The sequence below is a fragment of the Collinsella aerofaciens genome (assembly GCF_009876115.1).
In the GTDB taxonomy this organism is placed as follows: Bacteria; Actinomycetota; Coriobacteriia; order Coriobacteriales; family Coriobacteriaceae; genus Collinsella; species Collinsella aerofaciens_N.
Genome location: NZ_WWSY01000003.1, coordinates 57,672 through 166,926, shown reverse-complemented (window position 1 = coordinate 166,926; position 109,255 = coordinate 57,672). Strand labels below are relative to the sequence as shown.

97 protein-coding genes, 6 tRNA genes, 1 rRNA gene and 1 riboswitch are annotated in these 109,255 nt (G+C 59.0%); of the genes, 81 read left to right on the top strand and 23 right to left on the bottom strand.

From position 1 onward, the window contains the following. The 4 genes from rrf to uvrB form a co-directional block, all read left to right on the top strand. Positions 1–109: ribosomal RNA gene (rrf, locus tag GT571_RS03440) — 5S ribosomal RNA — on the top strand; the annotation flags it as partial. 193 nt (positions 110–302) lie between these two features. Continuing rightward, the gene (gene coaE, locus GT571_RS03435) at positions 303–944 is read left to right on the top strand and encodes a dephospho-CoA kinase (RefSeq protein ID WP_161155482.1); all 642 of its coding nucleotides are present in this window, start codon (positions 303–305) and stop codon (positions 942–944) included. After that, positions 937–1,518 carry a lytic transglycosylase domain-containing protein gene (locus GT571_RS03430; RefSeq protein WP_161155480.1) on the top strand — a complete coding sequence of 194 codons (582 nt, stop codon included), beginning with the start codon at positions 937–939 and terminating at the stop codon, positions 1,516–1,518. Before coaE ends, GT571_RS03430 begins: the two co-directional genes overlap by 8 nt. A gap of 51 nt (positions 1,519–1,569) precedes the next feature. Then, positions 1,570–3,810 carry an excinuclease ABC subunit UvrB gene (uvrB, locus tag GT571_RS03425; RefSeq protein WP_161155478.1) on the top strand — a complete coding sequence of 747 codons (2,241 nt, stop codon included), beginning with the start codon at positions 1,570–1,572 and terminating at the stop codon, positions 3,808–3,810. 65 nt (positions 3,811–3,875) lie between these two features. Here uvrB and GT571_RS03420 read toward each other — a convergent pair whose 3' ends face one another. The 3 genes from GT571_RS03420 to GT571_RS03410 all read right to left on the bottom strand — a co-directional run bounded on the left by GT571_RS03420 (position 3,876) and on the right by GT571_RS03410 (position 7,698). Further along, positions 3,876–5,516 (bottom strand): NAD(P)/FAD-dependent oxidoreductase, encoded by a 1,641-nt coding sequence (locus GT571_RS03420; RefSeq protein WP_161155476.1) that lies wholly within the window; start codon positions 5,514–5,516, stop codon positions 3,876–3,878. A gap of 79 nt (positions 5,517–5,595) precedes the next feature. Further along, complete coding sequence (locus tag GT571_RS03415) at positions 5,596–6,867, bottom strand: NAD(P)/FAD-dependent oxidoreductase (RefSeq protein WP_161155474.1); 1,272 nt, start codon at positions 6,865–6,867, stop codon at positions 5,596–5,598. Continuing rightward, the gene (locus GT571_RS03410) at positions 6,868–7,698 is read right to left on the bottom strand and encodes an Mrp/NBP35 family ATP-binding protein (protein ID WP_161155472.1); all 831 of its coding nucleotides are present in this window, start codon (positions 7,696–7,698) and stop codon (positions 6,868–6,870) included. It abuts the gene before it with no gap. A gap of 259 nt (positions 7,699–7,957) precedes the next feature. Between GT571_RS03410 and uvrA the strand changes: the two genes are divergently transcribed. From uvrA to folB, 38 genes are all read left to right on the top strand, one after another. Next, the gene (uvrA, locus tag GT571_RS03405) at positions 7,958–10,837 is read left to right on the top strand and encodes an excinuclease ABC subunit UvrA (protein WP_161155470.1); all 2,880 of its coding nucleotides are present in this window, start codon (positions 7,958–7,960) and stop codon (positions 10,835–10,837) included. A 133-nt stretch (positions 10,838–10,970) separates the two neighbouring features. Then, the gene (gene ybaK, locus GT571_RS03400) at positions 10,971–11,471 is read left to right on the top strand and encodes a Cys-tRNA(Pro) deacylase (RefSeq protein ID WP_161155468.1); all 501 of its coding nucleotides are present in this window, start codon (positions 10,971–10,973) and stop codon (positions 11,469–11,471) included. Between the two features lie 105 nt (positions 11,472–11,576). After that, positions 11,577–13,157, top strand: coding sequence for a murein biosynthesis integral membrane protein MurJ (murJ, locus tag GT571_RS03395; protein WP_161155466.1), 1,581 nt, complete (start codon positions 11,577–11,579; stop codon positions 13,155–13,157). Positions 13,158–13,163: 6 nt separating this feature from the next. Further along, a complete protein-coding gene (uvrC, locus tag GT571_RS03390) occupies positions 13,164–15,104 on the top strand; it encodes an excinuclease ABC subunit UvrC (RefSeq protein ID WP_338400634.1) in 1,941 nt (646 codons plus the stop codon). A 365-nt stretch (positions 15,105–15,469) separates the two neighbouring features. Then, entirely contained in the window at positions 15,470–17,083 is a 1,614-nt protein-coding gene (locus tag GT571_RS03385; protein WP_161155462.1) for an ABC transporter substrate-binding protein, read from the top strand. Positions 17,084–17,240: 157 nt separating this feature from the next. After that, positions 17,241–18,197 carry an ABC transporter permease gene (locus GT571_RS03380; RefSeq protein WP_035138896.1) on the top strand — a complete coding sequence of 319 codons (957 nt, stop codon included), beginning with the start codon at positions 17,241–17,243 and terminating at the stop codon, positions 18,195–18,197. 3 nt (positions 18,198–18,200) lie between these two features. Further along, on the top strand, positions 18,201–20,216 hold the full coding sequence (locus GT571_RS03375; protein WP_035138893.1) for a dipeptide/oligopeptide/nickel ABC transporter permease/ATP-binding protein: 2,016 nt from the start codon (positions 18,201–18,203) through the stop codon (positions 20,214–20,216). Then, entirely contained in the window at positions 20,217–21,044 is an 828-nt protein-coding gene (locus GT571_RS03370; RefSeq protein ID WP_035138891.1) for an ABC transporter ATP-binding protein, read from the top strand. It begins immediately after the preceding gene. Positions 21,045–21,124: 80 nt separating this feature from the next. Continuing rightward, positions 21,125–22,102, top strand: a complete 978-nt coding sequence (locus GT571_RS03365; RefSeq protein ID WP_161155460.1) for an acetylxylan esterase — start codon at positions 21,125–21,127, stop codon at positions 22,100–22,102. Beyond that, complete coding sequence (locus GT571_RS03360; protein WP_161155458.1) at positions 22,095–22,946, top strand: acetylxylan esterase; 852 nt, start codon at positions 22,095–22,097, stop codon at positions 22,944–22,946. The genes GT571_RS03365 and GT571_RS03360 overlap by 8 nt, the downstream gene beginning before the upstream one ends. A gap of 68 nt (positions 22,947–23,014) precedes the next feature. Continuing rightward, a complete protein-coding gene (locus tag GT571_RS03355; protein ID WP_138375023.1) occupies positions 23,015–23,935 on the top strand; it encodes a dihydrodipicolinate synthase family protein in 921 nt (306 codons plus the stop codon). Between the two features lie 172 nt (positions 23,936–24,107). After that, entirely contained in the window at positions 24,108–25,073 is a 966-nt protein-coding gene (locus GT571_RS03350) for an ROK family protein (protein ID WP_161155456.1), read from the top strand. A gap of 140 nt (positions 25,074–25,213) precedes the next feature. After that, positions 25,214–25,900, top strand: a complete 687-nt coding sequence (locus GT571_RS03345) for an N-acetylmannosamine-6-phosphate 2-epimerase (protein ID WP_022094877.1) — start codon at positions 25,214–25,216, stop codon at positions 25,898–25,900. 98 nt (positions 25,901–25,998) lie between these two features. Next, positions 25,999–26,919 (top strand): RNase adapter RapZ, encoded by a 921-nt coding sequence (rapZ, locus tag GT571_RS03340; protein WP_022094878.1) that lies wholly within the window; start codon positions 25,999–26,001, stop codon positions 26,917–26,919. A 6-nt stretch (positions 26,920–26,925) separates the two neighbouring features. Further along, a complete protein-coding gene (gene whiA / locus GT571_RS03335) occupies positions 26,926–27,855 on the top strand; it encodes a DNA-binding protein WhiA (RefSeq protein WP_035138886.1) in 930 nt (309 codons plus the stop codon). A gap of 193 nt (positions 27,856–28,048) precedes the next feature. Next, positions 28,049–29,074 (top strand): type I glyceraldehyde-3-phosphate dehydrogenase, encoded by a 1,026-nt coding sequence (gene gap / locus GT571_RS03330; protein ID WP_022094880.1) that lies wholly within the window; start codon positions 28,049–28,051, stop codon positions 29,072–29,074. A gap of 140 nt (positions 29,075–29,214) precedes the next feature. Next, positions 29,215–30,405 carry a phosphoglycerate kinase gene (locus GT571_RS03325; protein ID WP_117564871.1) on the top strand — a complete coding sequence of 397 codons (1,191 nt, stop codon included), beginning with the start codon at positions 29,215–29,217 and terminating at the stop codon, positions 30,403–30,405. Beyond that, positions 30,398–31,165, top strand: a complete 768-nt coding sequence (gene tpiA / locus GT571_RS03320) for a triose-phosphate isomerase (protein ID WP_089572945.1) — start codon at positions 30,398–30,400, stop codon at positions 31,163–31,165. The genes GT571_RS03325 and tpiA overlap by 8 nt, the downstream gene beginning before the upstream one ends. Before the next feature lie 5 nt (positions 31,166–31,170). Next, the gene (gene gpmI, locus GT571_RS03315) at positions 31,171–32,724 is read left to right on the top strand and encodes a 2,3-bisphosphoglycerate-independent phosphoglycerate mutase (protein WP_161155454.1); all 1,554 of its coding nucleotides are present in this window, start codon (positions 31,171–31,173) and stop codon (positions 32,722–32,724) included. Positions 32,725–32,890: 166 nt separating this feature from the next. Further along, the gene (gene secG, locus GT571_RS03310; RefSeq protein ID WP_006236144.1) at positions 32,891–33,145 is read left to right on the top strand and encodes a preprotein translocase subunit SecG; all 255 of its coding nucleotides are present in this window, start codon (positions 32,891–32,893) and stop codon (positions 33,143–33,145) included. A gap of 293 nt (positions 33,146–33,438) precedes the next feature. After that, on the top strand, positions 33,439–35,115 hold the full coding sequence (locus GT571_RS03305) for a peptide ABC transporter substrate-binding protein (protein ID WP_192934623.1): 1,677 nt from the start codon (positions 33,439–33,441) through the stop codon (positions 35,113–35,115). A gap of 156 nt (positions 35,116–35,271) precedes the next feature. Then, a complete protein-coding gene (locus GT571_RS03300; protein WP_117637996.1) occupies positions 35,272–36,309 on the top strand; it encodes an ABC transporter permease in 1,038 nt (345 codons plus the stop codon). 14 nt (positions 36,310–36,323) lie between these two features. Continuing rightward, the gene (locus GT571_RS03295; protein ID WP_117770484.1) at positions 36,324–37,259 is read left to right on the top strand and encodes an ABC transporter permease; all 936 of its coding nucleotides are present in this window, start codon (positions 36,324–36,326) and stop codon (positions 37,257–37,259) included. A gap of 2 nt (positions 37,260–37,261) precedes the next feature. Further along, positions 37,262–38,353 (top strand): ABC transporter ATP-binding protein, encoded by a 1,092-nt coding sequence (locus tag GT571_RS03290; protein ID WP_022094887.1) that lies wholly within the window; start codon positions 37,262–37,264, stop codon positions 38,351–38,353. Continuing rightward, on the top strand, positions 38,353–39,381 hold the full coding sequence (locus GT571_RS03285) for an ABC transporter ATP-binding protein (RefSeq protein WP_022094888.1): 1,029 nt from the start codon (positions 38,353–38,355) through the stop codon (positions 39,379–39,381). The genes GT571_RS03290 and GT571_RS03285 overlap by 1 nt, the downstream gene beginning before the upstream one ends. A 597-nt stretch (positions 39,382–39,978) precedes the next feature. Continuing rightward, a tRNA-Leu gene (locus tag GT571_RS03280) sits at positions 39,979–40,068 on the top strand. 59 nt (positions 40,069–40,127) lie between these two features. Continuing rightward, positions 40,128–42,473 (top strand): GAF domain-containing SpoIIE family protein phosphatase, encoded by a 2,346-nt coding sequence (locus tag GT571_RS03275; RefSeq protein ID WP_161155452.1) that lies wholly within the window; start codon positions 40,128–40,130, stop codon positions 42,471–42,473. 81 nt (positions 42,474–42,554) lie between these two features. Continuing rightward, positions 42,555–43,301 (top strand): anti-sigma factor antagonist, encoded by a 747-nt coding sequence (locus GT571_RS03270; protein ID WP_161155450.1) that lies wholly within the window; start codon positions 42,555–42,557, stop codon positions 43,299–43,301. Between the two features lie 105 nt (positions 43,302–43,406). After that, positions 43,407–43,482, top strand: a tRNA-Gly gene (locus GT571_RS03265). A 35-nt stretch (positions 43,483–43,517) separates the two neighbouring features. Beyond that, positions 43,518–43,591, top strand: a tRNA-Cys gene (locus GT571_RS03260). Between the two features lie 42 nt (positions 43,592–43,633). Then, positions 43,634–43,709: transfer RNA gene (locus GT571_RS03255), tRNA-Gly, on the top strand. Between the two features lie 416 nt (positions 43,710–44,125). Next, positions 44,126–44,201 (top strand) — tRNA-Gly (locus GT571_RS03250). Positions 44,202–44,204: 3 nt separating this feature from the next. Further along, positions 44,205–44,279, top strand: a tRNA-Val gene (locus GT571_RS03245). 623 nt (positions 44,280–44,902) lie between these two features. Next, positions 44,903–47,125 (top strand): anaerobic ribonucleoside-triphosphate reductase, encoded by a 2,223-nt coding sequence (nrdD, locus tag GT571_RS03240; RefSeq protein ID WP_161155448.1) that lies wholly within the window; start codon positions 44,903–44,905, stop codon positions 47,123–47,125. Between the two features lie 427 nt (positions 47,126–47,552). Then, a complete protein-coding gene (gene nrdG, locus GT571_RS03235; RefSeq protein ID WP_161155446.1) occupies positions 47,553–48,134 on the top strand; it encodes an anaerobic ribonucleoside-triphosphate reductase activating protein in 582 nt (193 codons plus the stop codon). A 66-nt stretch (positions 48,135–48,200) separates the two neighbouring features. Continuing rightward, the gene (gene folE, locus GT571_RS03230) at positions 48,201–48,758 is read left to right on the top strand and encodes a GTP cyclohydrolase I FolE (protein WP_152067921.1); all 558 of its coding nucleotides are present in this window, start codon (positions 48,201–48,203) and stop codon (positions 48,756–48,758) included. 2 nt (positions 48,759–48,760) lie between these two features. Next, a complete protein-coding gene (locus tag GT571_RS03225; protein WP_192934622.1) occupies positions 48,761–49,342 on the top strand; it encodes an HD domain-containing protein in 582 nt (193 codons plus the stop codon). A gap of 47 nt (positions 49,343–49,389) precedes the next feature. Further along, a complete protein-coding gene (gene folB, locus GT571_RS03220) occupies positions 49,390–49,875 on the top strand; it encodes a dihydroneopterin aldolase (RefSeq protein WP_161155444.1) in 486 nt (161 codons plus the stop codon). A 6-nt stretch (positions 49,876–49,881) separates the two neighbouring features. Here folB and GT571_RS03215 read toward each other — a convergent pair whose 3' ends face one another. Both GT571_RS03215 and GT571_RS03210 read right to left on the bottom strand, forming a co-directional pair. After that, positions 49,882–50,658 (bottom strand): M48 family metallopeptidase, encoded by a 777-nt coding sequence (locus GT571_RS03215; RefSeq protein ID WP_161192126.1) that lies wholly within the window; start codon positions 50,656–50,658, stop codon positions 49,882–49,884. A 75-nt stretch (positions 50,659–50,733) separates the two neighbouring features. Next, on the bottom strand, positions 50,734–51,747 hold the full coding sequence (locus tag GT571_RS03210; RefSeq protein WP_161155440.1) for a dipeptidase: 1,014 nt from the start codon (positions 51,745–51,747) through the stop codon (positions 50,734–50,736). Between the two features lie 120 nt (positions 51,748–51,867). On the opposite strand from GT571_RS03210, the gene GT571_RS03205 reads away from it, so the two are divergent. The 3 genes from GT571_RS03205 to GT571_RS03195 all read left to right on the top strand — a co-directional run bounded on the left by GT571_RS03205 (position 51,868) and on the right by GT571_RS03195 (position 53,758). Continuing rightward, positions 51,868–52,296 (top strand): FKBP-type peptidyl-prolyl cis-trans isomerase, encoded by a 429-nt coding sequence (locus GT571_RS03205; RefSeq protein ID WP_161155438.1) that lies wholly within the window; start codon positions 51,868–51,870, stop codon positions 52,294–52,296. 3 nt (positions 52,297–52,299) lie between these two features. Beyond that, positions 52,300–52,878 (top strand): urease accessory protein UreE, encoded by a 579-nt coding sequence (locus GT571_RS03200; RefSeq protein WP_161155436.1) that lies wholly within the window; start codon positions 52,300–52,302, stop codon positions 52,876–52,878. Positions 52,879–52,960: 82 nt separating this feature from the next. Then, on the top strand, positions 52,961–53,758 hold the full coding sequence (locus GT571_RS03195; protein ID WP_161155434.1) for an HAD-IIB family hydrolase: 798 nt from the start codon (positions 52,961–52,963) through the stop codon (positions 53,756–53,758). Positions 53,759–53,835: 77 nt separating this feature from the next. Here the strand turns inward: GT571_RS03195 and GT571_RS03190 are convergent, their stop codons facing one another. The 5 genes from GT571_RS03190 to GT571_RS03170 all read right to left on the bottom strand — a co-directional run bounded on the left by GT571_RS03190 (position 53,836) and on the right by GT571_RS03170 (position 57,360). Next, positions 53,836–54,216, bottom strand: coding sequence for a Fur family transcriptional regulator (locus GT571_RS03190; RefSeq protein WP_192934621.1), 381 nt, complete (start codon positions 54,214–54,216; stop codon positions 53,836–53,838). 61 nt (positions 54,217–54,277) lie between these two features. Further along, entirely contained in the window at positions 54,278–54,688 is a 411-nt protein-coding gene (locus GT571_RS03185) for an acylphosphatase (protein ID WP_161155432.1), read from the bottom strand. 2 nt (positions 54,689–54,690) lie between these two features. After that, positions 54,691–55,797 (bottom strand): Gfo/Idh/MocA family protein, encoded by a 1,107-nt coding sequence (locus GT571_RS03180; protein WP_161155429.1) that lies wholly within the window; start codon positions 55,795–55,797, stop codon positions 54,691–54,693. Positions 55,798–55,872: 75 nt separating this feature from the next. Beyond that, the gene (gene rnhA, locus GT571_RS03175) at positions 55,873–56,409 is read right to left on the bottom strand and encodes a ribonuclease HI (RefSeq protein WP_192934620.1); all 537 of its coding nucleotides are present in this window, start codon (positions 56,407–56,409) and stop codon (positions 55,873–55,875) included. 12 nt (positions 56,410–56,421) lie between these two features. Continuing rightward, positions 56,422–57,360 carry a LysR family transcriptional regulator gene (locus tag GT571_RS03170; protein WP_161155427.1) on the bottom strand — a complete coding sequence of 313 codons (939 nt, stop codon included), beginning with the start codon at positions 57,358–57,360 and terminating at the stop codon, positions 56,422–56,424. A 273-nt stretch (positions 57,361–57,633) separates the two neighbouring features. Here GT571_RS03170 and GT571_RS03165 point away from each other — a divergent pair, with 273 nt between their 5' ends. The 3 genes from GT571_RS03165 (at position 57,634) to GT571_RS03155 (ending at position 60,428) form a co-directional block, all read left to right on the top strand. Further along, a complete protein-coding gene (locus GT571_RS03165; RefSeq protein WP_161155425.1) occupies positions 57,634–58,944 on the top strand; it encodes an O-acetylhomoserine aminocarboxypropyltransferase/cysteine synthase family protein in 1,311 nt (436 codons plus the stop codon). Between the two features lie 313 nt (positions 58,945–59,257). After that, positions 59,258–60,034 carry a hypothetical protein gene (locus tag GT571_RS03160; protein WP_161155423.1) on the top strand — a complete coding sequence of 259 codons (777 nt, stop codon included), beginning with the start codon at positions 59,258–59,260 and terminating at the stop codon, positions 60,032–60,034. 187 nt (positions 60,035–60,221) lie between these two features. Continuing rightward, positions 60,222–60,428, top strand: coding sequence for a hypothetical protein (locus tag GT571_RS03155; protein WP_117817167.1), 207 nt, complete (start codon positions 60,222–60,224; stop codon positions 60,426–60,428). 107 nt (positions 60,429–60,535) lie between these two features. On the opposite strand, the gene GT571_RS03150 is transcribed toward GT571_RS03155, so the two are convergent. Further along, positions 60,536–61,450, bottom strand: coding sequence for a ketopantoate reductase family protein (locus GT571_RS03150; RefSeq protein WP_240136036.1), 915 nt, complete (start codon positions 61,448–61,450; stop codon positions 60,536–60,538). Between the two features lie 261 nt (positions 61,451–61,711). Here GT571_RS03150 and GT571_RS03145 point away from each other — a divergent pair, with 261 nt between their 5' ends. The 6 genes from GT571_RS03145 (at position 61,712) to GT571_RS03120 (ending at position 68,276) form a co-directional block, all read left to right on the top strand. Further along, complete coding sequence (locus GT571_RS03145) at positions 61,712–62,899, top strand: aldo/keto reductase (protein ID WP_161155420.1); 1,188 nt, start codon at positions 61,712–61,714, stop codon at positions 62,897–62,899. Positions 62,900–62,992: 93 nt separating this feature from the next. Continuing rightward, a complete protein-coding gene (locus GT571_RS03140; protein WP_338400633.1) occupies positions 62,993–64,012 on the top strand; it encodes a Gfo/Idh/MocA family protein in 1,020 nt (339 codons plus the stop codon). 144 nt (positions 64,013–64,156) lie between these two features. Continuing rightward, positions 64,157–65,023: a deoxyribonuclease IV gene (locus tag GT571_RS03135; RefSeq protein ID WP_161155418.1), complete on the top strand. Its 867-nt coding sequence runs from the start codon at positions 64,157–64,159 to the stop codon at positions 65,021–65,023. Positions 65,024–65,170: 147 nt separating this feature from the next. After that, the gene (locus tag GT571_RS03130) at positions 65,171–66,031 is read left to right on the top strand and encodes an ABC transporter substrate-binding protein (RefSeq protein WP_035138867.1); all 861 of its coding nucleotides are present in this window, start codon (positions 65,171–65,173) and stop codon (positions 66,029–66,031) included. A gap of 118 nt (positions 66,032–66,149) precedes the next feature. Then, positions 66,150–67,511 carry an ABC transporter permease subunit gene (locus tag GT571_RS03125; RefSeq protein ID WP_240136027.1) on the top strand — a complete coding sequence of 454 codons (1,362 nt, stop codon included), beginning with the start codon at positions 66,150–66,152 and terminating at the stop codon, positions 67,509–67,511. A gap of 12 nt (positions 67,512–67,523) precedes the next feature. Next, positions 67,524–68,276 (top strand): amino acid ABC transporter ATP-binding protein, encoded by a 753-nt coding sequence (locus GT571_RS03120; RefSeq protein ID WP_055286888.1) that lies wholly within the window; start codon positions 67,524–67,526, stop codon positions 68,274–68,276. 115 nt (positions 68,277–68,391) lie between these two features. Here GT571_RS03120 and GT571_RS03115 read toward each other — a convergent pair whose 3' ends face one another. Together GT571_RS03115 and GT571_RS03110 are read right to left on the bottom strand one after the other, a co-directional pair. Beyond that, complete coding sequence (locus GT571_RS03115; protein WP_118384891.1) at positions 68,392–68,811, bottom strand: flavodoxin; 420 nt, start codon at positions 68,809–68,811, stop codon at positions 68,392–68,394. A 46-nt stretch (positions 68,812–68,857) separates the two neighbouring features. Further along, positions 68,858–69,562: a DUF3793 family protein gene (locus GT571_RS03110; protein WP_089573006.1), complete on the bottom strand. Its 705-nt coding sequence runs from the start codon at positions 69,560–69,562 to the stop codon at positions 68,858–68,860. A 174-nt stretch (positions 69,563–69,736) separates the two neighbouring features. Between GT571_RS03110 and GT571_RS03105 the strand changes: the two genes are divergently transcribed. Further along, entirely contained in the window at positions 69,737–70,120 is a 384-nt protein-coding gene (locus GT571_RS03105; RefSeq protein ID WP_161155416.1) for a heavy-metal-associated domain-containing protein, read from the top strand. Positions 70,121–70,146: 26 nt separating this feature from the next. Here GT571_RS03105 and GT571_RS03100 read toward each other — a convergent pair whose 3' ends face one another. Beyond that, entirely contained in the window at positions 70,147–70,572 is a 426-nt protein-coding gene (locus GT571_RS03100) for a hypothetical protein (protein WP_338400632.1), read from the bottom strand. Further along, positions 70,565–72,070: a Y-family DNA polymerase gene (locus GT571_RS03095; RefSeq protein ID WP_161155414.1), complete on the bottom strand. Its 1,506-nt coding sequence runs from the start codon at positions 72,068–72,070 to the stop codon at positions 70,565–70,567. The genes GT571_RS03100 and GT571_RS03095 overlap by 8 nt, the downstream gene beginning before the upstream one ends. 223 nt (positions 72,071–72,293) lie before the next feature. Here GT571_RS03095 and GT571_RS03090 point away from each other — a divergent pair, with 223 nt between their 5' ends. The 10 genes from GT571_RS03090 to GT571_RS03045 all read left to right on the top strand — a co-directional run bounded on the left by GT571_RS03090 (position 72,294) and on the right by GT571_RS03045 (position 83,444). After that, positions 72,294–72,818, top strand: coding sequence for an iron-containing alcohol dehydrogenase (locus GT571_RS03090; protein ID WP_161155412.1), 525 nt, complete (start codon positions 72,294–72,296; stop codon positions 72,816–72,818). Positions 72,819–73,017: 199 nt separating this feature from the next. Next, the gene (gene pgi, locus GT571_RS03085) at positions 73,018–74,712 is read left to right on the top strand and encodes a glucose-6-phosphate isomerase (protein WP_161155410.1); all 1,695 of its coding nucleotides are present in this window, start codon (positions 73,018–73,020) and stop codon (positions 74,710–74,712) included. Between the two features lie 236 nt (positions 74,713–74,948). Then, positions 74,949–75,791, top strand: coding sequence for a Cof-type HAD-IIB family hydrolase (locus GT571_RS03080; protein ID WP_192934619.1), 843 nt, complete (start codon positions 74,949–74,951; stop codon positions 75,789–75,791). A gap of 63 nt (positions 75,792–75,854) precedes the next feature. Further along, positions 75,855–76,514 (top strand): HAD family hydrolase, encoded by a 660-nt coding sequence (locus GT571_RS03075; protein ID WP_040358370.1) that lies wholly within the window; start codon positions 75,855–75,857, stop codon positions 76,512–76,514. Between the two features lie 150 nt (positions 76,515–76,664). Further along, positions 76,665–77,510, top strand: a complete 846-nt coding sequence (locus GT571_RS10250; RefSeq protein WP_422110309.1) for a GntR family transcriptional regulator — start codon at positions 76,665–76,667, stop codon at positions 77,508–77,510. A 115-nt stretch (positions 77,511–77,625) separates the two neighbouring features. Beyond that, complete coding sequence (locus GT571_RS03065; RefSeq protein WP_161155408.1) at positions 77,626–79,089, top strand: YfcC family protein; 1,464 nt, start codon at positions 77,626–77,628, stop codon at positions 79,087–79,089. A gap of 9 nt (positions 79,090–79,098) precedes the next feature. After that, positions 79,099–80,682 (top strand): amidohydrolase, encoded by a 1,584-nt coding sequence (locus tag GT571_RS03060; protein ID WP_161155406.1) that lies wholly within the window; start codon positions 79,099–79,101, stop codon positions 80,680–80,682. Between the two features lies 1 nt (position 80,683). Continuing rightward, a complete protein-coding gene (locus GT571_RS03055) occupies positions 80,684–81,535 on the top strand; it encodes a sugar phosphate isomerase/epimerase family protein (RefSeq protein WP_148332759.1) in 852 nt (283 codons plus the stop codon). 62 nt (positions 81,536–81,597) lie between these two features. After that, entirely contained in the window at positions 81,598–82,566 is a 969-nt protein-coding gene (locus GT571_RS03050; RefSeq protein WP_118066053.1) for an SIS domain-containing protein, read from the top strand. Positions 82,567–82,580: 14 nt separating this feature from the next. Next, a complete protein-coding gene (locus tag GT571_RS03045; RefSeq protein WP_161155405.1) occupies positions 82,581–83,444 on the top strand; it encodes a PfkB family carbohydrate kinase in 864 nt (287 codons plus the stop codon). A gap of 279 nt (positions 83,445–83,723) precedes the next feature. On the opposite strand, the gene GT571_RS03040 is transcribed toward GT571_RS03045, so the two are convergent. After that, a complete protein-coding gene (locus GT571_RS03040; protein ID WP_161155403.1) occupies positions 83,724–84,506 on the bottom strand; it encodes a TatD family hydrolase in 783 nt (260 codons plus the stop codon). Between the two features lie 14 nt (positions 84,507–84,520). After that, on the bottom strand, positions 84,521–85,318 hold the full coding sequence (locus tag GT571_RS03035; protein WP_055309765.1) for a tRNA threonylcarbamoyladenosine dehydratase: 798 nt from the start codon (positions 85,316–85,318) through the stop codon (positions 84,521–84,523). A gap of 460 nt (positions 85,319–85,778) precedes the next feature. Here GT571_RS03035 and GT571_RS03030 point away from each other — a divergent pair, with 460 nt between their 5' ends. The 3 genes from GT571_RS03030 (at position 85,779) to ettA (ending at position 88,619) form a co-directional block, all read left to right on the top strand. Next, complete coding sequence (locus tag GT571_RS03030) at positions 85,779–86,057, top strand: autorepressor SdpR family transcription factor (protein WP_022094448.1); 279 nt, start codon at positions 85,779–85,781, stop codon at positions 86,055–86,057. Next, positions 86,050–86,754, top strand: a complete 705-nt coding sequence (locus GT571_RS03025; RefSeq protein ID WP_161155401.1) for an SdpI family protein — start codon at positions 86,050–86,052, stop codon at positions 86,752–86,754. The genes GT571_RS03030 and GT571_RS03025 overlap by 8 nt, the downstream gene beginning before the upstream one ends. A gap of 185 nt (positions 86,755–86,939) precedes the next feature. Further along, positions 86,940–88,619 carry an energy-dependent translational throttle protein EttA gene (ettA, locus tag GT571_RS03020; RefSeq protein WP_055251458.1) on the top strand — a complete coding sequence of 560 codons (1,680 nt, stop codon included), beginning with the start codon at positions 86,940–86,942 and terminating at the stop codon, positions 88,617–88,619. A 214-nt stretch (positions 88,620–88,833) separates the two neighbouring features. Here the strand turns inward: ettA and GT571_RS03015 are convergent, their stop codons facing one another. Next, on the bottom strand, positions 88,834–90,141 hold the full coding sequence (locus GT571_RS03015) for a hypothetical protein (protein ID WP_161155399.1): 1,308 nt from the start codon (positions 90,139–90,141) through the stop codon (positions 88,834–88,836). Between the two features lie 140 nt (positions 90,142–90,281). Further along, entirely contained in the window at positions 90,282–91,226 is a 945-nt protein-coding gene (locus tag GT571_RS03010) for a hypothetical protein (RefSeq protein WP_161155397.1), read from the bottom strand. A gap of 203 nt (positions 91,227–91,429) precedes the next feature. On the opposite strand from GT571_RS03010, the gene GT571_RS03005 reads away from it, so the two are divergent. The 7 genes from GT571_RS03005 (at position 91,430) to GT571_RS02975 (ending at position 99,008) form a co-directional block, all read left to right on the top strand. Then, complete coding sequence (locus tag GT571_RS03005) at positions 91,430–93,409, top strand: NAD(+) synthase (protein ID WP_240136025.1); 1,980 nt, start codon at positions 91,430–91,432, stop codon at positions 93,407–93,409. 117 nt (positions 93,410–93,526) lie between these two features. After that, on the top strand, positions 93,527–94,690 hold the full coding sequence (locus GT571_RS03000; RefSeq protein ID WP_161155393.1) for a pyridoxal phosphate-dependent aminotransferase: 1,164 nt from the start codon (positions 93,527–93,529) through the stop codon (positions 94,688–94,690). A gap of 201 nt (positions 94,691–94,891) precedes the next feature. Further along, positions 94,892–95,842, top strand: coding sequence for an L-lactate dehydrogenase (locus tag GT571_RS02995; RefSeq protein WP_117759056.1), 951 nt, complete (start codon positions 94,892–94,894; stop codon positions 95,840–95,842). A gap of 114 nt (positions 95,843–95,956) precedes the next feature. Beyond that, on the top strand, positions 95,957–97,117 hold the full coding sequence (locus GT571_RS02990) for an Mbeg1-like protein (protein WP_161155391.1): 1,161 nt from the start codon (positions 95,957–95,959) through the stop codon (positions 97,115–97,117). A gap of 110 nt (positions 97,118–97,227) precedes the next feature. Next, positions 97,228–98,232: a nucleoid-associated protein gene (locus tag GT571_RS02985; protein ID WP_022094136.1), complete on the top strand. Its 1,005-nt coding sequence runs from the start codon at positions 97,228–97,230 to the stop codon at positions 98,230–98,232. Between the two features lie 84 nt (positions 98,233–98,316). After that, on the top strand, positions 98,317–98,667 hold the full coding sequence (locus tag GT571_RS02980; RefSeq protein WP_161155389.1) for a hypothetical protein: 351 nt from the start codon (positions 98,317–98,319) through the stop codon (positions 98,665–98,667). Then, positions 98,664–99,008: a type II toxin-antitoxin system RelE family toxin gene (locus GT571_RS02975; protein ID WP_117759050.1), complete on the top strand. Its 345-nt coding sequence runs from the start codon at positions 98,664–98,666 to the stop codon at positions 99,006–99,008. The genes GT571_RS02980 and GT571_RS02975 overlap by 4 nt, the downstream gene beginning before the upstream one ends. A gap of 118 nt (positions 99,009–99,126) precedes the next feature. On the opposite strand, the gene dapD is transcribed toward GT571_RS02975, so the two are convergent. From dapD to dapA, 3 genes are read right to left on the bottom strand one after another with little or no spacing between them, the layout of a single operon-like run. Continuing rightward, entirely contained in the window at positions 99,127–99,846 is a 720-nt protein-coding gene (gene dapD / locus GT571_RS02970; RefSeq protein ID WP_161155386.1) for a 2,3,4,5-tetrahydropyridine-2,6-dicarboxylate N-acetyltransferase, read from the bottom strand. Positions 99,847–99,885: 39 nt separating this feature from the next. Then, complete coding sequence (gene dapB, locus GT571_RS02965) at positions 99,886–100,626, bottom strand: 4-hydroxy-tetrahydrodipicolinate reductase (RefSeq protein WP_192934618.1); 741 nt, start codon at positions 100,624–100,626, stop codon at positions 99,886–99,888. Then, positions 100,619–102,928 (bottom strand): 4-hydroxy-tetrahydrodipicolinate synthase, encoded by a 2,310-nt coding sequence (gene dapA, locus GT571_RS10040; protein WP_161155384.1) that lies wholly within the window; start codon positions 102,926–102,928, stop codon positions 100,619–100,621. The genes dapB and dapA overlap by 8 nt, the downstream gene beginning before the upstream one ends. 65 nt (positions 102,929–102,993) lie before the next feature. Next, positions 102,994–103,162: riboswitch (Lysine riboswitch) on the bottom strand. Positions 103,163–103,310: 148 nt separating this feature from the next. Here dapA and GT571_RS02955 point away from each other — a divergent pair. From GT571_RS02955 to GT571_RS02930, 6 genes are all read left to right on the top strand, one after another. Continuing rightward, complete coding sequence (locus tag GT571_RS02955) at positions 103,311–104,498, top strand: amidohydrolase (RefSeq protein ID WP_161155382.1); 1,188 nt, start codon at positions 103,311–103,313, stop codon at positions 104,496–104,498. A gap of 164 nt (positions 104,499–104,662) precedes the next feature. Then, on the top strand, positions 104,663–105,004 hold the full coding sequence (locus GT571_RS02950) for a HigA family addiction module antitoxin (RefSeq protein ID WP_161155380.1): 342 nt from the start codon (positions 104,663–104,665) through the stop codon (positions 105,002–105,004). Positions 105,005–105,082: 78 nt separating this feature from the next. Continuing rightward, a complete protein-coding gene (locus tag GT571_RS02945; protein WP_161155378.1) occupies positions 105,083–105,352 on the top strand; it encodes a hypothetical protein in 270 nt (89 codons plus the stop codon). 164 nt (positions 105,353–105,516) lie between these two features. Continuing rightward, on the top strand, positions 105,517–106,059 hold the full coding sequence (locus GT571_RS02940; protein WP_161155376.1) for a DUF4352 domain-containing protein: 543 nt from the start codon (positions 105,517–105,519) through the stop codon (positions 106,057–106,059). A gap of 39 nt (positions 106,060–106,098) precedes the next feature. After that, positions 106,099–106,521, top strand: coding sequence for an XRE family transcriptional regulator (locus GT571_RS02935; protein ID WP_161155374.1), 423 nt, complete (start codon positions 106,099–106,101; stop codon positions 106,519–106,521). Positions 106,522–106,620: 99 nt separating this feature from the next. Next, positions 106,621–108,021: a serine/threonine protein kinase gene (locus tag GT571_RS02930; protein WP_161155372.1), complete on the top strand. Its 1,401-nt coding sequence runs from the start codon at positions 106,621–106,623 to the stop codon at positions 108,019–108,021. A 52-nt stretch (positions 108,022–108,073) separates the two neighbouring features. Here the strand turns inward: GT571_RS02930 and GT571_RS02925 are convergent, their stop codons facing one another. Beyond that, positions 108,074–109,207, bottom strand: coding sequence for a coiled-coil domain-containing protein (locus GT571_RS02925; RefSeq protein ID WP_161155370.1), 1,134 nt, complete (start codon positions 109,205–109,207; stop codon positions 108,074–108,076). Between the last annotated feature and the right edge of the window lie 48 nt (positions 109,208–109,255).

The following is a 109,255-nucleotide window of genomic DNA, read 5'->3' as shown; positions in this document are numbered from 1 at the left end:
GCCAGAGCATGGGGGGCACGCCCGGTCCCGTTCCGAACCCGGAAGCTAAGCCCCATCGCGCCGAGAGTACTGCGGGGTCAGCCCGTGGGAGGCCAGGGCGCCGCTGACCGGTGGACGGCACCGAGCCGTCGCAACGGACTGAAGAAGGGGGGGGCCTCACGGCCTCCCCCTTTTTGCGTTTGAAAGATAGTTGTAATACAAGAACTCGCTTTCGTTTAGCTTGTCTTACTGTTTGGCTGTATTTTGAGTCCTTCTTTTGTATTTGCGCGATAATAACTCCCATTGGCGTTAGGGAGGACTTGATGTTTACCGTTTTTGTCTTGGGCAATATTGCTTCGGGTAAGTCGACTGCCTGCCGCTATCTCGAATCTCATGGCGCCATGCTTATCGATCTGGATGAGCTTGCCAAATCGCTTTATGTGCCAGGCTCCGATATCGTCAATGCCCTCGCGGAAGAATTCGGTTGGGACATTCTGGACGAGGAGGGCGGCATTCGCCGCAATGTCCTCGCTACTCGAGCTTTCGCCTCTCCTGATACAGTTGTGCGGCTTAACGGCATCGTTCATCCGGTTCTCATCGAACAGCTGTCACTGAGGATTCTTGATCCGGTTTGCTGCACGGTTTCGTCCCCCCGTTATCCCTTTGCGGTTGTCGAGGTTTCTGCCCCGACTGGTTTTGAGGATGCTTTTGGCCTGGCTGATGAAATTCTGGTAATCAGCGCTCCTTTATCAGTTCGTCGCGAGCGTGCCATCCATCGTGGTATGGAGTCCTCTGATTTTGATGCGCGCTCTGCATGCCAACCTGATGAGGCTTCGCTTTGTAATCTCGCTACGACGGTAATTGATAATGCGGCAGGCGATAATTCGCTCTTTGAACAACTGGACGCATGGCTTGCGCGCCATGGCTTCGGGGATGTAGCGGATAAGGAGGAGGCCGATGCCTAAGACACGTTTCTTTACGTGGTATCGCGTGGCGCCACTTGCCGTTGTGTTCGTCTTCGGCCTTATTTCGCTCGTCTACTCGTATGCTCCTGCCGTCTTCTTTAAGCCTTTGTATCCAATTGACTACGAGGTCTACGTAAAGCAATCGAGCATTTCGCACAATCTTGATCCATATCTGGTGTGTGCTGTCATAAAGTCGGAATCGAATTGGGATCCCGAGGCGGAGTCGAATCAAGGCGCTCGGGGGTTGATGCAGCTGATGCCCGAGACTGCCCAGGATATGATTGCCAAGGGTCTTGTCAATGGTAGTGAGTATTCAGCCGACAACCTTAACGATCCCGCTACGAACATTGAGTTTGGCTGTGCGTATCTTTCGTATCTTCTAACGTATTTTAACGGGTCGACTGACAGTGCCATTGCCGCCTATAACGCCGGCATGGGCAATGTCGACGGATGGGCGCAGCAGAGCACGTCGCTTCATAATGCAATCACCTTTCCCGAGACGCAGGCGTATCTGATTCGTGTCAATAATGCCTGGGTTCGTTACAAGACCCTCTATCCCGATCGGTTCGTATAGGACTATGCCTGCCGCCTGCGTATACTGCAGATATATGAGTTAGGAGTATCCATGGCGGAATTTGAAGTTGAGCGTGTTGGAGGAGAGCTCAAACGTTTTGGCGTTGAGGGCTCTGAGGTGCCGTTTGAGGTCGTGTCTCCATACGAGCCCGCCGGTTCCCAGCCTAAGGCCATTGAGTCGCTTGTGCAGGGCGTGAGGGACGGAGATCGCTATCAGGTTTTGCTGGGCGTGACTGGTTCGGGCAAGACCTTCACGATGGCTAAGACTATTGAGGCCCTGGGGAAGCCGACGCTGGTCATGGCTCCCAATAAAACCCTCGCCGCCCAGCTTGCGAGCGAGCTTAAGGAATTCTTTCCCAACAACGCCGTGGTCTACTTTGTCTCGTACTACGACTATTATCAGCCCGAGGCATATGTACCGCAGAGTGATACGTATATCGAGAAGGATTCCTCGATTAACGAAGAGGTCGAGATGCTGCGACATCAGGCGACCGCATCGCTGCTATCTCGACGCGATGTGATCGTCGTCGCATCGGTCTCGTGCATCTATGGCATCGGCTCTCCCGAGGACTATGCGGGCCTAGCTCCGAACGTCGACAAGAAGGTGCCGCTCGAGCGCGATGACTTTATCCATGCACTTATCGACATTCAATATGATCGCAATGACTATGACCTGGCGCGCGGCACGTTCCGCGTGCGCGGCGATGTTGTCGACGTGTATCCGCCCTATGCCGAGCACCCGTTGCGGTTTGAGTTCTTTGGCGACGAGGTCGAGTTGATTGCCGAGATCGATGAGGTCACCGGCGAGATACTGCGTGAGTACGAGGCCATTCCCGTGTGGCCGGCCTCGCACTACGTGACCGAGAAGCCTAAGGTCAAAGCGGCTCTGAAATCAATCAGTGAAGAGTGCGAGAAGCGTGTGGCCGAGCTCAAGGCGACTGATAAGCTGCTCGAGGCACAGCGTCTGCAGCAGCGCACTGACTATGATCTCGAGATGCTCGAGACCATGGGTTTTTGTAACGGCATCGAGAACTACTCGCGTCATCTGGACGGTCGAAAACCGGGCGAGCCGCCGTTTACCCTGATCGATTACTTTCCTAAGGACATGCTCTGCATCATCGACGAGAGCCATGTAACGGTGCCGCAGATCCGCGGCATGCACGAGGGCGATCGCTCGCGTAAGGTGACGCTGGTGGAGCATGGTTTTCGCCTGCCCTCGGCACTCGATAACCGCCCGCTTCGTTTCGATGAGTTTGAGGCGAGAATTCCCCAGTTCATCTACGTTTCGGCCACGCCGGGCGACTATGAGCTGCGGGTTAGCCAGAACGACGTTGAGCAGATCATTCGTCCGACCGGACTGCTCGACCCCAAGATCGATGTGCGTCCGGTTCGTGGGCAGATTGACGATCTTGAGGACGAGATTCGCGAGCGCGTTGCCCGCAAGGAGCGCGTGCTGGTGACCACGCTCACCAAGCGCATGGCCGAGGACCTGACCGACCATCTGCTTGATGCCGGCATTAAGGTTAACTACATGCACTCCGATACAGCGACGATGGACCGTGTCGAGATCCTGCGAACGCTGCGCGAGGGAAAGATTGATGTTCTCGTTGGCATCAACCTGCTCCGCGAGGGTCTAGACCTTCCCGAGGTCTCGCTGGTGGCAATTCTCGACGCTGACAAGGAAGGCTTCTTGCGCAATCGCCGTTCGTTGATTCAGACGATTGGCCGTGCGGCCCGTAATGCCGACGGCGAGGTCATCATGTATGCAGACGTTGTGACCGATTCGATGAAAGAAGCCATCGAGGAGACGCAGCGCCGTCGCGAGATTCAGATGGCATATAACGAAGAGCATGGCATTGTGCCCAAGACGGTCCGCAAGGCCATTAACGACATTTCGAGCTTTATTGCCGAGGCCGAAAAGACTGTGGGCTCGAAGGGGCGCTCGAGAGGCGACTCTCTGGGTCACGGCGCATTCTATACACCCGACGAAAACGGTGAGGGCGCCGTGCCGGAGACGGTGGCACCCGAGCAGACGCTTGCCGAGCAGCTGGAAGGGCTACCGCATGACGAGCTCGTACGGATTGTCGAGACCATGGAGGAAGACATGCGTAACGCTTCCGCCGCCATGGACTTTGAGGAGGCGGCACGTCTGCGCGATGCCGTCGTTCAGATTCGAGCGATGCTTGAGGGCGCATCTGAGGACGAAACGATCGAGCGTTTGCGTTCGCAGGCTCGCAAGGGCTCTGCCTTTGCTTCGGGCAGAAAACGCCAGGGTGCACGATTCAGGAAGTAGCGAACAGGCCCCGAGTTCCCCGTGGAGCTCGGGGCCTGTGTCGTTCGGACGCGGGAGTTCGTGCACTAGAGGTCCGCTATCAGCGCCTCAGCGCAACGGATGCCGTCAGTGGCGGCACTCATGATGCCGCCGGCATATCCGGCACCCTCGCCGCAAGGGTAAAGGCCCGGAGTCGACACGGCGTGGCATGTTCGATCGCGGGTGACGGTGACCGGGGAGCTCGAACGCGTCTCCACGCCAGTGAGGACCGCATCGGGGCGGTCGTAGCCACGCAGTTTCTTGCCGAGCAGGGGAATTCCCAAACGAAGCGATTCGACGATATGCTGCGGGAGGGCATCGTCGATCGCCGTCCAGGTCACGCCAAGTGGATAGGTTGGTTTTACCTTTCCGGGTGCCGTGCTGGCGCGCCCCGCAAGGAAATCTCCGACGAGCTGTGCCGGCGCGTTCCAGTTGGAGCCACCCAGGCGATAGGCGGCTCGCTCACAGGCGCGCTGGAGCTCAACGCCTGCGAGCGGATCATCGCTGGGAAGGTCGTCAGGTGTGACGTTGACGAGTAGGGCGGCATTCGCGTTGCGCCCGTCGCGGGCATTGAGGCTGGCACCGTTGACGCACAGATGGCCCTGCTCGGAAGAAGCCGCGACAACCTGTCCGCCGGGGCACATGCAAAACGAGAACACGCTGCGGCCGTTGGGGAGATGGGCGACAAGCTTGTAGGGGGCTGCTCCGAGTGCCGGGTGCCCCGCCGAGGGGCCATATTGGGCACGGTCGATGTCGCGCTGTGGATGCTCGATGCGCACACCCATGGCAAAGGTCTTTTGCGCGAGGGCAACGTTATGTTCTTTGAGAAGCTCGAATACGTCGCGGGCGGAATGGCCGCAGGCGAGAATGAGGTGCTTTGTGGCGATTGTCTCGCCTGTGGTTTCTTGGGGCGTTTGGACATCGATGCCGGTGATGGCGCCAGATCCATCGGTTCGAATATTGACGAGCTTTGTTCGATAGCGGACGGTTCCGCCGAGCTGCTCGATACGCTGGGAAATGTTGGTGACGACGGTGGGGAGGATGTCGGAGCCGATGTGCGGCTTGGCGTCCCACAGGATGTCGCGAGGTGAGCCCGCTTCGACGAAGGTCTCGAGAATCAGTCGATGGGCAGGATTCTTGGTTCCCGTGTTGAGCTTGCCGTCCGAGAAGGTCCCTGCGCCGCCCAGGCCAAATTGAATATTGCTTTCGGGGTCGAGGGTGCGCTCCTTAAGAAAGAGATCAATCGCTTCCGAGCGGCGAAGTGCGGGGTCGCCGCGCTCGATGAACAGGGGCTTAAGGCCCGCTTCGGCAAGGGTCAGGGCGGCGAAGAGACCGGCGCAGCCGGCGCCGACAACGACGGGACGCCCCTTGGGTGCATTCGGGACAGGGTTGGGGAATGAAGGAGCCTCGCCGCCTACCATGCGGATGCGCGAGCGGTCGCGCTCGGCGACGCGGTCGACCACCTCCTGCTCGAGTCGGGAGCTTGTCAGCTCAACCCGAAAGCTCAAAATAAAATGGACATCTCGCTTTTTACGGGCGTCGATTGACTTGCGATGGAGCTCAATGGCTTTAATCTGGGAATCCTCGCATCGCAGGGCTCGTTTGACGGCGCGTCTACCAATAGCAAGGCAGGCGGTTTCGTCGCCGGCCTCATCGAGTGACGCGTGGACTTGGGTGATTTCGATCATCGAGGTCTCCTTAGATGCAAGAAAGAGGCCGCCCGGTGTCCCAGACGGCCCGAATGCGTTTTGATTATAGACTGCGCGGCTATAGGCTGCTTGCAGCGCGAATACCCGAGATCCAAGCCCACGCAAGGTTGAAACCGCCGCAATCGGCATCGATGTCGAGCGCCTCGCCACAGATGTAAAGTGGGGCGTCTGCCGCGTTGCTCACGCAGAGGCTGGGAGCTGAGACGCTCTCGATGGGCACGCCGCCGCGCGTGACCTGGGCCGAACGCTCCTCTGTCGTTCCCTCGACGAGCAGCTTAAAGTGCTTGAGGATTGAGACCAGATGGATGACGTCGTGCGACCCGGGGTGGCACTGTTCGAATGCGGTGCAGACAACGCGAGAGAACTGCGGGGCGAGCATGCCGTCGAGCCAGCGGGGGTCGCGGGGTGAAAAGCCGCCGAGCAACGCAACTCGCTGGTTGAGCATATCGAGCAACTCGTCTTTGGAGAGGTCGGGGAAAACGTCGAGCAGAATCGTGTCGCCGCGCTGGACGCGACGGGAGAGGTTAAAGGCGGCAACGCCCGAGATGCCAAAGGTACGGAAGAGCACTTCGCCGTCTTCGCGCCAGAGCTCCTCGTGATTGCGGGTGAGCGTCAAACGGGCGCGGACGCGAAGGCCATCCAGCGTCTTCAGCGCAGTCTGGTCGCCGAAGACCGATGCCGACACGGGGCAGAGGACGGGGCGCTGCGGTGTAAGGGAAAGATTGAACGTCTTCGCGATGTCGGCAGGGTTGCCGCCCGTAGCGATAATTACGGCCTTTACCTGCAGCGTCTCGTTCGTGCGAGGGGTGTCGGCGAGCGCCTTTCGAAGCGAGCGGAGTTCCGATTTTCGGTCGTCGTGCTTTTTTGCCTTGAGTGCTCGCGCGGGACGGTCTATTTGGAGTGCCCAGCCCTCGGGAGCTCTGAATGCCGAGGCAACGTTTGCTCCACAGATCAAGGTGATGCCCAGGTGATTGCAAGCGTTGAGAAGCGCATCGCGCGCCGATTCGGCACGAAGGGAGCGCGGATACAGCCGGCCCTCCTCGGAGGTCGTCATGATGCCCAGCGAGGAGAAGAAACTGCCGAGCTCTTGCTCAGGCTGGGGGCCCATGACGGATTCGACGAATGCGGGGTGGTTGTAACGCTGGAAATCAATTGATTCGTTGGAAAGGTTGCAGCGGCCGTTGCCGGTCGCAAGGAGCTTAAGGCCGCAGGCAACATCGCGCTCAACGATGCAGGCGCTTTTGCCTGCGCGTGCGGCCGTAATGGCGGCGGCGAGACCCGAGGCCCCGCCGCCGATTACCAAGACGTCATAGGAGGCGTTTGTGTTCACTTAGGCCTCGGCGGTCTCGTGCGGGGCAATGGCCTCGACGGCAGAGACGGCCTGGGGCAGCATGCCGTCGGGCAGTGCGGTCTCAACCTCGCCCTTATCGCAGGCCTCGGCGAGTGCCGGATTGATGGGAAGCTGCCCCAGGATCTCGAGGCTGTAACGCTCGGCGACCTCGGGGAGCTTGCTCTTGCCAAAGACTTCGATCTTCTTGCCGCAATCGGGACACTCGATATAGCTCATGTTTTCGACGATTCCCAGAATGGGGACGTTCATCTTCTCGGCCATGTTGACCGCCTTGGCGACGATCATCGAGACCAGATCCTGCGGGCTCGTGACGATGACGATGCCATCGACGGGCAGCGACTGGAAGACAGTGAGGGCGACGTCGCCCGTTCCCGGAGGCATGTCGACCAGCAGGTAGTCGATGGGGCCCCATGAGGTTTCGCTCCAGAACTGCCTGATGGCACCCGCGATAACCGGACCGCGCCAGAGGACGGGGTCGGTTTCGTTTTGGAGCAGCAGGTTAGAGCTCATGACCTTGACGCCGCGCTCGGAGATTTCGGGCAGCATAAGGTTGCCGAGGGCATGGACGTGACGTCCGCTCATGCCGAACATCTTAGGGATAGAGGGGCCGGTTATATCGGCATCGAGGACGCCGACCTTGTGACCGTGGCGGGAAAGCTCCGTGGCGATGGCGCCGGTGACGAATGACTTGCCGACGCCGCCCTTACCGGAAAGCACGGCGATAACGCGCTTGACCTCGGACAGCGTATTCTCCTCAAATTGCGACGGCGACGTTTGCCCGCCGGCTGCCTGTGCGTGCTCGCAACCCATGTTTGACTCCTTTGTATATGTTGGGGCCGGAGCCCCGCGGTGTGACACGAGCGTCATTGTACCCTCGTTTGCGAGCGGGAGACATTCATGATGCGTGGTAGGCGATCGACGGTATTCGAAAGTACGGACCGAGCGCGCGGCCTGCGGCGTCAGACAACGCAAAAGGTCTGCGAATCTTGTATTACGAACATCTGTGCGCGTCGAGTGCGCTAAACTCATCGTCAGTGTGATTTGAAGTTGTAGGAGGCAAGGAGCTTCCATGTCTGATTCTTCTATCGTTATTCGCGGCGCGCGCGAGCATAACCTGCGCGATATCGATGTTTCCATTCCGCGTGACCAGCTCGTGGTCATAACCGGTCTTTCCGGATCGGGCAAGAGCTCACTGGCGTTCGATACCATCTATGCCGAGGGCCAGCGCCGTTACGTCGAGAGCCTTTCGAGCTATGCGCGTCAGTTTTTGGGCCAGATGGACAAGCCCGATCTGGACTCGATTGACGGCCTGTCGCCGGCTGTGTCGATCGATCAGAAGACGACGTCCAAAAACCCACGCTCGACGGTGGGCACCGTAACCGAGATTTACGACTATCTGCGTCTGCTGTTTGCTCGCGTGGGAACGCCGCACTGTCCTGAGTGCGGTCGCGTCATTGAGCGTCAGACGACCGATCAGGTCGCCGATAAGGTGCTGGCGGCGGGGGAGGGCCGTCGCGCGTTTGTGTTGGCGCCGGTGGTTCGTGGACGCAAGGGCGAATATGCCAAGCTGTTTGAGGACCTGCGTGCGGAGGGCTTTAGCCGTGTGCGCGTCGACGGCGAGGTGCGCTCGCTTGACGACCCTATCGACCTGGACAAGAAGTTCAAACACGACATTGAGGTCGTGGTCGACCGTATCGTGATTCGAGAGAACTCCCTGGGTCGCATTGCCGAGTCCGTTGAGCAGGCGACGGCACTGGCGCACGGTAACGTGAACGTGTACATGCTGCCCGACCGCGACGCTCCCGAGGGAACCGAGGGCGATCTGCTGGAGTATTCGCTGGCGCTGGCGTGCCCGGAGCACGGGCATTCCATCGACGACCTGCAGCCGCGCGATTTCTCATTCAACGCGCCCTATGGTGCATGTCCCGAGTGCGATGGCCTGGGCTTTAAAAAGACAGTCGATGCCGAGGCGCTGATTGAAGACCCCTCAAAGTCGATTGCCGACGGAGTCTTTGGCAGCCTGTTCGGCAATTCCAACTATTATCCGCAGATTTTTGCTGCGGTCTGCAAACACTTTAAGGTGAGTGCCGATACGCCATGGGAGGACCTGCCCCCGCGGGTGCGTCGTGCGTTTTTGGATGGCATGGGCGACACGAAGATTTCGGTCGACTATCAAAAGCTCGATGGGCGTCGCAGCCAGTGGGACACTAAGTTCTCGGGTGTGCGCAACATCCTGTACGAGCGCTACAGCGAGACGACGAACGAGAACACCAGGGCTCGTTTGGAGAAATACATTCGCGAAGAGCCATGCTCGAGCTGTCACGGTGCTCGCCTGCGTCCCGAGATGCTTGCCGTCACCGTGGGCGGCAAGTCCATTTACGATGTCTGCTGCCTGTCGTGTCGCGAGTCGCTCGAGTTTTTTGAGGGCCTGGAGCTTACCGAGCGTCAGCAGTTTATCGGCGGGCGCATCGTCAAGGAAATCCTGGAGCGCCTGCGTTTTCTGGTCGATGTCGGACTCGACTATCTGACGCTCGATCGCGCCTCGGCGACGCTTTCCGGCGGTGAGGCCCAGCGCATTCGCCTGGCAACGCAGATCGGCGCCGGCCTCATGGGCGTTCTGTACATTCTGGACGAGCCGTCGATCGGCCTTCACCAACGCGATAACGAGCGCCTAATCAAGACGCTCGAGCGCTTGCGCGATATCGGTAATACCGTTATCGTCGTCGAGCACGACGAAGATACAATTCGCGCTGCCGACTACGTGATCGATATGGGTCCCGGCGCGGGCGTTAACGGCGGACACGTGGTCGCTGCAGGAACGCCTGCCGATATCATGGCGTGCCCCGATTCCATGACGGGTGCTTATTTGACCGGCAAGCGGATGATCCGCGTGCCCGATGAGCGCCGCAAGCCCGGCCGCGGCTGTCTTAAGATCACGGGCGCCCGCGCTAACAACCTCAAAAACGTTACCGCCAAGATTGAGTTCGGTACGCTCACAGTCGTTACCGGTGTTTCGGGATCGGGCAAGAGCTCCCTGGTCACCGATACGATTGCGCCTGCGCTTACGAATGCCATCCATCGTTCGACGCGTCCCGTGGGGCCGTACAAGAAGATTGAGGGCATCGAGTGCATCGATAAGGTAATCGATATCGACCAATCGCCGATCGGTCGTACGCCGCGTTCGAACCCTGCGACCTATATTGGCCTGTGGGATGATTTGCGTGCGCTATTTGCAAGCACGCCGGAGTCGAAGGCGCGCGGCTACTCGCCGGGACGTTTCTCCTTTAACGTAAGCGGCGGTCGCTGCGAGGCGTGCAAGGGCGATGGCCAGATCAAGATCGAGATGCACTTCCTTCCCGATATCTATGTCCCCTGTGAGGTATGTGGCGGCAAGCGTTATAACCGCGAGACACTCGAGGTTACCTACCGCGGTAAGACGATCTCGGACGTGCTCGATATGAGTGTCACCGAAGCACTGGCTTTCTTTGGGAATATCCCGCAGATTAAGCGCAAACTGCAGACCCTATATGACGTGGGTCTGGGCTACGTGAGCTTGGGCCAGCCCGCTACGACGCTTTCGGGCGGCGAGGCGCAGCGCGTGAAGCTCGCCAAGGAGCTTCATCGTCGTCAGACAGGTAAGACGTTCTACATTTTGGACGAGCCTACAACCGGCCTTCATTTTGAGGATGTTCGCCAGCTGCTCGACGTTTTGCAGCGCCTGGTCGATGCGGGCAACACGGTTCTGGTGATCGAGCACAACCTTGATGTCATCAAGGTTGCCGACCGCCTGATCGATATGGGCCCCGAAGGCGGCAATGGCGGCGGAACCGTCGTGGTCTCAGGCACGCCGGAGCAAGTCGCGGCATGTTCGCAGAGCTACACGGGCAAGTTCTTGGCGCCGCTGCTCAAGCGTGACCGTGAGCGTCAGGCGCAGCTCGACGCACAGTAAAGAGACGTTGTAGTACCGACGCGCCACCGATTCCTTCTGATTCGGTGGCGCTTCTGTGTGTCGAGATGGCATATGCGGCGGAATTGGCCCTATACTTAATCTTTGTGTCGCTCTGCGAGGGAAAGGATGTGCCATGGCAAAGGCTGTTAAGACGTCAAAAACCAATGCGATGCGCGAGCTGGAAAGCGCCGGCATCTCCTATGTTCTCCATACGTACGAAGACGATGGCGATGAATCGTCAGGTCTGGGCGTCGCGATTTCCGAGCAGCTTGGCGAGGAGCCCGGTCAGGGATTTAAGACCCTGGTCTGCACGACGCCGTCCAACGACCATGTCGTGTGCTGCATTCCCGTTGCCGACGAGCTCGACCTCAAGGCCGCCGCGCGCGCCGCAGGCGAAAAGTCGCTGACCATGATGCATGTCAAAGATTTGCTTGCCGCGACGGGGTATGTCCGCGGCGGTTGCAGCCCGGTCGGTATGAAAAAGCGCTTCCGGACGCTGATCGATGAGACATGCGTCCTTTGGGATACCATTTTTATCTCGGGTGGCAAGCGCGGCTATCAGCTTGAGCTTGCTCCCGATGACTTAGTTGCATTTTGCGGGGCGACAGTTGCCCCGATCACGAGAGAGGACTGAGCGATGCCGCAGGAAGAATTGAAGTGCGGAGCTCATTTTGCAAAAGAATCTGCGCCTCAGACACCCTCATCCGAAGCTTCTTCGTCGCGAGACGACACTGACGACATGGGCTCGTCGGACTACTCCACGGTTGGTCGTTCCGCCGGGCTTATGACCATCCTGACCATCGTGTCTCGCGTCACCGGTTTTATCCGCACGTGGGCAATGGCGGCCGCTATCGGCATGTCGCTGCTCTCGTCTTCCTATCAGGTTGCCAACAACCTGCCCAACATGCTCTACGAGCTCGTGATGGGCGGCATGCTCGTTACGGCGTTTTTGCCGGTGTATATGGGTGTGAGGCGCGAGCAGGGCCGCGAGGCATCGAACGAGTATGTCGGCAACCTGCTCGGTATTCTGCTTCTGCTGCTGGGCGGCATCTCGCTGCTGGGCACCGTGTTTGCTCCCGGCTTTATTTGGACGCAGTCGTTCCTTTCGGGCGATGGCGGCAGCATGGATACCGCTGCGTTCATGTTCCGCTTCTTTGCTATCCAAATTTTATTTTATGGCTTGGGCTCGGTGTTCTCGGGTGTTCTCAACGCACACCGCGACTACTTCTGGTCGACGTTTGCCCCGGTTCTCAACAATGTCATCGTCATCGCCAGCTTTATGGGCTTTGCTCCCGTGTCTGCACAATTTGGCGAGCAGGTCGGTATTATCTTGATCGCAGCCGGTACGACCCTCGGCGTCTTTGTCCAGATGGCCTGTCAGATTCCCGCGCTCGGCAAGCATGGCGTGCATCCTCATATCCATATCGACTTTAAGGACCCCGCGCTGCGACAGACGATTGCGCTTGGTATCCCGACGCTGCTCGCCACGGTGTGCATGTTTGTCTCGACTTCCATTACCAATGCCGCCGCGCTGGTGGTGCAGCCCGAGACCGGCCCTTCCGTCATCGCATATGCGCGCCTGTGGTACACGCTGCCCTATGCGCTGATCGCTGCCTCGCTTTCGACGGCACTCTATACCGAACTCTCTCACGATGCACAGGAGAAGGATTACGACAGCGTCCGCACGGGCATTTCGCGCGGTGTCGCCCAGATGCTCTTCTTCCTGATTCCGTTTGCGATGTACCTGATCGTCTTCGCCCGTCCACTCAACATGATCTACTGCGCCGGCAAGTTCGATGAATCCGGCGTGGCGCTGGTGTCGGAGTTCCTTATCTATCTGGCACTTTCCCTGCCGCTCTACGGCGTGGTCGTGCTGATGCAGAAGAGCTTCTCGGCCCTGCTCGATATGAAACCTTATAGCCGCTATTGCTTGTACTCCGCTATCGGTCAGGCCGGTTCGGTGCTGCTGTTTGGCGTGGTGCTGGGCTACGGTATGCCGGCAATTGCGCTTTCGTACGTCGTTGACTACGTGGTCTTGGTCGGATGCTCACTGTGGTGGCTGCGCCGTCGTCTGCATGGCCTTCAGGTCAAGTCTATCCTACATGGCGGTTTCTTCGGCCTGTTGTTCGGTGGCTTGGGCGCTGCCGCGGGCGTCGGCGTCATGTGGGCACTTGAGCACTTTGTCGGAATGCTTGGCAGCTCGATCCTTATTACCCTGGGCTACGTTTGTGTTGCAGGCGTCGTCTCGCTCGCCGTGACTTTTGGCCTTGCCTTCGTCTTTAAGATGCCCGAGATCTCGGCGCTGCTTCGTCGCAAGTAGGTGCGTGTGGCAGGTCACGACAACATTCCAACACTTGCCGAGCAGGTTTCGCGCGTTCCCACGCAACCCGGCTGCTACCTTTGGAAAGATGCCAAGGGCGATGTCATCTATGTGGGCAAGGCAAAAAACTTGCGTGCCCGTATGCGTCAATACGTGACGCTGCAGGACGAGCGTCAAAAGATTCCGCTCATGATGCAGCTGGTGGCGAGCTTCGACTATATCGTGGTGGAGACCGAGCACGAGGCATTGGTGCTCGAGCGCAATCTGATTGGCCAGTACCATCCGTACTTTAACGTCGATCTCAAAGACGATAAAAGCTATCCCTTTATCGCCATTACCAAGAGCGACTTGTTTCCGGCTATTAAATACACGCGAGAGCGTCATAAACCGGGAACGCGCTATTTTGGCCCCTATACCGATAGCCGTGCGGCGCGTGAGACCATCGATACGCTACGCAAGGTTATTCCTATTTGCTCGGCATCCTGTGCGGAATGGCGCCGCTGCCGCCGCATCGTCGAATCTCATAAGGGCGAAGAAGACATCGTCAATATGATTTGCGCGCAAAACGGGCGTCCCTGCTTTGACTACCATGTCGGGCGCGGACCGGGCGCATGCGTCGGCGCGATTTCGCCTGCCGACTATGCCAAGAACGTCAAGCGTGTCGAACGTTTCTTGTCGGGCCATCGCAAGGATGTCGTCGACGAGCTTACGTCCGAGATGACGGAGGCAGCCGAGACGCTCGATTTTGAGCGTGCGGCGCGCGTTAAGCGTCGCCTGGAAGTCATTAGGGGCCTGGACGATCGCCAACAGGTCGTTTTTCCGTCAAGCGTCGATATCGACGTCATCGGCTTCTATCGAGAAGAGACTATCTCTGCCGCCTGTGTCTTTGTCGTTCGCGAGGGCCGAACGGTTCGAACTTGCGAGTTCATCCTCGATAAAGGCCTGGATGTCGACGAGGAAGAGCTTCAATCGGGCTTCCTTAAGCGCTATTACGACGAGACGGCTGATATTCCAGCCGAGATCAATCTCTCTGTCGAGCTTGAGGATGCCGAAGCGTTGGGGGAGTGGCTTGCGGGCAAGCGCGAACGCTCTTGCCATCTCCATAGGCCACAGCGCGGCGAAAAGCACCGCCTGCTCGATATGGCTTCCAAAAATGCGCGCCATGCCCTCATGCGCTACATGATGCGCACGGGGTATGCTGACGATCGCACCAATCAGGCGCTCCTGGAGCTCGAAAGCGCGCTGGCGCTGCCTGCGCCGCCGTTGCGCATCGAGTGCTTCGATATCTCGACGTTGCACGGCACCTTTACCGTCGCTTCGATGGTGGTATTTACCAACGGCCGTGCCGACAAGGGCCAGTATCGTCGCTTTAAAATTCAGGCCGAATTGGACGAGGCGAACGACTTCGTATCGATGTCCGAGGTTCTGGGGCGTCGCTATGCTCCCGAGCGCATGGCGGACGAGCGCTTTGGCTCGCGCCCCGATTTGCTCGTAGTCGATGGCGGCAAGCCGCAATTGACCGCTGCAATTAAGCAACTCGAGGCACTCGGCCTCGATATACCAGTTTGTGGCTTGGCAAAGGCCGATGAGGAGGTTTTCGTGCCGTGGGACGAGACTCCCGTCGTGCTGCCGACCGGCTCCGCTTCGCTTTATCTGATCAAGCAGGTTCGCGATGAATCCCACCGATTTGCGATTACGTTCCACCGCGAGTTGCGCGATAAGGCTATGACGGTTTCGGTGCTTGACGACGTTCCGGGTGTGGGACCCACCAGAAAACGTGCCATTATGCGCCATTTTGGTTCGATGAAGCGTTTGCGCGCGGCAAGCGAGCAGGAGATTGCAGAAGTTCGAGGCGTTCCGGCCGATGTCGCCAAAGCGGTCCACGAGGCACTTGTTGCATGGAATGCCGAGCGCGCCCAGGCATCGGCCAACCGATCCGAAAACTAAACGCGCTTCTAAACAACTGATATACATGATTGGTCAATTTTCAATCATTTGTTTCGCGGTGATTACCTGCCGATTTCGGGTTTTATTAACGCTAAAACGTTTGACTAGCCATGGTGAACAACACTGCTATCCTGCGGGTTGACGAAGACTGATATCTCACCTCGTCGATACATACTGTCTGTCGAATCATTTGTCAATGAATTCGGTGAACGGTAGTAAATACCGTTCAAGCGTATGTATGTATCGGTCGCCGAGCGCGGCACCTCAGTTGGGTTCGTCGGTAGGTAAGGTATATATCGTCCGCAAGTTGCGCGGGGGCAAGTCTAGGTGCTCCCGGGTAAGATTCTCTATTGATAGGAGAAGACATGGCCATCATCAACAAGGGTATGTCCAGGCGTTCGTTCCTCGGCCTCACCGGCAGCGTCGCTGCTGTCGCAGGGCTTGGTCTCACCGGCTGCGGTGGCAGCTCTAGCGACGAGGGTTCCGCTTCCGGTTCCACCGATTCCGCCAACCGTGGCGGCGGCGTGATCACCGCTGGTTCCGCTTACGCTCCGTCCAGCTTCGACCCCGCCAGCACCGGCTCCGCTGTGGGCCTGGGTGCTAACTGGCACGTCATCGAGGGCCTCTACGGCATCGATTACCACGACTACAGCACCTTCAACGAGCTCGCCACCGACGATCCCAAGTCCGTGGACGACACTACCTTCGAGGTCACCATCCGCAAGGGCGCAAAGTTCTCCGATGGCACCGAGGTCACTGCTGACGACGTCGTCGCTTCCTACACCGCTTGCGCCGCTTCTGCTACCTACGCTCCGTTCTTCCAGCCCTTCGAGTCCATCGAGGCCAAGGACGCCAGCACTGTAACGGTCAAGACCAAGGTCCCCAACTTCTCCCTGCTCAAGGATCGTCTGGCCATCATCCGTGTTACCCCGGCCACCCAGGCCGAGGAGGATCGCGCCAAGCAGCCGATCGGTTCCGGCCCCTGGATGTACGACTCTATCTCCGATACCGAGATCACCCTGGTTCCCAACCCCGAGTACAACGGTGAGTATGCTGCCGAGGATAAGAAGATCCAGTACAGCATCCTGACCGACCCCACCGCTCGCGTTACCGCTCAGCAGGAGGGCTCCACGCTCGTTATGGAGCTCGTTACCGCTGACGCCGTCGACCAGCTCGAGAGCGCCGGCTGCAAGATCGATAACGTTCAGGGTTTCGGCACCCGCTTCATCATGTTCAACGTCGCCAAGGAGCCTTGGAACAACGTCAAGGTCCGTCAGGCTGTCATGTATGCGCTCGACACCGAGAAGATGGTCAGCAACACCTTCGCCGGCCTTGCCACCGCTGCCAGCTGCTACCTGCCCAAGAGCTTCACCAACTATCATGAGGCTTCCACGGTGTACAAGACCGACGCCAAGAAGGCTAAGAAGCTCATCGAGGAGTCTGGCATCACCCCGGGTGCCATCACCCTGCGCACCACTGACAACGAGCAGATTAAGGGCATGGCCGCCCAGGTCAAGAACGACCTCGACGCTCTCGGCTTCGATGTGACCATCCAGACCGATACCTCGCCGGCCACTTACGCTGCCATCGACGGCGGCGAGGCCTACGATATCCTCCTTGCCCCTGGCGATCCTTCCTGCTTCGGCGCCGACCCCGACCTGCTGCTCAACTGGTGGTACGGCGACAACGTCTGGATGCAGACCCGTTGCCCGTGGAAGGAGTCCGCTGAGTGGCAGAAGCTCCACGGTCTCATGGACGAGGCTCTTGCCGCCGAGGGCGACGAGCAGCAGAAGAAGTGGAACGAGTGCTTCGACATCATTGCCGACAACGCCGTTCTGTACCCCGTTGTCCACGTCAAGACCGTCTCCGCTTCCTGGGACGATCCGTCCACTGCGCCCAACGGCGAGGCCCTCGATGGCTTCAAGGGCATAGGCACGACGAGCATGTCCTTCAGGGGCGTTGCGACCGTCAAGGCGTAAGACTCGCTTGAGTCTGTATGCAGGATGTCGGTCGTTGGGACCGTATCCTCATAGTTGAAACAAAGACCCGGGCGGCAACGATGTCGCTCGGGTCTTGTAATGAGTATCCGTACTCATATACCAGTTGGTCCTACCGACAAAAGAAAGGGGAGAGAACGTGAACAACTTGCTACGTTTGATTGGAAGGCGTCTTGTGGCGCTGCCGATCATGGCATTGGGCGTCACCGTCCTGGTGTTCTTCCTTATGTCGTTCTCCAAGACCGACCCCGCCTACACGGCGTTGGGTGACGGTGCCTCGCCCGAGGCGGTTGCCGAGTACCATGAGAAGTATGGTCTGGACGACCCCTGGCCCGTGCGCTACGTGCGCTATATGGGCGATTTGATCCATGGCGACATGGGCACCTATGGTGCTGCTCGCAACTCCGTTGCCAAGCGCATCTCCACGGCCCTGCCCGTCACGATGCAGCTGACCTTCATCGGTCTTGCCATCGGTGCGGTCGTTTCGTTTTTGCTCGGCGTCATCGCGGCTCTGTATCGCGACAAATGGCCGGACCAAGTGATCCGCGTCTTTTCCATCGCCGGCTTGGCAACCCCGTCGTTCTGGCTTGCCGTTCTGTTGATCCTGCTGTTCTCTTCCTACCTTAAGGTGCTCCCGGCATCGGGTGCTCTGCCTCACTTCACCACGAATCCGGTTGGCTATCTGGGACGTATGATCATGCCCGCTATCGCCTTGGCATTTCCGCTGACGGGCCAGATGACTCGTATCGTGCGTACCGCCATGGTCGAGGAGCTCGATAAGGATTATGTCCGTATGGCTCGCGGCGCCGGCGTTCCCGAGAAGGTCGTCGTCGGCATCAACGTTCTTCGCAATGCGCTAATCACCCCGGTCACCACCCTCGGTCTTAAGATCGGTTACCTCATGGGCGGCGCCGTCGTCATCGAGGTTATCTTCAACCTCCCCGGCATGGGCACCGCGATTCTGCAGGGCGTTCAGGGCAACGAGGCGAACCTGGTTCAGGGCGTCGTTATCGTCGTTGCTCTTGCCTTCATCATCATCAACATCGTGGTTGACATGCTCTACCTGCTCATCAACCCGCGCATCAGGACGGTGTAGATTATGGTAAAGATTCGAGAGAAGCAAACCGAGCAGCTCGAGAAGGCTGCCTCCAAGGGGCTCAAGCTCGGTGGCTGGAAGAAGATGACGCTGTCTTCTAAGATTGCCGCCGTCGTGCTGGTGCTGGTCGCCCTGACTGCGATTCTGGCGCCCCTTCTTGCCCCCTATAGCCCGGTCGAGATCTTTACGGCTCGACAGGCTCCCGGCAACGGATTTATCTTCGGTACCGACGATAAGGGTCGCGACATTCTGTCGCGTATGCTCTACGGTGGTCGTTACTCGCTGATTATCGGCTTTGGCGCCACCGCCATGGCTCTGGTCTGCGGCTCGGTCGTGGGCGCCCTTGCAGCGGTTTCGCGCAAGGCCGTCTCCGAGACGATCATGCGTATCTTGGACATCATCATGTCCATCCCGGGCATCGCCCTCGCGGCCGTCTTCGTCTCCATCCTGGGCAATTCCGTGCCGTCGATCATCTTCGCCATCGGCTTTATGTACACTCCGCAGATTGCCCGTATCGTCCGCGCCAATATCGTGTCCGAGTACGGCGAGGACTATGTCCGCGCGGTCATCGTTTCCGGCGCCAAGGCTCCGTGGATTTTGATCAAGCATGTTCTGCGTAACTGCATCGCCCCGATCATGGTCTTCACCGTTACCCTGGTCGCCGACGCCATCATCTTCGAGGCCTCGCTGACCTTCATCGGCGCTGGCATCCAGGAGCCCACCGCTACCTGGGGCAACATCCTCGCCGACGCCCGCGGCGGCGTGCTCGCTGGCCGTTGGTGGCAGGCGCTGTTCCCGGGCCTGGCCATCATGATCACCTGCCTGGCGCTCAACATCCTCTCCGAGGGCATTACCGACGCCATGGCCGCTGCTCCCTCCGCCGCCCTGGATCCGACCGATTCCTCCAAGCGTCGCGAGGCCGACCTGCTGGTCTCCGACCCCGTTCGTGCCTACAAGGAGCAGGCCCAGTCCCTCTCCGCTCGCCTTGGCGCCCTGCGCGATGTCGAGCTCAAGCGTGACGATCGCCATGTGCCCGACGAGTCTGTCGAACCGATTCTCTCGGTCCGTGACTTCTGCATCCAGTTTGAACACCACGGTGATATCAACGTCGTCGACCACGTCAACTTTGACGTCCGTCCCGGCCAGACCATGGGCCTGGTAGGCGAGTCCGGCTGCGGTAAGTCCATCACCACGCTGGCCATCATGGGTCTGACCGACGATGACGAGCATCTTTCCGGCGAGGTTCTCTGGGAGGGCCGCGACCTGCTCAAGATGAGCAAGAAGGAGTGGTTCGGCCTGCGCGGTACCGATATCGCCATGGTCTACCAGGACGCCCTGTCCTCGCTTAACCCCTCCATGCTCATTTCCGCTCAGATGAAGCAGCTCACCAAGCGTGGCGGCACCCGTAGCGCCGAGGAGCTCCTGGAGCTCGTGGGCCTCGACCCCAAGCGTACGCTCGAGAGCTATCCGCATGAGCTTTCCGGTGGTCAGCGTCAGCGCGTTCTGATCGCCATGGCTCTTACCCGCGACCCCAAGCTGGTCATCTGCGACGAGCCCACGACCGCTCTGGACGTTACCGTCCAGAAGCAGGTCATCAAGCTGCTTAACGACCTTCAGGCCAAGCTCGGCTTTGCCATGATCTTCGTTTCGCACGACCTGGCACTGGTCGCCGAGGTCGCTCATAACATCACGGTTATGTACGCCGGCCAGGTTATCGAGCAGGCGCCCACCAAGGAGCTGCTCACCAACCCGATCCACGAGTACACTCGCGGTCTTCTGGGTTCCGTTCTGTCCATCGAGAGCGGTTCGGGCCGCCTGCACCAGGTGCCCGGCGCCGTTCCGAGCCCGCGCGATTTCCCCAAGGGCGATCGCTTCGCGCCCCGCTCGAGCCACCCGCGTATTGGTCTGGACACCCGTCCGGTCTTCAAGCGCGTGCCCGGCACCGAGCACTTCTATTCCGAGCTCCCCGACGAGGTGCTCAAGGCAAATGGTTTGACCCCTCACGCGGAGGTGATGTAGATGAGCGAGACCGCAGTAAACGGCGTCGAGCCGATCATCTTCCTTGATGACGTCCACGTCACCTTTAGGACCCGTACCGGCTCGATTCTGCACCCCAACCTGGTTCACGCCGTCCAGGGTGTAACGATTAAGCTCATGCCCGGTCAGACGATCGGCATCGTCGGCGAGTCCGGTTGCGGTAAATCCACCACCGCCAACGTCATGTGCGGCCTGCAGGCCCCCACGAGCGGCAAGGTCTACTTTAAGGGCAAGGACGTTACCAAGCGCACCGCCGAGGACCGTCGCCACATGGGCCGCGTCATCTCGGTCGTGTTCCAGAACCCGGCCACGGCGCTCAACCCCCGCATGGTCGTTCGCGAGCAACTGCTCGACCCCATGCGCGTCCACAACTTGGGTACCGAGGCCGAGCAGGAGAAGCGCGTCAAGGAGCTCTTGGAGCTCACCGGTCTGCCCAGCTCCGCCGCCGAGGTTCTTCCCGGCCAGCTTTCGGGCGGCCAGCGCCAGCGCGTCGCAATTGCCCGTGCCCTGTCGCTGAACCCCGATGCCATCATCGCCGACGAGCCCACCTCGGCTCTGGACGTTTCGGTCCGTGCGCAGATTCTGAACCTGCTGACCGACCTTAAGAAGGAGCTCGGCCTGGCCATGGTGTTCATCAGCCATGACATCCAGACGGTCCGCTATATCTCTGACGACATCATCGTTATGAATGGCGGCAAGATCGTCGAGCATGGCGAGGCCAAGCAGGTCTTCCAGCACCCTCAGGACCCCTACACCAAGATGCTGCTCGGCGCTGCGCCGTCGCTGCTGCATCCCAAGCTCGGCGAGTAGCCTCGCTTTCCCTCCCGTGCGCCCGGTTCCCTTGCCGGGCCCACCTCCGTTGCGATTTCGAAAGGTTGGGTTCACGAGCCATGCCAAGTGCTCAAGAGCTACAACAGCAATTTGGTGAATATCGAGGCGCTATGCCCCGTCCATCGGATTTCGATCTCTTTTGGAAGGACCGCATGGCCGAGGCCGACACCGTCGAGCTCGACTACGCGATTGAGGCGGCTTCGGTTGCGGATTCCGCGACCTGTCGGTTTTTCGACCTCTGGTATACCGGCATGTGTGGTGCACGCCTGCATGCCAAGTACCTCAAGCCGGTCTCGGAGGAGCCCGTGTCGCTGGTGCTTCAGTTCCATGGATATCCGGGTGCGAGCCGCAGCTGGTTTGAGCAGGCGTCGTTTGCGGGCATGGGCATGGCGCTCATTGCTCTCGACTGCCCCGGCCAGGGTGGCCCCTCCGAGGATATTGGTGGATTTGAGGGCACGACGGTCGCGGGCCATATCGTCGCCGGTATCGACGGCGACCCGGCCAATCTCTACTATGTCCGCTTGCACCAGGATATCCGCATTCTGTGCCGTATCGTTCGCGAGCTCGAGGGTATCGATCTTACCCGCGTGTATGTGAACGGCGCATCGCAGGGCGGCGGTTTGGGTATTGCGACCTGCGCGCTTAACAGCGAGCTTATCAATCGCGCGGCCATCCTCTATCCCTTCTTATCGGACTTCCGCCTGGTTTGGGATCTGGACGCCGACGATATTGCCTACGAGGGTCTGCGCTATTGGTCGCGTTGGTTTGACGAGGACTCGACTCGTATCGAGGAAGCCTATGCCAAACTGGCGTACTTCGATTCCAAGAACTTTGCCCCCATGGTCAAATGCCCCGTTCTGTTTGGCACGGGCACAGCCGATATCGTCTGTCCGCCGGCGACGCAGTTTGCGGTCTACAACAACCTGACCTGTGAAAAGCGTCATGAGTTCTTTGAGGGCTTTGGCCACGAGGAGATTCAGGACTTTGATGATCTGATCATTCCGTTTTTCTGTGAGGGAGGGGAGGCTCATGTCTAAGTGCGAGAGCAATATCGATGAGCTGATTGTCCCCGAGCTTGCGGGGATTGCTGGAACGGTTTCGTCAAGGCTCGCAGAATATCGGGACTGGCACGGTGATGTTCAAGCAGATGTTTCTGATTTAGAGACATGCGCTTCGAATCTTGAGATTCAAGGCCTGGCCATTACGGCGATTGACTTTGTTAACCCCTGCGCCCGTTACTCGGAGGTTTCCTTTGAACTCGGTGACGATGCGGTCCACGCTCGTTTGATTGAGCCTGTTGGTCGTGCCCGAGTATCTGAGCGTGTGCCGCTGTGCCTGATGTTCCACGACATCGATCGGCCTGTGCGCGGCTGGCATCACATGACGAGATTTGCCGCCATGGGGTATGCCGTCCTCGCGCTGGATGACGATGCTGCTGGTGCGGACGACCTGCAGCGGGGGATTGCTTCGCCCGCTTTTGTCGAGCGCGTCCGTTGGGGCTGCGCGTTGGCGAAGGTCGCGCGCAATCTTGATGGCGTGGACCCCGACCGCATTTTTGCATGGGGCGAGGGTCTTGGCGGCGGAGTTGCGCTGGCGGTTTCTGCTCTGGACGAGCAGGGCCTTGCCTGCACGGCGGTTGCCAATCCAGTTCCCGGTGGCCTCGAGGCGCTGTCGTCTCGGGTGCGCGGATCGGTGCTCATAGGCACATCGCTTATGGATACCGTGAGCGACCCCAAGGGACAGTTTGCCGTATTCAACGGTCTTGAGTGTGACCGGAGGCATATCATCTATGCCAAATACGCTCACGAGCGCATCAATGCGTTCGAAAACGAAGTCGTCGACTTCTTTAACCAAACGTTCTACCCGTGTTCTTTGGCCTAGACGGCCTGGACACTGCCAACAAGAGTGGGCGGCATAGGGCTGCCCGCCAGACAACTAAGGAGATTCTTGTGGCAACTCAGAAATTCACCGGCGTTATCCCTCCCGTCGTTGTTCCCGATACCGAAGACCACCAGCTCGATGTTGCCTCCTTTGAGCGCAGCATCAACCGCATGATCGACGCCGGCGTCGATGGCCTGTTCTTCCTGGGCTCCTCGGGCGAGGTCGTCTTCTCCACCGACGAGCGTCGTCGTCAGATCGTCGCCGAGGCCGTGCGCATCGTCGACCACCGCGTTCCCGTTCTGGTCGGCATCATCGACACCGAGACCGAGCGCATGATCGAGCACGGTAAGGTCGCTCAGGAGTTGGGCGCCGATGCGCTTGTCGCTACCTGCCCGTTCTATGCCCTGCAGGGCATGACCGAGGTCGAGGAGCACTTCCGCATCCTGCACGAGGAACTCGACCTGCCCATCTTCGCCTACGACATCCCCGTGTGCGTCCACACCAAGCTCCCCTGGAAGCTCCTTGCTAAGCTCGGCGCCGAGGGCGTCCTGGCCGGCGTCAAGGATTCCTCGGGCGATGACATCTCGTTCCGCTACCTCGTTCAGGAGAACGAGAAGAACGGCCATCCGATGAGCATCCTCACCGGTCACGAGGTCGTTGTCGACGGCGCCTACCTCGGTGGCGCCGACGGTTCTGTCCCGGGTCTCGCTAACGTTGAGCCCGAGGGCTACGTGCGCCAGTGGAAGGCCGCTCAGGCCGGCGACTGGGCTACCGTCAAGGCCGAGCAGGATCGCCTCAACGAGATCTCCCACATCTGGGATGTCACCTCGGGCGTTCAGGGCTATGCCGGCGGCGTTGGTGCCTTCAAGACCGCTATGAATCTCATGGGCATCTTCGACAGCCCGACCATGCCGCGCCCGGTGAAGGCCATGACCGGCGAGAACGTCGAGGCGATTAAGAAGGTCCTCCAGGACAACGGTCTCCTGTAAAGCTTCCCCAGGCACCCGATCTTGGGGCTCAAGTGGTCGGGCGTGACCCATTAGGTCAACGCCTGACCGCTTTCACCCCAACCTCGGGCACCTGGAAAACCTTTACCGCGCTGTGGCGGCTAGTCTGACGGCGCATTTCCTGTAGTTGTTTTTATCTCCTAAGGAGAGCGACATGGAGAACAAGTACGTTTGCTCCGTCGATATCGGCGGCACCAAAATTGCGACTGCCATTATGGAGTATCCGGCTGACGGCAGCGTGCCCCATCCCGTATTTGAGGCCGAGGTTCCTACCGAGGCCCAGGAGGGCGGCGAGGCCGTCTTCCAGCGTATCGAGGCGTCCATCAAGGCCGCTCTTGAGGCGAATTCCGATGTCGAGGTCCTCGGTGTCGGTATCGGTGCCGCAGGCGTCGTCGATCCCAAGACGGGCGCCATCGCGTATGCCAACGAGATCATGCCCGGCTGGTCCGGCGTTCAGTTGGGGCCGCGCCTGCGCGAGGACCTTGGTCTTCCCGTTGCCGTGGTGGGAGACGTGCAGGCTCATGCTCTGGGCGAGGCCCACTGGGGCGTCGGTAAGGGCAAGTTCTCCGTCTTGTGCCTTGGCATCGGTACGGGCATCGGCGGCGCATATGTCGAGAACGGCCGCGTGATGCAGGGCTTCCATGGTGCTGCCGGCCATATGGGCCACATCGAGTGCTCGGCTGCTGCCGGCATTCCCTGCGCCTGCGGGCGTTCCGGTCATCTTGAGTCGGTTGCTTCGGGCACTTCCATTGGTCGTATGTACGATGAGCGCTTCGGTCGAGTTGACCCCAGCCGTCCTTCGGTCGGTCGCGACGTGAACGACCTGTGCCGCGCTGGCGACGCAAAGGCGACCGAGGTCATCCATGACGCCGGCTTTGCGCTGGGCGCCAGCTTGGGCTCGCTTGCCAACATCTTGGATCCCGAGGTCATCGTGCTTTCGGGCGGCGTGATTCACCAGGGTCCCGATTGGCGCTCGCAGACGTGGAAGGACTCGGTGCACGAGGGCTATGCCAGCCAGGCGCTCGACCCGCTTCAGGACACACCGATCCTTATCGGTTCTCTGGAGGGCGATGCGCCGCTTATCGGTGCCGCCGAACACCTTCTTGCCTCGTTGAAGTAAACATAACTACCAAGTGCGCCTTCTGAGGTGCCGCAGGATGACGTGAAAGAGGAGCGAAGCGAACTTCGGTACGCGAGCGACGGTTTGAACGTCAAGGTGCGGTGTCTCAGAAGGCTATTTTGAGAAAGGTTGAGTCGAACATGACCGTCGATCCTTTGATTCAATCCCTGAAGGGCAAGCTCGTCGTGAGCGTTCAGGCCTATATGGGCGAGCCGCTTCGTACGCCCGAGACCATGGCTCAGATGTCTCGCGCCTGCGAGCTTGGCGGCGCCGCCGCTATTCGCTGCCAGGGTCTTGCTGACATCGCCGCCATTAAGGGCCGCTGCGAGGTCCCCGTCATTGGCTTGTGGAAGGATGGGCACGAGGGCGTCTACATCACGCCGACGCTGCGTCATGCTCGTGCCTGCGTTGCCGCCGGTGCCGACATCGTGGCAATTGATGCCACTGATCGCCCGCGTCCCGATGGCAAGACCGTCGAGGATACCTTCCGTCCGCTGCACGAGGAGGGCGTGCTCCTGATGGCCGACTGTGCCACCATCGAGGATATTCGTCGTGCTGTCGACATGGGCTTCGACCTGGTGTCCACCACGCTTTCTCATGGTGTTGCCGCTATCGATTGCACCATGGCCGATGGTCCCGACCTGCCGCTCCTGCGTCAGGCGACCGAGGAATTCCCCGGCCTTCCCATCATCTGCGAGGGCCGCGTGCACACGCCCGAGGAGGCCCGCGCCGCGATTGATGCGGGAGCCTGGGCAGTTGTCGTCGGCACCGCCATCACGCACCCCACGAGTATTACAAGTTGGTTCAAGGCTGCGCTTGAGGCGTAAGACAGGCCTCGTATCCGCTTGGGGCGGTATACTCAATAAAGGCAATTGATCGCGCGGGATCCGCTGGCCGGGTCCCGCGCTTGTTTTAGGAGGCACACATGCAAAAGGGAGATGCCATGGATGCGGCGGAGCGCTCGGAGCGCATCCCCGATATCGTCATCATCACCGGAATGTCCGGATCGGGCCGAACGCAGGCCATGCATGTGTTCGAGGACATGGGCTACTTTTGCATCGACAACTTGCCTCCGCGTCTGATCGCCCAGCTTGCCGAACTCGTCGGCATCAATACGGGCGTGGGCAGGCATCTTGCCGTCACCTGCGACCTGCGCAGTCAGGGCTTGTTCGATGAGCTGCTCGATGCCGTTGCCGCACTCGAGGAGCGCGAGATGAGCTGTGACATCGTGTTTCTCGAGGCCTCTGACGAGGTGCTGATCCGTCGTTATAGTGAAAACCGCCGCCGCCATCCCATTGCCAAGCCGGGGGAGACTACGGCCGATGCGATTCAGCGCGAGCGCCTGCAGCTGCAGGGCGTTCGCGACCGAGCTGACATGATTATCGATACGAGCCGCTTGCGCACCTCTGCTCTGCGCAACAAATTGCGCATGGCGTTCTCCGAGTTGTCCGACCAGCAGCTCATGGACGTTCACGTGTTCTCGTTTGGCTTTAAGCACGGTATGCCCGTCGAGGCGGACATTATGATCGACGTTCGCTTCCTGCCCAATCCGTTCTACGATCCCGAGATGCGCACCATGACCGGTCTCGATAAGAAAGTCTCCGACTTTGTTCTGGACCATCCCAAGACCCAGGAGTTCTGGAAGGCCTGGACGCAGCTGCTCGATACGGTCATGCCCGGCTATATCGCGGAGGGCAAGCCACAGCTTTCTATTGCCATCGGTTGCACGGGCGGTCAACACCGCAGCGTTGCCATCGCCGAGGCCACGGCACGTTATTTGGAAGGCGCCCAATATCACGTGAGCATTTCTCATCGCGACTTGTCGCGCGCCAACACGAAAGCATAGGCCTGCATGTCGTTTACCGCCGAGGTGCGTGACGAGCTCGCGCGCTGCGAACCCGAATGTGAATACTGCGATTTGTCGACGCTTGCCGCCCTGACGCGTGTGAGCGGTACACTTTCGCTGGCCGGCTCCGGGCGGTATCGTTTGACGGTCGCGACCGAGACGGGTGCCGTCGCGCGCACGATGATCACACTGACGCATCGCATCCTTAAGCTCAAAACGGAATTCACCGTTCGTAAGTCGGTCTTGCATAAGGTCCGTAACTATCTCATTACCCTGCCCGATCAACCCGACCTGGACAAGGCTCTGGTGCTGCTGGGCATTCTCGACCGCAGGGGAGGGCTCGTCGCTGGTGTTCCCCGGCACATCGTTGCCCGTCCCTGCTGCAGGCTTGCCTACATCCGCGGCGCGCTCATCGCCGGCGGTTTCGTGGCCGATCCCCGCGGCGACTTTCATTTGGAGATCGCGGTGCAGGGCGAGCAGTATGCCCGGGGACTTTGCGATCTATTGGAGCAGATTGGGGTCCATGCGCGCGTTAACGCGCGGCGCGGGTCCTTTGCCGTCTACATTAAGAGCGCCGAGGAGATCGAGCAGCTCCTAAAGCTGGTCGGCGCCAAGCGCAGCGTTGCCGAGATCGAGGAAGCGCGCGCGGTCAAATTGGTTAAGAACGACGTGAACCGTCGCGTGAATGCCGAGCTGGCCAATCAGACCAGAAGCGCGGGTGCCGCCCAGCATCAGCTTGCGTTGATCGATGAGCTCGAACAGCGGGGTTTGCGCGACACGCTTCCGGACGCCTTGGCGGTCTTTTGCGACCTGCGCGAGCGCTATCCCGATCTGTCACTGCGCGATCTGGGGGAGATGGCTGACCCTCCCTTGTCGAAGTCGGCCCTCTACCATCGAGTTTTGAGGCTTGAAAAGCTCATTGAAGCAAACAGGTAGTCTAAAGTATCGACTTATATACGGATTTAGCTGCTATTTTATTCTTTAAAACGTTTTAACGTAAATTTGATTTTCAATTTCGAGCATTCTCGTGAAATTCAAGTCAAAAAAAAGGTATATTAGGCGAGTGGTTAGTTTGTGGGCCTCAACGGCAGGCGCTGTAGCTTGCGGGGGCCTTACGAAAGGAGACACAATGGCAGTAAAGGTTGCTATTAACGGCTTCGGTCGCATCGGTCGTCTGGCTTTCCGTCAGATGTTCGGTCATGAGGGCTCCGAGATCGTCGCTATCAACGACCTCACCTCTCCCGATATGCTCGCTTACCTGCTGAAGTACGACTCCACGCAGGGCAACTACGCTCGCGATCACGAGGTCGTTGCTGGCGAGGATTCCATTACCGTTGACGGCAAGGAGATCAAGATCTACAAGGAGGCCGACGCCAACAACCTGCCTTGGGGCGACCTCGACGTCGACGTCGTTCTCGAGTGCACCGGCTTCTACACCAGCAAGGCTAAGGCTCAGGCCCACATCAACGCTGGCGCCAAGAAGGTCGTCATCTCCGCTCCGGCCGGCAGCGATCTGCCCACCATCGTGTACAACGTCAACCATGAGACGCTGACCGCTGAGGACAACATCATCTCCGCTGCTTCCTGCACCACCAACTGCCTCGCCCCGATGGCCAAGGGTCTGAACGACTTCGCTCCCATCGTGTCCGGCATCATGACCACCATTCACGCCTGGACCGGTGACCAGATGCCGCTCGACGGCCCGCAGCGCAAGGGCAACAAGCGTCGTAGCCGTGCCTGCGCCGTCAACATCGTCCCCAACACCACCGGTGCTGCCAAGGCTATCGGCCTGGTTCTCCCCGAGCTCAACGGCAAGCTCATCGGTGCCGCCCAGCGCGTCCCGACGCCGACCGGCTCCATCACCAACCTCTACGCTGTCGTTGACAAGAAGGTCACCGTCGACGAGGTCAACGCCGCTATGAAGGCCTACGCTGCCACCATCTCCGAGACCTTCGGTTACAACGAGGACGACATCGTCTCCACCGACATCATCGGCGAGACCCATGGCTCCATCTTCGATGCCACTCAGACCATGTGCTCTGACCTCGGCAACGGCCAGACCCTCGTTCAGGTCACCTCTTGGTACGACAACGAGAACTCTTACACCTCTCAGATGGTTCGCACCATCAAGTACTTCGAGAAGTTCGTTGCTTAATTTAGCTTTTAGCGAATAGCTCGTTGAGCGTCTAAAGAAGGGCGCGGCCTTATAGGGCTTACACCCTAGGGTCGCGCCCTTTTTATAGGAAATCGTCTGCCGTAATGGGAGGCAGACACGTACGAAAGGTAGAAGCAAACATGGCCTTTACCAAGAAGACCGTCCGCGACATCGATGTCGACGGCAAGCGCGTTCTCGTCCGCGTTGACTTCAACGTGCCTATCAAGGATGGCGTCGTTGGCGACACCACCCGTATCAAGGCTGCCCTGCCCACCATCAACTATCTCGTTGAGCACAACGCTCGCGTCATCCTCATGAGCCACCTCGGCCGTCCCGATGGCACCGGCTTCCAGCCCGAGCTGTCCCTCGAGCCCGTCGCCAAGAAGCTCGCCGAGCTCTCTGGTCTCGACGTTGCCTTTGTCGCCGACACTTACGGCGAGAAAGCTGCCGAGGCTGTCGCTGCCGTCGAGCCGGGCAAGGTTCTCGTTCTCGAGAACGTCCGCTTCGATAAGCGTGAGAAGAAGAACGATCCCGAGATCGCCAAGAAGCTCGCTTCCTATGGTGACGTCTTCGTTCTCGATGCCTTCGGCACCGCTCACCGCGCCCAGGGTTCCGTCGTGGGCCCCGCCGCTTACCTGCCTGCCGTCGCTGGCTTCCTGCTCGAGAAGGAGGTCGACACGCTGACCGGCATCTTCGCCGAGCCCGAGCGCCCCTTCGTCGCTATCGTCGGCGGTTCCAAGGTTTCCTCCAAGATCGGCGTTCTCGATCACCTCATCGACTCCGCTGACACCCTGATCATCGGTGGCGGCATGGCCTACACCTTCTTCCTGGCTCAGGGCCTGACCGTCGGTCAGTCCCTCAAGGAAGAGGACTGGGTCGAGCGCGCCGGCGAGATGCTCAAGAAGGCCGAGGAGAAGGGCGTCAAGATCCTGCTCCCCATCGACAACCGCGTTGCCGATCACTTTGGCGAGGACGCTGTCCCCGAGGTTGTCGCTTCCGACGCTATCCCCGACGATCGCGAGGGCATGGACATCGGCCCCAAGACCGAGGAGCTTTACGCCGAGGCCGTCAAGGGTGCCAAGACCGTGTTCTGGAACGGCCCCATGGGCGTCTTCGAGTTCGACAACTTCGCTCACGGCACCCAGGCTATCGCCGAGGCTGTCGCCGAGGCCGACTGCACCTCGATCATCGGCGGTGGCGACTCCGTCGCAGCTGTCAACAAGTTCAACCTGGCCGACAAGATGAGCTGGATCTCCACCGGTGGTGGCGCTTCCATGGAGCTCGTCGAGGGTAAGGCCCTGCCCGGAGTGGAGGCGCTTCTCGATGCCTAATCGCACCCTTCTTATCGCTGGTAACTGGAAGATGAACAACGACGTCGCCGAGGCCGCCAAGCTCGCCGACGAGCTGGCTCAGGCTCTGCCCGAGGTTCCGGCTGGCGTCGAGGTGCTCGTCTGCCCTCCGACCATCGACATCACCACGGTTCATGACCGTATTCAGGCTGCCCCCATCGCCCTCGGTGCACAGAACGTGTACTGGGAGGCCAAGGGTGCCTTCACCGGTGAGTCCTCTTGCGACATGCTCAAGTCTGCTGGCTGCACCTACTGCATCATCGGCCACTCCGAGCGTCGCGACTACTTCCACGAGACCGACGAGGATCAGAACAAGAAGGCCAAGGCTCTCGTTGCCGCCGGTCTTGTTCCTGTCTTCTGCTGCGGCGAGTCCCTCGAGGTCCGCGAGGCTGGCACCTATGTCGAGCACGTCGTGAACCAGGTCAAGGCTGGCCTTGCTGGTCTTGAGATCACCTGCCCCAAGCAGGTCGTCGTCGCCTACGAGCCCATCTGGGCCATCGGCACCGGCAAGACCGCTACCGCCGAGGACGCTCAGGAGGTCTGCGGCGCTATCCGTGAGACCCTCAAGGAGATGTTTGGCGAGGAGCTCGCCGACGGCATTCGTGTCCTTTACGGTGGTTCCGCTAAGCCCGGCAACATTGCCGAGCTCGTCGCTAAGCCCGACGTTGACGGCGCCCTCGTGGGCGGCGCTTCGCTCAAGGCTGCCGACTTCGCCTCTATGGTCGTCAAGGCAGGCGAGTAGGACATATGGCACAGCGTCATCTTCCTGCACTCCTGATCATCATGGATGGTTGCGGCCTTGCTCCGGCCGATGGCGAGAACGCCGTCGCCGCTGCTAAGACGCCCTTCCTTGATAGCCTGTACGCTCAGTACCCCCACACCACGCTCGGCGCTTCGGGCGAGGACGTGGGCCTTCCCGATGGCCAGATGGGTAACTCCGAGGTGGGTCACCTCAACATCGGTGCCGGCCGCATCGTGTTCCAGGAGCTTTCGCGCATCAACAATGCCATCAAGGACGGCTCCATCGCCAAGAACGAGGTCTTCGTCAAGGCTATGGACGATGTCAAGGCCGAAGGCAAGACTCTTCACCTCATGGGCCTTATGAGCCCTGGCGGTGTTCATTCTCACATGAACCACGTCGAGGCTCTGGTCAAGATGGCTGCCCAGCATGGCGTCAAGACCGTTCGCGTCCACGCCTTTATGGATGGCCGCGACGTCGACCCGCAGTCCGGTGCCGGCTACATGAGTGAGTTTTGCGCCTTCCTGGCTAAGATCTCCGAGGAGACCGGTTGCGACGCTCGCGTTGCCACCGTTTCGGGCCGCTATTGGGCCATGGACCGCGACAACCGTTGGGAGCGCATCCAGCGCGCCTACGATGTCATGGTCAACGCGTCCGATGCCGATACCGATCCCGTTGCCGGTATCAAGGCCTACTACGAGAAGGATCCGCGCGGCGACGAGTTCGTCGAGCCCTTCGCTGCCCACAACGAGGGCATCCACGAGGGCGACGCGGCCATCTTCTTCAACTTCCGTCCCGACCGCGCTCGTCAGATGACCCGCGTGTTCACGGACAAGGAGTTCGACGGCTTTGAGCGCGAGCAAATCAAGCTCTCGCACTTTGTGACGATGACCGAGTACGACCCGACGTTTGACGTCGAAGTCGCCTTCCCCAAGACGTTCCCCGAGAACGTCCTGGCCGACGTTATCGCCGCCAATGGCCTGAAGCAGCTGCACACCGCCGAGACCGAGAAGTACGCTCACGTGACGTTCTTCCTCAACGGCGGCATCGAGGAGCCCAAGGAGGGCGAGGAGCGCGTGCTCGTCGCTTCCCCCAAGGTCGCTACCTACGATCTGCAGCCTGAGATGAGCGCTCCCGAGGTTACCGAGAAGCTCGTCGCCGCAATCAACGAGGATCGCGCTGATTTCTACATCGTGAACTTCGCGAACTGCGACATGGTTGGTCACACCGGTGTCTTCGACGCCGCCGTTAAGGCCGTCGAGGCTGTTGACGATGCCCTGTCCAAGGTTGTCCCGGCGATTCTCGCCAAGGGCGGCTTTGCGCTGATTACCGCCGACCATGGCAACGCCGATCACATGTTTGACGTTGCTTCCGACGGTTCCAAGCATCCGTTTACGGCTCACACCACCAACCGCGTGCCGTTCATCATCGTTGATGAGAAGGTCAAGCTCACCGGTATCGAGGACGGCCGTCTTTCCGATATCGCTCCGACCATGCTCACCATGGCTGGTATTGAGCCTTCCGCCGAGATGACGGGTCGCGTGCTCGCCACCGAGGCCTAATAGGAAAACAAATATCGTTTTCTAGTAGGGGGGTTGTCCACAACTGGACGACCCCCTTTTTTGGTATTTCTGCCATTTCTACCCCGTCCATAAATGGCAGGTGGGGGAGTGTTGGGGGTTGTGGTACAGTACTGGAGTTTGAATTGTTCTATTAAGGAGCTTATCTATGGGTCCGTTCCAGATTCTTCTGTTTGTCGTTTGGGCTGTCTCTGCCGTGGCGCTGACGATTCTCGTCCTGATGCATTCCGGTAAGGGCACCGGCGTTTCGGATATGATCGCTAGCTCGCTGTATAACTCCAGCTCCGCCACGGGCGTCATGGAGCAGAACCTCGATCGCCTGACGGTAATTATGGCCGTCGTTTTTGCCGTGTGTGTCGTCCTGTGCATGTTCTTCTTCCCGCAGGGCATCGTCGGCTACTAAGCATCGGCGTTTATACGTTTGTAAAGGGTCCCGCATGTGCGGGGCCCTTTTTGTTTACAGACTTGTAACAGAGTCAAAATATCCCCACATACTTCGCCCAACTAAAGAAATTCTCGACCGTTAACCGGAATTAGCCCCAAATCGTGCATAAAATGCGCTACTGTATTGCAAAACGTTGGTCTGTTGTGCATAACCAGCCATAGCAGCGGGCGGCGTTTTGATGGTTCGGATCGGATTGTCTCGACATATGTCCGACTGAACATTTCTTTGTCCTATCTCATAAGGAGGATGGCATGGCTGATTCTATGTTCCACCAGCCCGTTATGGGTCGTCGCGCCTTTGTCGGCGGTACCCTTGCTGCGAGCTCCATGGCTTTTCTTGCCGCATGCGGCAAGAAGGGCGGCGACGCTTCCGGTTCTGAGTCCGGTTCGACGCTGAACTTCTACATTAACAACCCGGTCTGCATCGACCCCTACAACGTCCAGGAGGATCAGGGCACTCAGGTCGAGTACCAGCTGTTCGATGCTCTGACCTCTTACGACGCCGAGAAGGGCAAGATCGTCCCGCTGGCTTGCGAGTCCTTCGAGGCCAACGACGACGCCACCGAGTTCACCTTCAAGATCAAGAAGGCCAAGTTCCACAACGGTGACGACGTTACCTCCAAGTCCTTCAAGCTCGCTTGGGAGCGTCTGGTCAACACCAAGTCGGCCATCGCTACCGAGTACGGTCCTTCCGAGGTCTCCTATCACCTTTCCATGGTCGAGGGCTATGACGATCTACTTGCCGGTAACGCTACCGAGCTCAGCGGTGTTACTTGCCCCGACGATGAGACCCTCGTCGTTAAGCTGTCTTCCGCTTACGCCGACTTCCCCTTCGTCGCCTCTCACCCGGCTCTGTCCCCGGTTCCCGAGTGCGCCGAGTCCGATGTCAAGAGCTTCTACCTTGCCCCGATCGGTAACGGCCCGTTCATGATGGACGGCAAGTGGGAGGATGGTCAGGAGATCAACCTCAAGAAGTTCGACGATTACTATGGCGACAAGGCCAAGATCGATGGCATCCACTTCCAGGTCATCAAGGACATGGAGACCGCCTACAAGGAGTTCCAGGCCGGTAACCTCGATATCTGCGACGTTCCCGTTGCTCAGATCGACGCTGCCAAGAAGGATCGCGGCGTGTCCAAGGACGGCTACACCATGGGCGACGGCGAGCGCATGCTGCTCGGCGCCGAGCCTTCCACCTACTACCTGACCTGCAACACCACGGCCGAGCCGTTCAACAACGCCGACCTGCGCAGGGGTATCTCCCTGGCCATTAACCGCGAGGCCATCTGCAAGACCATCTTCAAGGGTACCCGTACCCCCGCCGACGGCATTGTTCCTCCGGGCATCGATGGCTACAAGGAGGGCGCATGGGAGTTCTGCGCCTACGACGTCGACAAGGCTAACGAGTACCTCGACAAGGTTGCTCCTGCCGGTGCCAACGGCGACCGTGGCATTAGCGTGACCCTTTCCTACAACCAGGACGGTGGCCACAAGGAGATCATGGAGTCCATCATCGGCGACCTCGCCAAGGTCGGCGTTACCGCCGTCTCCGATACCCCTGAGTGGTCTGCGCTGCTCGAGCAGTACCAGAACTTCAACTATCAGTTCGGTCGTCTGGGCTGGATTGCCGACTACCCGATCATGGACAACTTCCTGTATCCGCTGTTCCACTCCGACTCCCTCGGTGGCGACAACCGCTCTGGTTACAACAACCCTGAGTTCGACGCCAAGGTCGACGAGGCTCGCACCACGGTTGACGACGAAGAGCGCGTCGCTAAGATGCAGGAGGCCGACGCAATGGTCGCTGCCGACTGCCCGGTCATCCCGGTGATGTTCTACACGCACACCATCGCCGGCTCCGATCGCATCAAGCACCTCTATGTCGATCCGCAGAAACACGCCGAGCTGGGTACCGCTGAGCTCGCCTAAGAGTTTGCAGCTTCCGTGAGGGTCAAGTATTTACGTAGACCTCATGGGAAACATACAGTTCTCCCTAACCTGGGGTAAACTGGCTGATGGTAATTTTGGGATGCCGGTCTGGCGATCGGCATCCCATTTAGGTTAATCCCTAGATAGGGGAGTGGTATGGGTAAGTACATCGTTAAACGTGTGCTTCAGTTCATCCCGGTGTTTTTGGGCGTTACGCTGATTCTGTTCGCCCTCCAGAATATCGTGCCGGGAGATCCGATCAAGCTGATCGGTGGAGACAAGGCTCTGTCCCCCGAGGTGGAGCTTCAGCTTCGCGTTCGCTATCACCTGGTCCAGACGGACGAGGACGGCAATGCGATCCTTGACGAGAACGGCGACCCCGTTCAAACGTCGCTCGTGGACCGTTACTTGTATTACATGAACGGTCTGCTTCATGGCGATCTGGGCAATTCGTACCAGCGCAAGCTGCCGGTTACGGAAATCTTTGCCCAGAAGTATCCGTATACGGTCAAACTTGCCGCGTGCGCCATCGTGCTCGAGGCAATCATGGGCATCGGTGCGGGTATCATTTCGGCGGTTAAGCGTTATTCCTTCTGGGATATTTTGGTAACGCTCACCACGTCGATTCTCGTTGCCGTCCCGGCCTTCTGGCTCGGTATGTTGCTGCAGCTGTTCTTTGGCGTCATTCTCAAGGACGCCACCGGCGGTGCATTCTCCATGCCGATCTCGGGTGCCGGCGGTTCCAGCTCTCAGTATCAGGATTGGATGCACTATGTGCTTCCGACCATTACGCTGGCTTCGGTATCGACCGCTTATGCCGCCCGCATTATGCGCTCGCAGCTGCTTGACGTCATGAACCAGGATTACATCCGTACGGCAAAGGCCAAGGGTCTCTCCAATCGCGCGATCATCATCAAGCATGCGCTTAAGAATGCACTCATCCCCGTCGTTACCTATATTGGTGTCGACTTTGGTGGCATGCTTTCGGGCGCCATCCTGACCGAGACGGTCTTTAACTGGCCCGGTATCGGCTATGAGGTCTATCGCGCCATTAGCATGCGTGACTGGCCCATCGTTATGGGCGGCGTTACGCTCATTGTCGTCGTCGTCATGGTGATCAACCTGCTCGTCGACATTAGCTATGCATTCCTCGACCCGCGCATCCGCCTTGGCGGTCCGTCGGATAAGGCCTAAGGGAGGTACGTCTCATGCAGGAAACTGATTCTCAGTCTCAGGAGCAGGCTACCGCCACCAAGGCCGCATCTGCTCCCGCCAAGTCCCGCACGCTGTGGGGCGACGCTTTTAAGCGTCTTCGTAAGAACAAGCTCGCCGTTATCGGTGTCTGCTGGATCATCATCGTCGTTTTGGTTGCGCTGACTGCCGATCTGTGGGCGAAGCCCTGGCTCGGTTCGCCGACGGCTTCCGACTCGACCACCATGGCCGAGACGTCGCTGCTGGCTCCGTGTGCAGAGCACCCGTTTGGCACCGACGCCCTTGGCCGTGACATTCTCGTCCGCGTTATCTACGGCGCACGCGTTTCGCTGTCCGTCGGCATTATGGCCACCGCCATCTCCACGCTGATCGGTCTGGTCATGGGCGCTCTGGCCGGTTTCTATGGCGGCATCTGGGATACGATCATCATGCGCTGTGCGGATATCTTCCTGGCGTTCCCGTACGTGCTGTTCGTTGTCGCCATGATCGCCGTTATCGGCCGTGGTCTTCAGAACGTCTTTATCGCCATCGGTATTCTCGGTTGGCCTTCGATTGCGCGCGTCTTCCGCTCTGCAATCTTGACGGTCAAGGAAAACGACTATGTTGACGCTGCGCGCGCGATGGGTGCATCTGATGCTCGTATTGTCGTGCGTCACATCTTCCCGAACTCCGTCGCCTCCATCGTGGTCTACGCGACCATGAACATCGGTGGCGCCATTCTGACCGAGTCCGCTCTGTCCTTCCTCGGCATGGGCGTTATTCCGCCTACGCCTTCGTGGGGCTCCATGATTCAGGACGGTCAGCAGTATCTTCTGACTGCTCCCTGGATGATGATCATGCCCGGTCTGGCAATTCTCTCGACGGTGCTCGCCTTCACCCTGTTGGGTGACGGTCTGCGCGACGCCCTCGACGTCAAGATGAAGGACGCATAAGGATGAAGAAGAACAAGAACTATGTGGACCTGAAGGACCAGCCGGTTCCCGAGGGCCAGCATCTGCTCGAGGTCGATGACCTTAAGATGTATTTCCACACCGAGGATGGCGTCGTTCGCGCCGTCGATGGTGTCTCCTACACGCTCGATCGCGGCGAGACCCTGGGTGTCGTTGGTGAGTCTGGTTCCGGTAAGTCCGTGACCGCCATGACCATCATGGGTCTTATCTCGATGCCTCCGGGAAAGATTGAGGGCGGCGACGTTCGCTATCGCGGTCGTTCTATCCTCGAGATGACCGAGGAAGAGATGCAGCACATTCGCGGTAACGACATCGCGATGATTTTCCAGGATCCTATGACCTCCTTGAACCCGGTCTATAAGATCGGCAAGCAGGTGGGCGAGGGCCTCCGTCTGCACCGTGGCTACTCCAAGCAGGAGGCACTCAAGCGCGCTACCGAGCTTTTGGACCTCGTTGGTATCCCCGAGCCCGAGAAGCGTGTCAATGAGTATCCGCACCAGTTCTCGGGCGGCATGCGTCAGCGCGTCATGATCGCTATGGCTCTTGCCTGCGACCCCGATATTCTGATTGCCGACGAGCCCACGACTGCTCTGGACGTTACCATTCAGGCTCAGATTATCGAGCTCATGCAGGAGATGCAGGAGAAGAACGGCAACGCCATCATCATGATCACCCATGACCTGGGCGTCGTCGCCGATATGGCCGATAAGATCATGGTTATGTACGCCGGCCGTCCCGTCGAGTTCGGTACTGCTGAGGAAATCTTCTACGAGAGCCGCCATCCCTACACCTGGGGTCTTATCCGCTCCATCCCGGAGCAGGCCATCGAAGAGAAGAAGCCGCTGACGCCGATTCACGGCAACCCGCCTTCGCTCATGAACCTGCCTGAGGGCTGCGTCTTCTCTCCTCGTTGCCCCTATGCGACGGACAAGTGCCGCAAGCAGCGCCCCGAGCGCGTTGTCACCGAGTCTGGTCACTACTCTGCGTGCCACTACTCCGGTGACCCCGAGTTCCTCAAGAACGCTCCTGAGACGTCCCGTACGCGTAAGGATTCCAAGAAGGGAGGCGAGGCGTAATGGCAGATACCAACGAGCGTACTCCGCTGCTGAAGGTCGAGCACCTCTCTAAGGAGTTTCCCGCTGAGTCCGGCATGTTCGCCAAGCGCTTCTCCAAGCGTGTCGTCTCTGCTGTGAATGACATTTCGTTCGAGATTTATCCGGGCGAGACCTTTGGCCTGGTCGGCGAGTCTGGTTGCGGTAAGTCCACCACGGGCCGCACCATCATGCGCCTGACCAAGCCGACGGCAGGCAAAGTGTTCTTCCAGGGTAAAGACGTTGCCGAGATGAGCAAACATGAGATCAAGGACATGCGTCGCGAGATGCAGTTCATCTTCCAGGACCCCTATGCTTCGCTCAACCCTCGTATGACCATCGGCGAGATCGTCTCCGAGCCCATGACCATTCATGGCGTGGGTACCAAGGAGGAGCGCATTGAGCGCGTCCGCGAGCTGCTGGACGTCGTCGGCCTGAACCCCGAGCACATCAACCGCTATCCGCATGAGTTCTCGGGCGGTCAGCGTCAGCGTGTCGGCATCGCCCGCGCGTTCGCCCTGAAGCCCAAGCTGATCATCTGCGACGAGCCCGTTTCCGCTCTGGATGTTTCCATTCAGGCTCAGGTCCTGAACCTGCTCAAGGAACTCCAGGACAAGTTTGGTACCGCATATCTGTTTATCGCCCACGACCTGTCCGTCGTGCAGCACATATCCGATCGCGTTGCCGTTATGTACCTGGGCAAGATGGTCGAGGTCTCGGACTGGAAGACGCTCTATAGCGAGCCGCACCACCCGTACACGCAGTCGCTGCTGTCTGCCGTGCCGGTGCCCGATCCTGATATCCAGAAGACCCGCAAGCGCATCATTCTCGCTGGCGATCCGCCGTCGCCGCTGGATCCGCCGACCGGCTGCCGTTTCCACACGCGCTGCCCGATCGCGCAGGGCATCTGCTCCGAGAAGCTTCCCGAGTTTAAGGAAGTTGCCCCGGGTCACTGCTGCGCGTGCCACTTCGCGGAGCCGTTCCCGATCAAGGAATCGCACATCGACCTGTAGCCGGTTGTTATCGTCCGGGCCCGTGCTGGACTTAGTTTTCAGAACGTCCTCGACCATGGAAACCCCCTTATCCTGCTCCTTCGGAGCTGCGGATAAGGGGGTTTCCTGGTCTGCGGAATGTTCTGAAAACTAAGTCCAGCACGGGCCCTGTGTTACCACTGCAGAGGGGTGCGATTCCTTGATCGCTCACTTTATCTAATAAGAAATTTAGTGAGGCCGGAGCTTTAGCTCCGGCCTCCTTATATAAGGGCTCGGCAAAGCCGAGCCACTAAATTTGCATCAGCCCCCAGAACATGTTTGAGAACTGTGCATGAAGCATGTGCCCCTAGGGCCGGAATGAGGTTGCTTTCCAACGCATTCCGCAGGGGGCGGCATTATTTTGTAGTGCGAAGCGCGAATCAAAATAATGCCGCATGCCCGAGGACGCGTTGGAAAGCAACCTCATTCCTGCCCGAACAGGTCCGTCTACCAGCGCATTTACAAATTCGTAAACTTTTTTGAAAAAAGTGCTTGCACAGTTCTCGAATCATAGGTTATTATCTTCCTCGTTGAACGCGCGGGTCTAACAAAACGAACCGCGAATCAACAACATAGCATGTCGGAGTGGCGGAATTGGCAGACGCGCTAGCTTGAGGTGCTAGTGACCGCTTTTTGGTCATGCGGGTTCAAGTCCCGCCTCCGACACCATCGCATTTGAGAAGCCTCTTCGGAGGCTTTTTTGTTACCGATAGACGGTGAGGTCCACGATGGAAACGCTTGAGCGCAACGAGTGGGCAGACGTTGCCCAACTGGTCGAGATCACGAGCGATGCTGTCATCATCTGTGAGCTCGACGGAACCATTCTGCATGTGAATAATCGTCTGCTCGACCTGATGTGCGAGGAGCGCGCTGATGTCATCAACGGTGATGTCAAAGACGTTCTGTACTCGTCTGCCTTTGAGCGCGCGACCGAACATCGTCTGCCGTTTGAGACCGATGGCTCCGAGAGCGAGCTGATGCTCAAGCTGAGTGACGGGTCCTTTATTCCCGTCTTGGTTCGTGCGGGTTCTGTTACACCTCCGCGTATCTTTGGACGTCGTGCGCCGCGCGTCCTGGTGGCGCTTCACAGCATCGAAGAACAGTATTCCCACGACCGTCAGCTCAAACGTGCGCTATCGGAGCTTAGGGTGGCGAATAAACGCCTTTCGGGCACCCTTTCGGTCATTATGAGTACCGTGGGCTCCGATGAGCTCCCCAGCTTGCTCGATACCGTTTTGAATCAGCTCGTTGGAACGCTCGATGCCTCCGGTGCGGCTATCTATTTTTCCGAGAGCGGCGGCTTTAAGCTCCGCGGTGTTTCTAAGGAGCTTGAGGACAGCTATCTGCCTGAGTTTATGCCGTACGGCGCGGGCATTCCGACCTACGTGCTTCGCGAGTCGCGTGCTTGTCGCCTGTCGATCCAGCAGGACCTTGAGGGCGACCGGGTTGCTTCGGGTATGTTCATGGATTTGGACAATCGTTCCAAGCACTTGCTGCGCGTGCAGGATATGCCCCCGTATCGCAGCGAGATCTGCCTTCCCGTGTTTTACGGCACGCAGGTCCTTGGTGTGTTGGAAGTTGGCTGGAAACGCCCCCAGGCGCCACTTGCCTATGACCTTAACGTGCTCGAGGTCATCTGCGATTACCTGTCTATTCAGCTGGTCGGCATGGCGTCGAGCTTACGTTCGCGCCGCACGGCAGAACTTGGTCGTTCGCTCAACGTGCTGCGCGATGAGCTATTTACCTATCTTGATGATCCGGTTGCTGCTTCGCACGCCGTTTCGTCCGAAATCTGCGCCGTGCTCAATTGCCATTTTTGCCCCGTGGAGTACGATGCGGGCCTCGAAGCTTATGTCATCGATTTTGAGGGCGGCAGTCGCGTGGCGCTGCCGGGAGACCCTGAGTCGCTCTTCTTTTCCACCACCGCACCGGCTGCGCGTTTGGGGGTCGCTTCCGATGGTTTTGAGCCGTCGGTGCTGGGCGGTGCGAGTGCTGATGATCTTAAGCATGTGCGCTTGACCCGCGTCGACGAATCCATGCCTATGGGCGGATGGTTGAGGGCTCATGGCTTGCCGTGCCAGGGCCTCTATGTCGATTCCGGCTTCGAGGCGGGACGCGTTCGTTTGGAGGGCGGCGGTCGGCAGAACAACGATGTAATCGTTCCCGCCGACGTTGCCAAGGGGCCGACGACGCGTGCCTTGCTGCTCCGTGATGGCAGCCAAGAACCAATTGACGACCTTGAATACGACTACCTGGTGCATCTGGCGCATGACTTTGAGCTGATCTATGAAGGCGAGTCTCAAAAACGCGAGGAGCGTCATATCGCTCAGACGCTTCAGGTTGGCATGAGAAATTCGCTTGGTGACGTTCCGGGCATTGCAACCGATTCGGTATACCTATCGGCAACGAATTCTGCGTTGGTCGGCGGTGACTTCTATACGCTTGTCCGACTTCCCGACGATTGTGCCGTTATGATTTTGGGCGATGTATCCGGCAAGGGAATCGAGGCGGCTTCGATGTCAGCACTCGTCAAGACAGCGCTGACGGCCTATGCCTGGGAGGGTGCGGGGCCTGCCCGTATGGCTCGCTCGCTCAATAGCATGCTCATGGGCTTTTCGAGGGTCGAGACGTTTGTGACGGCGTTTATCGCCAAGATCGATCTTAAGGCGGGTCGCGCTACCTATTGCTCGGCGGGACATCCTCCCACTATGGTCATTAGGCCGTCGTCGACGCCGCTTGGCGGCGGCGAGACCTGCGGGGGAGAAGTGGAGCTCCTTGGGTGCCAATCGGGCGTGATCGGTGCCTTTGAGAGCATGGTCTACGAGACGGGCGTGTTTACATTCGCTCCTGGTGACATGCTATTTATGTATACCGACGGAACAATCGAAGCACGTGATCGCTCGGGTGCTTTCTTTGGCGAACAACGCCTTCGCGATCTTTTGCTCTCTGTCTCGGGTGAGGGCGTATCGGGGATCTGCGGTAAGGTCTTGGGCGAGCTTGACCGCTATACCGAGTCGGCGCTGAACGATGACATCGCGCTGGTCTCCCTTGAGTTTTTACGAGGTCGATCGTAGGTCACGACGCCTGACGGGCAAAATCTCTACGGTTGAAGAAACGTGTGCATCGAGCGAGCTCTTTTGGGGAACCATGGTCGTATGAATGAGTGGAATGACATAGCGGTTTTGACGCCACCGGGCGATATCGACATCGCCTCGGTGCCCGCACTGCGCCGACGGTTGGATAATTTGATCGACCGGGGCGTGCGTCGTGTTGTCATCAATTGCCAGACCGTGGGCTTTATCGACTCGACGGGCTTGGCGTTTTTGCTTACACGTGCCAGAGAGCTTATGAGGCATGAGGGGCTGCTTTCGCTCGTTAACGCCTCCGATGAGGTCGTTCGCTTTTTGGAAATTGCCCGACTTGTCGACATCCTGCATGTCGCGGGCCCGGCGCGGGAGTCGATTCCCGCCATTCCGGTGGGGGAGTTGCCGCGATGGAGCAAGAGCGTCGAAGTAAGGCGAGGCATCGAGAATCTCCCGTATTATCGGCACCGTGTGGCCGAGCTCCTCGAATCGCTTCCCCTGAGGCGTGATGAGCGCTATGACGTCGCATTGGCGTTGGGGGAGGCATTGGGTAACGCATATGACCATGCGGGCGGTGTTGGCTGCATCCTGACGGTTCAGGCCTATGGGGACCGTGTTGTGCTCGAGGTGCTTGATCGAGGTGTAGGCTATTCTATCGATGGGGCGAGCGAACCGGTGGCATCCGAGGAACGCGGACGTGGTATCAAGCTCATGCGCATGCTCGTCGATAATGTGGAAGTTGCCCGTCGTACGGATGGCGTCGGCACGCGCGTTCGGATGGTGAAGCTGTTTGGCTCAGCATTGGAATCGTGCGCATAGCGCCTTGACTTGGCGTTATTTACCTGTACGAACTTGCTTTGAGCAACTTTTTTGAAAAAAGTACTTGCGTCTTTAGGACAACTCGCGTAAATTAATAACCCGCAAGCGGACATGGCTCAGTTGGTAGAGCACAACCTTGCCAAGGTTGGGGTCGCGGGTTCGAGCCCCGTTGTCCGCTCCATTGCATTCCCGGACCGTCTCAAGCGGTCCTTTTTCGGCGAAGTGGCCAAGTGGTAAGGCAGAGGCCTGCAAAGCCTTTACCCCCGGTTCGAATCCGGGCTTCGCCTCCAGGCAACATCCGGGCGCTCCGGCGCCCGTTTTGTTTTACATATGCGGACATGGCTCAGTTGGTAGAGCACAACCTTGCCAAGGTTGGGGTCGCGGGTTCGAGCCCCGTTGTCCGCTCCAAGCGCAACAGCCCGACTACTACGGTAGCCGGGCTTTTTCGTACCCGTCGCTTGGGCTCGAACCCGAGAGGGAGCGAGCGTTAGGCAAACGCGGAGCGTTTGTAGCGAGCTGGCGAGGACGCCGACAGGCGGCCGAAGCCGGTGCGGATCCGCGAAAGCGGATACGCGGACGCCCCGTTGTCCGCTCCAACTATCTTACGCGGTTCTAACGAACCGCGTTTTTTGTTGACGCTGCGGGGCACTGGGGCGCCGCTCGCTGCTGGGACTCTTTCCTCGTGATTTCCTCGTGATCTCCGTCCTTCCAATGTAATGAACGGCAAAGCAGGCGGGGGCCATCGCTATCGGGAACTATTTTCAAATTATTTTAAAATAGTTCTTGCATTTGGGTGGATCATCCCGTATATTAAATCCTCGCAGGCGGACATGGCTCAGTTGGTAGAGCACAACCTTGCCAAGGTTGGGGTCGCGGGTTCGAGCCCCGTTGTCCGCTCCATTTGGGCGTTTAGCTCAGGGGGAGAGCGCTTCCCTGACACGGAAGAGGTCAGAAGTTCAAATCTTCTAACGCCCACCAAATGTTCGCAGCTCAGAGACTATGTCTCTGGGCTGTTTTGTTTTATGTCGTCAAATGTGGCACCAGATATTGAACTCAAGATCCGCGTGCGATGATCTTCGCATCCTGTAGGGGCACTGGCTGATTGCATACGTCCTGACCGAGCGTGACCGCAACATGTTGGTCAAGCGCAATCTTTTGGATTATTTTGGCGTGAGCGGCTTGGTTTTGGTAGGATTTGTCAGCGGCTTGACTAAGGGGGTTTTATAACTGCCATGCAGGTAGCCGTGTTGGTAACGTTTTACCGACTTGTCAAATACCCCTCATTTATAATGCGTCTGCAAAATGACTAATTGCTTTGACCTGCTGAAACACTATATGTTGTGTTTGGCCTAAAAAAAGAATACAGGATATAGATGCGTCTTTGTCGTATGATAGATGGCGGACAGAGAACGAAGACCTTAACTGCCTCTTTTGAACGTGTCCTTGAACCGCTTGATCGGCTCCAGGGAATGTCCGCATGGAGGCTTATGGTTTATCGAGAACAAAGATTGCGCGACGGCGCCGCAAGACAGGGGCAAGCCCTGTCGGGCATCGTTTGGCTCTGAAACGCAATGAGACTACGACGTGAAAGAGGCAAGAGGATGAAGATCATCAAGCGCAGCGGCACCGAGGTTGTCTTTGACATCGATAAGATCGTCAATGCCATCCGCGCCGCAAACTTGGAGGTCGAGGAGAGCTCTCGTCTAACCGACCGCCAGGTGGTTTATGCGGCACAAAATGTCGCCGAGGCATGCGAGAACGCGGGCCACACCGTTTCGGTCGAGGAGATTCAGGATTTGGTCGAGGACGAGATCATGCGTCTCGACTGCTACGAGGTTGCCCGCCACTACATCATCTATCGCTATGTTCAGAGCCTGAAGCGCCAGAAGAACACGACCGACGACAAGATTCTGTCGCTGATCGAGTGCAATAACGAAGAGGTCAAGCAGGAGAACTCCAACAAGAACCCGACCGTCAACTCCGTTCAGCGCGACTATATGGCCGGCGAGATTTCCAAGGACCTGACCCAGCGCGTGCTGCTGCCCCAGGAGATCGTGGATGCCCATAATGAGGGCCTGATCCATTTCCACGATTCGGATTACTTTGCCCAGCACATGCACAACTGCGATCTGGTGAACCTGGAGGACATGCTCCAGAACGGCACCGTTATCTCGGGCACGCTGATCGAGAAGCCGCACAGCTTCTCGACTGCCTGCAACATCGCGACGCAGATTATCGCCCAGGTTGCTTCCTCCCAGTACGGCGGCCAGTCTATTTCGCTGACCCATCTCGCCCCCTTTGTTGAAGTGAGCCGTCAAAAGATTCGTGGCGAGGTCGCCCGCGAGCTCGAGGAGCTCGGCGTTTCCGCATCTCCCGAAAAGGTTCGCGAGGTCGTTGAGGATCGCCTGCGTGACGAGATCCGTCGCGGCGTCCAGACGATTCAGTATCAGGTCGTGACCCTTATGACCACCAATGGCCAGGCGCCGTTCGTGACGGTCTTTATGTATCTTAACGAGGCCCGTACGCCCCAGGAGAAGCACGACCTTGCCATGATCGTGGAGGAGACGCTTCGTCAGCGCTATGAGGGCGTTAAGAACGAGGCCGGCGTGTGGATTACCCCGGCATTCCCCAAGCTTATCTATGTACTCGAGGACGATAACGTTCACGAGAATTCCCCGTACTTCTACCTGACCCAGCTGGCTGCCAAGTGCACCGCCAAGCGCATGGTGCCCGATTACATCTCCGAGAAGAAGATGCGCGAGCTCAAGCTGTCGAAGGGCGAGACCGCCGGCAACGGCGATTGCTACACCTGCATGGGTTGCCGCAGCTTCTTGACGCCCGACCGCTCGGGCAACGGCTTTAACAATGTCGCCAACGCGCTGAACTATGACCCGACCAAACCTAAGTACTATGGCCGCTTTAACCAGGGTGTTGTGACCATCAACCTGCCCGATGTCGCGCTGAGCTCGCATCAGGACATGGACAAGTTCTGGAAGATCTTCGACGAGCGCCTCGAGCTGTGCCATCGTGCCCTGCTGTGCCGTCATGAGCGCCTGATGGGCACGCTTTCGGATGCCGCGCCGATTCTTTGGCAGTACGGTGCCCTGGCGCGTCTGAAGAAGGGCGAGACGATCGATAAGCTGCTCGTGGGCGGCTATTCCACCATCAGCCTGGGGTATGCTGGCCTGTATGAGTGCGTCAAGTACATGACGGGTCACAGCCACACCGAGAAGGAGGGCACGCCGTTTGCCATGGCCGTCATGCAGCGCATGAATGACAAGTGCGCCGAGTGGAAGGCCGAAAGCGATATCGATTTCTCGCTGTACGGTACGCCGTTGGAGTCGACGACCTACAAGTTCGCCAAGTGCCTGCAACGCCGTTTTGGCATTATCCCGGGCGTGACGGACAAGGGCTACATTACCAACAGCTATCACGTCCACGTGTCCGAGGAGATCGATGCTTTCGACAAGCTTAAGTTCGAGGGCATGTTCCAGCAGCTTTCGCCGGGCGGTGCTATCTCCTACGTTGAGGTTCCCAACATGCAGGACAACCTCAAGGCTGTCATTCGTGTGATGCAGTACATCTACGACAACATCATGTACGCCGAGCTCAACACCAAGAGCGACTACTGCCAGGTGTGCGGCTACGATGGCGAGATCAAGATTGTCGAGGACGATGGCAAGCTGGTGTGGGAGTGCCCCAACTGCGGCAACCGCGACCAGGAGAAGATGAACGTCGCTCGTCGTACGTGCGGCTACATCGGTACCCAGTTCTGGAACCAGGGTCGAACCGAGGAGATCCGCGACCGCGTGCTGCATCTCTAATACCGCTCCGGGGCTGAGCCGAGAGGGCCGCTTGGGCTTTTGCTCGCTATTTCGGACAGTCCTGCGCAAGACGAAGGCCACATTAAGTGGCCTTCTTTGCGTGCGGAACTCATATCGAGCAAAAGCCCAAGCGGCCCTCTCGTCTCAGCCAAGTTGATGTAGTTGAGATGCAGCGCGCAGTCTGCTCACTCCTCGAAGTTCTTAGCGGAAATAATTCGAGTTGCAGCTGCGATTTACTTGCGATGGTGGTTGAGCCGCAACCCAGTTTTTATTGGACCTCGAACCCTATACTCGATGTTCGCTTCGTTCATTGAGTTACCCTTTGCATGAGGCCGGGACATATCGTCCCGCCCGCAGTTTCGCAGGCCGAAGGCCGAGAATGTTTGAGGACGGGATGATATGTCCCGGCCTCCCGGGAGAGTTACCTATGAACTACGCGAACATTAAGTATTTCGACATTGCTGATGGAGAAGGCGTTCGTACTTCTCTGTTTGTGAGTGGGTGCCGTCGTGGGTGCAAGAACTGCTTTAACTCTGTTGCGTGGGACTTTGCTGCGGGCGAGCCCTTTGATAGCGCCGTCGAGGACAAGATTATCGAGAGCCTCGACCATCCCTTTATCGATGGTCTGACGATTTTGGGCGGCGAGCCTATGGAACCTGAGAATCAGGCGGGGCTCGTTGATTTCATTGAGCGTGTTCGTGCCGCTTATCCTATGGGGTCGGGGAAGACTATTTGGTGCTTTACTGGCGACGTACTCGAGGAGCTTATGCCGGGCGGTCGTCATCATACCGAGGTGACGGACCGCATTCTTGCCTGCCTCGACATGTTGGTGGACGGCCCGTTCGTTCAGGATCTGTACGATATCTCGTTGCGCTTTAGGGGTTCGAGCAATCAGCGCGTGATCGACATGAACGCCACGCGCGCTCGTGCCGCGCGTGAGGGCGTTGCGCTTTGCGATGCTGTGGAGCTTTGGCGAGACGATCCGGTCTATTCGACCCATACTATGTAGCTTGCGGCCGATGCCGGAGGGCGTGGTACCATAGCGCGAACGTGAAATTGGAAAAGTGAGGCCCAGATGGTCGATCAGGAAAAAGTCGAGGCCGCTATTAAGCTGTTGCTTGAGGGCATAGGCGAGGACCCAACTCGTGAGGGCCTGCTGGAGACCCCGGCGCGCGTTGCCCGTATGTATGGTGAGATCGCCGGCGGTATGGACCAGAGTGCCGAGGAGCACCTGTCCAAAACCTTTGCCGTCGCTTCGAACGATTTGGTTATCGAGCGCGACATCACGTTCTACTCGCTGTGCGAACATCATCTGCTGCCGTTTTATGGCAAGGCCGCCATTGGTTACATCCCTAACGGTCGGGTGGCTGGGCTTTCCAAGCTCGCCCGCACGGTTGAGGTTTATGCCCGCCGTCTTCAGCTGCAGGAGCAGCTGTGTGCACAGGTTGCCGATGCTCTCATGGAGTATCTCGCTCCCCAGGGAGCGATTGTGTTGATGGAGGCCGAGCATATGTGCATGACGATGCGTGGCGTGCAAAAGCCCGGCACCAAGACCGTGACGCTCGCTCGCCGCGGCGTCTTTGAGACCGATCCCGCGCTCGAGGAGCGTTTCTTTAGGATGCTGGGCCGCTAACCATGAGAGTCGTCAACGACTTTACATCGAAGACCGATGAGGGGACGTCGCGTCGCGGCTTTATGGCTTCGGGCCTGGCCCCCTTTGGCGCCATGCCTCGCATTGATTACATTTGTGCCAACGGGCTGTTCCGGCGGCACCTGGGCAACATTGCACAGTTGGAATCGGGGCGCATCTTCTGCCGCCACGGTATTGACCATCTGCTCGATGTCGCTCGCATTATGTGGATCAAGAATCTCGAGGAGCAGCTCGAATTTGACCGCGAGGTCATCTACGCCACAGCACTTCTTCACGATATCGGCAAAGATGAACAGTACGAATCGGGTATATCCCATGATGTTGCAAGCGAGCGCGTCGCTGATGCAATACTCGCCGGCATGCCCGATGACGTGGCGTTTGAGTCGGCCGATGCCGCGGCCATTAAGACGGCTATTCTGGGCCATCGAAAGCTGCGCGTGAACAGCCAACCGCTTGAGCGTCTGCTCTATGCAGCCGACAAAGCGTCGCGCGCTTGCTTTGCATGCCCCGCGCGCAATGCTTGCAACTGGAGCGATGATAAAAAGAACCTGTCGATTCGCGTGTAGTTAGTTAGTTTGCGCGGTCGGGGTTCTAAACGAAGGAGACGATCGCGATGAGTAACAAGAAACTGCCCGAGAATGCAACCAAGACTGAGGGTGCTGAGCTCGCCCGTCGTGGTAGGGGTGAAATTTCTACTGCGACGGCGGTGCCTCACGTGAGCTATGACGATCTGCGCCATGCCGATCGTATTGTCGTTGACGGCCTTGAGGTTTTTGCCAACCATGGCGTGTATCCCGAGGAGAACGCGCTGGGTCAGAAGTTCATCGTGTCCTTGGTGCTCTATGCCGACCTGCGTGCAGCGGGGGAGCACGATAACTTGGACGCCTCGATTGACTATGGCTCGGTGTGCCACGATGTTGATGGCTATCTGCGCGAGCATACGTTTAAGCTCATCGAGGCGGCAGCCGAGGGGGCAGCCCAGATGCTGCTGCGCCGCTATCCCTCGCTGCTTGGTGTGCGCATAAAGCTCGATAAGCCGTGGGCTCCTGTTGGCCTGCCCCTGGCAAGCTGCGGCGTCGAAATCGAGCGCGTGCGCTAACCGGTTCTAATACGTCTCCATGGGTGGCTGCTTGAGCCGCTGCGACAGAGCTCTATTGTTGGGGCAGTACGTGTCGAGCAAGGCGTGGAACCGCTGATTGTGGCTTGGCTCGAGCAAGTGGACGAGCTCGTGGGCGACAACCATGTCGAGGCATTCGACGGGGTAGGCGGCGAGCTCGCGCGCGATGCGAATGGCGCCGGTCTTGGGCGTGCATGAGCCCCAACGCGTTTTCATGCTGCGTACGGAAATGCGGGAAACGGCGACACCCATTGTGATTTCGTACGCGTGCACGATGTCGCGTAGCGCTGCGGTGACCTCGGTCGTATAAAGCTGGTCGATGTGGGCTTGGAGCTCGTCGGACGTTAGGCCGTCGAGGATTGCGCGCCGCTTAGCCTGTGGGCTTTCGTCCGATTCGTCGGTACCTATAAAACTTGCGAAGGTGGCCTGCTTGGGTCGCGGTGCGGGCGATGCAAAGTTGTGATCGAGTGCGTCCTGTACCGTGATGGGCTTGCCCCAAAGTGCAATGATGGACGAGGGACTGAGCGGCTCTCGCGCCGTCGCCTGACGTTGCTCGCGCCGGGCAAGTCGGCTGATAATCCAGGCGCTGTTGCGCTTCACAAACGCTTCGATACGCTCGCGGCTGGCGCCGAGCGGTGCGCTAGCGTGGACCTCACCGCTCGATGTGACGCGTAGGTTGAAGTTCTTGACGCGCTTTTTGGTAACGACGACGGAGATGGGCATCCCATCCGGTCGGGGTACGGAAATCGTGAATTGCTGCGTCAAAAGTTATCCTTCAGATTGGGTGGCGGGGCGGCATGTCGATCGCTCGGCATGCCGGCCCGCTCAAGGGATGTGAAATTAATAACGCTCAAAGAAGGCAAGCGCGTTGTCGCTGCAGAGCTTCTGCATCACGGTCTTGCCAAAGTGCTTGGAGAGCATGTTCTGGAATTCGGGCATCTTGCTGGCATCGGAGAGGAAAGCGGGCACCGTGGCACCGTCCCAGTCGCCGCCGAGCGCGATGGCGTCCTCGCCGCCCAGGTCGAGCCAATGCTCGATATGTGCCGCCAGCTGGTCGAAGGTGACGTCTGCGGCGGTTTTGTCGGTTGCGTCGTTGGAAAGGAACTCGCTGCAGTAGTTGAGGCCGACGATGCCGCCCATGTCGCGAATGGTGCGGAACTGGTCGTCGGTAAGGTTGCGCTTGACGCCGCAAACCGCACGGGAGTTGGAGTGGCTGGCGACGAAGGGGCGCGTGGCATGGGTGACAACCTCGTCAAAGCACTCATCGTTGAGGTGGGAGACGTCGAGCACCATGCCGGCGTGCTCCATCTGCGTAAGCGCCTCGATACCGGCGGCGGTGAGACCGGCGTGGGTGTCGTGGCCGCTCGCGAGCGGTCCCTGCGCATTCCAGCTGAGTGACGACATGAGTACGCCCAGGCTCTTGAGCACCTCGATCAGCGCGGGGTCCTCGGCAAAGAACGTGGCGTTTTCGATGGTGTGGATGCAGGCGACCTTGCCGTCTTTGAGCGCGGGGCGAATGTCTGCGGCGTTGCGTACGTTGACCATGCGGTCGTGGTTGAGCATTGCTTGGCCGCTCATGTGTGCCATGATCTGCGCCTGGAAGCGCGCGGCGTGGGCGGTGGGAATCTCGTCGGGGACAAACGTGGCGAAGCACTGTGCCCACGGCGTGTTGCCGATCTTTGCGAGCGAGATGGCGCAGGCGTTGCCCTCGATGAGGTCGAAATCTTGCGGATGCGTTTCGTCGCCGGGGAAATAACCGTCGGTGCCGGCGGTAAAGCGCAGGTCGAGATCGAGCGTGGCCCAGCCGATGCGGTCAGCGGTGTCGCAGTGTAGGTCAAATACGGGATATGCCATGGTTCCTCCGGTTGCAGCGTTTCTTTGCAAACTGTCATTGAATTGTATGACTAGGGTATAGTTAGCGCCATATGTTCATGGCGGCCCGCGTTGTGCGCCGCCCTTATTACGGAGGTTACCATGTCCAACCAGGGCAAGAAGGTCAAGGCCCATTATCGCGGCACGCTCGATGACGGCACGCAGTTCGATAGCTCCTACGATCGCGGCGAGCCGCTGGAGTTCACCTGCGGCGCCGGTCAGATGATCAAGGGCTTCGACGCCGCCGTGGTCGACATGCAGGTGGGCGAGAAGAAGACCGTGCACATTCCTGCGGCCGATGCCTACGGCGAGCACAACCCCGAGATGGTTCTGACCTTCCCGGCCGAGCAGGTTCCCAACATCGAGCAGATCGAGAAGGGCATGAAGCTCTTCCTGTCCACGCCGAGCGGCATGCCTGTCCCCGCCGTGGTCATCGACGTAACGCCCGAGGCCGTGACGCTCGACGCCAACCACGAGCTGGCCGGCAAGGACCTCAACTTTGATATTGAGCTCGTCGAGGTCGAGGGCTAGAGCATGCCTGAACGCTTGGTTTCGACGACATGTTTGGGAAATCTCAACGATCCGTCCTATGAACTCCTGCTTCGCCGGGAGCTGGGCGGTGTCTTTGAGGTCGATGAGCTACTGCTCGATTGGGACCAGGCTGATGTATGCGCGTTTGTGGGCGTGACGGAGCTGGGGCGCACGATCGATGTTCGGCTGGATGCTACCGACGGTGGTCGTCTTGCCGACGGCGACGTGCTCGCCATTGACCGTTCGGGCGTGGTGCCCGTGGCGGTTGTCGTGCGCCTGCGCAGCGCCGAGGTTTATTTGGTCGAAGTCGACCGCATGGATCCGATTGCGCTCGCGCATGCGTGCTGGGAGATCGGCAACATGCATGCGCCGCTCTTCCGGGGCGACTCGGACGAGCATACCGTGCGCATGTATACGCCGGTGCAGCCTGTTTTGGGCCGCATGCTCCGGGGTGTCGAGGGTGTTCGGCTCTCGGTGGTTACCCGTGAACTCGATACGGACCGGCGCTTTGCGTCGAGTGCGGCGGAGGTCGTCGTTAGCATGGCTCCGGACTTTACCATCGTAAAAAAGACGCGCGGCTAAGCGCGCGTATGCGCAAGACGGGCTTTGAGGGGCGACCAATCAAGGTCCGTCTTGCTGTTGATAGGAGGCTTTGGGGAAGCGTATGGGTCTTGAGGGAATCAAGCTGATTGCATGCGATTTGGACGGCACGTTGCTGCATCCGGGGGAGCGCGAGCCGCGTTCCGAGGCCTTTGAGCTCATTGATGAGCTGCATCGTCGCGGTATCGTGTTTATGCCGGCGAGTGGCCGTCAATATGCGAGCTTGCGCTACCTGTTTACCCCGGTGGCCGATGAGCTCGCCTATGTATGCGAAAACGGAGCCCTGGTGATGAGCGAGGAGCGTGCCGTTGTCAAGCGTTCCATGGAGCGTGGTCTTGCTATGGATATCGCGAATGCCGTGGTTGCGTATCCCCATGCCGACGTGACCCTTTCGTGTGAGGGGCACCTCTACACCATGAGCGGCAACGATGCGTTCGTCGACCATTTGCGCTATGAGGTCCACTGCGATGTGGCGGTGGTCGACCGTCCCGAGGACATTGACGAGGACGTCATTAAGATTGCCTTCCAGACGCCCGAGGTGGATCAGCCGACGGCCCTGGAGTATTTCGAGCGCCTCTTTAGCGACCGTGTCGACGTGATGACGTCGGGAACCGAATGGACGGACTTTATCGGTTTCGGTTCGGGCAAGGGCTCCGCGCTTGCCGATTACGGTCGTGCCCTGGGGATTTCGCCCGATGAGATGATGGCGTTTGGCGACAATGAGAACGATCGCGACATGCTCAACGTCGTGGGCCATCCCTATCTGATGGAGAGCTGCAATCCCAGCATGCGCGGCATTAATGACCGCGTCCGCTATGTGCACACGGTCGAAGAAGAACTGCGTCGCCTGCTTGCTGAGTAGACATTTGGGACATGTCTAGAAATCTACTTTTTGCTGCAAAGTGCGGAAAGGTGGATTTTAAGGCATGTCCCAAACATCTACCGGCAGTCGGGGCAGAGACCCTCGAAGATGGTGTAGTGCGACGTGACGTGCCAGCCGATTTGCTCGGACGCTTTGGCGTCGAGCTGGGCATCGAAGGGGAGCGGTACGTCGATGACGCGGCTGCACGAGGTGCAGATGATATGCGCATGCGGCTCGATGGTACGATCGAAGCGACTCCCGCCCGGCGTCTTGATCGAGAGGATTTCTCCGGCATCTGCCAAGAGATTGAGGTTGCGGTAGACCGTGCCGCGGCTGATCTTGTCATCCTGTTCGCGCACGGCGTTGTAGATTTCGTCGGCGGTGGGATGGTTATAGCTTTGGCGCACGGCGTCAAGGACCAGCTTTCGCTGCTTGGTATTCCTTCTTTGCACCGCCATGCGCCTCGCCTCTTTTCTATCAACGGTCGTAGGTAAATGATACCGTATTTAGCACACAATACTAATAATGAGGAGTGAAACCGTCTTCATTGGCAAGTGGGGCTCGGGCCTGGGCATCTACGAGGCGAAAACGCGTTCCCATGCGCTCGTAGGAGACATGGAGCGCCTCGAGATGAGATAGGATGTCTGCCGGAGCTCCCTGTATCTCCATCTCGACTGAGCCGTCTTCCATGTTACGCACCCAGCCGGTGAGTGCGCGTGCCTGCGCGAGGTTGTTGTTGGTAAAGCGAAAACCAACGCCTTGGACTTGCCCCTCCCAGCGCAGGAAATAGCGCAGGGGAGTGTCTTGAGTGGCCTCGTCGCTTGCGAGCACAGTAAGCCTGCGGCGCAGCTCGAGCTCGACGTTTGATGGTTTTTGAGGCTCTCGACTGCCGCCGGTGACGCTGGAGAAGAACGTATCAAAGAGGCCCATCGTTATGCCTGCTTGCCTGCGTCGGCCGGGAAGGTTATGCCGGCCTGCTGACGCACGGCATCCATGATGCGTAGTGAGACGAGCGTGACATCGCGGTAGTGGCCAAGCTCGTGGCGTCCCGCCGGGGTCTCCCAAAGCTCTTCCTTGACGTTATCGATGCCGCCGATGGCGGTGATAAAGTCTGTGAGTTCGTATTCCATGGTGTTGCTCGATTTGGGCAGGTCGAGCACGCGACCGTTGTCGCTCTGTTCGCGCGGCGGCTCGGTCGCCGAGCCGCGTACGACGTCGCCGCGATAGTCGATGCGGACGTTGCGGGGCGTTGACAGATGGTCAATCTGGATAGTGCCACGCTCGCCTTCGATCTGCGAGGGCAGTAGGTCATTCGTAATTTTGGAGTGCGCGAGTTCGACGGAGATACGGCCACCGCCGTAGCTGGCGAGGATGGAACCGCAGCCATCGATGGGGCCGTGCGTGAGCTGTCGCGTGGTGGGGTCGAGCAGAGTAGCCATGCTCGTAAGGCCGGAGGGCATGCCGAAAATCTCGACCATGGGCTCGACGGTGTAGACGCCAATATCCATGAGGGAACCCGATGCCATGTTGCAGTCGAAGATATTGGTGGCGCGTCCCGCGAGAATCTCGTTGTAGCGCGAGGAATACTTGCCAAAGCGCAATGAGGCGCGGCGGATGGGGGCGATCTCGCCCAGGGCGTCCTCGATGGCGTGGAAGGCGGGATCGTGGAGGGGACGCATGGCCTCGAGGGCCACGACACCTGCTGCCTCGGCAGCGCGGAAGACTTCCAGCGCCTGCGCCTCGGTGGCGCAGAAGGGCTTCTCGACGATGACGTGCTTGCCACCGGCGATGCAGGCAAGGGCCTGCTCGTAGTGAAGTGCGTTAGGGCTGCCGATGTAGACGGCGTCGACGTCGTCGGCTGCCGCGAGCTCATCGAGTGAAGTAAAGTTTCGCTCGCCACCGCGCTCGGCGGTAAAGGCAGCACCGCGATCTGCATCGCGCGAGAGCGTGCCCACAAACGCGGCTTGGTCGTTGGCGTTGACGACCTGGATAAAGTCGTCGGTAATCATGGATGTGCCGATGGTCGCTATACGCAGCATGTATCCCCCTCGTGCCGTTCGGTTTACAGGATGAGTGTAGCGCGAGGGGGCAGGAAATGGCGTGCGAAAACGCCGTTACAGGTCGCTCTCGTTAAAGCCGGTGTCGATATCGAGGTTGCTGCCGTCGGCCGCCGTGGTGGCAAGCTCGTCGCAGCGCTCGTTGAGCTCATGGCCGGCGTGACCCTTAACCCAGATGAATTCAACCTTGTGCTTGCTCTTTGCGGTGAGCAGGCGCTCCCACAGATCGCGGTTCTTGACAGGCTGCTTGTTGGCGGTTTTCCATCCGCGTTTTTTCCATCCGTCAATCCAGTGTTTGTTGAAGGCGTTGACGACGTACTGCGAATCGGAATGGACTTCGACGTCGCAGGGGCGGTTGAGCGCCTCGAGCGCTACGATGACCGCCATGAGCTCCATGCGGTTGTTGGTGGTCTTGGCGTAACCGCGCGAAAGTTCGGAGGTGAAGGTCTTGCCGGCGGGGTTGGTGTATTTGAGCACGGCGCCGTAGCCGCCGCGTCCCGGATTTGATCGGGCCGAGCCGTCGGTATAGATGATGACCTTCACATGGTTCCTTTCGTTGGGTATGTTTCGTGCGAGTGACCATTGTAGCGCCATGCCCGCCGGGGGCTAGCAATTTACGATTTCTACCCCGTCTTCCGACAGTTGGTTGGCATGGATGATGCGGTTGAGCTCGTCGAGGTATTGCTGCAAGAGGGGAGAGGGCTTGCGGTCGTCATGCATGATGTAGCCCACATGCATCGTCGGGGCGTCTGCCAAGGGGATCGAGGCCATGCCCCACTGCATTTCGCTGGAGAGTACGCCGGTCGACAGCGCATAGCCGTTCGAGGTGATAAGCAGGTTGGTGAGCGTCCCGCGGTCGGATACGCGGATATTGCGGTTGCAGGGAATATAACTAAACGGTTCCTCGGCGTAATAGAAGGAGTTCGAGGTGCCTTGCTCAAAGCTGTAGCGCGTATAGGGCGTAAGGTCGGCAAGGGACAGTTGCGGGCGGCGGGCGAGCGGGTGGCGCTCGCTGACGAACACGTGGACTTTTGCATCAAAGAGGGGATGAAAGCTCGCCCGGGCATCGGTAAAGGCCTTCTGCAAGACACGGGTATTAAAGTCATCCAGATAGAGGATGCCGATATCGCTGCGAAACGCGCGCACGTCGTCGATGATCTGCGCTGTGGTGGTCTCGCGCATGATGAACTCGAACTTGCTGTCGCGGCAGCGCTCGACGACGTTGACGAAGGCCTCGACCGAGAACGCGTAGTGTTGGGCCGAGATGGCAAGGCGGGCCTGAGGTGTACCGCCGTCCTCGTAGCGGGCCTCGAGCATGTCGGCCTGCTCTACGACCTGGCGTGCATAACCCAAAAGCTCGGTGCCGTCGTTGGTGAGTGCAACACCGCGGCTAGAGCGCGTAAAGATTTCGATATGAAGTTCCTGCTCTAGGCTTTTGACGGCATTGGAGATATTGGACTGTGCCGTATAGAGGCGCTGGGCTGCGGCGTTGATCGAACCGGACTCTGCCACGGCGATCAAAAAGCGAAGCTGCTGGAGGGTCATCGGCGCCCATCCTTTCGAGTGTTATCTACAAAACCGATAACAGGTTAGCGCTTTTAAGTGATTGACCGAGGGAAACAATGCTCGTACTATTCAAAACACACAAAGGCGGTAGGTAATTAAGCCAACCACGAAACCGGGATGCGAAGGGAGGCCCGCATATGAATTGCTTACCAAGACGAATGCCGGGCTCCTGTTTGCGCCCGTCGGCGTGATCAGGAGACAGCGACTTACTTCTCTTACTCTTATTACTTTTATTCGATCAAGGAGATCATCATGAGCCAGTTCATCAACAACCCCGAGCACACCTTTGGTTTCGATACCCTGCAGCTGCACGTTGGCCAGGAGAGTGCCGATCCTGCATCCGACTCCCGTGCCGTGCCTATCTACCAGACCACGAGCTATGTATTCCGCAACTCCCAGCACGCTGCCGACCGCTTTGGCCTTGCCGACGCCGGTAACATCTACGGCCGTCTGACCAACTCCACTCAGGGCGTCTTCGAGGACCGTATCGCCGCACTCGAGGGTGGCGTGGCGGGTCTTGCCGTCGCCTCCGGTGCCGCCGCCATCACCTATACCCTGCAGGCTCTTGCCCAGGCCGGTGACCACGTGGTGGCTCAGAAGACTATCTACGGCGGTTCCTACAACTTGCTGGAGCATACGCTTTCCCAGTTTGGCGTCGAGACCACGTTTGTCGATGCCCATAACCTGGAAGAGGTCGAGGGTGCCATCAAGGACAACACCACGGTCATCTATCTCGAGACGCTCGGCAACCCCAACTCCGACATCCCCAACATCGACGCCATTTCCGAGATCGCCAAGAAGCACGGTCTGCCGGTTGTCGTCGACAACACCTTCGGCACCCCGTATCTGTTCCGCCCGCTGGAGCATGGAGCCAACATCGTCGTCCACTCCGCAACCAAGTTCATCGGCGGCCACGGCACCTCGCTGGGCGGTGTGATCGTCGACGGCGGTAACTTCGATTGGAAGGCGAGTGGCAAGTACGCCCAGATCGCTGAGCCCAACCCCTCCTACCACGGTGTTTCGTTTGCCGAGGCTGCCGGTCCCGCCGCCTTCGCAACCTATGTCCGCGCTATCCTGCTGCGTGACGAGGGCGCTTGCATTAGCCCGTTCAACGCCTGGGTCCTGCTCCAGGGCACCGAGACTCTGTCGCTGCGCGTCGACCGTCATGTCGAGAACACCAAGAAGGTCGTTGAGTTCCTGGCTGGTGACAGCCACGTCGCCAAGGTGAACCACCCGAGCCTGCCTGAGCACCCCGATCACGAGCTCTATCAGAAGTACTTCCCCAACGGCGGTGCCTCGATTTTCACCTTCGAGATCAAGGGCGGCCAAGAGGCTGCATGGAAGTTCATCGACCACTTGCAGGTGTTCTCGCTGCTCGCCAACGTGGCGGACGTCAAGTCGCTCGTCGTACACCCGGCTACCACTACGCACTCCCAGCTCTCTGCCGAGGAGCTCGCCGAGCAGAACATCACGCCCTCCACGATCCGTCTTTCCATCGGCACCGAGAACGCCGAGGATATCATTTGGGATCTGAAGCAGGCCTTCGCCTCGCTGGACGAGTAAGGCGACTTGTGCAAGGACCCCTTGCGACTCGATAGGTATAACTGCATAAAATGCCTGCTCAAGGCGCCTGTGCGAACAATGGTTGCACAGGCGCCTTTTTTGCATAGAGAGGGTGCAAAAACAGGGTTTTTGACACGCTTTATGCATTCGAGTTATGGAAAACTCCTGTTGAGTGGATGTGAGTTTTACGCAATTGACGTGCGCCTTTTGAGTAAAACCGCAGGTCGCGATTTGCTCGGGGTACTATGCAGCGCGATCGAATCACACGCAGCTCAAACGCAGCAAAAAACGCACTACGGAGGTTTCCAGCTACATGAGGATCGATTCACGAAAACCGATAGTCGCCGCCCTTTCCGCCGCTCTGACCGTGGCACTTTTGGCGGGCGCCGGCGCAACTGATGCCCACGCGGCAACACTATCCGATACGGTTGGATCTACGCCGTCCGAGGCGACGCTGGTGCAGCCCGTCGACTACCGCGGCGACGGTTATGGCTCTATGCAGGAGTGGAACGCCTCGATGGGGGCAAAGCGCGATTCCCTGGAGATGCGCGCTCAGATCATTATGAATATGTATGGCGACTATGCCACCGATGACGAGCGCGCTGTGTTGCAGGGTTGCATCGACGGTGCGGGTAGCCTGTTGACGATGGGGGAGGTCGACGCCAAGTCGACCGAGCTCGACGAGCTTCGCTCCACGCTCGAGGATGCCAAGCGCGAGGCGCTCGAGGCTGCCGCAGCCGAAGCCGAGGCCGCTGAGGCCGTTCAGGCTTCGCATTACAACGCCGGCTCCGGTTCGTCTTACGCGTCTGCTGTATATTACGCGAACGGCTCCGGCCTGACGCGCTCGAGCGGCGTCAATAACTATAACGGTCGTCGTGAGACTTATTACAGCAGCAACGTGTTGTATCACCACCGCACGGGCGAGTGGACCCAGGATTCCGAGGGCTTTTGGCGCGATTCCGATGGTTACTACGTCGTGGCCGCGGGCGATAAGGCTCAGGGCTCCACGTTTACCGGATCCAAGGGCGAGTGCAAGGTCTATGACTCCGGCTGCGCAGCCGGAACTACCGACTACTACACTGGCTGGTAATCTGCCATAAGCCAATAGGACATGACGGGCGGGCGTCTTTACCGAGCCTTTGGGCAACGTAAGGGCGTTCGTTTTTTGTGCGTGTTTGAGTTAACAGAGCGCTTACCGTGGCGGTACGCCGCGCATATGGGCGCGGGGCACACTAGTTCATGAGAAATAAGGTCTTTCTCTTGGAGGATGTGGTCTTGTGAACGCTCGAGATATCGCCGTCGCCGCCGTCGCATTGGTGCTTGGTTGTCTTGGTCCTACGACCGCGCTCGTCGCGGGCATGCAGGGTTCTTGTGGGGCTGCTCCAATCGTGGTCGGCGCGCTGATCGTAGCCGCACTGCTGGGAAGCGCGGGTGTAGTCCTTTGTCGCGACGATGAGGGCCAGGCCTCGGAGTCGCAGCTCTAACCGTCGGGACATCGACTACTGGTTATAGATGAAGATGAAAGCCGCCGTAAGGGGAGTGCCCTTGCGGCGGCTTTGCTGTTGAGTCTGTTGACGTGGTGAGTCGGGCGCTACCAGCTTGCCTCGATATCGCGAATGCGCTGATAGAGCCATTCGTTCTGCGGCGCCTGGATATCGTGCTTGGCCGCCAGACGGCAGATGGTGCCGGCGAACTCCTCGACCTCGGTTTTGCGCCGCGCGACGCGGTCTTGCGCCATCGAGGGCATGCCGGCGGGATCGATTCCTTCGATGAGGTGCACCATCTGCGTCAGGTCTGCCTCGGTCAGCTCAACGCCCTCGGCGTTGGCGACCGCAAGCGTTTCGCGCATGGCGGAAACAAGGCAGCGACGCTGCTCGGAGCCCGGCTCCGTGGCACTTCCGTACGTGCCGCCGTAGGCCATGCAGGTCTGGTTGATGCCGTCGTTGAGCATGAGTTTGGCCCACATGCGGTGCGCAATGTCGCTCTCGACGGTATGGGCGATGCCGCAGCGCGTGTAGAGCTCGTCGATTGCGGTGATGGTTGCGGGGTCCGTACCGGCCGCCGCGCCAAAGCGGATTTCGCCCGTGTTGGTAAAGGTGAGCTCTCCGTTGAGGAACACGGCGTCCATACCCTGGCAAATACCAAGAACGGTATGCTCCCAGCCAAAGCGCTCGGCAATCTTTTGCTCGCTCGTGATGCCGTTGCACAGCGAGGCGATGAGCGTGTTGGGTCCCACGACGCGCTCCATAGTCTTGAGTGCTTGGTCGAGACCGGTGGTCTTGACCGTCAGGATGACCAGATCGGCGGGCGTTGCCTTGCTGGCGCGGACGGACTTGAGCGCACAGGGCTTGTCGTTGACGGTGAGCGCATCGTTTGCGTGACGCTCAAAACGGGCGTCATCCATAACGTATTCGACGGCGTCATTGCCGAGGGCCTTGGCAATCATACTGCCGTAGAGCAGGCCGACGCCGCCCTTGCCGATAAAGGCGACCTTGTTGATGTGCATGTGAATCATCTCCCCATATAAAAGGCGCCCGCGTAAAGGGCGCCTGATGGATTGTATGCCGCCGGACCATGCTGCGTGCACCGGATGGCTGTATTTGTTTGTTGCTCCTTTCATCGGGCTTTTTGCTGATGTTAAAGCGGTGTCGTGACGGCTCGATTTCTGCTGCGTTACGATACGTTCTCGATTGCGATTCCACGATGTTTCGGCCGCGTGACCATTGTGTTTCGTCTTGCCGGGGCGCTGATGGCGAAAGGAGGGGCCGTGCAATACCGCGTTGACCCCAAAAGTGGTAACCGAATATCTGCTCTGGGTCTGGGCTGCATGAGATTTCCCGGTGCGCCGGGACACCCCGATGCGAAGACGGCCGATGCCATCATTTCCCGTGCGGTGGAACAGGGGATTAATTATCTGGATACTGCGTATCTTTATCCCGGTAACGAGGTGTGCGTGGGCGCCTCACTTGAGCGCTTGGGGCTGCGTGACCGGGTGTTGCTGGCGACTAAGTTGCCGCACACTTCGTGCAAGTGCGCGGATGATTTCGACCGGTTCTTCGATGAGCAACTGCGCCACCTGCGGACCGACCATATCGACTATTACCTCATGCACAACATCACCTCGCCCGCTCAGTGGGAGCGCGTGGTGGCGTTGGGCATCGAGGACTGGATTGCGCACCAAAAGGCTGCGGGGCGTATTCGCCAGATAGGTTTTTCGTATCACGGCAGTGCGGCGGACTTCCTCACGATGCTTGACGCGTATGACTGGGATTTTTGCCAGATCCAGTACAACTACGCTGGAGAGCGCTACCAAGCGGGGACGGCGGGACTCATGGCGGCTGCGGAGCGCGGGCTCGCGGTGTTTGTGATGGAGCCGCTGCTGGGCGGGCGTTTAGCGGGCAAGCTGCCGCCGCGGGCCCGCGCTGTGCTCGATGATGTACGCGATCCGTACCTGAAGTCGCCGGCTGCTTGGGGCCTTTCGTGGGTGTGGAACCATCCTCAAGTGACGATGCTGCTTTCGGGCATGACCGATACCGCGCAGGTGGACGAGAACGTGGCATTGGCGGATCGCGCACTGCCGAATTCGATGACGACAGAGCAGCTCGATACCATCGCACGCGTGCTGGGAGAGTTTGAGAAATCGAATCGCGTGCCCTGTACGGGCTGCGGCTACTGCATGCCGTGTCCCAAAGGCATCAATATCCCTGGGTGTTTCGCCGCCTACAACGCAAGCTATGCGCACAGCTGGTTTACGGGCTTGTCGCAGTATTTTACGGCGAGCGCGGTGCGGACGAGTGAGCCCAAGTTGGTGAGCAATTGCGTCAAATGCGGCAAATGCGCACGTCACTGCCCGCAGCACATCGATATTCCTGAGCGTCTCGACGATGTGCGCCGACGTTTCCAGCCTGGCCCCGTAACGGCCGCGCTTAAAGCCTTTTGCAAAACGCGTTCCTGATGCCCCTTTTATAAGTTGCGGTGGAATAGTTCCTGTTTGCGGCAGAATGGGGCTTAAACAGGAACTATTTCACCGCAACTGAAGGGGGCTGTCGTGGGCCATCGGGATTCATATGATGATTTGCGCGAGGTTCGTTGGGGCGTTTTGGGCGCTGGGCACATTTCGCACCGATTTGCATCGTCGCTCAAGGAGGTGGACGGGGCACGGCTTGTGGCTGCCGCCGGTCGCACCCCTTCGCATGTTGAGGGGTTTTGCAGGGCGTTTTCGATTGATGCCGCGCACAGTTATGCCACGGCTGACGGTAGCGGCGATGCGGCTTATGACGCGCTGATTGCCGACCCCGATGTCGACGCAATCTACTTGGCTCTTCCGCATGGCATGCATACGCGTTGGGCCTGTCGCGCGCTGCGCGCCGGAAAGGCCGTGCTGTGCGAAAAGCCGGCCGTTTTGAGTGAGGAAGAGGCTCTCTCGATTTCCTCCGCCTCTCGCGAGCACGGCGTGCTGTTTATGGAGGCGATGAAGAATCGGTTTTGCCCGATGCGCACTCGCGTGAAGGGTTTGCTTGCGTCGGGCGAGCTCGGCTGTATCGTCTCGATCGAAAGCGTGCAAAAACTCGATTATGGTGAGCCCCCTTCGAGTTATCTGCTCGATCCGTTGCAGGGTGGCTGTCTATATGACATGGGCTGCTATGCGGTCGGGTGGTTTGAGGATCTGCTTGCGGGTGCGTGCGATGTTTCGTCTCGTGAAGTTCGCTGGCGTGACGTATCGGGCGGCCGCGTGGATTGGGCCGATGAGATCCATATGAGTGTCGGCGGTATACCCATTCATATGGTGTACGACGGCAAAGCAGCATATGAAAGCCGCTTAACGATTGCCTGCGAGCGGGGCTCGTTGGAAATCGAGCGCCTCCATCGCCCCGAGCTCGCCCATGTGAAGTACTCCGACGGTCGAGTGCTCGAAATCGACGCCCCATTTGAGGTCGATGATTTTTACGGCGAAGCTTCGCATGCGACCCAGCTCATCCGGGCGGGGAAACTCGAGAGTCCCGTCATGCCCCTTACCGCCACACAGCGCTGCGCGCAGATCATCGATGCGATTCGCTTGACGCTCTAGGCTGCGGTGCTGGTGCTCAAGAAGGCTCGGCGGACCGTGCCCCCGATGTCCCTTTTATATCTTGCGGTGGAATACGGTCTGTTTGCGCCAAAATAAGGCACCAATAGACCGTATTTCACCGCAACTGATGAGGGGGAGTTGGAGATGCTGACGATCGGGTGTCATCTTTCGACGACGAAGGGCTATCGGGCGATGGGGGAGACGGCGTTGTCCATTGGCGCCAATACCTTTGCGTTCTTTACGCGCAACCCGCGCGGTGGCAAGGCAAAAGACCTTGACATGGATGACGTGGCGGCCCTGTGCGAGCTTATGGAGCAAAACGACTTTGGCCCGCTCGTGGCTCATGCCCCGTATACCTATAACCCCTGCTCCGCTAAGGAGCGGGCGCGCGAGTTTGCCCTGGAGGCCATGGCCGAGGACCTGCGGCGCATGGAGGCGCTGCCCGGCAACTACTACAACTTCCATCCCGGTGCGCATGTGGGGCAGGGCTCCGACGCCGGCATTCAGATGATCGTCAACACCCTGTGCCAGGTGATGTTTGAGGGCCAGCAGACGACGGTGCTGCTCGAGACCATGGCCGGCAAGGGCACCGAGGTGGGCCGCAGCTTTGAGGAGCTGGCGCTCATCATCGGGGGCGTTGCCGACAAGCGCCCCGAGCTGTCGGCCAAGTTGGGCGTGTGCCTAGACACCTGCCATGTGAATGACGCCGGCTATGACATCGTCCGCGATCTTGACGGTGTGCTTGACGAGTTCGATCGTGTGGTGGGTATCGAGCGCCTGCGCGCCGTGCACATCAATGACTCCAAGAATCCCTGCGGCGCCCATAAGGATCGCCACGAGTGCATCGGCAAGGGCTACCTGGGTAGTGAAGAGTTTGGCGGCGGTATGCAGGTTATACAGAATATCGTATCGAATGGCCGCTTGCGCGCATTGCCATTCATCTTGGAGACACCGAACGAACTTGCAGGTTATGCGGCTGAAATCAAACTGTTAAGGTCGTTGCAGCAGTAAAGGCTGCCATAAAGTGGAGTGCTCCATTCACGTTATGGGTTTGTTTCAATCAGTTTTCTAATTGCAGATTCTTCCAAGCGGGTGCATAATAACCCTCAGTTTTTGCAGACCTCTGAATCACGTGGGGTCATTGGAAGGAGACTGATTATGAAGCTGAAGAAGCTTGGCGCATTTGCCGCCACGGGTGCTATGGCGCTCGCCCTCGCTCTGACGGGCTGCGGCTCGTCCAACGCCACCTCTGGTTCTGATGCCGGTTCCAGCAGCTCTGACGACGCTAAGGTCGAGAAGGTCGACGGCTCCAAGGAGTACGCGCTCGTCAAGGACGGTACGCTGACCGTTGGCACCTCTGCCGAGTACGCTCCGTTTGAGTACAAGGATGACAACGGCGATTATCAGGGCTTTGACCTTGAGCTCATCAAGGCTATCGGCGACAAGCTGGGCCTGGATGTCGAGTATGTCAACAATGACTTTGACACGCTGGTTCCGGGCGTCGCTTCGGGCGCCAAATATGACGTTTCCATCGCGGCTATCACCGACACGCCCGAGCGTGAGAAGGAAGTCACTTTCTCCGATTCCTACTACATGGACGATCAGGCTATCGTGACCAAGGTCGATAACACCGACATCACGGCCGACAACTACAGCGAGAAGCTCAACAACGCCGATGCTACCATCATCGTCCAGTCTGGCTCGACCGCCGAGTCCTTTGCCCAGGAGAACTTCCCCAAGGCCAAGATTGTCCCCTACAAGGACGCCACCGAGTGCTTCAGCGCTCTGCAGTCCGATAAGGGCGACGCCGTAGTCACCAACCGCTCCGTTGCCAGCCAGCTGACCGCCGAGCAGTTCAACACCTGCCAGACCATTAAGCAGATTAGCACCGGCGAGGAGTACGCCATCGCCATCAACCAGGGCAACACCAAGCTCAAGGACGACATCAACCAGGCCATCAAGGACCTGACCGACGACGGTACCGTTGATGCCCTCATGGCTAAGTACAACATCAAGTAAAATAGCTACTTGATTGCTCGCGGGCCCTTTCCGCTTTGGCGGAGAGGGCCTTTGCGCTTCTCTTGACGGAGAGCATTTCCGTCTCGTTTTGCCGGCAACTTCTACGATAGGAGCCACCTTGTCTCGACTGAACAAAGGGGCCGCGGAGCAGCGTTTTCCACTGCCCGCCTTGCTCCAAAAGCTAGCCTGCGTCATGGCCGTGGCGCTCGCGCTGGTGTGTGTGGGGGCATATGCGCCCACGACCGCCCAAGCGCTTGAGACCGCAAAGATTACCGCCCGACCCAACACCGGTTCGGGCAGCGCTGTGGTCGGCGGTACCGAGACGCGCATTACCTGGGAGGTCCAGGCCGATGCCGATGAGGAGCTGAGCGGTCTTTCGCTGACGTTTGTCGACGGCACGACGTTTGGTACCGATGACACGCGATTGACGATGCTCTCGGGCGAGGACCTCATGGATCGTACGCCCATGAAGCCCACGTGCAAGGCTGACGGCCAGACGCTCAAGATTGATTTTGGCGAGACGGCGCCCGCCGGCGGTTATTTCCGTGTCGAGGTCTACGGCGTGACCTTCCCCGTCGAGGGCGGCGACGAGGCCTTTAGCGGCACCTACACTTTGGCCGATGGTTCGACCAAGAAGATCTCCAAGATTCCGTCGGTGGAGATCAAGGGCGTGACGGCATTCGATAACTTCCTGGCCGACCTTAAGGAGCAGCCGTGGGTCGAGGCATGGAATTCCAATATGTTCCTGCGCCTGTTCCTGAACCCGGTCATTTTGGTCCAGAGCCTGCCGATCGTTTTCAAAGGCTTTCTCATGTCGCTTTCGATCGTACTTGTGGCGTTTCCGCTGGCAATTCCCTTCGGTTTCGCCCTGTCGCTCATGCGCATCTCCAAGTCGCGCATCCTGCGCTGCCTCGCCGGCATCTACGTGAATATCATTCGCGGTACGCCGGCGTTCCTGCAGATCTATATCGCGTTCTTCGGTCTGCCGTTGGCCGGCGTCAAGGTTGATGACTACGTGCTCGGCGTCATCGTCATGGCCATGAACTCGTCTGCCTATCTGTGTGAGATCTTCCGCGCCGGTATTCAGTCGATCCCCAAGGGCCAGAACGAGGCTGCGCGTTCGCTGGGCATGAACGCGTTCCAGACGCTGCTCTATGTCATGATTCCGCAGACGTTCCGTAATGTCCTGCCTACGCTGACCAGTGAATTTATCCTGCTTTACAAGGATACGTCGCTGCTCGCGGCCGTGGGCGTGGTCGAGATCGTCATGAACGCCCGTACCATCGTGGCCACGACGGGTTCCATTACGCCGTATGTGGTTGCCGCGCTGTTCTACCTGGTCATCACCCTGCCGCTTGCTCGCTTGGTGAGCGGTCTTGAGGCGAGGCTTCTGGGGACGGCCGAAACCAAGAAGAAGCGTCCCGCCAAGAGCGCTGGACAGGTCGTCGCGACGCCCGCCGACCACATCGCCGGTCTGTAAGGAGGTCCTATCATGAGCGAAACCAATAACTCGAACGAGGTCGTCGTCAGCATCAAGAACCTCCAGAAGGCCTTCGGCGATAACGTGGTCCTGCGCGACATCGATCTGGATGTGCACAAGGGCGAGGTCGTCGTAGTCCTGGGTCCTTCGGGCTCGGGCAAGTCGACGATGCTTCGCTGCATCAATCGCCTGGAGCATCCCACGAGCGGCTCGATTATCGTTGAGGGCGTGGATGTGTGCGCCAAGGGTGTCGACCTCAACAAAGTGCGTACGCACCTGGGCATGGTCTTTCAGCAGTTCAACCTGTTCCCGCACCTGTCGGTCAAAAAGAACGTCATGCTTGCGCAGCAAAAGGTGCTCAAGCGCAGCAAGGAAGAGGCCGAGAAGATCGCCGTCGAGGAGCTCACCAAGGTCGGTCTGGCCGAGCGCATCGATTTTATGCCGAGTCAGCTTTCGGGCGGTCAGCAGCAGCGCGTGGCCATCGCCCGCGCCCTGTCGATGAATCCACACGTGATGCTCTTTGACGAGGCCACGTCGGCGCTTGACCCCGAGCTTGTCCGCGACGTCCTGGGCGTCATGCGCGATCTGGCACGTGACGGTATGACCATGATCGTGGTGACCCACGAGATGGGCTTTGCCCGCGATGTCGCCGACCGCGTCGTCTTTATGGACGGCGGCGTCATTGTGGAAGAGGGTACGCCGAGCGAGGTCTTCGACCACCCCAAGAGCGAGCGCACCAAGGCGTTCTTGGGCAATATCTCGTAGCTGGTTCATGCGGCTGGCATTACAGAAAACGGGGCTGGACATGAATCCAGTCCCGTTTTTTGTTGGGATGTCGATAATGTAGCGTGAGCCCCTTCTGTCGGGCTCGGTGGTGCTGCTAGGCCAGCTCGGCGCCAAGGGCACGGCATGCCGCCTCGCCCTCATCGTCGGGCGCATCGTAGCAAATGACGGAGTCCACGACGTTGACTCCGGCCTCGTCGGCGTCGGCCTTCCAGTTGTCCATCCACTCGCCCTCGGCCCACGAATAGGAGCCAAAGAGGACGACCTTCTTGTCGCCGAGGGTCTCCTTGACCTCGTCCCACATAGGCTGAAACTCGTCATACTCAAGCTCCTCGGAGCCCATGGCGGGGCAGCCGAAGGCGAAGGCATCATATTCGGCGGCCTTGTCGGCAGAGAAGTCGGCGCAGGGGATGACCTCAGTCTCGGCACCCGCGGACGTGGCGCCTTCGGCGACGAGGTTTGCCATGGCCTCGGTGTTGCCCGTGCCGCTCCAGTAGACGACGGCGATCTTGCTCATGTTGAGTCCTTTCAGTTGTGCGGCAGGTTGCCGCGGCTTCTATGTTCTATCGGGTTGCCTGGGCAAGTTGCGCCAAGCTGCAGCCCTGCTGATAGACAAAGGTGAGGTATTGAGTGCAAGCGCGGTAGGCGTCAAACATCGCAAGCGCTTGCTCGACATTCGTGTAGACCTTCCAAGCTCCAAAGACCTTGTAGTTCTCGCCGCGCTGGACGATAAACTCGTGCACGTCGTCGTAGGGATATCCAAGGAAGTAGCCTATTTCGTGCGGAAACTCGCAGGTGCAGTCGTTGCTGCAGCTAGCTTGCTGGGGTAGTGCGCATCGAGTCTGGCTACAAGCGCATTCCGCGACGTTATTGCTCGCGAGCGTGATGCGTGATGCCAAATGCACAAGGCATGTCGAAAGGTCTCTCGTGTCGTAGCCTTCCGAGGCGAGCGCTGTTTGGGCGCGAGGGTCTGCGAAATAGGTGGCGAGGCTTTTGGCTCGGTACACGTACACGAGTGCTCCGCAGGGCCGCCAGACCAAAACACTCAGGTGGATGCCGAGCGGGTCAAGCTCGCGATTGCACTGGGCGATAACGTTGAGCAGGCGTGCTCGACGTTCTGCGATGGTTTCGGTTGTGGTCGAGCCGTTCCCGTGGGCGTAGGTGCCTGGATAGGTAAAGAGCGATGCCGGCTTGATGCCCGCGAGCGTGGGAGAGCAGTTGCGCACGACCGCTGCCTGAAACGTTGGGATATCTATGGTTCGAGTCACGGCGCTCCTTACGGATCTAAACTGTTAGCCTAGGAAAACTTATACACGAAAGTAAGCCATGGTCAACAAAAAAGTTTGAAGAGGGAAACTAATTGACCGAACAGACATGATTTTGGGTTAAGATGGGGACACCCCATGGGGGTATCTAGATAGTGCTACTTGAAAGGGGAGCGCATGAGTGACTTGCTCAACCCTGCGAATCTCATCGTGCTGGCCGTCATTGCCGTCGGCATGTTTTTTGGACTGCGTCGCATTGCCGCTTCGACACACGGGAAGAGTTGCTGCAGCGATGGTACGAGCGGCAAGAAGGCCAAAAAGGTTGTTGTGGTGGATACCGATGCGTCACACTATCCCTATAGCGATGAGCTGCTCATCGGCGGCATGAGCTGTGACAGCTGCGCTCAGAACGTAGCCAATGCCCTCAATGCGCTGGATGGCGTGTGGGCAACGGTGACGTATGCGGACCACACGGCACGCGTGCGCTCTAAGCAGCCGGTTGATCGTGGTGTCCTCGAGACGGCCGTGAAAGACGCGGGCTACTACGTCATGACGCTGTAAGCGCCGCCCTGGATGCGCTTCCTTGGCTAGGCTCGTCCGCGCAGTTCGATGTCTTGGATGTCGTCGAAGTCGATGGCGATGTCTCGGAGCTTGAGGAGCTTGAAGGCGGGGAGCGCCTCGTCGAGGATGCCGGTGCGGCTGCGATAGCCGTATGTATCGTAATAGTTGACACGAACCAAGTCGCCACGTTTGAGACCCTCGAGTTTTTTAGAGAGCACGAGGGCTTTTTCTTCCGTGAGCTCACGTTTTGGCTCGACGGTGATTTCCTGCTTGCGCACGAGTTCGTAGTATCCCGTGAGGGCGGCAAAGGGCATAAACTGCGCGGCACGGCCGGCACGGACGGCGCCGTTGGCGGTGAGCTTGGGGTCGGCGGCGCGGCGCCTGCCCTCGGGGTCCGCCAGGCGCTCGAAGGCGGTCGGCGGGCGCACGGGCTGTTGTTTGGGTTTAGGCACGGTGTCCTCCAACTTGGTCGTTGCGTTCGCGCGCGGTGGCGCCGGCGGTAAAGCTTAATCCCTTGACGAGCGCGTTCTTGCCGTACTTGCCTTTCACGGCCAGGACGGCGCGCGCCAGGTCGCGCTCGCGCTCATCGGCCTCGATATCGCTGAACAGATCGATGGTGGCAAATTCCTCGGGCATGAGGTTGCCAAATCCCAGGTTGATGCGCTTGACCGGTCGTTTGGGATCGACTGTTTGTGCCCAAAGGTCATCGAAATACCCCATGATCTTCTTAAACGAATTAGTGCGCTCGGGCAGCTTTCGCGAGGCGTTGGAGTGCGCAAAGAGCGCGGCATAGCCACCACGCGGTTTGCCGCCGTGTTCGCCCACAAAGATGCCATCGATTGCCTGCGCTTCGCGCACCAGACGACGCCTTTCGTCATCGCGCTGGACGGGCTTGGGAGCACGGGGCGCGAGCTCGGGGCCGTCGGTCGCTGCGGGCTCGATGCCCGAGGTGCTCGAGCGCAGGTGTCCGCAGCCGTCTATATACTGCGCCGTGCCGCTGGCGTTGAGCCGGCGTATGTCGGCGCGCTCGCTCGCGTAGCCCACAAAGAGCGAGATGCTGTCGCAGACCACGTGCTTATCGACTAGATCCAACACGGCGTTGTCGACCATTTCGCGCAAGACGGTGTAGGCCTGCTCGTAGGCATAGCCCTTCGAGAGCACCTGTCCTGTGGTGGTCGAGGTCGCTTGCGGGCGATAGGCTTGGATATCGGCGATGGTTGTCGGCTCGCGCCCGAAGGCGTGGTCGATGAGATATTCGGCATTGACGCCGAGTTCGTCGTAGAGCAGGTTCTCGTCGAGTGCGGCGACGCCCATCAGGTCGTAGACGCCGTATTTCTCGAGACGGGCCGCCACGCCGGGGCCGATGCCCCAGATGTCGGTGATGGGGCGATGGGGCCAGATCTCCTTGCGAAAGGTCCCGTCGTCGAGTATGCCGATGCGGCTGGGTACGTGCTTGGCGGTAATGTCGAGCGCTACCTTGGCCTGGAATAGGTTGGGGCCGATGCCGACCGTCGCCGTGATGCCGGTGCGCGCCAAGACCTCGTCGCGCAGCGTGCAGGCGAACCCTTCCGCATCGGTGTGATAGAGGTCCAGATAGGGCGTCACGTCGATAAAGCATTCGTCGATGGAGTAGACGTGAATGTCTTGCGGACTCACGTATTCCAGATAGATGCCGTAGATTTTCGCCGACACCTCCATGTAGTGCTGCATGCGCGGTACGGCCTTGATGCAGTCGATGCCGTCGGGAATCTCGAACAGACGGCAGCGGTTGTGTATCCCGAGGTCCTTCATAGCCTGTGTGATGGCGAGGCAGATGGTCGTGCGCCCGCGCGATTCGTCGGCAACGACCAGGCACGTAGTGAGTGGGTCGAGTCCGCGGTCGACGCACTCGACACTGGCGTAAAACGTCTTGAGGTCGATGCAGATGTAGGTGTGCTGCTCGTGCGCCATCCGTGCCTCCCATCAAACACATGTTCTTATCGAATACCTGTTCGATAATACCTACTCGACCGGACACCGTCAAAACCTGCCCCTTTTTGGCAGGTATGGTCGTGCGGTTGCATCGGGTTTTTAACGCAGCTCTAAAGAGCGCGAAACAGCTCGGAAAACCTCGCTTCGTAGCATGAGGCTAACGATTGATACCACCTATACGCACGGAAGGGTTGTGGGGATAATGGTCAACTATGGGTTTGGTATGCCGACGCGCTTGGTTGCGGATGGGGATGTGGCTCGCTGGTGCGGGCGATTGGTCGCTCACTATGGCGGCACCAAGGCGCTGGTCGTGCTGGGAGGCGACAAGCACACGCGTGATGAACTCGTTTCGGCGGCGCTGGGCTCGCTCGATCGCGCCCTGCTCGAGCGCGTGCTTTTCCGCTGCGGTTTGGTCGGGGGCGACGGGGGAGACGATTTGGTCGATGAGGCCGTAGCCCTGGCGACCGATGAGGGCGTGGACTTTGTCCTGGCGATCGGCGATGCCGATACGGCCGGCTTTGCGCGCGAGCTCGCCCGTCGTATGGAGGCGCTCGATGCCGGTGAGGACGGCTTTGTGCCTTATGGATGCATCGTCTCCGAGGGAAAAGTGCCCGCCGTTGTGGGTGCCGGCGAGGTTCCCGTTTTCGCCATCATCGCGCCCGAACTGCTGGAGGGCATTGGGTCTCCTCTGCGTGAGTTGCTCGGCAGCGTGTGCGCAGCGGCCTAATATTTGGCATAAAGGGATAGGTTATTTTTGATTGGTAAAGCGTTTGACCTGCCAAAATAAACCTGCCCCTTTTTGATCGGTTGCCGTTTGGGGGCCGATTGGCAACGCTCGCTGATTATAGTCTTGACCTGCGCTAGAATAGTGGCATCTGAATGTCCGGGCGCATGGAGGCGTGCGCCCGTATGCTGAGGAGGACTCTATGGCAACTGTTGCCGCACCTATCGATGCTACGTCGACTGCCGCTTGGAAGGCGCTCGAGGCCCATCAGGAGAAGCTCGAGGCCGAGGGCATCGACCTCAAGGCCTGGTTCGCTGCCGATGCAGAGCGCGTGAACAAGCTGAGCTTTGACGCCGGTGACCTGCACTTCGACCTGTCCAAGAACCTGGTGACCGATGAGACCGTCAAGCTGCTGTGCGATCTTGCCCGCGAGGTGAAGCTCGAGGAGCGCCGCGACGCCATGTTCTCCGGCGAGCACATCAACACCACCGAGGACCGCGCCGTCCTGCACACCGCGCTGCGCCGCCCGGCAAGCGAGAGGGGCCAGCTCATCGTCGACGGCCAGGACGTCGTCGCCGACGTGCACGAGGTTCTCGACCGCATGTATGCCTTCGCCGAGCGCGTGCGCTCCGGTGAGTGGAAGGGTGTTACCGGCAAAAAGATCGAGCACCTGGTGTCCATCGGCATCGGCGGCTCCGATCTGGGCCCGGTCATGGCCTACGAGGCCCTGCGTCCCTACGCCGACGCCGGTATTGACTGCCGCTACATCTCCAACATCGACCCCAACGACCAGGCCGAGAAGCTCAAGGGTTTGGATCCCGAGACCACGCTCGTGATTATCGTCTCCAAGACCTTTACCACGCTTGAGACCCTCACCAACGCTCGTGAGGTCAAGACCTGGATGCTCGAGCAGCTCAAGGCTCAGGGTGCCATCGACGGCTCCGATGAGCAGAACGCCGAGGCCGTGGCCAAGCACTTTGTCGCCGTTTCCACCGCACTCGAGAAGGTCGAGGCCTTCGGCATCGACCCCGCTAACGCTTTTGGTTTCTGGAACTGGGTCGGTGGCCGCTACTCTGTCGACTCCGCCGTGGGCCTGTCGCTGATCGTCGTGCTCGGCCCCGAGCGCTTCCAGCAGTTCCTCGAGGGCTTCCACGCCATCGACGAGTACTTCTGCAACACGCCGCTCGAGAACAACGCCGTCGCGCTGATGGGCCTGCTCAACGTCTGGTACGTCAACTTCTTCGGTTCCAAGAGCCACGCCGTGCTGCCGTACTGCCAGTACCTGCACCGTTTCCCGGCCTACCTGCAGCAGCTCACCATGGAGTCCAACGGCAAGCACGTCCGCTGGGACGGCAGCGCTGTGACCTCCGATACCGGTGAGATCTTCTGGGGCGAGCCCGGCACCAACGGTCAGCACGCCTTCTACCAGCTGCTGCACCAGGGCACCGTGGTGGTTCCGGCCGACTTTATCGCTTTCGCCAACACCGCCAACCCCGCAACCGACAGCGGTCAGGACGTGCACGAGCTGTTCCTGGGCAACTTCCTGGCCCAGACCAAGGCGCTCGCCTTTGGTAAGACGGCCGATGAGGTGCGCGCCGAGGGCACGCCCGAGCAGATCGTCCCGGCTCGCTGCTTTGAGGGCAACCGTCCGACGACCTCGATCTTTGGCGACACGCTGACCCCGTTCGCACTCGGCGAGCTCATCGCCCTGTACGAGCACATCACGTTTGTCGAGGGCACGGTCTGGGGCATCGACTCCTACGACCAGTGGGGCGTCGAGCTGGGCAAGCAGCTTGCCAAGCAGATCACCCCGGCCTTCCACGACGACGCTGCCAAGGCCGAGCAGGACGCTTCGACCCAGGCGCTCATCGAGTTCTACCGCGCTCACCGCAAGTAGTTTTTACGGCCGAGTTGGCTTATGGCTGAAAGGGGCCCGTATCCGTTGGGATACGGGCCCCTTGCTATTTGGATAGGATGGAATGTATCGGGAGGCGCCTCGACGGGCATCGCAATCGTCGAAGGCGCGCCGTTCATGTTCGGGACAATATGACATTTTTCCCGTTGCAAACGGAGTCGCGGTGGCTGTTCTGTATGATGACTCAGACAAGGTTATTCAATGACAGGGAGGCATATATGGCAATCAAAGCCATCGCGATGGATATTGACGGTACGCTCACCAACGACCAGAAAGTGATTAGCCCGCGTACGCGCGAGAAGCTGCTCGCTGCGCAGGAGTCGGGCATTAAGCTCATCTTGGCGTCGGGCCGTCCCGCATGGGGGCTGCACGCCTTGGCGCAGGAGCTCGACCTTCAAAACCATGACGGTCTGCTGGTGGCCTTTAACGGCGCACACGTCGTCGATGCCCAGACCGACGAGGTGCTGTTCGATCAGGCTATGCCTGCCGACGAATTGCATCGCCTGATTGATCACCTGCGTAATTTTGACGTGATCCCTATGATTTCGCTCGGTCGCGATTTGCACGTCGAGGACTCGTACCATTGCATGATTACGCTGCCGGATGGCTCGCAGAAAAACATCGTCAAGTATGAGCGCGACGCGTGCGATCTTAAGATTCGCGAGGTGGAGAGCCTGCATGAGGTCGCTGATGCTTATCCCGTGGACAAGCTGCTGACGGCGGGCGACCCGGCCTATCTGCAAGCGCATTACGAGGAGATGTACGCGCCCTTTACCCAGACGCTTTCGGGTATGTTTACGGCCGACTGGTACTTTGAGTACACGGCGCCCGGTATTGACAAGGCCCGCGCGCTCGAGGGTGCCCTGCCCAAGCTCGGCATCGATGCCAGCGAGGTCGTATCGTTTGGCGACGGCCAGAACGACAAGTCTATGATTGAGTGGGCCGGCACCGGTGTTGCCATGGGCAACGCCGTCGATGAGGTTAAGGCTGTGGCCCAGATGGTGACCGCCAATAACAACGAAGACGGTATTGCGGTGGCGCTGAATAAGCTGCTGGGCTAGAATCGCCGATAGTGCATGGCTCGGGCGTCCGCTTGCGGGCGCCCTTTTGTTAGGGAGGGTGCCGTGTCCGCATTTCCGTTCGACGCCGTTATCTTTGACATGGACGGCGTCATTGTCGATACCGAGTATTACTACCTGGGCGAGACTGCCGCGTTTGCCAAGGAGCTTGGACTTAACCTGACTCAAGAGGAGTTGAACGGGCAGGTTGGTACCTCGCATCAGTTCTTCCTGCGTATGCTGGTCGATTGGTTTGAGCGCGCCGGGAAGGGGCATTTAACTGGCGAGGAAGCGTTGATCCGTTGGGACGAGTGGGCGCATAAGCGTCCGCGCGACTATCAGGCTTTGATTAACCCAGGCGCCGTGGATACGATTCGAGAGCTGCCGCGCCGTGGCGTTCGCGTGGCGCTTGCCAGCTCGTCTCCCATGGATAGCATCGAGGAAGTGCTCAATGCGTGCGGGCTGTCGGATGCCTTTGAGTATGTGGTGAGCGGCGAGCAGTTTAAGGAGAGCAAGCCCGAGCCCGACATCTACCTGCATGCGCTGGACCTGCTGGGGCTGCCCGCGAATCGCTGCTGCTGCGTTGAGGATTCGGTGCCTGGCATCACTGCCGGCAAGCGAGCCGGCCTGACAGTTATTGCCAAGCGCGAGGAGCGCTTTGGCTTTAGCCAGGATGCCGCGGACAAGATTATCGACCAGCTGCCGGAGCTGCTCACGCTTTCTTAGGAGCGCGGTAGTTGCGCGTTTTTCGGGTCAGATGAGTAAATACCCGACATTTTGGTGCGACAGCAAGCATACTTTATGCTAATGCGGGCTTAAGGGCTTGTTGAATGCCCTTAAGCCCGCTTTTGACTTAATTGGGCTGGGAGAGGGTATATGCCACCGACTGAAGGACTAACTGACGGTAAAGCAGCGATACCGCTGTACCAACAGGTTATCGATATCATTAAAAACGAAATCAATTCCGGTGCCTACAAGGCGGGCGCGCGGATACCCAACGAATTCGAATTGGCTGAGAACTATAAAGTTGGCCGCGTTACCGTGCGACGCGCTATTGAGGAGCTCGTCCAGCAGGGCTATCTAACGAAGCGGCAGGGGAAAGGCACGTTTGTCAATGCCCCCAAGCTCAAGCGCAAGATTCGCCAGAAGGATGACGTCCAGAGTTTTTCGGACGCATGCCGCGTTAACGGAATGGAGCCGGGGGCGTGCGTCATTTCGAGAAAGATACTGCCGGCAGATTCTACCGAAGCGCAGTTCTTTGGTGTTCCCGTTGGAACTGATTTGATTTGCGTTGAGCGTGTGCGTACTGCCGATGGCGTCCCTGTCATGCTCGAGAACAACATATACGTTTACGAGGACAACGCCTATCTATCAACGGCACCTCTATCTAACCAATCCATTTTGAGTTCGTGCGCAACCGGACGGGCCGCACGCCCGCGTTTACCGACCCGTGCACGCTCGAGATCGCGTGCGCGTCGCCCGAGGTCGCTCGACTGTTGGCAGTTCCCGTTGGCGAACCCTTGTTTTATATGGAAGCCTTCTTTTTCGATGAGCAGCGGCGGCCGTTTATCATCGGTCGTCAGCGGATCATTGGGTCTCGCTACGTTTTTGACATCTAGGACATTGCGAATGGAAACGCCCGGTGGATTATCTCACCGGGCGTTTCCATACCGTTCACGGCGCGAACGCAACCGTTCAACCGCGTCGCGGCAATCAGTTTGAAATTATCTTGATGATGGGAAAAGCTGCTGGTAATCTATGGAACGTCATAGAACGTTTGCCTTGCGCAGGCGTTGAAGCGAGATGTGATGCAGTCTCGAGTTCTTTGGAGGTATCTATGTCAGATACGAAGGCGAAGAAGACAAACAGACGTTTTAAGTTCAAATTACCGCATGTCTATACGATCATGTTCTTGCTGATCGTTGTCTTTGCGGTCCTGACTTGGATCGTTCCCTCTGGTCAGTATCAGCGCAAGACGATTTCGACAGCGGCGGGCGAGCGTGAAGTCGCCGTTGCTGGAACCTATGAACAGGTCGATAAGAACTACACCGATTCCGAGACCGGCGAGACCATCAATCTGGGCCAGGATATCTTTGCGGTCCTGCAAGCGCCTACTAAGGGCATCCAGGAGGCTGCCGACGTCGTTGCGTTCGTCTTATTGATTGGCGGATCGTTCGCAGTCATCACCAAGACCAACGCTTTGAATGCCGGCATGAGCCGTGTGATTAAAAAGCTCAAGAACAAGGACATCCTCATCATTCCCATCACGATGACGTTGCTGTCCATTTGCGGCACTACGTTTGGTATGTCTGAGGAAGCCCTGCCGTTCTATGCCATCTTCATTCCCATCATGATGGGTATCGGGTATGACTCGATGACGGCGTTTATCATCTGCTTCCTTGGTCCTAACCTGGGATATTGTGCTTCGACCATCGACCCGTTTAATGTTTTGATCGCCCAAGGCATCATTGGTATCGAGGGCAATCCTCAGCTGTGGCTGCGCGCCGTTTCTTGGGTCATCTTCACTGCCGTCGGTATCGCGTGGGCCATGCGCTATGCCATGCGTGTCAAGAAAAACCCCGAGTCGTCCATTACGTACGAGGACGACAAGCTCAAGCGTGTTGAGTTTTCCGTGACCGATGCCTCCATCGAGGAAGAGTTCACTACCCGTCAGAAGCTCGTGCTTATCGATTTTGCCTGCGGTATGGGCATTATCGTCTGGGGTCTTGTTACCCAGGGCTGGTACATGAATGAGATTTCCGCCGTGTTCCTTGGTATGGGCTTGCTTGCCGGTATCCTGGGCGGCCTTGACCAGCAGACGATCGCCGAGGAGTTCGTTAAAGGCATTGCCGACTTTGCGTACGCCGCCATCGTCATCGGCATCGCTCGCGGCATCTTGGTCATTGCAGAGGGTGGCATGATCATCGACACCATCCTCCAGGCGCTCGCTACTGCACTGGCCGGTGCACCTGCCGCCGTCTACACCACGTTTATGTATATCGTCCTTGGCCTGCTCTCTTTGCTGGTTCCCTCGAGCTCTGGACTTGCGGCGCTCACCATGCCCGTCATGGGTCCGCTGACCGAGCTTATGGGCCTCAATCCCGAAGCCGCCGTTACCGCGCTCCAGTTTGCTAATCAGACCATCAACACCATCAGTCCCGTGGCGGGCATGACGGTTGCCGGTCTTGCCGTGGCAAAGATCTCGTTTGGTCAATGGTGGAAGACCATTTGGAAGTTCTTCATTTTTATGGTCGTCTTTGGCCTGATCGTAACGGCAATCTCTGGCATGCTTCCGGTGTAGGTGGTTGTGATGTCTGATCGTTTAACGGTCCTGACGTCTAAGAGCGTCTTTACCGGTACGGGGGACCTGCCGTTTGAAGGTTTCGTAGCGGTCCGTGGCAATCGAATTGAGGCGGTTGGCACCAAGTGTGAGGTGGCTTCGTATTTGACCCAGGCGGACGAGGTAGTTGATCTGGGCGACCGCACCGTCATGCCTGGTCTGATCGATGTACATACCTTCTATACAGGCTGGGCGCTGCGGACGTTGGGGTCTGATCTGTCCGGCATCGATGATGCCAAAGAGGCCGTGTCGCTCTTGCGTGCATGGAAAGAAGATCATCCGGATTGCGCGGCGGCTTTTGGCCACAACCTATCCGAAACGTTGGCATCGGATGCCGAGAACGCAAATACGGCAGCTGTGTTTGACGAGTTTTTTGGTGATATCCCTGTCGTCTGCTTTACACCGGGCGCGGAGACCTGCGTTCTCAATGCTGCCGCCAGTGCGCGATACGGTTTTACACCGCAGGCGTGCTATGCCGAGAAGATCTGGCGCATGATGAGCGATTTCCTCGCGTTGCCCGAGGTGCGCGCGGGGTATTCGGACTACATGAGCATGCTTAACGAGCGCGGCGTTACCGCCATCAAGGAGATGGCGTTTGATGACTACTACGGCTTTGCCGACGAAATGGCTCGCCGTGAGGAATCTGGCGAGCTGACGGTTCGCGTCTCTATGATGTCGCAGCCGGTGGGCGCTGGTGCAAATCTGGCATATGCTCGCGAGGCACGAGAGCGCTTCCGGGGACCGTTCGTTCGTTTTTCTGGCTTCAACCGTATGACCGATCGCGGCGTATGGGCGGGGCTTGCCGAGATGATTGACCCCTATGAGGATACGGCCGATGCGGGCGCTGCCGGCAAGACGGTCGTCGAGGAGCCAGAGTGGGATCTGATTGAAAGCGAGCTGCGTGCAATTGATGCTGACGGCTTCCGATATTCCTTGCATTGCCAGGGTGATGGCGCCGTTCGTCGCACCGTGGCGCTCTATGCCTCGCTGCCTCGAGACGAGCATGGACGGATGCTTCGCCGCCATGCGATTACCGATCTCGAGAACTCTGACCCGACCGATCTTGTCGAGTTTGGCAAGTTAGGTGGAATTTGCGAGGTCTATCCGCAGATTCTGACGCTGGACCGGCGCGAGGATTGCCTGTCGATGATGCGTCGACAAATTGGCGAGACGCGACTTTTGCACAGCTGGAATCGCCGCGGCATGGAAGATTCCGGATGCACGGTGTGCTGTGGAACGGATTTGCCGCTGTTGATTCCGAGCCTGGGCGAGTCAATCTACAGCGCGTGCGGCGGATTCTTCGCCGACGGACTGCCCGTGAATGAGGTCAACACGCTGACGCTTGTCGAGCTCTTGCGCGCTTGGACTGCCGGGGGCGCGTACGATCTGATGCGCGAAGATGAGCTGGGTACGCTCGAGGTCGGCAAGCTTGCCGATATCTGCGTGCTCGATCGGGATGTGTTTGACCTCGATTATCGCGACGCACGCGATCTTGCGGTTGATATGACGATGTCGGACGGACAAATCGTGTTCGATCGAAATAAGGAGGCATAAGATGTCTGAATCCAAGCCGACGCTGCGCCGCGAACAGATTGCGGGCATGAATATCCACTACATCATGTGGTCGCTCGATTACTTCCTTGATGTGCAGCAGCGTTTGGGCTTTGAGTCCATTGAGCTGTGGTGCGCAGAGCCGCATGTGACGCTCGACCATACGGGCTACTTTGAGGCTGAGGTCCTGGCGAAAAAGGCTGCAGACCGTGGGCTTAGGTATCGTACTCTGTGCCCCGAGAATGTTGTCTATCCTTGGCAGTACTGCGCACGCAAGCCGCTGCATGAACAGCGCAGCCTGGCGTACTTTAAGCACGGCATTGAACTTGCCGAGGTACTTGGGTGCGACCGTATGTCCGTCAACTCGGGCTGGGGCGACTGGGACGAGGACCGCGAGGAAGCCTGGAAGCGCAGCCGCGAGCACTTGTCCATTCTGGCGGAGTATGCCGGCGAGCACGGTCTGGTGCTTACGATGGAAAGCCTGCGTCCCGAGGAGAGCAACCTTGTGACGACGGTTTCCGATGCGAAGCGCATGATTGACGAGGTCGCGAGCCCGTATTTACAGCCCATGGTTGATACAACCGCGATGGGCGTTGCTGGCGAGACGCTCGAGGACTGGTTTGCCACCTTTGGTGATGGGGCAATTCACGAGATGCACTTTATCGACGGTGACCCGTATGGCCATCTGGTGTGGGGCGATGGCAAGCACGATATGGACGCCTTCGTTGCCACACTCAACGTCCATGGTTTCGACGGCATGCTGGGCCAGGAAATTACGGACGGCCGTTACTACGATGACCCGGCGGCGGCTGATGCCAAGAACATGGCCGCATTCGAGAAATATCTGATTGACTAAAACAACTATCGGCCACGCAACCAACGTCATTGATTGCGGCCCAAACAAGAAAGGAACTGGATATGAACGCACGCGATCTGATCAAAGAGGCAATTGCCGAGAAGGGCAAGTTCGACAGCGTCTACTGGATTGCTTGCGGTGGCTCCATGATCGATTTGATCCCGGCTCATGAGCTTCTGCAGCGCGAGGCAACCACCTTCACTTCGTATATCTATACCGCGCGTGAATTCGACATTATGCGTCCGCGTCGTCTGGGCGAGAAGTCCCTGGTCATCGCTTGCAGCCACAGTGGCAATACCCCGGAGGTCGTCGAGGGCTGCGAGATTGCCCTTGCCGCCGGCGCTACGGTGATCGCCCAGACCGACAACGCTGGATCCAAGATCGACTCCGGCAAGTGGACCACGTGGGTCTACCCATGGGGCGAGGGTGTGCCGCAGGCCGAGGTCCCCGCTGGCATTTCGCTGTCGCTTGCGGCCGAGCTGCTCGATCAGCAGGAGGGCTACGCCGATCTTGCCGATATGTATGCCGGTATCGCCGAGATGGATAAGATTCTTCCCCCGGCACGTGAGAAGGTAAATGCCGAGCTGGGCGATCGTTTTGCCAAGCTTTGCCAGGAGCACGAGTTCTTCTATATTCTGGGCAGCGGTCCCAACTTTAGCCAGACCTACGGTTTCGCTATCTGCTCTCTTATGGAGATGCAGTGGCAGCACTGCAGCTACATCCACTCTGCCGAGTACTTCCATGGCCCCTTCGAGGCTACTCAGGATGGCGTTTTTTACTTCCTGCAGATGGGCTCCAGCGAGTGCCGTGCTATGGACGAGCGCGCCCTGGCGTTCCTTAAGACGCATACCGATACGCTGATGGTGCTCGATGCCAAGGAGTACGGTATGGAAGCCGTGCCGGCGAGCGTCCGTGCCTATCTGGACCCGGTGCTGTTCTACGCCATGAACTGCGAGCTGCGTGCTGCACGCGGCAAGGTGTTTGATCACGATCCCGATTTCCGTCGCTATATGGGTGTTGTCGAGTACTAGAAGGAGCAAAGGCCATGGCATTTAACGTTAACGCGCTCGGATTTGGCGACAACGTCGTCGATCGCTACGAGCATATCCACACCATGTATCCCGGCGGCAATGCGGTGAACTTCGCCGTTTATGCCAAGAAATGCGGTGCCGCACGCTCCGCATACATGGGCATTTTTGGCAATGATGCCGCTGCCGAGCATGTCATTGCAAGCCTCGAGGATGAGGGTATCGAGCTTGACAAGTGCGAGCAGATGATTGGCGAGAACGGAGCGGCTCGCGTGACCGTCGTTGACGGTGACCGTGTCTTCCTTGGCTCCAACGAGGGCGGTATCCGTGGCGATGCGCGCTATGTCCTCGATCGCTTTGACCTTTCGTACATGAAGCAGTTCGATGTGGTTCATTCGGGCAACTATTGCTTTACCGAGCGCGAGCTGCCCAAGTTGAAGGCTGCGGGCGTCACGGTCTCTTTTGACTTTTCGGACGACTCTACCGACGAGTACTACGAGCAGATTGCGCCCTACGTCGATTTCGCTTTCTTTAGTGCGGCGGATGCTGCGAGTGAGGATGAGGTTCGCGAGCGTCTGGCATGGGTGAAGGGCCTGGGTCCGCGTTTTGTGTCGGCTACGGCGGGCGCCGAGGGCTGCATTGCTTACGACGGCGATCGTTATTACCGCCAGCTGGCTAAACCGGTAACGGACATGAAGGACACCATGGGGGCGGGCGACTCGTTCCTTACCTCGTTTTTGATGTGCTATCTCGATTCCGCCAAGCGTGGTGAAGATGGCGCCGAGGCCATCGAGCGCGCGCTCGACTTTGCTGCCGGGTTTGCCTCGACCGTGTGCGGCATGGAAGGTTCTTGGGGCCACGGAGCACCAATCGTCGAATAGCCGAGCGGTCCCGGGGAGGTGCAGGCGCCTCCTCGGGACCCGGTGTGCAAAAAATGCCAAATATGAGTACTGTGACTAATTTAGTCGCAGCAAAATCAACCCCTTCAGACGTGATTTGAGCGTCTGGAGGGGTTTAAGATTTGTGAAAACGCAGGATGAATGACTGTAAAAGCTTTAATTAGCGGACAATCGAGGATTATTCTGGCGGTTGGAAAGTTAAAAGAAATGTATCCATTCCGGTAGCAGTACTCATATTTGGCATTTTTTGCACACCAGGGGTTAGCGAAGGTCAAAAACAGAGCGCGCATTTGTTAAAACTATCGACTCGATGCGCTTTGCGTCGCAGTTTTTGAGCGAGGTGATGCGTTCTGAGGTCCTTGTGAGCGACCTGATGAGCGACTGCGTGCTTGTTTCTGTGTTTGGCTCGGCCGGCGCATCGGTCTCGAGCAGTAGGCGGTCGAGTGGAATCTGTCGTGCGTATTCGCGACAGCGCTTGGTCGCGAGCATGCGTTCGTTGACGGAAAAATAGCAGCCCGCATTACGCGCGCGGGTGAGTTCGTCCGAAGTGCCGCTAAACCAGTGGAAGATGATAGCGGGGGAGTCGGGGTTTGGGATGAGTAGTCCATGCGATTCGAGGACGTCCAGTACGGCTCCTGCCGAACGAACGGCGTGAATTGATATCACGCGCCCGGTAAGAGGATGCTGCACGAGCGCATCGCAGAGCCGGTTAAGTGCCTGTATTTGTAGCGGCTCACTTCCAGCAAAGCGCGCGGAAAAGTCGAGTCCGACTTCGCCGATGTAGCGTTCTTGGGCAGCAACTTCGCAAAGCAGATTGACTTCGGCAAAACCGCAGTGGCCATCGGCGAGCCACCAGGGGTGAAGCCCAACGCCGGCGATGATGCCCGGGTGGCGACGAGCGCGCTCGTTTGCGGCCGAAAAGTCGCGTGGATCGACGCCGCAATCAAATAGACCCAAGCCCAGCGCCGTTGCCTCATCGGCAACGGCGTCCGGGTGAGCCATTAAATCAAGATGGCAGTGTGCATCAAATAACCGGGGCTCCATCTCGGCGCGCTCCGCTAGTCCAAGCGCTGGCCATCGGCGCGCACGCGCTCGGTGCCGCGGCCACTGATCTGGCGGATAACCTCGCCGGCAATCATCTGGCCCATGATGGGCGGCATAAAGCTGGCGGTTCCGAGCTCGGTGCGCTCGTGGATATTGGAAGGGTCGCGGGGCTGTGTCTTAACCGATTCCTCGCAGCTAAACAGTACATGAAGACTCTTGATTCCGCGCTTCTTGCATTCTTTGCGCATGATGCGGCTCATGGGGTCACGTACCGTATCGAAAATGTCGGCAAAGCGGAGGCACTCGGGATGGAGCTTGTTGGCCCCGCCCATGGAGCTAACCAAACGAATGTCGTGGTCCTGAGCATATTTGGCAATGGTGAGCTTGGCCGAGATGGTGTCGATGGCGTCGACGACGTAGTCGAGCTTGCCGTCCGTCTGCTCCAAAACGCGCGCGAAAAATTCGTCGATATTGTCGCTCAACAGGTATTCGGTGCGCTTGATGACGGTAGCGGCTGGATTGATGTCGTGGATCATGGCTTCCATAACATCGACCTTGCGCTTGCCGATGGTGCTTTGAAAGGCGATGGCCTGGCGATTGATATTGCTGGGCGCGATGATGTCCTTATCCAGAATGACGAAATGACCAATGCCGCCGCGGACAAGTGCCTCGCAGCAATTGGAGCCCACACCTCCGCAGCCGAGCACCAGCACCGTGGCGGCGGCGAGTTTGTCGAGTGCCTCGCGGCCCATGATGATCTCGAGCTTGGTGTCGCGTGTCTCGTTGGGGGTTGCGGCTGTGGTTTCGGTCATAGACATCCTCCGATGGGGAAGCGAATCGTGTTTTAGCTATCGTCATTATAGGTATTATCGCGATTCCATTTGAGCCCTAGGGGCTTGTTGAAATGAGGCAGTGATTCGCATAAGATGAAGCAGATGGCACCCGTTGCCGCGGGTTGGCCAACTCCCAAACACGTTTGTAGCGTGAGAAGTGGCCGTCTTCGCATTACGCGGGGGCGGCTATTTCATTCGACCTCCAATGTGGATGCCGAGCTCCACAGCCGCGATTACAAGCAATAACAACGTCAGGACATCGTCAATACTCATAGTCCATCTCCTTCTCGGGTAGAGGGAGCTGGCCCATCTGCTTCAACTTCCATTGTAGCTAAATACGAACGAATGTTCTATAGATGTTCCTGTATTAGATAATTAGACAAACATCTAAATATCGAGTATAGTGTGCGCGTCATGAGAGATGATGAAAGGGGGTCTTATGCCGGGAGAGGGTTTTAAGGCGCTTGCCGATCCAACGCGACGGCGCATTTTGGAGTTGCTGCGCGAGGGCAATTGCACGGCGGGGGAGCTTGCCGAGCATTTCGATATCAGTAAGCCGTCGCTGAGCCATCACTTGGCGACGCTCAAAAACGCCGGGTTGGTAACCGACGAACGTCATGGTCAAAACATCGTATACAGCTTAAACACTACCGTCATGCAGGACTTGATCGGTTGGTTTATGGGCTTTACAAACACGGAAGGTGATAAGGATGAATAACGAAAACAAGGGCATTCACCCCACGGGGGTATCGTCGCGCGTGTGGATTGCGCTGGTCGCTCTGTGCGTCGCCAATGTCGCAGCGCATCTCATGGTGATGCCGAGCTTGCCTGGGCAGATTCCCACGCACTGGGGCGCGAACGGCGCCGTCGACGGTTGGGGTCCCAGCTGGATGGCCTCCGCGCTCGGCGTGCTGCCTCTGGTGCTTCTCGCAATGTTCTGCGTGGTGCCGCGCATCGATCCCAAAGGTGAGGCATATCGAACCTCGGGCAAGTTCTATCAGGGCTTCGTAATCGCCTTCACATTGTTCATGTGCGCCATAAGCTGGCTGGGAGAGCTTACGGTCTGGGGCGTGGTGCCGGCGGTCGGTTCGGTCAACGTGCTGATTTCCGGTGTTGTCGGTTTGCTGTTCATCGGCGTAGGCAACTACTTGCCGCGTGTGAAGCAGAACTATACGCTCGGTATCAAGACGCCTTGGGCGCTTGCCAATCCCGAGAACTGGCGCCGTACGCAGCGCTTTGGCGGTGCCTGCTTTATGGTGCTGGGCTTTGGCCTGATTGTGATGGGCGTGGCAGGCAGCGTGCTTTCGAGTGAAGTCGTCGCCGCGGTGATTGCGGTTCTGGCGTTTGGTTCGGTTGGAGCCGTCTACGTCTACTCGTATCTGCTGTGGCGCAAATCGCAGCGAGCCGCTCGCTAAGGTTGCGGAAAACTAGCGTACGCAGTTCATAGTATGTTCCGGGGGAACTTTTCCCAGGTAGTATTAGGGGATATGGGCAACCATGCCCCTTTTTCGTTACGTTTCAGAGCTGGTTTTTCCATTTCGTTTCCACTTAGGCGAAACAAGAATAGGGAAACAGCAGGTAGAAAGGATAAAACAGGCAAATGGCGGAGTTTATCTACCAGATGTATCAGGCTCGTAAGGCCCATGGCGACAAGGTAATCCTTGACGACGTGACCCTGAGCTTCTACCCCGGTGCCAAGATCGGCGTCGTGGGCCCCAACGGCATGGGCAAGTCGACCCTGCTCAAGATTATGGCCGGCATCGAGGAGGTCTCCAACGGCGATGCCAGGCTCACCCCCGGCTACACCGTGGGCATTCTGCAGCAGGAGCCGCCGCTCGACGACGACAAGACCGTTATCGAGAACGTGCGCATGGCGTTTGGCGATATGATCGCCAAGGTCGATCGCTTCAATAAGATCGGCGAGGAGATGTGCGACCCGGACTGCGACATGGACGCCCTCATGGCTGAGATGGGAAAGCTCCAGGACGAGATCGACGCCGCCGACGGCTGGGATATCGATTCCAAGCTCGGCCAGGCCATGGACGCCCTGCAGCTGCCCGATTCCGACATGCCGGTCAACGTGCTTTCCGGCGGCGAGCGCCGCCGCGTGGCCCTGTGCAAGCTGCTGCTCGAGGCTCCCGACCTGCTGCTGCTCGACGAGCCCACGAACCACCTGGACGCCGAGTCGATCCTGTGGCTCGAGCACTTCCTGCACAACTACCAGGGCGCGGTGCTTGCCGTCACACACGATCGCTACTTCCTGGATAACGTTGCCGAGTGGATCTGCGAGGTCGACCGCGGTCACCTTTATCCCTACAAGGGCAACTACTCCACGTATCTGGAGACCAAGGCCGCCCGTATCGAGGCACAGGGCAACCGCGACGCCAAGCTCGCCAAGCGCATGGAGGCCGAGCTCGAGTGGGTGCGCAGCTCGCCCAAGGCCCGTCAGGCCAAGAACAAGGCCCGTCTGGCTCGCTACGAGGAGATGGAGGCCGAGGCCCGCGCAAGCCAGAAGCTCGACTGGACCGACATCCGCATCCCTGTGGGCCCGCGTTTGGGCAACAAGGTGCTCGAGGCCCATCATCTGCACAAGGAGTTCGATGGCCGCGTGCTCATCGATGACCTTTCGTTCACCCTGCCGCGCAACGGCATCGTGGGCGTCATCGGCCCCAACGGTGTCGGTAAGACCACGCTGTTCAAGACGATTGTGGGTCTGGAGCCGCTGACTTCGGGCGAGCTTGAGGTGGGCGAGACCGTCAAGATCTCCTATGTCGACCAGAACCGCTCCGGCATCGACCCCGATAAGAACCTATGGGAGGTCGTCTCGGACGGCCTGGACCACATGATGGTCGGCGAGACCGAGGTTCCGAGCCGCGCTTATGTGGCGAGCTTTGGCTTTAAGGGCCAGGACCAGCAGAAGCGCGCTGGCGTACTTTCCGGTGGCGAGCGCAACCGTCTGAACCTGGCGCTCACGCTCAAGCAGGGCGGCAACCTGCTGCTCCTCGACGAGCCTACGAACGACCTCGACGTCGAGACGCTGTCCTCGCTCGAAGCGGCGCTGCTCGAGTTCCCGGGCTGCTCGGTGGTCATTAGCCATGACCGTATGTTCCTGGACCGCGTCGCCACGCACATTCTGGCGTGGGAAGGCACCGACGAGAACCCGGGCAACTGGTATTGGTTCGAGGGCAACTTCGAGGCCTATCAGGCCAACCGCATCGAGCGCCTGGGCGAGGACGCGGCCCAGCCGCATCGTATCCACCGTAAGCTGACGCGCGACTAGATCGTTACGCGGTTTTCCAAACCGCGTAACTGCTCGACGCTGCGCGGGTCGCAAGCACCCCATCTTGCCGTTCAAGCCGTCGCTCGCGTACCGAAGTACGCGTCGCTCCTCTTTCACGGCAACCTGGGGCACTTGCGGCCCGCTCGCTGTTGGTTACGCAACATCAACAAATAAAAACGGCTCAAATCCTGATTTGGATTTGAGCCGTTTGTCGTTACTGCTCGGGTTCTTCGACTTTATCGATGGCCCAGGTGGATCCGAGGCCACCGGTGGTGTTGCGGCGAATGCGCACGGTGACTTCGTGGCGCTCGCCGGCCTGCGTATAGTGCAGGGGGAAGCTTGCACGGTTTCGCGCGGCCTCGATGGTACCGAGCTCGCGGGCGATCCAGTAGTACTCGCCGATGATGCCGAGCGTGTCGGCGCCGTAGGGGAGATAGGTCGACAACTGGTGCAGAAGCGGGCCGGGGCAGAAGACCTCGGTTGCGAAATCGACGGGGAAGTCCTCGGGGATGGCGGGCGCTACGGGTGCGGGGGTTGGGGCCTCTGCGAGTACCGAAGCCGGTGCCGGTGCGGGAATTTGGTCGCAAGCAGAGGCGGGCACGGATTCGATGACGGGTGCGAACTCCAGCGTCGTCTTCGGCTTGATTGTGGAATCTGCGGGCTTCACGGTGACGGGCGCGTCTGCAGCTTCAGTTTCAACCTCAACCTGCGTCGCGCTCTCATTCTCGACGCTCGACTTTGCCTCGATGGGCGTGGATGCCATGGTGGTGATGCCGGCATTGGCATTCTCGGGGTCATAGACGACCGTGAGCGAGATGGCGGGCTGCGGCGTCTCGGGCTCCGGCGCCGACTCGGTAGCGTCTTGATCTGCGGGCTCGTCGGACTGATCGTCCTCGGCCTCGTCGCCAAAGACATCGCTGTTTTGGAACGCAGACGGCTCGGGTTGGTCAGCGGCTTCTTCGGTTGTCGACTTGGGCGCTTCGTTGAGCTCCACAGTGGCTTCCTGCTCGGATATGACTTCGGAATCGGTCGTGGCGGCGATTTCGGTTTCGGCTTCTGCCGTTACCTCAATAGCGACTTCGATCTCTGTCTCGGGCTCGGGTTCCGGCGCGGCTTCAACCATGGCTTCGGGCTCGGGACGCTTAACGTGCTTGGGGCGCACGGCCTTGAGGTCCTTCTCACCGCGTTTCTTCTTTTTGTAGGACTGCTTGGCGCCCTTGGCAGCCTTGGGCTTGTCTTCGCCCTTGGCAAGGGCGGTATCCCAGGCCTCATTGGCGATGACGGTGGCATACAGGCGACCGCCCTTAAAGACGGTCAGCTTAATGCAGTCGTCGAGTTCCTCGAGCAGCTCGCGCGTGGACTCAAAGCCCAGGTCATAAGCGGCCATATCACCAGCGGCGAGTGCCTCCTCGACCTGCGTCATAAACGTTTGCTTGCCGCATCCAATCGCATCGCGCAGCAGGCGATACAGATAGATGTGGTTGCCCAGCGAAAGCGTGGGCCTAACTATTGTCTTGCTCATGGCAAATCTCCTCTTTACACATGTAAAGCATCTTACCATCGCATGGCGTTCGCCATGGCGGCGCCCAAGGCAAACGGGCGCGAACCGCTTTCGATTCGCGCCCGTTGTACAGGTCGGTTATCTATGAGAGGCAAACGTACTTAGTTGCCCGATGCCGTGCCTTGGCTCGAGTTGTCAGATGCCGTGCCGGAAGCGGTTCCGCTCGAGCTGTTGGTGTTGTTACTGTCTGCCGTGCCCGTTCCCGACGTGGTGTCGCTCGTCTGGCCTCCCGTGTTCGGCTGTGAACCGTCAGTCGTTTGGCTTGAGTCGGTCGTGCCGGACGGCGTGCCACTGTTGGACGTAGAGGAATCGGCGCTCTGCGACTGATCAGGGGTGTCCGAAGACGAGTTGGTGGATGCGGAGTTGCCCTGCGGGTCGTCCTGCTGGATTTGCGATTGACCAGTGCTATCCGCATCGCTCTCGGTCGTGCGCGACGAAAGGATTGGCTCGGGACGCTCACCCAGACCCTCGCCGGCAGTGGTGATAAGGATAGCGCCGGTGCAGGCGATGACCGCGACGATGGCGATGGCGATCGAGAAGATGATAACCTTCTTTTGCGTCTGGCTGCGCTCTGCCGCCGCCTTGGCGCGCAGGCTGTTGGGGGCGACGCGCGCCGTGGTCGCGCGCCCCGCAATCTGGCGCATCTCCTGCGTAGTCGCGGCGCCGCCCAGGTGCTCCTCGGCATCAAACTCAACGGGCTCATAGGCGCCGGCGGGGTAGTCGACGTCAGCGTGCGTACCTTTGAGGGCTTTGGCGCTGGCGGAGATAAAATGGCGATAGACCTGCGAGGACACAACAGTGATGACTGAGCTCACGGCGGCGCCGATCACCGATCCGGCGATACCGATCTTGGAGGCAAGCGCGACGCTCGTGGCGGCAGCTGCGGCGCCGGCGACGATCTGGGGAATGGAAATGTCGTCGAACAGGCCCTTTTTGGGCGCGATGGCCATGGTCTGTCCGATGGAATGGTTCTCGTGCACGCCGTTGTTGAGCGCGGCCGGTGTCATGACGCGCGTGCGCGGCGCGTCAGTGTACTTGGTTGCCATACGGGGTCCTCCCGGTGTAAATCTGCTTCGTTTCGTTTAGCCATCAGGGTACCCACCAGATGTGAATCGTACGTGACATTTAGCAGATACCATCAACTCATCAATAGCTCACCAAGTTGGTGGGATGCGGTTGCGCCCGGCGGTTGAACTACAATAAGGTTTGCTAATTGTTATGAATGGCGTCTACGCACGGGAGCATTCTTATGGATCTTCACCTTTCTCAGTCTGACGGCTTTTTGCGTGTGGCGGCGGCCTCACCGCAGATTCGCGTTGCCGATGTCGAGGGCAATGCCGAGGTTGCACTGGTGGCTGTTCGCGATGCTGCCGAGCGTGGCGTTCGCGCGCTGGTGCTGCCCGAGCTTAACCTGACCGGCTATACCGCGGCCGATCTGTTCCATAACCGCACACTGCTGCATGCCTGCGAGGCTGCTCTGGTGCATATCCTCGACGAGACTCGTGAGCTGCCGATTGTCTTTACCATTGGTCTTCCCGTTGCGGTTGCCGAGAATATCTACAACTGCGCCGCTGTGTGCTGCGCGGGCGAGCTTTTGGGCCTCACGGCCAAGAAGTATTTGCCCAACTATGGCGAGTTCTATGAGCGCCGTTGGTTTGCTCCGGCACCTACCGATCCCGTTTGGCTTGAATTTGCCGGTCAGGGTCCGGTCCCGTTGGGCTCGGGGCTTGTCTACCGTTGCTGTGATGAGGGCGCCGAGGACCTGGTGCTGGGCGTTGAGGTCTGCGAGGACCTGTGGGTGCCGGCGCCTCCTTCGACCGAGATGGCGCTTGCCGGTGCGACGGTGATTCTCAACCCGTCGGCCTCGGACGAGATCATCGGCAAAGCGGATTACCGCCGCAGCCTTATCTCTAACCAAAGTGCACGCCTGTACTGCGCCTATGCCTACGCGGACGCGAGCGAGGGTGAGTCCACGACCGATATGGTCTTTGCGGGCGAGAACCTCGTCTACGAAAACGGCTCCAAGCTCGCCGCGACCAAACTGCTTACCTGCGATATGGCCATCGCCGACGTCGATCTTGACCGCCTGGTTGCCGAGCGCCGTCGCTCGACGACGTGGGCGCGCGCGGACGATGCGCCGGAGGCCACGACCGTTGAGTTTTCTTTTGAGGGCGTGCTGGCCAAAGAGCCTGTCCTGCGCGATGCCTGCGATATCGACCGCGTTTTCCCTCGCGCGCCTTTTGTGCCGGCCGACCACGGTGATCTGGCCGAGCGTTGCGAGACTATTCTCAATCTGCAGACTGCGGGCCTCAAGACCCGCCTTGCCCATACGGGTACCAAGGCTGCCGTCATCGGCCTTTCCGGCGGCCTCGATTCCACACTGGCGCTACTCGTGACCGTGCGTGCCTTCGATGCGCTGGGGCTGCCGCGCACGGGCATCACTGCCGTGTCCATGCCCGGCTTTGGCACGACGCATCGCACCAAGTCCAACGCCGAGTCGCTCGCGCGCGACCTGGGCGTGAGCTTCCGCGAGGTTTCGATTCACGCGGCCGTGGAACAGCACTTCAAGGACATTGAGCACGATCCGACCGTGCAGGACGTGACCTACGAGAACAGCCAGGCCCGCGAGCGTACGCAGATTCTGATGGATCTGGCCAACCAGGCTGGCGGTTTTGTCATCGGCACGGGCGACCTGTCGGAGTTGGCACTCGGCTGGGCTACCTATAACGGCGACCACATGAGCATGTACGCCGTCAACGCGAGCGTGCCCAAGACACTCGTGCGTCACTTGGTGCGTTATGCGGCTGATGTCTTTGGCGGGCGTATTGCCGAGGTTTTGCTCGATATCCTCGACACGCCGGTGTCCCCCGAGCTTCTGCCGCCCACGGGCGACGGCGAGATTGCGCAGAAGACTGAGGATTTGGTGGGCCCGTACGAGTTGCACGACTACTTCCTCTACTACTTGCTGCGTTTTGGCTTTGAGCCGGGCAAGATCTACCGCATGGCGCTCAAGAGTTTCGAGGGTGTCTACGACGCCAAGACCGTCCACGCGTGGCTGCGTACGTTCTATCGTCGCTTCTTTGCCCAGCAGTTTAAGCGCAGCTGCCTGCCCGATGGCCCCAAGGTTGGTTCGGTGACGCTCAGCCCGCGCGGCGATTGGCGTATGCCGAGTGACGCCAGCTCGCGTCTGTGGCTTGCGCAGATCGACGCGCTCAATCCAGTTGACTAAGGTTGGCTAAATTGAACCAATACGGGGGTTGCAAGCGTTACACTTTTGCAATCTGATGGCCCGTATCGCGCGGCGCTCTTGTCGGAGCGCCGCTTTTTTATATCGGAAGGTGACACCATGCAGGCATCGCAGCGTCTCGACCGCTTTGGCGCGGAGGTCTTCGCCTCGCTCAACAACAAGCTGCTCGCGCTGAAGGCTCAGGGCAAGACCATTTACAACATGAGCGTGGGCACGCCCGACTTTAAGCCGTACGGCCACGTGGTCGAGGCGCTCACACAAGCAGCCCAGGATCCCGAGATGTGGAAGTACGCCTTGCGCGACCTGCCCGAACTCAAGCAGGCCGTATGCGATTACTATGAGCGTCGCTTTGGCGTTTCGGGCATTACACCGTCCATGGTGCAGTCGTGCAACGGCACGCAGGAGGGCGTTGGCCATTTGGGCCTGGCTCTGCTCGATCCGGGTGACACCATTCTGGTTCCCGATCCGTGCTACCCGGTCTTTGAGGCGGGTGCGAAGATTGCCGATGCCAAGCTCGAGTGCTATCCGTTGGTCGCCGAGCATAATTACCTGCCCTATGTGGCGGGTATCGATCCCGAGGTGGCCGATCGTGCCAAGTATATGATCGTGTCGCTGCCCGCGAACCCGGTTGGCTCGGTGGGCACGCTCGAGGTCTACGAGGAGATTATCGCCTTTGCCCGCGAGCACGATCTGTTGATTGTTCATGACAACGCATACTCCGACATCGTGTTCGACGGTGAGCCGGGTGGCAGCTTCTTGCAGTATCCCGGCGCGCTCGAGGTGGGCGTGGAGTTCTTCTCGCTCTCCAAGTCGTTTAACGTCACCGGTGCGCGCATCGGCTTTTTGGTCGGCCGTGAGGACGTGGTCTCTGCCTTTGCCAAGCTGCGCAGCCAGATCGACTTTGGCATGTTCTTCCCGATCCAGAAGGCTGCTATCGCCTGCCTCAACGGTCCGCGCGATGAGGTCGAGGCGCAGCGTCTGAAGTACCAGGAGCGCCGTGATGCCCTGTGCGACGGTCTTGAGGGTCTGGGCTGGGAGCGTCCCAACGCGCATGGCTCTATGTTCGTGTGGGCCAAGCTTCCCGGTGGTCGCACCGATTCCATGGCGTTTTGCGAGGAGCTTATGGAGAAGGCCGGCGTTGTGGTGACGCCGGGCGCGAGCTTTGGTCCTTCGGGCGAGGGACACGTGCGCATGGCGCTGGTCCTGCCGCCCGATCAGATTGCTTTGGCTGTCGAGGCCATTCGCGAGGCGGGCCTGTATTAGAAAGCTATTTCGCCTCGTCAATAGCTCGAAACCGATTTCGTGCAGTTATTTTACGAATCCTGCAAACAATTTCGGTAAACGGTCGATTTTTGGCTGCGAATAGGAGCATAATCAAAGTCCCGATTGGATGTATTGGGATTACGGCAAGCCGCTCGGGTCGTTCCCGGGCGGCTTGCTTGTGGAGAGAGATGGGAGTTTCTAATGGTTAACGAGAAGAAGGTCGCTATTGTCGGCTGCGGTTTCGTCGGTTCGTCTTCGGCGTTCGCGCTGATGCAGAGCGGTCTGTTCTCCGAGATGGTCCTCATCGACGTGGACAAGAACCGCGCCGAGGGTGAGGCTCTGGATATCGCGCACGGCATGACGTTTGCCGAGCCGATGAAGATCTACGCCGGCGATTATTCCGATGTCGCCGACGCCGCCATGATCGTCGTCACCGCTGGCGCTGCCCAGAAGCCCGGTGAGACCCGCTTGGACCTGGTCAACAAGAACGTCAACATCTTTAAGTCCATTATCCCCGAGATTAAGAAGTCTGGCTTCGACGGCATTCTGCTCATCGTCTCCAACCCGGTCGATGTTCTGACCTATGCCGCCATCAAGATGTCCGGCCTGCCCGAGGGCCATGTCATCGGCTCCGGTACCGTGCTCGACACCGGTCGTCTGCAGCAGATGCTTGGTGCCCACGTTGAGGTCGACCCGCGCGATGTCCAGGCCTATGTCATGGGCGAGCACGGCGACTCCGAGTTCGTCGCTTGGTCCAGCGCCCAGGTTGCCGGCGTTCCGCTGAACACCTTCTGCGAGCTTCACGGTCATCTGGAGCATGAGGCTGCCGAGAAGCGCATCGCCGAGGACGTCAAGAACTCCGCCTACACCATCATCGAGAAGAAGCACGCTACCTACTATGGCGTCGCCATGGCCGTCAAGCGCATTTGCACTGCCGTCATGCGTGACGAGCAGACCGTTCTGCCCGTCTCCTCGCTCATGGTGGGCGAGTATGGCCTGTCCGATCTTGCCATCTCCATGCCGACCGTCGTTGGCCGCGACGGCGTTGTCTGCCGCGTCCCCGTGCCGCTGGACGATGACGAGCAGCATGAGCTTACCGCCTCCGCCAAGGCCCTCAAGGACATCATCGACAGCGTCGACTTCTCCTGCTAAATCAAGCTCTTTTGGGCAACAGGCTACAATGAAAGGCGTCCGGTCCACACGGTCCGGGCGCCTTTTTGGTGCAAAGTAACCTGACCCCAATGCGCCATAGTTGATGGGAGCGCCATGTCGGATTCGCCTAATTTTTTGACCTATGCCCAGACGGCGTTTGACCCGTTTGAGGAACGGCCGTTCTGCGCGGTGGATAGCCTGGTCTTTGCGTGGTTGTCCTATTTGCGTTTGCCGGGTGATATGGCGGAGCTGACGAACTGGCAGGGCCTAGACGTACGCGAGCTGCTGCGTGCCGAGTGCTACCGGGACATGATTGACGATTTGTGGGACCCAGAGGGGAGCAGAGCCTTGTTGGAGGCCGTGACAGCAAGCCCTCGCTACCGTGGCGTACACGTTTGCGGCTATCGTGCCGTGAGCGATGTGGTGGCGACAGAGCAGTTTGCAGCCATGGCGTTCCGGTTTCCGGCGGGGTTTAGTTATCTTTCCTTTCGGGGGACCGACAGTACGATTGTGGGCTGGAAAGAGGACTTTAACATGGCATTCCGGTGTCCTGTGCCGGCCCAGGAATCCGCGGCGCGCTATGTGGACGAGGCGGCGGATGCGATCGACGGGCCGCTTTTGTGCGGAGGTCATTCCAAGGGTGGAAACCTTGCGGTGTACGGTGCGGCGATGTGCTCCGATGTCGCCCGTGAGCGAATCGAACGGGTGTATTCCCATGATGGTCCGGGCTTCGTCGAGGAGTTTCTGAACGGCAACGCCTTTGCCGATCTTTCCGGTCGAATCGACAAGACGCTACCTCGGTCGTCGATCTTTGGCATGATGTTCGAGACACAGGAGGACTATGCCATCGTTGAGAGCACCGAGTTCAGCCTGCTGCAGCACAATCCCTTTAGCTGGGTGGTTGATGGTCGCGACTTCGTGTACTGTGAGCGCCTGTCCGCCGGTGCTCGATACGTTGATGGCTCCATTCGCGAGATGCTGCTTGCAGTGGGGCCTAGCGAGCGCGAGCGTTTTGTAGATGCGTTGTTCTCCGTGTTTGAGGCTACGGGTGCTGAGCGGTTTGCGGATATCGTTGGAAATCTGCGCGAAAGCCTGCCCGTGATGCTCCAGGCTGCGCAAGGCTTTGACAAGGATACGCGACGCTTTGTCTCGCAGACCATCGCGGCAATCCTTAAATGCGCACTGCTGCCCAAACGACCCCAGATCGACATGCCCGCAGCCGGTAAGAGTCTGGCAGAACAACTCGAGGCGTGGCAGTCCGAGCTTCTGCGCTAGCCATTGGTGCAAAGCAACCTGTCCCGATGTGCCAATCTTCGATGCGCCTGGGGCGGGCTTGACCGCTATACTGGTTCGTGCCGAAATCGATCTAGAACGGAATGCCGTATATGAAAATCAATCACGCGATTCTGCATATCCTGGACTTTGACTCTGCCGTTAACGTTATGAGCCAGCGCGAGCTCGATATCGAAAGCCGTACCGTGCGCAACTTCGTGACCACGCATCTGCGCCGCGCGCGCACCTCGGCCGACAATAAACGCGCCACGTTTGCCGAGAACTCCGCATTCGGTGGCGAGCTCAAGGGCTATTTCTTTGGCGAGCGCGAGTTCGTGGACCTGTCGCAGCAGATTGCGGAGTTTATCTCCTCCGAGCTCACCAAGGCAGAGAAAGCCGAGTCCACCGACGTGCTCGTGGCCGATTTTGACGACGATGAGGATGCCCGCTGGTTTGCCGTGATGCTGCTGGGCTCCAAGCAGGCTTTTATGCACGAAGTGGGCCGCGAGGAGGGGGAGGTGCGCAACGACATCGCGCGCCACTACGCCATTCTGCCGAACCCCTCGCAAAAGGTGCCGAGCTATGCCATCGTGCGTGCGAGCACCATGGAGATCGGTTACGTGGACAAGAAGCGCAAGATTGCCGGTGAGGACCGTATGCTTATCCCCGATGGCCTGCTGCAGTGCGACACGGGCGTATCGGGCAAGGAGGTCATCGACACCGTGACGCGTGTGGTCGAGGAAGTCGCCGAGGAGCACGGTGCCAATACGGCCGTGGCGCTCGCCAAGGTTAAGGCTGCCGTCGCCGAGAAAGTCGAGGATGACGAGGAGCTGCCGCCTTGGGATATCGTCGATGAGGTCTTTGAGGACGAACCGGTTATCAAGGAGAGCGTGCGCGCGGCACTGACTGAGGAGAAGGTGCCTGAGCGTGTGCCCGTGGAGCGCAAGCAGGTCGAACGCGCGGCGGTGCGCAATCATAAGATCCGTACCGACACGGGTATCGAGATCAGCTTCCCGGCCGAGATGGGTTCGAACTCCGAGTACATCGAGTTTGTCAACGAGCCCAACGGCCTCATCTCTATCGAGCTCAAAAACATCGGCAGCATCGAGAATCGATAGGGCTTTTTTCTTTCGAATAAAAGTCTGGATTATATTTTGAAGTATACTTTGAAATATAATCCAGATTATTTTTTGGAGGTCAAAATGTCCGCACTTGTTCTGGAAAAACCGGTGTTTACAAAAGACCAGGTTGTTTCGGCTACCGAAGCAAGCAAGTCTTTATCTGCCATTCGTAAACGCGCAAAACGCGCACCACAGTTCATTGCCGATCATAACGATATCGATACCGTGATTATCGACTATGCCGCCTATGAGGAAATGTACGGCGCGCTGCAGTATCTGCACGAACTTGAGATAAATCGCATCGCTGCTGATCGAGTCAAGCATGGTCCGCATGAATTTGTTCCGTTTGAGGACGCCCTAACTACCGAGGAGCTCGCGGAGTTTGAATCGATGTATCCGGACGCGATCCCCGATGAGGATCTTTTCGAATGAGTGGGCATTTTGTCGTCGGCTTTTTGAATCGAGACGTCGAGAAGGAATATCAAAAACTAGATGGATCTCAGCGAAGACTTGTCCGTATTGCAGTCGCGAAATTAAAGACGCGCGCTGATGAAATTGGAACGCCGCTTCACGGCGAGCTTGCCGGCTGCAAAAAGATCAAATGGCGCAATGCAGGACTCCGAATGGTTTTTCGAATCCGGGAGGACGGAACGGTTGAGATTGCCGAGATCGTGGCAATAGGGCGGCGCGACCGTTCCGAGGTCTATAAGACGGCCGCAGGGCGCCTGTCAAAGCGACCCGCCATGGTTGAATACGACGGAACCCTGAGATGATGAAGGCCGAAGCCCCGATGGTGCTTCGGCCTTTTTTGTTTTCGGCTTGGTTGCTGACATTGCGCCGCAGGTTGAGCATGCGTCAGCGAAAACGCGGTTTGTCAAAACCGCGTAATTACTAAAGCTGGCGTAAGCCCTCTTCGAGGCCAGTCTTGCTGTCGGTCTTCTCGTCGCGCATCTTGATGACGCGGGCGGGGACACCGGCCACGACGGCACCGGCGGGGACGTCCTCGACGCACACGGCGCCGGCGGCAACGACGGCGCCCTTACCCACGTGCACGCCCTCCAGGACCACGGCGTTGGCGCCGATCATGACATCGTCTTCGATGATGACGGGCGTGGCGCTGGCGGGCTCCACGACGCCTGCCAGCACGGTGCCGGCGCCAATGTGGCAGTTCTTACCCACGGTGGCGCGGCCGCCCAGCACGGCGCCCATGTCGATCATGGAACCCTCGCCAATGACGGAGCCGATGTTGATGATGGCACCCATCATGATGACGGCGCGATCGCCGATCTCGACGCGGTCACGGATGATTGCGCCCGGCTCGATGCGGGCGTTGATGCCCTTGAGGTCGAGCATGGGCACGGCGGAGTTGCGGCAGTCGTTCTCTACGTCGTAGTAGTCGATGGAGTCGGCGTTGGCGTCGAGGATTGCCTTGAGTTCATCCCAGTCACCAAAGACGGTCTTGCCACGACGACCGCCGTAGACGTGCGCATTGCCCCACTGGACCTTCTTGCCCGGCTTTTCGCGCACGTACAGTTTGACGGGCGTTTTCTTGGGCGCGGTGGCGATGTAATTGATAATCTCCTGGGCATCCATCTCGGCTGCGTTGCTCATATGCTGTTTCTCCTTTGCGTGGGTGCGGTAGATACCTGGTTAGGCAAACATGACCTGGTCGAACGTATAGAAGCCAGGCTCGTGGGTGACGAGCTTTTGAGCGGCGGCCAGGGCGCCGTTGACAAAGATCTGGCGGCTCGTGGCGCGATGGCTAAGCGTGACTTCCTCGTCCTGGCCGAAAAAGCTTACCTCGTGCACGCCGGCGACGGTGCCGCCGCGCAGCGAGTGCATGCCGATTTCCTTGGGATCGCGAGCGCCGCACATGCCCTCGCGACCGTAGACAGGATGATAGCCAGCCTCAGGCTCGGCCTCGACTACAGCGTCGAGTAGCAGCTTGGCGGTGCCGCTGGGGGCGTCGACCTTTTGGTTGTGGTGCGTCTCGACAATCTCGCAGTCAAAGCCGGGCAGCTCGCGTGTGGCCTGTGCTACCAGATGACGCAGGGCTGCGATACCGATGGAGTAATTGCCGGAGTGCATGACACGGGCGTTCTGACCCAGCTCGCGCAGGCGATCCATCTGCTCGGGTGTGTAGCCCGTGGTGCCCGAGACCAACGCCGCACCCGTGCGCTCGACATAGGCGACGACGGCGTCAAAGGTCGCGACGTTCGAGAAGTCGATGATGACGTCGGCGGCTGGTGCGTTCTCGAGCTTGTTCAAATCGAAGCCAATCTGGGCCACGATATCAAAAACGGGCTGCCCAGTGGCATCAACGGTGCCCTCGGCGGTAGTGTGGATGAGCGAGCCCATGCGGCCCGTTCCCATAATGACGGTCTTAATCAAGCAGACCAACTCCCTTCAGAGCATCGGTAAGTGCGGCGCGCGTGTTATCGGCCATGGGGCACAGCGGCATGCGGTAGTTTGCCTCGATCATACCCATCTGAGCGAGCGCTTCTTTAACGGGGATGGGGTTGACCTCGCTAAAGAGGGCATTGATGAGCGGCTGGCCGGCAATTTGGATATCGCGGGCGCGCTCCACGTCGCCGTCCAGATAGGCGCGGCACATGTCGTGCACGAGCTGCGGCTGAACATCGGCCCACACGCTGATAGTGCCCGAGGCGCCCAGGCTCATGAGCGGCACGGTGAGCGCGTCTTCGCCCGAGTACATACGGAAGTCATCGGACAGCAGGTGGGCGATCTTGGCCGCGTAGGCGACGTTGCCCGAGGCTTCCTTAATACCCATGATGTTGGGGTGCGCGGCCAAGCGCTCTACGTTGCGCTCGCTGATGCCGCAGCCGCAGCGGCCGGGGATGTTGTACAGGATGCAGGGGATGTCCACAGCATCCGCTACGGTCTTAAAGTGCTGGTAGATGCCCTCCTCGTTGGACTTGTTGTAGTAGGGGGTAATGAGCAGCAGGCCGTCGGCGCCCAGGCCCTGATAGGTGAGCGACTTGGTGAGCATGGTCTGTGTGGAGTTAGAGCCCGAGCCTGCAATGACGGGGACGCGGCCTGCAACCTGCTTGACCACGGCGGCGACAACGGAGTTGTCCTCGTCATCGGTCATCGTGGCGCTCTCGCCGGTGGTGCCTAGGGTGAGGATGGCGTCAGTGCCGTTTTGCAGGTGGAAATCGATAAGGCGCTCGAGTGCGTCAAAGTCGACGCTGCCGTCCTTTTTAAACGGCGTGACGAGGGCGACGATTGAACCCTCGAGATTGCGGATGTCCATGTTCTTCTCCTTCGCTTCCGCGATCTGGATGCGTTTGTTCCACTGGGCGGCGACGGCCAGGCGCTCGTCCTGGGCGCGACGGCGGGCGCTTTCGGCACGCGATTTGGCCAGCAGCTCACGGCCACACGGCAGCACGTCGAGCGTGGCAAAATAATCGCCTGGGCGCTCGGCGCGGCGGATGAGGTCGGCCGAGCCGTCGGGGCGCAGCAGCACCTCGGCGGAGCGCAGGCGTCCGTTGTAGTTGTAGCCCATGGAGTAGCCATGCGCGCCGGTATCGTGGATCACAAGCAGGTCGCCCATGTCGATCTGCGGCAGCTCGCGGTCGATAGCGAACTTATCGTTGTTCTCGCATAAGTTGCCCGTGATGTCATACGTGTTCGTGACCGGTGCTGCAGTCTTGTCGGCGCCACCCGGCTGACCCATCACCGTAATGTGGTGGTAGGCGCCATACATGGCAGGGCGAATCAGGTCGACGGCGCTTGCATCGACACCGATATAGTTCTTGTAGATCTGCTTCTCATGGATGGCCTTGGTCACCAGGCAGCCGTAGGGCCCCATCATAAAACGACCCATCTCGGTGCAGATCGCCACATCGCCCATGCCGGCGGGAACCAGGATCTCGTCGTAGGCCGCGTGTACGCCCTCGCCGATGGCGTGGATGTCGTTAGCCTGCTGCTCGGGCAGGTAGGGGATACCCACACCGCCGGACAGATTGATAAAGGCGACATGTGCGCCCGTTTCACGCTCCAGGCGCACGGCAAGTTCAAAGAGGATGCGTGCGAGCTTGGGATAGTAGTCGTTAGTGACGGTATTACTGGCAAGGAAGGCATGGATGCCAAAATTCTCGGCACCCTTGGCCTTGAGCATGCGGAAGGCCTCGAAGAGCTGCTCGGTGGTCATGCCGTATTTGGAGTCGCCGGGGTTATCCATGATGCCATTGGAGAGCTGGAACAGGCCGCCCGGATTAAAGCGGCAGCTAACCGTCTTGGGGATGGGCCCCGCAACGCGCTCAAAGAACTCGATATGGCTGATGTCGTCAAAGTTGACGATGGCGCCCAGTTTATCCGCAAGGGCAAAGTCCGCCGCCGGCGTGTCGTTGGACGAGAACATGATGTCGTGCCCCGTGATGCCCAGCGAGCGGGCGATCATGAGCTCGGTATAGCTCGAGCAATCGCAGCCGCAGCCGTATTCGTTGAGAATGGAGATGAGCGCCGGGTTGGGATTGGCCTTGACGGCAAAGTACTCCTTAAATCCCGGGTTCCATGCAAAGGCGTCGCGTACTTCTTGCATGTTACGGCGGATGCCCGCCTCGTCGTATAGATGAAACGGCGTGGGGAACTGCTCGACGATATGCTCGAGCGTCTCCTTGTCCACAAACGGCTGCTTTGCCGCATATGCCTCGTTGGGGGTCAATGCCATGTCCCGTAAACCTCGCTATCCAGACGGCGCCATCTGCGCATCGAATCCGCATAACGTGGACCCAATGTCCGGATAGGGCTCCCGCATTGCTGCAGACAGTCCTGCGGGTGTTTCCCGCAGGCCCACCAGGCTGTTCGTGCCCGAAAAGCCCAGTTCGGCGGGTTTCGCCTCCCCGCAGGGTCAAAGTCTGCCGACTCGCCCGCGGCTCTTCGTGCCCGCGCCTCTATCAAGTGGTAACGACCCTACCACGTTGCACTTTACCAAACAAGAGTATTCGTATATAACGTTTAAAAAATGCAGGGATATGCTAGAAACAAGGGTGCCACAATCCTGCGTCACAATATTGTGTGAATGGATATGCCCCCCCATGAAAGGAACCTTTATGACCGAGCTCCAAGAACTTCGTCGCTATCGGCGCGACCTGCATCGCATTCCGGAGCTCGATTTCGATCTTCCTCAAACCATCGCCTATATCGAGGGCGCGCTCGCTCCGCTCGCCTGCGAGGTGACCCATCCGTGCCCCAGCTGCGTCTGCGCTTTCTTCGATGCCGGCACGGGCGCCGCGCATGCCACGGCGATTCGCGCCGACATGGACGCCCTGCCCATCGCGGAGGCAACGGGCGCGGCCTTTGCCTCGACGCATCCCGGTAAGATGCATGCGTGCGGTCACGACGGTCACATGGCCATGGTGCTTGCCGCCGCGACGTATGTCGATCGCACGATTCGTGAGCAGCCGGGTGCCATCAAGCGCAACGTGCTCTTTGTGTTTCAGCCGGCCGAGGAAACGACCGGTGGCGCCAAGACGGTGTGTGAGAGCGGCGTATTCGAGCGCTACGGGGCGGATCGCATCTTTGGCTTCCACGTATGGCCCGATTTGCCCGCCGGCACGTTGGCGAGCTGTTCCGGTCCGCTGCTGGCGCGCTCAAGCGAGACGCACATTCATATCCATGGCGCGAGCATCCATATCGCCAAGACCTACGGCGTTCCAGTCGAGGAATCGCACGATGCCGCGTTGGCGGCAGCGAAGTTTTTGGTTGCCGAGCGCGAGCTGATGGACGAGCTGGGCACCGACGAGCCCTGTATCGGCAAATTTGGCCTGCTGCAGGCTGGTACCGTTTGCAATGCGGTGGCGGGGGAGGCCCATGTGGCCGGCAGTCTGCGTGTGTTTACGGACGACATGTTCGACCGCGCGCGCGAGGGCGTGCGCCGTGTACTCGACGAGGCATGCGCTGCAACGGGCTGCACGTACGGTCTCGATTTTGCCGAGGGCTATCCGCCGGTCGATAACGACCCCGAGCTGTTCGCCCACATTGCGCCTGCCTTGTCCGAGCTGCAACTTGTGGACGAGCCGCTGCTAATTGCCGAGGATTTCGCGTTCTATCAGCGCCATCTGCCGGGCGTGTTCTTCTTGCTGGGCACGGGCGTTCCTGTCGGGCAGGATAATCCGAGCGACGCCGAGGGCTGCCCCGCCTATGCTACGAGTGCCCTGCATACTGATACCATGCTCTTTGACGAGGAAATCCTGCTCAAGGGCCTCGATGTCTACAAACGACTGCTTTTGCTTGACTAAGGCGTGAAGGACTATTTGTTCTAGAAAACACGAACAAACGTACGATATAATAGAGATGTAAGTCTGTAGAAACGTTTGACGTTACTAACGTAAGGCGATACTATGATTGCATCGTAATGAGCGCTATCGGGTCTGTTTTGAGTGGAGACAGGAGATGGCTTGGAATGTCGAAATCGTCGATTATCACAAGTGATGAGACTTCGGCCGATTTGTTGTCGCCGGCGACTCCTGGTGAGCTTCTCAAAGAGGAGTTTCTTGTTCCCATGGGCATTTCTCAATATCGCCTTGCGAAAGAGACCGGGATTCCGGCTCAGCGTATCGGGCAGATTGTCTTGGGAAAACGTCGCGTGACGGCCGACACCGACCTCCGTCTTTGCCGTTATTTTGGCCTGACGGATGGTTATTGGCTGCGCGCTCAGGTAGCGTTTGACCTTGAGGCCGAGAAAAGGCGGATCGAACCGGAACTCGATAAGATCGTTCCTGTTCAGCAGGCCATCGCACTGTAGTGCTCAAAGATGATGGGGGCGGCGATGAGGCGACGCCGACAGTCTTCCGTATATAGTCCGGGTGGATGCGGGTGTGGCTTGCTACTGCTTCCGGTTATTGCTGTGAGCATTGGCGTGATGTTTGCGCTTGCTGGACTGGCCGCGGCAGCACTTGTGCTGTTGATTGTGGCCATTGGCGTGACGGTCTGGCTGTGCCGTTCTCGCGAGCAACGTCGTGCCGATGGCAAGACCAATGTTGGATGGGTCGCCTTCTTGATCATTGCGTACCCGCTGAGTGCCAGCTACCTGGTGTTCTTTGTCCTGTTGATGATCAGTGCCTTTACTGGGGAATCCGTCACGGTGGGTTGATGCGTTGCCAGCAGACGGTCGTGCAAAGTGCGTTTGCTCGGCGTTTGGATAACTGCATTGGCCGTTTACCGCAACCTTAGCTCTCGGCTAATGAATTCAAGTTTAGTCCCTCCTACGATGTGCTGTGTGCCGGCGCGGTAGCCGGATCGTAGGAAGGATGCATTATGAAAAAGCTCGAAAACGAAGTGCTGCTGAGCCGTCGCGCTGCACTGGGCGCATTCGCCACCGTCGCCTTGGGGACTGCCGGTCTTCTTGCCGGTTGTGGTAGCGATAAGGCGACCGTCACCGAGGACGCCGGCGATGGCGACAAGAAGGAAGAGGCGAAGAAGGAAGAGCAGCCTACGACTGACCTGGCTGTTGGCACGACGGTGACCACGACTGCTGGCCTTTCCGTCGTCGTCGATTCCATCCAGCCCGGTCTCACAAATTTTGACGGTTCGACCATGACGGGTATTCACGTCACGTACGTCAACAATGGCGATGAGGGCGCAGATTACAATATCTACGACTGGAAGGGCGAGGACGCCAACGGTGCTCAACAGAATCAGGGTTATTACAGCGAGGGCTCCGATGAGCTACAGTCTGGTACCCTCGCCGCCGGTGGCTCCGTGGCGGGCAATATCTACTTTGATGGCGATATCAAGAAGGCACTGTATTTTGCCAACATGTTTGATAAGTCTGCCACTGCAAGCTGGGTGCTGGCCTAGCATGTCGCTACCGTTGCGCCGTATGGGAGGTGAGGTCGTATGCCCGATAAAAAGCTGACGGACGAGTTGCTCAATGAGCTCCTCGACGCGCCAAACATCGATGGCTATATCAAAGAACACGACTTTGCCGCCCCGTCGCTTTCGGACTACCTTAAGCAGCTGCTGCAGGAAAAGGGCTTAGAGCGCTCGCGCGTGGTGCGCATGGCCGACCTCAACGAGACTTTTGGTTATCAGATTTTTACCGGTGCACGCCACCCAAGCCGTAATAAGGTGCTGCAGATTGCCTTTGCAATGGCGTTGACGCTCAAGGAGACCAACCGCGCTCTGACAGCTGCCGGGGTAAGCGTCCTCAACTGCAAGGACCGTCGCGATGCAATCATTATCTTTTGCATCGACCGTGGCTGTAGCCCCCAAAAGGTCAATGAAGAGCTGTATCGCTTTGGCGAGGAAACGGTGAGTTAGTGGCCGATGGCTGAGCCGGCGGTGTCACCAGAACAACCATGCAAACGAACGGGGCGCGGACAACACGGGGTGTCCGCGCCCTGCGTTATGATGGACGCTATGGATACTCAGAGCCCAACATATTCCGATGATGAGCTGACTGCTTCGCTCGTCGAGCATTTGGCGTCGCTCGACCGCGATGACAGCTATCGTGTGGAGCGCGTGCTCAAGCTCTCGGATGTCGAGACGACCGAACTCGTCTATTTTGAGGGCTCTGGTGGCGGGTCTCTCGGCCCCTTTGTCCGCAAGCGCATCGATGCTTCGGTGCAGATTGGCGGAGCATATGAGCGCCTGTTTGCGGCCCAGCGCGCCGGTCGTCGTTTTGAGCACTTGCCCCGAATCGTCGATTGCCGCCGTGTGGGCGACGAGCTCGACGTGGTGATGGAGTATGTCGAAGGCGAGACACTCGAGGCGTTGGTGGGACGCTTGGGGGCGACGACCGATTATGCCCGCGGTCTGTATCCCGTTCTGTGTGAAGCGGTGGGCGAGCTGCATGCTGGTTTTGCAGCTGCGGGGGAGCCGGGGGTACCGGTAATCCACCGCGACCTTAAACCCTCGAACATCATCGTATCGGGCGTGAGGTATGCGCCCGATGCCGGCATGACCTTTTCCTCGTTGGTGATTATTGATTTGGGGATTGCGCGTGTCTGGCGTGACGGCGCCGACGCCGACACCGTCAAGTTTGGCACGCGTTCCTATGCGCCGCCCGAGCAGTTTGGGTTTGGGCAGACGAGTGTCCGCAGCGATATTTACGCGCTTGGCGCACTGCTGTTCTTTTGCCTGACGGGAACTGACCCCAAACCGGGGCGGGACATACGTGAGCAATGCGAGACGTACGGTATGCCAACCCCGCTTGCCGATGCGGTTTGCATGGCGATGGCGCTCGATCCGGCTAAGCGCTTTGCGAGTGCAAAGGCACTGGGGCATGCTGCGCGTGCGGCGTATGAGCTATGTCTCCCTGCACCGTCGCCCGCGACCTTTTCTGCTGCCAGTGTGCCCCGGGTCGCGGCGTCACAGGTGCAGCGGGTACAGCAGCCGGTTGCCCTCACGCTTCCGTCTTCTGCAAACCGGCGTTCGATCGTCTCTCCTGTGATGTCCAAATGTGCGCGTCTGCTCTCGCGTATCCCCGAGCCCGTGGGGCGCATATGGAATGGATGCGTCTATGCGACAACATTGTTGCTGCTGATGGGCAGCCATTTTGCGGTATTTACGCCGACGGGCGAAAACAGAAACTATCCAACGTGGTTTTTGGCACTTGAGTATTTCTTTATGGTCGATGGCCTGGTGCTGCTTATTACGTTTGGTATGCTCGACCGCCGCAGGCTTCGGCGTCGCTTTCCCGTGCTCGATCGGTATCGGGGAGGCGCCTTTGTCGAACTATGGTTCAAGGCGCTCGGGTTTATGTTTGCCGTCATGTGCGTCGTTGTTGTTATCGGCAACGCGACGGGCGTCGTCTCCTAGATATACGAAAAAGGGCCCCGTTTGGGGCCCTTTGCAGTTGAGGCTTGCGAGCCTAAATGCGGTTCATCTGGGAAGCGACCTTGTTGTACCAGTCCTGCCACGTGGGCGGGCAGTACTTCTTGGCTGCTGCCGGGGTAAGCGTGGAGCCATAGTTGGCGCCCAGGTAGGCAACGTGGGCGGAGACACCCTCGCTCCAGCTGCCAAAGCTACGCCAACCACCGCCGCGGGCACTCCAGCCCCAGGCGTTATAGGAGCCGGCGCAATAGAGGCCCTTGCTGCTCTCGATGCAGGCGATGGCGGGGGACCAACGGGGATCGACGCCGGTATTCCAGGCGGCGACGGCAAAGTTATAGCCCTGGCCTGCCATGGGGGAACCGGCGAGGTAGTTGTCGATGCGGCTCGTCCACTCGTTAATGAACGAGTCGTAATCGGAATTGCCGCTGTTGGAGTTGTTCACCGTGGTGTCGATGGTGGTGTTGGAGTTGGTGGCCTGACTGTTGGAGTTATTGCCACTCACGCCGGTACCCGAGATCTTCTCGGCGGCAGCGGCTTTGTCGGCCTCGAGCTTAGCCAGTTCGGCGGCATTTTCCTGCTCGGCCTTTGCCTGCGCCTCGCTGCGGAGCTGCTGCGCCTGGGCCAGCGCGTCCTCGGCATTCTTTTGCTCGCCCTCGAGCTGAGACTTGGCCTGATCGAGCTCGGTTTTGTTTTGCTCGAGCTCGGTTTGCATCTTGTTAAGCTCTTCGATCTCGTCGACGCTCGAGCTCGTAATCTGGTTGGTGTATTTGCAGGTGGTGATAAAGTCACCCAAGCTCTGCGTGTTCACCAGGAAGCTCACGATGGGGCTGGTGCCCTTCTGGTACTTATACAGATCGCGCATGGCGGAGCTTGCCTTGGCCTGCTGCTCGGGTAGCTCGGCCTCAATCTTATCGATGTTCGCTTCATTGGAGTCGATCTGCTTTTGCAGATCTTCGAGCTTGGTTCGGGCGTCGTTGTAGGCGCTCGTAGCGTCCTCGATTTTTTTCTGGGCGGCGGAAAGCTGATCCTGCGTTGCCTGCGAGGCGGCATAGGCCGCGACGGGGGAGAGCATCGGCGTGGCCGTCAGCGCGACGGCGAGCGCGGCGCTCGTGATGATACGAGCCGGCTTCGACGCGATGAGCGCTGCGGTGCGATGGTTCGAATGCTGCATCCAGTCCCTCTGCAATCAATCGTAGGTTATTGGTCGAGCTGTATTCTA

Coding starts and splice junctions, on each gene's coding strand:
- GT571_RS03290 (WP_022094887.1), top strand. CDS start 37,262: ATGAAGAAGAACAAGAACTATGTGGACCTGAAGGACCAGCCGGTTCCC.
- gpmI (WP_161155454.1), top strand. CDS start 31,171: ATGGCACAGCGTCATCTTCCTGCACTCCTGATCATCATGGATGGTTGC.
- GT571_RS03045 (WP_161155405.1), top strand. CDS start 82,581: ATGGCATTTAACGTTAACGCGCTCGGATTTGGCGACAACGTCGTCGAT.
- GT571_RS03130 (WP_035138867.1), top strand. CDS start 65,171: ATGAAGCTGAAGAAGCTTGGCGCATTTGCCGCCACGGGTGCTATGGCG.
- nrdD (WP_161155448.1), top strand. CDS start 44,903: ATGAAGATCATCAAGCGCAGCGGCACCGAGGTTGTCTTTGACATCGAT.
- GT571_RS02925 (WP_161155370.1), bottom strand. CDS start 109,207: ATGCAGCATTCGAACCATCGCACCGCAGCGCTCATCGCGTCGAAGCCG.
- GT571_RS03350 (WP_161155456.1), top strand. CDS start 24,108: ATGGAGAACAAGTACGTTTGCTCCGTCGATATCGGCGGCACCAAAATT.
- GT571_RS03165 (WP_161155425.1), top strand. CDS start 57,634: ATGAGCCAGTTCATCAACAACCCCGAGCACACCTTTGGTTTCGATACC.
- GT571_RS03180 (WP_161155429.1), bottom strand. CDS start 55,797: ATGCTGCGTATAGCGACCATCGGCACATCCATGATTACCGACGACTTT.
- GT571_RS03205 (WP_161155438.1), top strand. CDS start 51,868: ATGTCCAACCAGGGCAAGAAGGTCAAGGCCCATTATCGCGGCACGCTC.
- GT571_RS03015 (WP_161155399.1), bottom strand. CDS start 90,141: ATGAGCAAGACAATAGTTAGGCCCACGCTTTCGCTGGGCAACCACATC.
- GT571_RS03360 (WP_161155458.1), top strand. CDS start 22,095: ATGTCTAAGTGCGAGAGCAATATCGATGAGCTGATTGTCCCCGAGCTT.
- GT571_RS03055 (WP_148332759.1), top strand. CDS start 80,684: ATGTCTGAATCCAAGCCGACGCTGCGCCGCGAACAGATTGCGGGCATG.
- dapA (WP_161155384.1), bottom strand. CDS start 102,928: ATGGCATTGACCCCCAACGAGGCATATGCGGCAAAGCAGCCGTTTGTG.
- GT571_RS02985 (WP_022094136.1), top strand. CDS start 97,228: ATGAAAATCAATCACGCGATTCTGCATATCCTGGACTTTGACTCTGCC.
- GT571_RS03050 (WP_118066053.1), top strand. CDS start 81,598: ATGAACGCACGCGATCTGATCAAAGAGGCAATTGCCGAGAAGGGCAAG.
- GT571_RS03365 (WP_161155460.1), top strand. CDS start 21,125: ATGCCAAGTGCTCAAGAGCTACAACAGCAATTTGGTGAATATCGAGGC.
- murJ (WP_161155466.1), top strand. CDS start 11,577: ATGGGCTCGTCGGACTACTCCACGGTTGGTCGTTCCGCCGGGCTTATG.
- GT571_RS03030 (WP_022094448.1), top strand. CDS start 85,779: ATGCCGGGAGAGGGTTTTAAGGCGCTTGCCGATCCAACGCGACGGCGC.
- rapZ (WP_022094878.1), top strand. CDS start 25,999: ATGCAAAAGGGAGATGCCATGGATGCGGCGGAGCGCTCGGAGCGCATC.
- GT571_RS03385 (WP_161155462.1), top strand. CDS start 15,470: ATGGCCATCATCAACAAGGGTATGTCCAGGCGTTCGTTCCTCGGCCTC.
- GT571_RS03080 (WP_192934619.1), top strand. CDS start 74,949: ATGGCAATCAAAGCCATCGCGATGGATATTGACGGTACGCTCACCAAC.
- GT571_RS03035 (WP_055309765.1), bottom strand. CDS start 85,318: ATGACCGAAACCACAGCCGCAACCCCCAACGAGACACGCGACACCAAG.
- GT571_RS03170 (WP_161155427.1), bottom strand. CDS start 57,360: ATGACCCTCCAGCAGCTTCGCTTTTTGATCGCCGTGGCAGAGTCCGGT.
- GT571_RS03135 (WP_161155418.1), top strand. CDS start 64,157: ATGCTGACGATCGGGTGTCATCTTTCGACGACGAAGGGCTATCGGGCG.
- gap (WP_022094880.1), top strand. CDS start 28,049: ATGGCAGTAAAGGTTGCTATTAACGGCTTCGGTCGCATCGGTCGTCTG.
- GT571_RS02930 (WP_161155372.1), top strand. CDS start 106,621: ATGGATACTCAGAGCCCAACATATTCCGATGATGAGCTGACTGCTTCG.
- GT571_RS03300 (WP_117637996.1), top strand. CDS start 35,272: ATGGGTAAGTACATCGTTAAACGTGTGCTTCAGTTCATCCCGGTGTTT.
- pgi (WP_161155410.1), top strand. CDS start 73,018: ATGGCAACTGTTGCCGCACCTATCGATGCTACGTCGACTGCCGCTTGG.
- GT571_RS03185 (WP_161155432.1), bottom strand. CDS start 54,688: ATGGGCCTCTTTGATACGTTCTTCTCCAGCGTCACCGGCGGCAGTCGA.
- ybaK (WP_161155468.1), top strand. CDS start 10,971: ATGGCAAAGGCTGTTAAGACGTCAAAAACCAATGCGATGCGCGAGCTG.
- ettA (WP_055251458.1), top strand. CDS start 86,940: ATGGCGGAGTTTATCTACCAGATGTATCAGGCTCGTAAGGCCCATGGC.
- GT571_RS03210 (WP_161155440.1), bottom strand. CDS start 51,747: ATGGCATATCCCGTATTTGACCTACACTGCGACACCGCTGACCGCATC.
- GT571_RS03375 (WP_035138893.1), top strand. CDS start 18,201: ATGGTAAAGATTCGAGAGAAGCAAACCGAGCAGCTCGAGAAGGCTGCC.
- GT571_RS03190 (WP_192934621.1), bottom strand. CDS start 54,216: ATGGCGGTGCAAAGAAGGAATACCAAGCAGCGAAAGCTGGTCCTTGAC.
- GT571_RS03010 (WP_161155397.1), bottom strand. CDS start 91,226: ATGGCAACCAAGTACACTGACGCGCCGCGCACGCGCGTCATGACACCG.
- GT571_RS02935 (WP_161155374.1), top strand. CDS start 106,099: ATGCCCGATAAAAAGCTGACGGACGAGTTGCTCAATGAGCTCCTCGAC.
- secG (WP_006236144.1), top strand. CDS start 32,891: ATGGGTCCGTTCCAGATTCTTCTGTTTGTCGTTTGGGCTGTCTCTGCC.
- GT571_RS03225 (WP_192934622.1), top strand. CDS start 48,761: ATGAGAGTCGTCAACGACTTTACATCGAAGACCGATGAGGGGACGTCG.
- uvrA (WP_161155470.1), top strand. CDS start 7,958: ATGTCTGATTCTTCTATCGTTATTCGCGGCGCGCGCGAGCATAACCTG.
- GT571_RS02990 (WP_161155391.1), top strand. CDS start 95,957: ATGTCGGATTCGCCTAATTTTTTGACCTATGCCCAGACGGCGTTTGAC.
- GT571_RS03410 (WP_161155472.1), bottom strand. CDS start 7,698: ATGGGTTGCGAGCACGCACAGGCAGCCGGCGGGCAAACGTCGCCGTCG.
- GT571_RS03295 (WP_117770484.1), top strand. CDS start 36,324: ATGCAGGAAACTGATTCTCAGTCTCAGGAGCAGGCTACCGCCACCAAG.
- nrdG (WP_161155446.1), top strand. CDS start 47,553: ATGAACTACGCGAACATTAAGTATTTCGACATTGCTGATGGAGAAGGC.
- GT571_RS03200 (WP_161155436.1), top strand. CDS start 52,300: ATGCCTGAACGCTTGGTTTCGACGACATGTTTGGGAAATCTCAACGAT.
- GT571_RS03270 (WP_161155450.1), top strand. CDS start 42,555: ATGAATGAGTGGAATGACATAGCGGTTTTGACGCCACCGGGCGATATC.
- folE (WP_152067921.1), top strand. CDS start 48,201: ATGGTCGATCAGGAAAAAGTCGAGGCCGCTATTAAGCTGTTGCTTGAG.
- tpiA (WP_089572945.1), top strand. CDS start 30,398: ATGCCTAATCGCACCCTTCTTATCGCTGGTAACTGGAAGATGAACAAC.
- GT571_RS02995 (WP_117759056.1), top strand. CDS start 94,892: ATGGTTAACGAGAAGAAGGTCGCTATTGTCGGCTGCGGTTTCGTCGGT.
- GT571_RS03430 (WP_161155480.1), top strand. CDS start 937: ATGCCTAAGACACGTTTCTTTACGTGGTATCGCGTGGCGCCACTTGCC.
- GT571_RS02980 (WP_161155389.1), top strand. CDS start 98,317: ATGTCCGCACTTGTTCTGGAAAAACCGGTGTTTACAAAAGACCAGGTT.
- GT571_RS03195 (WP_161155434.1), top strand. CDS start 52,961: ATGGGTCTTGAGGGAATCAAGCTGATTGCATGCGATTTGGACGGCACG.
- GT571_RS02955 (WP_161155382.1), top strand. CDS start 103,311: ATGACCGAGCTCCAAGAACTTCGTCGCTATCGGCGCGACCTGCATCGC.
- GT571_RS03105 (WP_161155416.1), top strand. CDS start 69,737: ATGAGTGACTTGCTCAACCCTGCGAATCTCATCGTGCTGGCCGTCATT.
- dapD (WP_161155386.1), bottom strand. CDS start 99,846: ATGAGCAACGCAGCCGAGATGGATGCCCAGGAGATTATCAATTACATC.
- uvrB (WP_161155478.1), top strand. CDS start 1,570: ATGGCGGAATTTGAAGTTGAGCGTGTTGGAGGAGAGCTCAAACGTTTT.
- GT571_RS03275 (WP_161155452.1), top strand. CDS start 40,128: ATGGAAACGCTTGAGCGCAACGAGTGGGCAGACGTTGCCCAACTGGTC.
- whiA (WP_035138886.1), top strand. CDS start 26,926: ATGTCGTTTACCGCCGAGGTGCGTGACGAGCTCGCGCGCTGCGAACCC.
- GT571_RS03095 (WP_161155414.1), bottom strand. CDS start 72,070: ATGGCGCACGAGCAGCACACCTACATCTGCATCGACCTCAAGACGTTT.
- GT571_RS03040 (WP_161155403.1), bottom strand. CDS start 84,506: ATGGAGCCCCGGTTATTTGATGCACACTGCCATCTTGATTTAATGGCT.
- GT571_RS03325 (WP_117564871.1), top strand. CDS start 29,215: ATGGCCTTTACCAAGAAGACCGTCCGCGACATCGATGTCGACGGCAAG.
- GT571_RS02940 (WP_161155376.1), top strand. CDS start 105,517: ATGAAAAAGCTCGAAAACGAAGTGCTGCTGAGCCGTCGCGCTGCACTG.
- folB (WP_161155444.1), top strand. CDS start 49,390: ATGAGTAACAAGAAACTGCCCGAGAATGCAACCAAGACTGAGGGTGCT.
- GT571_RS03025 (WP_161155401.1), top strand. CDS start 86,050: ATGAATAACGAAAACAAGGGCATTCACCCCACGGGGGTATCGTCGCGC.
- GT571_RS03345 (WP_022094877.1), top strand. CDS start 25,214: ATGACCGTCGATCCTTTGATTCAATCCCTGAAGGGCAAGCTCGTCGTG.
- GT571_RS03120 (WP_055286888.1), top strand. CDS start 67,524: ATGAGCGAAACCAATAACTCGAACGAGGTCGTCGTCAGCATCAAGAAC.
- GT571_RS03370 (WP_035138891.1), top strand. CDS start 20,217: ATGAGCGAGACCGCAGTAAACGGCGTCGAGCCGATCATCTTCCTTGAT.
- GT571_RS03005 (WP_240136025.1), top strand. CDS start 91,430: ATGGATCTTCACCTTTCTCAGTCTGACGGCTTTTTGCGTGTGGCGGCG.
- GT571_RS10250 (WP_422110309.1), top strand. CDS start 76,665: ATGCCACCGACTGAAGGACTAACTGACGGTAAAGCAGCGATACCGCTG.
- GT571_RS03150 (WP_240136036.1), bottom strand. CDS start 61,450: ATGCACATCAACAAGGTCGCCTTTATCGGCAAGGGCGGCGTCGGCCTG.
- GT571_RS03305 (WP_192934623.1), top strand. CDS start 33,439: ATGGCTGATTCTATGTTCCACCAGCCCGTTATGGGTCGTCGCGCCTTT.
- GT571_RS03160 (WP_161155423.1), top strand. CDS start 59,258: ATGAGGATCGATTCACGAAAACCGATAGTCGCCGCCCTTTCCGCCGCT.
- GT571_RS03060 (WP_161155406.1), top strand. CDS start 79,099: ATGTCTGATCGTTTAACGGTCCTGACGTCTAAGAGCGTCTTTACCGGT.
- GT571_RS02975 (WP_117759050.1), top strand. CDS start 98,664: ATGAGTGGGCATTTTGTCGTCGGCTTTTTGAATCGAGACGTCGAGAAG.
- GT571_RS03420 (WP_161155476.1), bottom strand. CDS start 5,516: ATGATCGAAATCACCCAAGTCCACGCGTCACTCGATGAGGCCGGCGAC.
- GT571_RS03090 (WP_161155412.1), top strand. CDS start 72,294: ATGGTCAACTATGGGTTTGGTATGCCGACGCGCTTGGTTGCGGATGGG.
- GT571_RS03115 (WP_118384891.1), bottom strand. CDS start 68,811: ATGAGCAAGATCGCCGTCGTCTACTGGAGCGGCACGGGCAACACCGAG.
- rnhA (WP_192934620.1), bottom strand. CDS start 56,409: ATGGCGCTACAATGGTCACTCGCACGAAACATACCCAACGAAAGGAAC.
- GT571_RS03000 (WP_161155393.1), top strand. CDS start 93,527: ATGCAGGCATCGCAGCGTCTCGACCGCTTTGGCGCGGAGGTCTTCGCC.
- GT571_RS03285 (WP_022094888.1), top strand. CDS start 38,353: ATGGCAGATACCAACGAGCGTACTCCGCTGCTGAAGGTCGAGCACCTC.
- GT571_RS03065 (WP_161155408.1), top strand. CDS start 77,626: ATGTCAGATACGAAGGCGAAGAAGACAAACAGACGTTTTAAGTTCAAA.
- coaE (WP_161155482.1), top strand. CDS start 303: ATGTTTACCGTTTTTGTCTTGGGCAATATTGCTTCGGGTAAGTCGACT.
- GT571_RS02950 (WP_161155380.1), top strand. CDS start 104,663: ATGTCGAAATCGTCGATTATCACAAGTGATGAGACTTCGGCCGATTTG.